This window comes from Rhodoblastus acidophilus, from assembly GCF_025961575.1.
In the GTDB taxonomy this organism is placed as follows: Bacteria; Pseudomonadota; Alphaproteobacteria; order Rhizobiales; family Beijerinckiaceae; genus Rhodoblastus; species Rhodoblastus acidophilus_C.
In genome coordinates this window covers 1-111354 of the sequence record NZ_JAOQNX010000013.1, presented here as the reverse complement: position 1 = coordinate 111354, position 111354 = coordinate 1, and the positions used below count along the sequence as shown (strand labels likewise).

General features: G+C 65.6%; 106 protein-coding genes, 3 tRNA genes and 2 pseudogenes (1 of these 111 only partly in view). 57 read left to right on the top strand and 54 right to left on the bottom strand.

The genetic code is table 11. The features are described from left to right. From ispH to M2320_RS11295, 5 genes and pseudogenes are all read left to right on the top strand, one after another. Nucleotides 1–763, top strand: the 3' portion of a protein-coding gene (gene ispH, locus M2320_RS11315) for a 4-hydroxy-3-methylbut-2-enyl diphosphate reductase (protein ID WP_264597360.1). 263 nt of this gene lie to the left of the window's left edge; 763 of the gene's 1026 nt are visible here — the last part of the coding sequence; its start codon lies beyond the left edge, outside the window; it ends in the stop codon at nucleotides 761–763. A gap of 46 nt (nucleotides 764–809) precedes the next feature. Further along, nucleotides 810–1838 (top strand): annotated as a pseudogene (gene hpnH, locus M2320_RS11310) (adenosyl-hopene transferase HpnH); the annotation flags it as partial. Nucleotides 1839–1969: 131 nt separating this feature from the next. Then, nucleotides 1970–4573, top strand: a complete 2604-nt coding sequence (locus tag M2320_RS11305; RefSeq protein WP_264597359.1) for an MMPL family transporter — start codon at nucleotides 1970–1972, stop codon at nucleotides 4571–4573. A 62-nt stretch (nucleotides 4574–4635) separates the two neighbouring features. After that, the gene (locus M2320_RS11300) at nucleotides 4636–4863 is read left to right on the top strand and encodes a hypothetical protein (RefSeq protein ID WP_184428998.1); all 228 of its coding nucleotides are present in this window, start codon (nucleotides 4636–4638) and stop codon (nucleotides 4861–4863) included. Nucleotides 4864–4907: 44 nt separating this feature from the next. Continuing rightward, nucleotides 4908–5615: a DUF2147 domain-containing protein gene (locus M2320_RS11295; RefSeq protein WP_264597358.1), complete on the top strand. Its 708-nt coding sequence runs from the start codon at nucleotides 4908–4910 to the stop codon at nucleotides 5613–5615. On the opposite strand, the gene M2320_RS11290 is transcribed toward M2320_RS11295, so the two are convergent. After that, complete coding sequence (locus tag M2320_RS11290; RefSeq protein ID WP_264597357.1) at nucleotides 5590–5949, bottom strand: Rieske (2Fe-2S) protein; 360 nt, start codon at nucleotides 5947–5949, stop codon at nucleotides 5590–5592. The genes M2320_RS11295 and M2320_RS11290 overlap by 26 nt on opposite strands. 115 nt (nucleotides 5950–6064) lie before the next feature. Here M2320_RS11290 and M2320_RS11285 point away from each other — a divergent pair, with 115 nt between their 5' ends. Continuing rightward, nucleotides 6065–6814, top strand: a complete 750-nt coding sequence (locus M2320_RS11285; protein ID WP_264597356.1) for a sulfite exporter TauE/SafE family protein — start codon at nucleotides 6065–6067, stop codon at nucleotides 6812–6814. Here the strand turns inward: M2320_RS11285 and M2320_RS11280 are convergent. Genes M2320_RS11280 through xseA form a run of 3 tightly spaced genes read right to left on the bottom strand, consistent with a single transcriptional unit; the run spans nucleotide 6777 to nucleotide 9729 of the window. Next, a complete protein-coding gene (locus M2320_RS11280; protein ID WP_264597355.1) occupies nucleotides 6777–7409 on the bottom strand; it encodes an HAD-IA family hydrolase in 633 nt (210 codons plus the stop codon). The genes M2320_RS11285 and M2320_RS11280 overlap by 38 nt on opposite strands. Continuing rightward, nucleotides 7410–8153: a metallophosphoesterase family protein gene (locus tag M2320_RS11275; RefSeq protein WP_264597354.1), complete on the bottom strand. Its 744-nt coding sequence runs from the start codon at nucleotides 8151–8153 to the stop codon at nucleotides 7410–7412. A gap of 1 nt (nucleotide 8154) precedes the next feature. Continuing rightward, entirely contained in the window at nucleotides 8155–9729 is a 1575-nt protein-coding gene (gene xseA, locus M2320_RS11270; RefSeq protein ID WP_264597353.1) for an exodeoxyribonuclease VII large subunit, read from the bottom strand. Between the two features lie 84 nt (nucleotides 9730–9813). Between xseA and M2320_RS11265 the strand changes: the two genes are divergently transcribed. Both M2320_RS11265 and purD read left to right on the top strand, forming a co-directional pair. Further along, the gene (locus tag M2320_RS11265; protein ID WP_264597352.1) at nucleotides 9814–10095 is read left to right on the top strand and encodes a hypothetical protein; all 282 of its coding nucleotides are present in this window, start codon (nucleotides 9814–9816) and stop codon (nucleotides 10093–10095) included. A 50-nt stretch (nucleotides 10096–10145) separates the two neighbouring features. Further along, nucleotides 10146–11408 carry a phosphoribosylamine--glycine ligase gene (purD, locus tag M2320_RS11260; RefSeq protein ID WP_264597351.1) on the top strand — a complete coding sequence of 421 codons (1263 nt, stop codon included), beginning with the start codon at nucleotides 10146–10148 and terminating at the stop codon, nucleotides 11406–11408. A gap of 1 nt (nucleotide 11409) precedes the next feature. Here purD and M2320_RS11255 read toward each other — a convergent pair whose 3' ends face one another. Continuing rightward, nucleotides 11410–11745, bottom strand: coding sequence for a hypothetical protein (locus M2320_RS11255; protein WP_264597350.1), 336 nt, complete (start codon nucleotides 11743–11745; stop codon nucleotides 11410–11412). 146 nt (nucleotides 11746–11891) lie between these two features. After that, nucleotides 11892–12638, bottom strand: coding sequence for an HAD-IA family hydrolase (locus M2320_RS11250; protein ID WP_319801430.1), 747 nt, complete (start codon nucleotides 12636–12638; stop codon nucleotides 11892–11894). 77 nt (nucleotides 12639–12715) lie between these two features. Between M2320_RS11250 and M2320_RS11245 the strand changes: the two genes are divergently transcribed. Continuing rightward, nucleotides 12716–13084: a hypothetical protein gene (locus M2320_RS11245; RefSeq protein WP_264597349.1), complete on the top strand. Its 369-nt coding sequence runs from the start codon at nucleotides 12716–12718 to the stop codon at nucleotides 13082–13084. Between the two features lie 7 nt (nucleotides 13085–13091). Continuing rightward, nucleotides 13092–14531, top strand: a pseudogene (locus M2320_RS11240) (NAD-dependent succinate-semialdehyde dehydrogenase); the annotation flags it as partial. Nucleotides 14532–14897: 366 nt separating this feature from the next. On the opposite strand, the gene M2320_RS11235 reads toward M2320_RS11240, so the two are convergent. Continuing rightward, a complete protein-coding gene (locus M2320_RS11235; RefSeq protein ID WP_264597348.1) occupies nucleotides 14898–15989 on the bottom strand; it encodes a PA0069 family radical SAM protein in 1092 nt (363 codons plus the stop codon). A gap of 103 nt (nucleotides 15990–16092) precedes the next feature. Between M2320_RS11235 and M2320_RS11230 the strand changes: the two genes are divergently transcribed. After that, a complete protein-coding gene (locus tag M2320_RS11230) occupies nucleotides 16093–16617 on the top strand; it encodes a transposase (protein ID WP_264597347.1) in 525 nt (174 codons plus the stop codon). Continuing rightward, on the top strand, nucleotides 16617–17057 hold the full coding sequence (locus M2320_RS11225; protein WP_264597346.1) for a cupin domain-containing protein: 441 nt from the start codon (nucleotides 16617–16619) through the stop codon (nucleotides 17055–17057). The genes M2320_RS11230 and M2320_RS11225 overlap by 1 nt, the downstream gene beginning before the upstream one ends. 9 nt (nucleotides 17058–17066) lie before the next feature. On the opposite strand, the gene M2320_RS11220 is transcribed toward M2320_RS11225, so the two are convergent. Beyond that, nucleotides 17067–18914, bottom strand: coding sequence for an acyltransferase family protein (locus M2320_RS11220; RefSeq protein ID WP_264597345.1), 1848 nt, complete (start codon nucleotides 18912–18914; stop codon nucleotides 17067–17069). 174 nt (nucleotides 18915–19088) lie between these two features. On the opposite strand from M2320_RS11220, the gene M2320_RS11215 reads away from it, so the two are divergent. The 4 genes from M2320_RS11215 (at nucleotide 19089) to minE (ending at nucleotide 21900) form a co-directional block, all read left to right on the top strand. Further along, nucleotides 19089–19820, top strand: coding sequence for an FkbM family methyltransferase (locus M2320_RS11215; protein WP_264597344.1), 732 nt, complete (start codon nucleotides 19089–19091; stop codon nucleotides 19818–19820). Between the two features lie 211 nt (nucleotides 19821–20031). After that, nucleotides 20032–20778, top strand: a complete 747-nt coding sequence (gene minC, locus M2320_RS11210) for a septum site-determining protein MinC (RefSeq protein WP_264597343.1) — start codon at nucleotides 20032–20034, stop codon at nucleotides 20776–20778. Between the two features lie 13 nt (nucleotides 20779–20791). Beyond that, nucleotides 20792–21607 carry a septum site-determining protein MinD gene (minD, locus tag M2320_RS11205; protein WP_264597342.1) on the top strand — a complete coding sequence of 272 codons (816 nt, stop codon included), beginning with the start codon at nucleotides 20792–20794 and terminating at the stop codon, nucleotides 21605–21607. Continuing rightward, nucleotides 21604–21900 (top strand): cell division topological specificity factor MinE, encoded by a 297-nt coding sequence (gene minE, locus M2320_RS11200; protein ID WP_184428964.1) that lies wholly within the window; start codon nucleotides 21604–21606, stop codon nucleotides 21898–21900. The genes minD and minE overlap by 4 nt, the downstream gene beginning before the upstream one ends. Nucleotides 21901–21957: 57 nt before the next feature. Here the strand turns inward: minE and ypfJ are convergent, their stop codons facing one another. The 3 genes from ypfJ to mutY form a co-directional block, all read right to left on the bottom strand. Then, nucleotides 21958–22866, bottom strand: coding sequence for a KPN_02809 family neutral zinc metallopeptidase (ypfJ, locus tag M2320_RS11195; protein WP_264597341.1), 909 nt, complete (start codon nucleotides 22864–22866; stop codon nucleotides 21958–21960). Nucleotides 22867–22967: 101 nt separating this feature from the next. Next, nucleotides 22968–23237 (bottom strand): Imm74 family immunity protein, encoded by a 270-nt coding sequence (locus tag M2320_RS11190; RefSeq protein ID WP_184428961.1) that lies wholly within the window; start codon nucleotides 23235–23237, stop codon nucleotides 22968–22970. A gap of 19 nt (nucleotides 23238–23256) precedes the next feature. Then, on the bottom strand, nucleotides 23257–24354 hold the full coding sequence (mutY, locus tag M2320_RS11185) for an A/G-specific adenine glycosylase (protein WP_264597340.1): 1098 nt from the start codon (nucleotides 24352–24354) through the stop codon (nucleotides 23257–23259). 17 nt (nucleotides 24355–24371) lie between these two features. On the opposite strand from mutY, the gene M2320_RS11180 reads away from it, so the two are divergent. Continuing rightward, nucleotides 24372–24881, top strand: coding sequence for a DUF721 domain-containing protein (locus M2320_RS11180; RefSeq protein WP_319801429.1), 510 nt, complete (start codon nucleotides 24372–24374; stop codon nucleotides 24879–24881). 195 nt (nucleotides 24882–25076) lie between these two features. On the opposite strand, the gene M2320_RS11175 is transcribed toward M2320_RS11180, so the two are convergent. From M2320_RS11175 to M2320_RS11165, 3 genes are all read right to left on the bottom strand, one after another. Beyond that, nucleotides 25077–27416, bottom strand: coding sequence for an Orn/Lys/Arg decarboxylase N-terminal domain-containing protein (locus M2320_RS11175; protein WP_184428955.1), 2340 nt, complete (start codon nucleotides 27414–27416; stop codon nucleotides 25077–25079). An 86-nt stretch (nucleotides 27417–27502) separates the two neighbouring features. Beyond that, on the bottom strand, nucleotides 27503–28951 hold the full coding sequence (locus M2320_RS11170) for a lipopolysaccharide biosynthesis protein (protein ID WP_264597339.1): 1449 nt from the start codon (nucleotides 28949–28951) through the stop codon (nucleotides 27503–27505). Between the two features lie 137 nt (nucleotides 28952–29088). Next, nucleotides 29089–30333: an O-antigen ligase family protein gene (locus M2320_RS11165; RefSeq protein WP_264597338.1), complete on the bottom strand. Its 1245-nt coding sequence runs from the start codon at nucleotides 30331–30333 to the stop codon at nucleotides 29089–29091. A gap of 181 nt (nucleotides 30334–30514) precedes the next feature. On the opposite strand from M2320_RS11165, the gene M2320_RS11160 reads away from it, so the two are divergent. The 7 genes from M2320_RS11160 to M2320_RS11130 all read left to right on the top strand — a co-directional run bounded on the left by M2320_RS11160 (nucleotide 30515) and on the right by M2320_RS11130 (nucleotide 38200). Beyond that, entirely contained in the window at nucleotides 30515–31843 is a 1329-nt protein-coding gene (locus tag M2320_RS11160; protein ID WP_264597337.1) for an acyltransferase family protein, read from the top strand. 137 nt (nucleotides 31844–31980) lie between these two features. Continuing rightward, nucleotides 31981–32946 carry a glutathione synthase gene (gene gshB / locus M2320_RS11155; protein WP_264597336.1) on the top strand — a complete coding sequence of 322 codons (966 nt, stop codon included), beginning with the start codon at nucleotides 31981–31983 and terminating at the stop codon, nucleotides 32944–32946. 59 nt (nucleotides 32947–33005) lie between these two features. Then, nucleotides 33006–35741 carry a [protein-PII] uridylyltransferase gene (locus M2320_RS11150; protein WP_425540675.1) on the top strand — a complete coding sequence of 912 codons (2736 nt, stop codon included), beginning with the start codon at nucleotides 33006–33008 and terminating at the stop codon, nucleotides 35739–35741. Nucleotides 35742–35757: 16 nt separating this feature from the next. Next, complete coding sequence (locus M2320_RS11145; protein ID WP_184428945.1) at nucleotides 35758–36201, top strand: CopD family protein; 444 nt, start codon at nucleotides 35758–35760, stop codon at nucleotides 36199–36201. 88 nt (nucleotides 36202–36289) lie between these two features. Beyond that, nucleotides 36290–36865: a nucleotide exchange factor GrpE gene (gene grpE, locus M2320_RS11140; RefSeq protein WP_264597334.1), complete on the top strand. Its 576-nt coding sequence runs from the start codon at nucleotides 36290–36292 to the stop codon at nucleotides 36863–36865. 155 nt (nucleotides 36866–37020) lie between these two features. Further along, nucleotides 37021–37632, top strand: coding sequence for an alpha-ketoglutarate-dependent dioxygenase AlkB family protein (locus M2320_RS11135; RefSeq protein WP_264597333.1), 612 nt, complete (start codon nucleotides 37021–37023; stop codon nucleotides 37630–37632). 28 nt (nucleotides 37633–37660) lie between these two features. Then, the gene (locus M2320_RS11130) at nucleotides 37661–38200 is read left to right on the top strand and encodes a hypothetical protein (RefSeq protein ID WP_264597332.1); all 540 of its coding nucleotides are present in this window, start codon (nucleotides 37661–37663) and stop codon (nucleotides 38198–38200) included. 34 nt (nucleotides 38201–38234) lie between these two features. Here M2320_RS11130 and M2320_RS11125 read toward each other — a convergent pair whose 3' ends face one another. The 7 genes from M2320_RS11125 to dnaK form a co-directional block, all read right to left on the bottom strand. Further along, complete coding sequence (locus M2320_RS11125; RefSeq protein ID WP_184428936.1) at nucleotides 38235–38867, bottom strand: 2,3-bisphosphoglycerate-dependent phosphoglycerate mutase; 633 nt, start codon at nucleotides 38865–38867, stop codon at nucleotides 38235–38237. A gap of 15 nt (nucleotides 38868–38882) precedes the next feature. Next, entirely contained in the window at nucleotides 38883–39680 is a 798-nt protein-coding gene (gene dapB, locus M2320_RS11120) for a 4-hydroxy-tetrahydrodipicolinate reductase (protein ID WP_264597369.1), read from the bottom strand. 58 nt (nucleotides 39681–39738) lie between these two features. Beyond that, on the bottom strand, nucleotides 39739–40026 hold the full coding sequence (locus M2320_RS11115) for a DUF1330 domain-containing protein (protein ID WP_184428935.1): 288 nt from the start codon (nucleotides 40024–40026) through the stop codon (nucleotides 39739–39741). Nucleotides 40027–40149: 123 nt separating this feature from the next. After that, nucleotides 40150–40839, bottom strand: coding sequence for an orotidine-5'-phosphate decarboxylase (pyrF, locus tag M2320_RS11110; protein ID WP_264597331.1), 690 nt, complete (start codon nucleotides 40837–40839; stop codon nucleotides 40150–40152). A gap of 66 nt (nucleotides 40840–40905) precedes the next feature. After that, complete coding sequence (locus tag M2320_RS11105) at nucleotides 40906–41679, bottom strand: class I SAM-dependent methyltransferase (RefSeq protein WP_184428931.1); 774 nt, start codon at nucleotides 41677–41679, stop codon at nucleotides 40906–40908. A gap of 184 nt (nucleotides 41680–41863) precedes the next feature. Beyond that, nucleotides 41864–43000, bottom strand: coding sequence for a molecular chaperone DnaJ (gene dnaJ / locus M2320_RS11100; protein WP_264597330.1), 1137 nt, complete (start codon nucleotides 42998–43000; stop codon nucleotides 41864–41866). A 197-nt stretch (nucleotides 43001–43197) separates the two neighbouring features. Further along, on the bottom strand, nucleotides 43198–45102 hold the full coding sequence (gene dnaK, locus M2320_RS11095) for a molecular chaperone DnaK (RefSeq protein ID WP_184428927.1): 1905 nt from the start codon (nucleotides 45100–45102) through the stop codon (nucleotides 43198–43200). Between the two features lie 410 nt (nucleotides 45103–45512). Here dnaK and M2320_RS11090 point away from each other — a divergent pair, with 410 nt between their 5' ends. The 3 genes from M2320_RS11090 (at nucleotide 45513) to M2320_RS11080 (ending at nucleotide 47936) form a co-directional block, all read left to right on the top strand. Further along, entirely contained in the window at nucleotides 45513–46286 is a 774-nt protein-coding gene (locus tag M2320_RS11090) for an OmpW/AlkL family protein (RefSeq protein WP_264597329.1), read from the top strand. Between the two features lie 100 nt (nucleotides 46287–46386). After that, entirely contained in the window at nucleotides 46387–47298 is a 912-nt protein-coding gene (locus tag M2320_RS11085) for a hypothetical protein (RefSeq protein WP_264597328.1), read from the top strand. Between the two features lie 71 nt (nucleotides 47299–47369). Beyond that, nucleotides 47370–47936: an NnrU family protein gene (locus M2320_RS11080; RefSeq protein WP_264597327.1), complete on the top strand. Its 567-nt coding sequence runs from the start codon at nucleotides 47370–47372 to the stop codon at nucleotides 47934–47936. A 21-nt stretch (nucleotides 47937–47957) separates the two neighbouring features. On the opposite strand, the gene M2320_RS11075 is transcribed toward M2320_RS11080, so the two are convergent. The 4 genes from M2320_RS11075 to M2320_RS11060 all read right to left on the bottom strand — a co-directional run bounded on the left by M2320_RS11075 (nucleotide 47958) and on the right by M2320_RS11060 (nucleotide 52553). Beyond that, on the bottom strand, nucleotides 47958–50039 hold the full coding sequence (locus M2320_RS11075) for an ABC transporter ATP-binding protein/permease (protein ID WP_264597326.1): 2082 nt from the start codon (nucleotides 50037–50039) through the stop codon (nucleotides 47958–47960). 36 nt (nucleotides 50040–50075) lie between these two features. Continuing rightward, nucleotides 50076–51068 (bottom strand): bifunctional riboflavin kinase/FAD synthetase, encoded by a 993-nt coding sequence (locus M2320_RS11070; RefSeq protein ID WP_184428920.1) that lies wholly within the window; start codon nucleotides 51066–51068, stop codon nucleotides 50076–50078. A gap of 76 nt (nucleotides 51069–51144) precedes the next feature. Further along, nucleotides 51145–51585: a MaoC family dehydratase gene (locus tag M2320_RS11065; RefSeq protein ID WP_264597325.1), complete on the bottom strand. Its 441-nt coding sequence runs from the start codon at nucleotides 51583–51585 to the stop codon at nucleotides 51145–51147. 68 nt (nucleotides 51586–51653) lie between these two features. After that, a complete protein-coding gene (locus M2320_RS11060) occupies nucleotides 51654–52553 on the bottom strand; it encodes a TIGR01459 family HAD-type hydrolase (protein WP_264597324.1) in 900 nt (299 codons plus the stop codon). Nucleotides 52554–52663: 110 nt separating this feature from the next. On the opposite strand from M2320_RS11060, the gene hisS reads away from it, so the two are divergent. The 4 genes from hisS to hisG all read left to right on the top strand — a co-directional run bounded on the left by hisS (nucleotide 52664) and on the right by hisG (nucleotide 56647). Next, entirely contained in the window at nucleotides 52664–54157 is a 1494-nt protein-coding gene (gene hisS / locus M2320_RS11055; protein ID WP_264597323.1) for a histidine--tRNA ligase, read from the top strand. A gap of 16 nt (nucleotides 54158–54173) precedes the next feature. Continuing rightward, nucleotides 54174–54527 (top strand): DUF4087 domain-containing protein, encoded by a 354-nt coding sequence (locus M2320_RS11050; protein ID WP_264597322.1) that lies wholly within the window; start codon nucleotides 54174–54176, stop codon nucleotides 54525–54527. Nucleotides 54528–54609: 82 nt separating this feature from the next. Continuing rightward, entirely contained in the window at nucleotides 54610–55683 is a 1074-nt protein-coding gene (locus M2320_RS11045) for an ATP phosphoribosyltransferase regulatory subunit (protein WP_264597321.1), read from the top strand. A gap of 1 nt (nucleotide 55684) precedes the next feature. Next, a complete protein-coding gene (gene hisG, locus M2320_RS11040; protein ID WP_264597320.1) occupies nucleotides 55685–56647 on the top strand; it encodes an ATP phosphoribosyltransferase in 963 nt (320 codons plus the stop codon). Here hisG and M2320_RS11035 read toward each other — a convergent pair whose 3' ends face one another. The 11 genes from M2320_RS11035 to ccoN all read right to left on the bottom strand — a co-directional run bounded on the left by M2320_RS11035 (nucleotide 56648) and on the right by ccoN (nucleotide 67750). Continuing rightward, nucleotides 56648–57742, bottom strand: coding sequence for an alpha/beta fold hydrolase (locus M2320_RS11035; RefSeq protein WP_264597319.1), 1095 nt, complete (start codon nucleotides 57740–57742; stop codon nucleotides 56648–56650). Then, on the bottom strand, nucleotides 57739–58539 hold the full coding sequence (thiD, locus tag M2320_RS11030) for a bifunctional hydroxymethylpyrimidine kinase/phosphomethylpyrimidine kinase (protein ID WP_264597318.1): 801 nt from the start codon (nucleotides 58537–58539) through the stop codon (nucleotides 57739–57741). Before thiD ends, M2320_RS11035 begins: the two co-directional genes overlap by 4 nt. Then, nucleotides 58536–59717, bottom strand: coding sequence for a hypothetical protein (locus M2320_RS11025; RefSeq protein ID WP_264597317.1), 1182 nt, complete (start codon nucleotides 59715–59717; stop codon nucleotides 58536–58538). The genes thiD and M2320_RS11025 overlap by 4 nt, the downstream gene beginning before the upstream one ends. Next, a complete protein-coding gene (gene ccoS / locus M2320_RS11020; RefSeq protein WP_184428911.1) occupies nucleotides 59714–59866 on the bottom strand; it encodes a cbb3-type cytochrome oxidase assembly protein CcoS in 153 nt (50 codons plus the stop codon). Before ccoS ends, M2320_RS11025 begins: the two co-directional genes overlap by 4 nt. Further along, on the bottom strand, nucleotides 59863–62070 hold the full coding sequence (locus M2320_RS11015; RefSeq protein WP_264597316.1) for a heavy metal translocating P-type ATPase: 2208 nt from the start codon (nucleotides 62068–62070) through the stop codon (nucleotides 59863–59865). Before M2320_RS11015 ends, ccoS begins: the two co-directional genes overlap by 4 nt. Before the next feature lie 4 nt (nucleotides 62071–62074). After that, entirely contained in the window at nucleotides 62075–62578 is a 504-nt protein-coding gene (locus M2320_RS11010) for a FixH family protein (RefSeq protein ID WP_264597315.1), read from the bottom strand. Between the two features lie 19 nt (nucleotides 62579–62597). Continuing rightward, nucleotides 62598–64067: a cytochrome c oxidase accessory protein CcoG gene (gene ccoG / locus M2320_RS11005; RefSeq protein ID WP_264597314.1), complete on the bottom strand. Its 1470-nt coding sequence runs from the start codon at nucleotides 64065–64067 to the stop codon at nucleotides 62598–62600. A 231-nt stretch (nucleotides 64068–64298) separates the two neighbouring features. Next, entirely contained in the window at nucleotides 64299–65180 is an 882-nt protein-coding gene (ccoP, locus tag M2320_RS11000; RefSeq protein ID WP_264597313.1) for a cytochrome-c oxidase, cbb3-type subunit III, read from the bottom strand. A 3-nt stretch (nucleotides 65181–65183) separates the two neighbouring features. Next, a complete protein-coding gene (locus M2320_RS10995; protein WP_184428906.1) occupies nucleotides 65184–65333 on the bottom strand; it encodes a CcoQ/FixQ family Cbb3-type cytochrome c oxidase assembly chaperone in 150 nt (49 codons plus the stop codon). Between the two features lie 9 nt (nucleotides 65334–65342). Next, the gene (gene ccoO, locus M2320_RS10990; RefSeq protein ID WP_264597312.1) at nucleotides 65343–66071 is read right to left on the bottom strand and encodes a cytochrome-c oxidase, cbb3-type subunit II; all 729 of its coding nucleotides are present in this window, start codon (nucleotides 66069–66071) and stop codon (nucleotides 65343–65345) included. An 11-nt stretch (nucleotides 66072–66082) separates the two neighbouring features. After that, nucleotides 66083–67750, bottom strand: coding sequence for a cytochrome-c oxidase, cbb3-type subunit I (gene ccoN / locus M2320_RS10985; protein ID WP_264597311.1), 1668 nt, complete (start codon nucleotides 67748–67750; stop codon nucleotides 66083–66085). Nucleotides 67751–68143: 393 nt separating this feature from the next. Between ccoN and M2320_RS10980 the strand changes: the two genes are divergently transcribed. The 7 genes from M2320_RS10980 to M2320_RS10950 all read left to right on the top strand — a co-directional run bounded on the left by M2320_RS10980 (nucleotide 68144) and on the right by M2320_RS10950 (nucleotide 75182). Next, on the top strand, nucleotides 68144–68902 hold the full coding sequence (locus M2320_RS10980; RefSeq protein WP_264597310.1) for an ABC transporter ATP-binding protein: 759 nt from the start codon (nucleotides 68144–68146) through the stop codon (nucleotides 68900–68902). Continuing rightward, a complete protein-coding gene (locus tag M2320_RS10975) occupies nucleotides 68895–69599 on the top strand; it encodes an ABC transporter ATP-binding protein (RefSeq protein WP_264597309.1) in 705 nt (234 codons plus the stop codon). The genes M2320_RS10980 and M2320_RS10975 overlap by 8 nt, the downstream gene beginning before the upstream one ends. A 43-nt stretch (nucleotides 69600–69642) precedes the next feature. Further along, complete coding sequence (locus M2320_RS10970; protein WP_264597308.1) at nucleotides 69643–70848, top strand: ABC transporter substrate-binding protein; 1206 nt, start codon at nucleotides 69643–69645, stop codon at nucleotides 70846–70848. Between the two features lie 175 nt (nucleotides 70849–71023). Beyond that, nucleotides 71024–71911, top strand: a complete 888-nt coding sequence (locus tag M2320_RS10965) for a branched-chain amino acid ABC transporter permease (RefSeq protein ID WP_184428901.1) — start codon at nucleotides 71024–71026, stop codon at nucleotides 71909–71911. Further along, on the top strand, nucleotides 71908–72888 hold the full coding sequence (locus tag M2320_RS10960; RefSeq protein WP_264597307.1) for a branched-chain amino acid ABC transporter permease: 981 nt from the start codon (nucleotides 71908–71910) through the stop codon (nucleotides 72886–72888). Before M2320_RS10965 ends, M2320_RS10960 begins: the two co-directional genes overlap by 4 nt. Nucleotides 72889–72999: 111 nt before the next feature. Beyond that, entirely contained in the window at nucleotides 73000–74589 is a 1590-nt protein-coding gene (purH, locus tag M2320_RS10955) for a bifunctional phosphoribosylaminoimidazolecarboxamide formyltransferase/IMP cyclohydrolase (RefSeq protein ID WP_264597306.1), read from the top strand. Between the two features lie 185 nt (nucleotides 74590–74774). Next, nucleotides 74775–75182, top strand: a complete 408-nt coding sequence (locus tag M2320_RS10950; RefSeq protein ID WP_184428898.1) for a hypothetical protein — start codon at nucleotides 74775–74777, stop codon at nucleotides 75180–75182. A 64-nt stretch (nucleotides 75183–75246) separates the two neighbouring features. On the opposite strand, the gene M2320_RS10945 is transcribed toward M2320_RS10950, so the two are convergent. The 4 genes from M2320_RS10945 to M2320_RS10930 form a co-directional block, all read right to left on the bottom strand. Then, nucleotides 75247–76251, bottom strand: coding sequence for an adenosine kinase (locus M2320_RS10945; RefSeq protein WP_264597305.1), 1005 nt, complete (start codon nucleotides 76249–76251; stop codon nucleotides 75247–75249). 77 nt (nucleotides 76252–76328) lie between these two features. Beyond that, a complete protein-coding gene (locus M2320_RS10940; protein WP_264597304.1) occupies nucleotides 76329–76868 on the bottom strand; it encodes a Smr/MutS family protein in 540 nt (179 codons plus the stop codon). Between the two features lie 4 nt (nucleotides 76869–76872). Then, entirely contained in the window at nucleotides 76873–77976 is a 1104-nt protein-coding gene (gene mltA, locus M2320_RS10935; RefSeq protein ID WP_264597303.1) for a murein transglycosylase A, read from the bottom strand. Further along, nucleotides 77973–78620 (bottom strand): Tim44/TimA family putative adaptor protein, encoded by a 648-nt coding sequence (locus tag M2320_RS10930; protein WP_184428895.1) that lies wholly within the window; start codon nucleotides 78618–78620, stop codon nucleotides 77973–77975. The genes mltA and M2320_RS10930 overlap by 4 nt, the downstream gene beginning before the upstream one ends. Before the next feature lie 129 nt (nucleotides 78621–78749). On the opposite strand from M2320_RS10930, the gene M2320_RS10925 reads away from it, so the two are divergent. Both M2320_RS10925 and secB read left to right on the top strand, forming a co-directional pair. Then, nucleotides 78750–79196 carry an FxsA family protein gene (locus M2320_RS10925; RefSeq protein WP_184428894.1) on the top strand — a complete coding sequence of 149 codons (447 nt, stop codon included), beginning with the start codon at nucleotides 78750–78752 and terminating at the stop codon, nucleotides 79194–79196. 169 nt (nucleotides 79197–79365) lie between these two features. Beyond that, nucleotides 79366–79827 carry a protein-export chaperone SecB gene (gene secB / locus M2320_RS10920; RefSeq protein ID WP_264597302.1) on the top strand — a complete coding sequence of 154 codons (462 nt, stop codon included), beginning with the start codon at nucleotides 79366–79368 and terminating at the stop codon, nucleotides 79825–79827. Nucleotides 79828–79893: 66 nt separating this feature from the next. Here the strand turns inward: secB and M2320_RS10915 are convergent, their stop codons facing one another. From M2320_RS10915 to M2320_RS10900, 4 genes are all read right to left on the bottom strand, one after another. Beyond that, a complete protein-coding gene (locus tag M2320_RS10915) occupies nucleotides 79894–80412 on the bottom strand; it encodes a L,D-transpeptidase (protein WP_264597301.1) in 519 nt (172 codons plus the stop codon). Between the two features lie 235 nt (nucleotides 80413–80647). Further along, nucleotides 80648–82195: a heme biosynthesis protein HemY gene (locus tag M2320_RS10910; protein ID WP_264597300.1), complete on the bottom strand. Its 1548-nt coding sequence runs from the start codon at nucleotides 82193–82195 to the stop codon at nucleotides 80648–80650. A gap of 28 nt (nucleotides 82196–82223) precedes the next feature. After that, the gene (locus M2320_RS10905) at nucleotides 82224–84146 is read right to left on the bottom strand and encodes a hypothetical protein (protein WP_264597299.1); all 1923 of its coding nucleotides are present in this window, start codon (nucleotides 84144–84146) and stop codon (nucleotides 82224–82226) included. Nucleotides 84147–84233: 87 nt separating this feature from the next. Further along, complete coding sequence (locus tag M2320_RS10900) at nucleotides 84234–85118, bottom strand: HpcH/HpaI aldolase/citrate lyase family protein (protein ID WP_184428889.1); 885 nt, start codon at nucleotides 85116–85118, stop codon at nucleotides 84234–84236. Between the two features lie 265 nt (nucleotides 85119–85383). Between M2320_RS10900 and M2320_RS10895 the strand changes: the two genes are divergently transcribed. Beyond that, entirely contained in the window at nucleotides 85384–86079 is a 696-nt protein-coding gene (locus tag M2320_RS10895; RefSeq protein ID WP_184428888.1) for a carbonic anhydrase, read from the top strand. Here M2320_RS10895 and rdgB read toward each other — a convergent pair whose 3' ends face one another. Together rdgB and rph are read right to left on the bottom strand one after the other, a co-directional pair. After that, the gene (rdgB, locus tag M2320_RS10890; protein ID WP_264597298.1) at nucleotides 86080–86703 is read right to left on the bottom strand and encodes an RdgB/HAM1 family non-canonical purine NTP pyrophosphatase; all 624 of its coding nucleotides are present in this window, start codon (nucleotides 86701–86703) and stop codon (nucleotides 86080–86082) included. Further along, the gene (rph, locus tag M2320_RS10885; protein WP_184428885.1) at nucleotides 86700–87410 is read right to left on the bottom strand and encodes a ribonuclease PH; all 711 of its coding nucleotides are present in this window, start codon (nucleotides 87408–87410) and stop codon (nucleotides 86700–86702) included. The genes rdgB and rph overlap by 4 nt, the downstream gene beginning before the upstream one ends. A gap of 184 nt (nucleotides 87411–87594) precedes the next feature. Between rph and M2320_RS10880 the strand changes: the two genes are divergently transcribed. Both M2320_RS10880 and lepA read left to right on the top strand, forming a co-directional pair. After that, on the top strand, nucleotides 87595–88011 hold the full coding sequence (locus M2320_RS10880) for a hypothetical protein (RefSeq protein WP_264597297.1): 417 nt from the start codon (nucleotides 87595–87597) through the stop codon (nucleotides 88009–88011). Between the two features lie 83 nt (nucleotides 88012–88094). After that, a complete protein-coding gene (gene lepA / locus M2320_RS10875; protein ID WP_264597296.1) occupies nucleotides 88095–89900 on the top strand; it encodes a translation elongation factor 4 in 1806 nt (601 codons plus the stop codon). Nucleotides 89901–89927: 27 nt separating this feature from the next. Here lepA and M2320_RS10870 read toward each other — a convergent pair whose 3' ends face one another. Beyond that, complete coding sequence (locus M2320_RS10870; protein WP_264597295.1) at nucleotides 89928–90809, bottom strand: hypothetical protein; 882 nt, start codon at nucleotides 90807–90809, stop codon at nucleotides 89928–89930. 236 nt (nucleotides 90810–91045) lie between these two features. On the opposite strand from M2320_RS10870, the gene M2320_RS10865 reads away from it, so the two are divergent. Next, entirely contained in the window at nucleotides 91046–91993 is a 948-nt protein-coding gene (locus M2320_RS10865; RefSeq protein ID WP_264597294.1) for an alpha/beta fold hydrolase, read from the top strand. Between the two features lie 9 nt (nucleotides 91994–92002). After that, nucleotides 92003–93511 carry a carotenoid oxygenase family protein gene (locus M2320_RS10860; protein WP_264597293.1) on the top strand — a complete coding sequence of 503 codons (1509 nt, stop codon included), beginning with the start codon at nucleotides 92003–92005 and terminating at the stop codon, nucleotides 93509–93511. 99 nt (nucleotides 93512–93610) lie between these two features. Here the strand turns inward: M2320_RS10860 and M2320_RS10855 are convergent, their stop codons facing one another. From M2320_RS10855 to M2320_RS10845, 3 genes are read right to left on the bottom strand one after another with little or no spacing between them, the layout of a single operon-like run. Beyond that, nucleotides 93611–94738, bottom strand: a complete 1128-nt coding sequence (locus M2320_RS10855; protein ID WP_264597292.1) for an ABC transporter permease — start codon at nucleotides 94736–94738, stop codon at nucleotides 93611–93613. Between the two features lies 1 nt (nucleotide 94739). Beyond that, the gene (gene rbbA, locus M2320_RS10850) at nucleotides 94740–97448 is read right to left on the bottom strand and encodes a ribosome-associated ATPase/putative transporter RbbA (protein WP_264597291.1); all 2709 of its coding nucleotides are present in this window, start codon (nucleotides 97446–97448) and stop codon (nucleotides 94740–94742) included. Continuing rightward, entirely contained in the window at nucleotides 97445–98440 is a 996-nt protein-coding gene (locus tag M2320_RS10845) for an HlyD family secretion protein (protein WP_264597290.1), read from the bottom strand. Before M2320_RS10845 ends, rbbA begins: the two co-directional genes overlap by 4 nt. A 136-nt stretch (nucleotides 98441–98576) precedes the next feature. On the opposite strand from M2320_RS10845, the gene M2320_RS10840 reads away from it, so the two are divergent. Both M2320_RS10840 and M2320_RS10835 read left to right on the top strand, forming a co-directional pair. Beyond that, the gene (locus M2320_RS10840; RefSeq protein ID WP_264597289.1) at nucleotides 98577–99182 is read left to right on the top strand and encodes a TetR/AcrR family transcriptional regulator; all 606 of its coding nucleotides are present in this window, start codon (nucleotides 98577–98579) and stop codon (nucleotides 99180–99182) included. A 103-nt stretch (nucleotides 99183–99285) separates the two neighbouring features. Further along, on the top strand, nucleotides 99286–100560 hold the full coding sequence (locus M2320_RS10835; RefSeq protein ID WP_264597288.1) for a hemolysin family protein: 1275 nt from the start codon (nucleotides 99286–99288) through the stop codon (nucleotides 100558–100560). Nucleotides 100561–100635: 75 nt separating this feature from the next. On the opposite strand, the gene M2320_RS10830 is transcribed toward M2320_RS10835, so the two are convergent. Together M2320_RS10830 and M2320_RS10825 are read right to left on the bottom strand one after the other, a co-directional pair. Next, a tRNA-Gly gene (locus M2320_RS10830) sits at nucleotides 100636–100710 on the bottom strand. Nucleotides 100711–100880: 170 nt separating this feature from the next. Next, a tRNA-Gly gene (locus M2320_RS10825) sits at nucleotides 100881–100955 on the bottom strand. 208 nt (nucleotides 100956–101163) lie between these two features. On the opposite strand from M2320_RS10825, the gene trxA reads away from it, so the two are divergent. The 9 genes from trxA (at nucleotide 101164) to M2320_RS10780 (ending at nucleotide 108526) form a co-directional block, all read left to right on the top strand. After that, on the top strand, nucleotides 101164–102072 hold the full coding sequence (gene trxA, locus M2320_RS10820; RefSeq protein WP_264597287.1) for a thioredoxin: 909 nt from the start codon (nucleotides 101164–101166) through the stop codon (nucleotides 102070–102072). Between the two features lie 9 nt (nucleotides 102073–102081). Continuing rightward, the gene (locus tag M2320_RS10815) at nucleotides 102082–102753 is read left to right on the top strand and encodes an LON peptidase substrate-binding domain-containing protein (protein ID WP_264597286.1); all 672 of its coding nucleotides are present in this window, start codon (nucleotides 102082–102084) and stop codon (nucleotides 102751–102753) included. Nucleotides 102754–102761: 8 nt separating this feature from the next. Further along, on the top strand, nucleotides 102762–102977 hold the full coding sequence (locus M2320_RS10810) for a Trm112 family protein (protein WP_264597285.1): 216 nt from the start codon (nucleotides 102762–102764) through the stop codon (nucleotides 102975–102977). Nucleotides 102978–103109: 132 nt separating this feature from the next. Next, nucleotides 103110–103448, top strand: a complete 339-nt coding sequence (locus M2320_RS10805; RefSeq protein ID WP_184428871.1) for a P-II family nitrogen regulator — start codon at nucleotides 103110–103112, stop codon at nucleotides 103446–103448. A 21-nt stretch (nucleotides 103449–103469) separates the two neighbouring features. Further along, on the top strand, nucleotides 103470–104786 hold the full coding sequence (locus tag M2320_RS10800) for an ammonium transporter (protein ID WP_264597284.1): 1317 nt from the start codon (nucleotides 103470–103472) through the stop codon (nucleotides 104784–104786). Nucleotides 104787–104871: 85 nt separating this feature from the next. Further along, on the top strand, nucleotides 104872–105759 hold the full coding sequence (gene tesB, locus M2320_RS10795; protein WP_264597283.1) for an acyl-CoA thioesterase II: 888 nt from the start codon (nucleotides 104872–104874) through the stop codon (nucleotides 105757–105759). Nucleotides 105760–105993: 234 nt separating this feature from the next. Further along, the gene (locus M2320_RS10790; protein WP_184428868.1) at nucleotides 105994–106332 is read left to right on the top strand and encodes a P-II family nitrogen regulator; all 339 of its coding nucleotides are present in this window, start codon (nucleotides 105994–105996) and stop codon (nucleotides 106330–106332) included. A 43-nt stretch (nucleotides 106333–106375) separates the two neighbouring features. Beyond that, complete coding sequence (locus M2320_RS10785) at nucleotides 106376–107938, top strand: ammonium transporter (RefSeq protein WP_264597282.1); 1563 nt, start codon at nucleotides 106376–106378, stop codon at nucleotides 107936–107938. Between the two features lie 189 nt (nucleotides 107939–108127). After that, complete coding sequence (locus M2320_RS10780; protein WP_264597281.1) at nucleotides 108128–108526, top strand: BLUF domain-containing protein; 399 nt, start codon at nucleotides 108128–108130, stop codon at nucleotides 108524–108526. Nucleotides 108527–108581: 55 nt separating this feature from the next. On the opposite strand, the gene M2320_RS10775 is transcribed toward M2320_RS10780, so the two are convergent. Together M2320_RS10775 and M2320_RS10770 are read right to left on the bottom strand one after the other, a co-directional pair. Continuing rightward, nucleotides 108582–110039, bottom strand: coding sequence for a M48 family metalloprotease (locus M2320_RS10775; RefSeq protein ID WP_264597280.1), 1458 nt, complete (start codon nucleotides 110037–110039; stop codon nucleotides 108582–108584). Between the two features lie 29 nt (nucleotides 110040–110068). Next, nucleotides 110069–110857, bottom strand: coding sequence for a thermonuclease family protein (locus M2320_RS10770; protein WP_264597279.1), 789 nt, complete (start codon nucleotides 110855–110857; stop codon nucleotides 110069–110071). Between the two features lie 94 nt (nucleotides 110858–110951). On the opposite strand from M2320_RS10770, the gene M2320_RS10765 reads away from it, so the two are divergent. Beyond that, nucleotides 110952–111028 (top strand) — tRNA-Arg (locus M2320_RS10765). The last annotated feature ends 326 nt before the right edge of the window (nucleotides 111029–111354 follow it).

Genomic DNA, 111354 nt, shown 5'->3' with positions numbered 1-111354 from the left:
CGCGCATTTCGTCGAGGATCTCGACGAGGTTCCCGACCATGCGGTGGTCATCTTCAGCGCCCATGGCGTGCCCAAAAGCGTGGAACAGGCGGCGGCGCGCCGGCCGCTTACCGCGCTCGACGCCACCTGCCCGTTGGTGACAAAGGTGCACAACCAGGGCCGGCGTTATGTGGCGCAGGGGCGCCGCCTGATCTTCATCGGCCATGCCGGACACCCCGAAGTGGTCGGCGCGCTCGGCCAGATCCCCGGCCGCATCGCCCTCGTGCAAAGCGCGCGGGACGTCGCCGCGCTGAAAATCCCCGGGGACGCTCCGGTGGCCTATGTCACCCAGACCACGCTGAGCGTTGACGACACGCGGGAGATCATCGAGGCGCTGCGCCGGCGCTTCAGCAACCTCGTCGGCCCTGATACCCGCGACATCTGCTACGCCACGCAAAACCGCCAATCGGCGGCGCGGGACCTGTGCACGCGCGTCGATGTGCTGCTGGTGGTCGGCGCCGCCAACAGCTCCAATTCCAACCGTCTGCGCGAGATCGGCGTTGAAATGGGCGTGCGGAGCCATCTCGTCGCCGAGGCCGAGGCCTTGCGGCCGGAATGGTTTGTCGGCGCGCGCGCCGTGGGCGTGACCGCCGGCGCCTCGGCCCCCGAAGAGCTGGTGCTGGGCGTGGTCGCGCGGCTGGCGCAGATGGGTCCGGTCACGATTTCCAGCGTCGGGGCGCCCGAAGAGAGCATCGCGTTTCGACTTCCCACCGAGCTGCGCTGACGCGCAAAACGCGGCTTCGCGCCGCCTCCCCGTCCATGGAGGGATCATGGCAAGAGACTTTCGTCGCGAACTGACGATCGCACGCTACCTGCTCAAGCAGAAACTGTTACGGCGCAAGCGCTACCCGCTCGTGCTGATGCTCGAACCGCTGTTTCGCTGCAATCTCGCCTGTGGCGGCTGCGGCAAAATTGCGCATCCCGATTCCGTGCTCGACCAGCGCCTGTCGGTCGAGGACTGCCTCGCCGCCGTGGACGAATGCGGGGCGCCCATTGTCGCCGTGGTCGGCGGCGAGCCGCTGATCCACAGGGACATTGATAAAATCGTGCGCGGGATCATCGCCCGAAAGAAATTCGTCAATTTCTGCACCAACGCCCTGCTGTTGAAGAAAAAGCTGCACCTCTTCGCCCCCTCCCCCTATTTCACCTGGTCGGTCCATCTCGACGGCCTGAAGGAGGCCCACGACAAGGCGGTGGAGCTGTCCGGCGCCTTCGACATCGCGGTCGAGGCGATCCGCGAAGCGCGCGCGCGCGGCTTCAACGTCAACGTCAACGCCACCATTTTCGAGGGCATGGCGGCCGAACGCGTCGCCGCCTTCCTGGATTTCGCCAAATCGCTCGATGTCGGCGTCTCCATTTCGCCGGGCTACGCCTATGAGCGCGCGCCCGACCAGGAGCATTTTTTGTCGCGCCGGCGCACAAAAACCCTGTTCCGCCGCATATTCGAGCTCGGGAAAGGCAAGAACTGGCCGCTGCTGCACACCGGCCTCTATCTCGATTTCCTCGCCGGCAACCGGCAATATGCCTGCACCCCCTGGGGCATGCCGACGCGCAACGTGTTCGGCTGGCAAAAGCCCTGCTACCTGCTCGACGAGGGCCACGCCAAAACCTACGCAGACCTGATGGAAACGACGGACTGGGAGCGCTACGGGACCGGAAAGCACGAGAAATGCGCCAATTGCATGGCCCATTGCGGCTATGAGCCGACCGCCGTCGACGCCGCGATCCGCCATCCCCTGTCAAACCTGTGGCGCACCTGGCGCGGGCCGCGCACCGAGGGCCCCATGGCGCCGGAACTGGCGATCCGCCCGCGCGGCGCGCCAAACCCCGCCGAATGAAGGGTTCTCTTTCTCGGCGACGGGCGTTACAAGGGTCGGCGAAAATACGTTGCTCGCCGACGATAGCGAGATTTTGAGGTTTTTGAGCGCAAATGCTGACATCCGCTATCGTTCGCCTGGTCAAGTTCTGTGTGCGCCATGCGCGCGCCGTCGTCGCGGCCTTCCTGTTGGTCACTGTACTGTGCGGCCTCTATGCCGCCGCGCATATGAAGATCAATTCCGACATCAACGCCCTGCTGTCGCCCGATCTGGGCTGGCGGAAATCGGAGCAGGCCTTTGAAAAGGCGTTCCACCATTTCGACACACTCTATGCGGTGGTGGACGCGCCGACCCCGGAACTGGCGGCGCAGGCGACCGCCGCGCTGACGACCAAGCTCGCGGCGGACAATACCCATTTCATTAGCGTCACCAATATTGCGGGCCTGCCGTTCTTCTCGCGCGCGGGGCTGCTGTTCATGCCCCTGCCCGATCTCGAGCGCACCACCAAGGGGCTGGCGCAGGGCGCGCCGCTCATTCAGGACCTCGCCTCCGACCCCAGCCTGCGCGGCATGGTTTCCGCGCTGGAGGACGGCCTGATCGGCGTGAACTCGAAAAAAATGACGCTCGACGACATGTCGCCGGTGTTCAACGCCTCGGCGCAGACGGTCGAGGACATTCTCGCCGGTCGTCCCGCCTCGTTCTCCTGGCGAGTGCTGGCCCAGGGCCAGCCGGCCACGCCCTCCGAGCTGCGCGGGGTCATCGCCGTGCGTCCGGTGCTCGACTTCAAGGAGGTCCAGGCGGGCCTCAAGGCGAGCACGGCCTTGCGCGACGCGGCGGCCGAACTGTTGCCGCGCTATCAGGCGCGGTTGCGCCTGACCGGGCCGGTCGCCATGTCGGACGAGGAATTCGGCACCATCAAGGAGAACGCCGGCCGCAATGGCGCGATCACCGCGGCCATCGTGCTGTTCATCCTGTGGCGGGCGCTGCGCTCCTGGCGGCTGATCGGCGCGGTGGTCCTCAACATCGTCGCCGGCCTCGCCATCACCGCCGCCGCCGGCCTGGCGCTGGTCGGCTCGCTCAACCTGATCTCCGTCTATTTCTTCGTGCTGTTCGTCGGCATCGGCGTCGATTTCGGCATCCAGTTCAGCGTCCGCTACCGCGCCGAGCGCCACGAATTCGACAATCTCCACGAGGCCATCGCCCGCGCCGCCTATCATTTCGGCGTGCCACTGACGCTCGCCGGCTTCGCCACCGCCTGCGGCTTCCTCGCTTTCGCGCCCACCGACTTCAAGGGGGTGTCCGAACTCGGCATTATCGCCGGCCTCGGCATGATCATCGCCTTCGCGGTGAGCATCACCCTGCTGCCATCGCTGATCGCGCTGTTCAATCCCGCGGGCGAACCGGAGCCGATGGGCTATAAGGCGCTGGCCCCGGTGGACGAGTTCATGTCGCGCAACCGCAAGCCGATCATCGCCGGCGTGGCGCTGGTGGTGGGCGCGGGCCTGCCGCTGCTGTTCCACCTGAGGTTCGACTTCAACCCGATCCATCTGCGCGACCCCAACACGGAATCGGTGGCGACCTATCTCGACCTGAAGCGCGACCGCAACATGGAGATCGACAACATCCAGTTGCTCGCGCCCAACACCGCCGAGGCCGAGAAAAAGGCCGAGCGGCTGGCGCAAGTCCCCGAAGTCGCCGCCGTGCGCACGCTGATGGACATGGTCCCCGCGCAGCAGGACGAAAAACTCGCCCTGATCGCCAAGACCGCCGCGGCGCTCAAGGATGCGCTCAACCCCGACGACATCCAGCCGCCCCCGACCGACGCCGAAATCGTCGAGTCGCTGAAGGAGGCCGCGCAGCGGCTCGAGGAATCCGCGAACGATTCCTTCAACGCGGGCCAACAGAAGGGAATCGCCGGCGCGCGGCGGCTGGCGGCGGCGCTCACCGGGCTCGCCCAGGCGCCCGCGGAAAAACGTCTCGTCGCCGACGAGGTGATGGTCGGGCCGCTGGTCTACGATCTCGAACAGTTCCGCGACCTGCTGACCGCGCAGAAGGTGACGCTCGCCGACCTGCCGCCCGAACTCGTCAAAGAATGGCGCACGCCGGACGGCCAGCAGCGCCTCTCCATCGCGCCCAAGGACCAGTCGGGCTCGGAGGAATCCCTGCGCGCCTTCGCCCGCGCCGTGCTCAAGGTCGAGCCGAACGCGACGGAAGGGCCGGTGTCCATCCTCGAAGCCAGCCGCACCATCATCGGCGCCTTCTTCGAGGCGGCGGGCTGGGCCTTGGCCTCGATCGCGCTGCTGCTGATCATCATGCTGCGCCGGGTCAGCGACATGCTGCTGACCCTGATCCCGCTGATGCTGGCCGCTGTGGTGACGATGGAGGTGATGGTGCTGCTCGGCATGCCGCTGAACTTCGCCAACATCATCGCGCTGCCGCTGCTGCTCGGCGTCGGCGTCGCCTTCAAGATCTACTACATCATGGCCTGGCGCGAGGGCGGAACCAACCTGCTGCAAACCAGCCTCACCCGCGCCGTGATGTTCTCCGCCGCCACCACGGCCACCGCCTTCGGCAGCCTGTATTTCTCCAGCCACCCCGGCACGTCGAGCATGGGCGAGCTGCTGGCGCTGTCGCTGGTCTGCACCCTCGCCGCGGCCGTGCTGTTCCAGCCGATCCTGATGGGCAAGCCGCGCGAAAAGCAGGAAGCCTCGTCCTGACGAGGGACGTTATCATTTCAGCGCTTTTGCGCTAAACAGGGCCACCTAGGAAAGGGACATAAATGAAAAAGGCTGTTCTGATTGCTCTCCTGCTGACCGGCGCAACCGCATCGACCGCACTGGCGGGAGATCGAGCGTCCGACGAGGCGGCGTGCCGTCCGGACGTGCGCCGCTTCTGTCACCATCTGCATCCCGACGCCGGCGATAACGCTTTCTTGAACTGCCTCCAGGCCTATCGCGCCCGGCTGTCGCCGAAATGCCTCAAGGTGCTCACCGACAACGGCGTCTGACCCTTTCCGCCCAGCGAAGACCATCAGCGAAAAGGAGTTTTCCTTTGACCGCTTCTTTCAAGTTCTTTCGCAAACGCCTCGTTCTCTCGGCCTGGACCGCGCTGGCTCTGACCGGCGCGGCCCAGGCCGCGCCCCTCACCGGCTTCTGGCAGGCCTATTTCGAGGACGGCTCGCCCAGCGGCTGGTTCTATTTTTACGAGAAGAACGGTTTTTATGAAGGCCGTCTCGTGAAAATGTACAAGAAGAAGGGCGAGACGAAAAACGTCACGATCTGCACGGCCTGCCCCGGCGAGAAAAAGGGCAAGCCGATGCTCGGCATGGTCATCGTCTACAATCTCAAGAAGGACGGCGCCGCCAAATACGAGAACGGCAGCATTCTCGACCCGCGCGACGGCAATGTTTACAACGCCTCGGTCGAAGTCACGCCGGACGGCCAACAATTGCTGCTGCGCGGCTATCTCGGCCTCGAGATTTTCGGGCAGACGCAAACCTGGACCCGTCTGCCCGACGACGCCATCCCCGCCGCTGAAATTCCCGGCGATCCCCTGGCGCCCAAGCCCAAGCCTGCGGCCAAGCCAGCGACGGCGAAGCCGGAAGCCGGGGCCCACTCGGACGCGGCCCATCCCGACGCCGCCCACACGGACGCCGCCGCCAGCCCGGATGCGGCCAAACCGGCCGCCGCCCCGGCGAAGCCGGCGGCCAAGCCCGCCGCGAAGCCCGCGCCGGTCAAGCCGGAGGCGCCGACCCAATAGCCGGGTTGCGCGCCGGCCGCGCCGGGCCGAGATCGACCTCGATCGCGTCGCCCACGACGCGCAGCGGATAGGCGTGCAACGCCTTTTGCGCCGCGTGGGTGACGCAGGCGCCGTTCGCGGCGTCGAACCGCCAGTTGTGGACGGGGCAAAGGACGGTCTCGCCGTCGAAACAGGCCTCATCCAGCGGGACGTCGGCGTGCGGACAGCGTCCGCGAAACGCCTTGATCTCGCCGCCCCGCGGCCAGACCAGCAGCACGCTCTTCTTGCCGGCCTTGAACAGGCCCATCCCGCCCTCGGCGATGGCGCTTGTGGGACAGACGACCAAAAAACTCATGGGACAGCCTCGCGTCAGCGGACAACGCCCCCCATGAGGCAAGTTGCGGGCCAGGGGCTGGCGCGGCGTCGGGAATCGGCTAGTTTGCGCTAACCCCTCAAGCAGGATGCATTTTTTGCAGGATCTCCTTCTGATCGCGGGCGCCGGGCTTCTCGGCGGCGCCATGAACGCCATCGCCGGCGGCGGCTCCTTCGTCACCCTGCCGGCTTTGGTCGCGGCGGGCGTGCCCTCGCTCAGCGCCAACGCCACGTCCACCGTCGCGCTGGTGCCGAGCGCGCTCGCCACGGCCTTCGCCTATCGCCACGATTTCCAGAATTTCGAAGGCGTGAAATTCTCGACCATGGCGGTGGTGAGCGTGGTCGGCGGCGTGCTGGGCGCGCTGCTGCTGATTTCGACGCCGCAGCGCGTCTTCGACCACATTTTTCCCTTCCTGCTGCTGTTCGGCGTCGCCGTATTCGCCTTCGGCAAGAGCCTCGGCGAATTTTTACGCGCGCGCATAAAAGTTCATCCCGCGGCGCTGCCCATCGCGCAATTCGCGCTCGGCATTTACGGCGGCTATTTCGGCGGCGCGGTGGGCGTGATGATGCTCGCGACCTGGAGCGTGCTCACCCACGCCAGCATCAACATGATGCAGGCCTCCCGCCATCTGCTCAACGCTGCGATGAACACCACGGCGTCGCTGTTTTTCATCTTCGGCGGACTGATCCACTGGAAACAGATGGGCGTGTTGCTGGTCGCCGCCGCGATCGGCGGCTATGTCACCGGGCATTACGGCCGCCGCCTCGATCCCGCCAAGGCGCGGATCATCATCACCGCGCTCAACGGCGTCATTGTGGCGCTGGTGTTCTGGCGGCAATACGGCTGATGTCTTCGACGGCCTCGAACAGGACATCCGGCCGCATCGCGCGAAGGATTTCGAGCGCGGCATAGCCCCAGGTCACGGCGCCGCAGGCGATCCCCGCCTCGCGCGCCGCCTCGATGTCGCGCACCTCGTCGCCGATCGAAATCACGTCGCCGGGCGCGAGCGCCGCCCGCCGGACGACGCGGCGGAATTTCGCGGCCTTGCCGAACACAGACGCCCCGCAATCGAAGGTTTCGAAAAGATCTTGCAGGCCGCCGAGTTGCCGGCGCGCATTGGCTTCGCTGTCGGAACTGACCAGCGCCAGACGAATCCCGGCGGCGGACAAATCCCGCAGCATCGGCTCGACGCCGGGAAACAAGGAAATTTCGTCGAGATGCCGCGATTTCACCGCGCGCATGTGCCGGGCGATCGCCGGCAATTTCCAGCTGGGAACCTGGAGCGTGCGAAACGTCTGGCGGAAATCGGCGTGGCGCAGCGCCTCGAAATCTTCGACGCGGCGAAAGCCGAACTTGTCGGCGGCGTCGTTCACATGGCGGCAGAACCATGGAAAACTGTCGGCGAGCGTGCCGTCGAGATCGAAGATGACGAGCGAAGGCATTTAGCGTCCCAAAAACAGCCGTTCGGCGAAAAACGGCGCCAATCCCGCGCGCAAAATCTTTTGGGCCGCCGTTTCCACGTCGTAATCGACGCGATGGAAGCTCAAAACAGCCCGGTCGAGATCGTAAAGCGCGAAAGCGGCGCGGGACTCGCCGTCGCGCGGCTGGCCAACCGAGCCCAGCGTCGCCAGCCAACGCCGACTGCGGGCGAGCGGCGTCGGCGTCTCCGTGGGCGCGAAGGAAATCGCCGGCGCATCGCCGCTGCGATAGTAAAGTTTGGGACGATGCACATGGCCGCAAAAGGTGACGGGCGCGCGCGTCGCATCCATGGAAATCGTCGCATCCTCCGCCGATTGCACATAGCGGAAGCGGCGCGGGGCGCTGGCCTCGGCATGGACGAACAGGGGGCCGTCCGGGAGCCGCGCGGTGAGCGGCAAGTCCGCAAGAAATCGCTTCTGGGCGGCGTCGAGCTGGCCTTCGGCGAATTCGACGGCATGACGGGCGTCGTCATACATGCGCCGCGCCTGGGGGTCGACCACGGCGAGGTCGTGGTTGCCCATCACGCAGAGCGCGCCCTTATCAAAATCCTCGGCGACGCGCTCGACCACATAAGCGGGATCGGCGCCATAGCCGACGAGATCACCGAGATAGACGAATTTTTCCGCCCCCAACCGCCGCGCCTCGCTCCGGCAGGCGTCGAACGCCTCGCGATTGCCGTGGATGTCGGTGAGCAGGGCGAGCAGCATGTCAGAACAGGCTGCCCTGCCCGCCCGGGGGCAAAGGCTTTTTCGCCGGCGCGGTTCTTTTCGGGGGCGCCTCGCCGTTCACCGTCGCCGCCACCTTGCCGTCGGCGAAATGCAGGGTCACGGCGTCGCCCGGGCCAAGTTTTTTCGCGGAGCGGATGATTCCGCCCTCCGCATCGCGCGCCAGCGCAAAGCCGCGCTTGAGCACGGCTTCGTAACCCACAGCGCCCAAAAGCTTTTCCGCATGGGCGAGCCGGTCGCGACGCCGCGCCAGCAAGGCGAGGAAGGCGCCGTCGAGACGCGCGGAAAAATTTTGGACTCGTTCGCGACGGCCTTGCAATTCATGGCCGAGCAGCCGAACGCGTCCGGCAAAGGCGGCGTCGAAGCGGGCGCCAAGGGTTGCATATCTTTCGCGGCGGCGGTCGAAAAACGCCCGTCCAGCCGCCTCCAGCCGAAATTTCAGGGTGTTCAGCCGACCCGTCACGCGCTGCAATTCGGCCTGCGGGGCGTGGCGGGCGAGCAGGCGCGAGGCTTCCGCCAAAGCCAGCCGCCGCGCGCCAACAAAAGCGCGCAACGCGGCGGACAGGCGCTCGGCGGCGCGGTCCTGCCGCTGCCTAGGGATGGCGAGGAGGTTTTCGGGTTGCGGCAGGGCGCGGGCCAAAGCGCGCAAATCGCCGCGCCGGCGGTCGAGCAGGCGGAAAGCCGCCTCGTCGTGGCGGCGCGCCAGCGCGTTGACATTGGCCAACAGTTCGGCGCGCACCGGCACGGCTTTTTCCGCCGCGCCGGTCGGGGTGGGCGCGCGCAAATCGGCGACATGGTCGAGCAGCGTGGTGTCGGTCTCGTGGCCGATCGCGGAAATCAGCGGAATTTCCGAGGTGGCGGCGGCGCGCAAAACCTCTTCCTCGTTAAAACTCCACAAATCCTCCAGCGACCCGCCGCCGCGCGCGACGATCAGCAGGTCGGGCCGGGGTATCTCGCCGCCCACAGGCAGGGCGTTAAACCCCTTGATAGCAGCCGCCACTTCGGCGGCGGAGGTTTCGCCCTGCACGCGCACCGGCCAGACCAGCACATGGCGGGGAAAACGGTCGCTCAGGCGATGCAAAATATCGCGGATCACCGCGCCGGTGGGCGAAGTGACAATGCCGATCACGCGGGGCAGATAGGGCAGCTTCTTCTTGCGCGCCTCGTCGAACAGGCCTTCCGCCGCGAGTTTTTTCCGCCGCTCCTCAAGCAGCGCCATCAACGCGCCGACGCCCGCCGGCTCCATTTGCTCGATGACGATCTGATACGAACTTTTGCCGGGAAAGGTGGTGATCTTTCCCGTGGCGATCACCTCCAGCCCCTCCTGGGGCCGGGTTTTCAGCCGCGAAAACGTCCCCTTCCACACCACGGCGTCGATGCGGGCGTTGGCGTCCTTCAGGCAGAAATAAGCGTGTCCCGACGAATGCGGGCCGCGATAGTTCGAGATTTCGCCACGCAGCCGCACATGGCCGAACTGGTCCTCAATGGCGCGTTTCAGAGCGCCGGAAAGTTCGGAAACGCTGAGTTCAAGGGCGTTGGAGCGGGGGGATTCGACCATTGCCCCAAGTTAATGCGTCGGCCCCCGCCTTGGCGAGTTTTTTGGCTGGCGCGGATCATGCTTCTTTTCGACAAAGGAGCGCCCATGCCGTCCATTTCCGTCGCACATCTCACCGAACAGGGCCAGGACATGGTGATCGTCATCATGGACAATGCCTTCGCCCAGGCCAATCCCAACCTGCAGGAGGCGACCATCGGCCAGTTGCAGGCGCGCAGCAACGCCTGCGGGCTCAAGGGAACGGTCGCGCTGGTCTGGGACGCGGGGGGGCGCATGGATTATCTGGTCCCGCAGCCCTGGCATGATTTCTTCAGCAGCATCACGCTCGACGACGTGCGCGCCCGCCTCAACGCCGAAATCCGCTGGTAAGTTGAACTGAAGTCCCGCCTCGCCTAAGACAGCGGCGAAACGAGGCGCACATGAACGTTCTACTCATCGGCTCCGGCGGGCGCGAACACGCGCTGGCCCTGGCGCTAGTCAAAAATCCGGCGACAACAAAACTGTTCGTCGCGCCCGGCAATCCCGGCACGGCGCAGGTCGCGACCAATATCGTGCTCGATGTCGCCGACGCGCAGGCGGTGATCGGGTTCTGCCACGTCCAGCACGTTGATTTCGTCGTCATCGGGCCGGAACAGCCGCTGGTCGACGGCCTCGTCGATGCGCTGGACGCGGCGGGGATCAAGGCGTTCGGACCGTCGAAAGCGGCGGCGCGGCTCGAGGGCTCCAAGGGTTTTACGAAGGACTTGTGCGCCAAATACAATATCCCCACGGGCGCCTATCAAAAATTCGCCGAAAAGGACGCCGCCCTCGCCTATGCGCGCGAAAAGGGCGCGCCGATCGTCGTCAAGGCGGACGGGCTCGCCGCCGGCAAGGGCGTCACGGTCGCGATGACGCTTTCAGAGGCTGAACAGGCGATTGAAGACCTTTTTGGCGGCGCTTTTGGCGCGGCCGGGGCGGAATGCGTCATCGAGGAATTTCTGGACGGCGAGGAAGCCTCGTTCTTCGCTTTGTGCGACGGCGACAAGGCCCTCGCCTTCGCCTCGGCGCAGGACCACAAGCGGGTCGGCGAAGGGGATACGGGTCCGAACACCGGCGGCATGGGCGCCTATTCGCCAGCGCCGGTGGTGACCGACGCCATAGCCCAAAGGGTGATGGACGAGATCGTCAACCCGACGGTCGCCGCGATGAAGGCGGAGGGCTGCCCGTTCAAGGGGGTGTTGTTCGCCGGGCTGATGATCGGCAAGGACGGCCCCAAGCTGATCGAATTCAACACCCGCTTCGGCGATCCCGAATGCCAGGTGATGCTGGCGCGGCTCGACGACGATCTTTTGGACCTGCTGCTCGCCTGCGCCGAGGGGCGCCTGCCCGAGCGCGTAAACCTGTCGCCGAAGACCGCGCTGACCGTGGTCATGGCGGCGCAAGGCTATCCCGGAACGCCGAAAAAGGGCGGGAGCATTTCAGGAATCGCCGAGGCGGAAGCTGCGGGCGCAAGAATCATCCACGCCGGCACGAAAAGCGTCGGCGAAACCCTGGTGGCCAATGGCGGGCGCGTGCTGAACGTGGTCGCGCTGGCGGACAGCGTCGGCGAAGCCCGCGACCGGGCCTATCGCGCCGTGGACGCGCTGAAATTCCCCGACGGCTTTTGCCGGCGGGACATCGGCTGGCGGGCGCTGAAGCGCTGAGCTATTGCGGCGCGCCTACACGGTAGGGGCTGATTTCGTTCGCGGCGGCATTGGCGATGTTCATCGCCAAATTGGCGAGCTGCGCGCTGGCGCTGACGGCGGCGTTCTGCGGCGCGCCGGCTTCTGCGGCGGCGGCCTGAAAGCCGGCGACCAGCGCCGCGTCGAGCCTATGCGGCGGCGGCGCGGCGGAACCCGAATAATTCGCCGTCGCCACATCCAGGAGTTCGGCGTCCTCGCGCGCGGGCGAGGACGCGCGATCGTTGGTCGTCTGAATCGAAGGCTGCGCGGGCATGCCGCTTGCGGCCTGAGCGGAAGTCCAGTTCGATGGAAACAACATGTGGCGCTCCAAGATTTCCCGGGAACACCAATATTCATTACCAAAATACTTACGCGCGGGCAATTTTCCCCTGATTTAAATTGCCAAGAGCAGTCAATCCTTGCCTGAGAAAACAGGAAGGATTTTAGCAACTACGCTGAAAAAGATTACCCGACCAGTAAAGCCGCCGCGCCAGGCAAGTCATTGAAATGCGAGATCACGCGGTCAGGCGAAAATTCCTGGACGGGGCGGTCGGTATAGCCGAAATCGACCGCGATCACCGGCACGCCCGCGGCGCGCGCCGTGGCGATGTCGGTCTTGGAATCCCCCACCATGATGGTTTTCGCAGGCGTGCCGCCGGAGGCTTCAATCGTGCGCAGCAGCGGCGTCGGGTCGGGCTTGGCGACGCCAAACGTGTCCTGGCCGCAAACAAAGGCGAATCGATCGATCACGCCGAGTTTTTCCAGCAGAAGCTTGGCCGGACGCTCGATCTTGTTGGTGCAGACGGCGAAAACGCCGCCGGTCCGCTCGAGTTCGTCGAGCGCCGCCTCGACGCCGGGATAAAGCGTGGATTCGTCGGCGATACGGCTTTCATAATGATCGAGAAAGGCGCGGAACATCTCCTCCTCGCGCTCGGGCGCGACACTCGCCCCCTGCTGGCGCAGCGCGCGCTGGATCAGGGCGCGGGCGCCGGCGCCCAGCAGCGAGCGGGCGTCCGCAATCGGCGTGGCCTCAAAACCTTCCTTGATCATGATGTAATCAAGCGTGCCCATCAGGTCGAGCGCCGTATCGGCCAGGGTGCCGTCGAGATCGAACACGTAGAGAATTTTGTCCGCCTGATCCGCCAATTGCGCCTCCCGGTTTTTCTCCTCATAGCACCGACCTTCCGCTTCGGTCACGTGTTTGGTTGACAAGTCCGGCGTCAGCGGAAATCTCTTGCGTCCCGAGGTAGCTTGCGCCCCCAAAGGCGATTCGCGTGGAGCGAGGGAACATGGCGAAAGTTTTGAAGTTTTCTGTGGTCCTGTCCGCCTGCGTCCTGCTCGGCGCGGTCGCCCACGCCGCCAATTACGAGTTCATGGCCGCCCCGGCGACGGACCTCAACCGCGTGTTCAGGCTGGACAAGGCGACGGGCGAGATCGGGGCCTGCCAGTTCGGCCTCACCGACGAGGGGTCCATCGGCGTCACCCTGTGCTACAAGCCCGGCGACGGCGCCGGTCCGCAGGCGCCGAGCGAATATGGCCTGGTGGCCTCGCGTCATGAGCGCGAGGGCGGCGTGTTCCGCGTCGACTTGCGCACCGGCGCGATGTCGATCTGCTATGTGCTGAAACAGGCGGTGGTGTGCACGCCGCCGAACAAATAGGTTTTCGATGCGTCTCAACAATCCCGGCCTTTTGCGCAGCCAGACCCTCATCAATGGCGCCTGGTGCGGCGAGGGGGTGAGCGAAATCCACAACCCGGCCACCGGCGCGCTGCTGGCGAAAGTGCCGCATGGCGGCGCCGAGCAGGCCAAGGCGGCGGTGGAGGCGGCGCGCGGGGCGCAAAAAGCATGGGCGGCGCTGTCGGCCAAACAGCGCGGCGCGATCCTGCGCCGCTGGTTCGACCTGATCCTCGCCGCGCGCGAGGATCTCGCGCTGATCATGACCAGCGAGCAAGGCAAACCGCTCGCCGAGGCGCGCGGCGAGATCGACTATGCCGCGAGTTTCATTGAATTCTACGCCGAAGAAGCCAAGCGCATCTATGGCGAGACCATTCCCTCGCCCTGGCCGGACGCGCGCATCATGGTGTTGCGCCAGCCGATCGGGGTGATGGCGGCGATCACGCCGTGGAATTTCCCGGCGGCGATGATCACCCGCAAATGCGCGCCGGCGCTCGCCGCGGGCTGCGCCTGCATCATCAAACCCGCGCCGGAAACCCCGCTCACCGCGCTGGCCCTGGGCGAACTGGCGCAACGCGCCGGCTTTCCGCCGGGCGTGCTCAATTTCGTCACCGGCGACGCCGCCGCCATCGGCCAGGTGTTTTGCGCGCACGAGGCGGTGCGCTTTGTCGGCTTCACCGGCTCCACGGAAGTCGGCAAGCTGTTGATGCGGCAGGCCGCTTCAGGCGTGAAGAAGGTCGGACTGGAGCTGGGCGGCAACGCGCCCTTCATCGTCTTCGACGACGCCGATCTCGACGCGGCGGTCGCTGGCGCGATGCTGAGCAAGTACCGCAACATGGGCCAGACCTGCGTCTGCGCCAACCGTTTGTATGTGCAGGACGCGGTTTACGACGCCTTCGCGGAAAAACTCGCAGCGGCCGTGCGCCAACTCAAGGTCGGCGACGGAACCCAGGAGGGCGTGGCCCAGGGGCCGCTGATCAACGCCCGCGCGCTGCAAAAGGTCGAGGCCCATATCGCCGACGCGCTGTCGAAAGGGGCGCGTGTGCTCACCGGCGGCGCGCGGCACGAATTGGGCGGTACGTTCTTCCAGCCGACTGTGCTGGCGGACGTCACTGCGGACATGGTGATGGCGCGCGAGGAAACGTTTGGGCCGGTGGCGCCGCTGTTCCGCTTTCACGACGAGGCCGATGTCATCGCCCAGGCCAATGCGACGCAATATGGCCTCGCCTCCTATTTTTACGCCCGCGATCTCGGGCGCGTGTTCCGGGTCGCGGAGGCGCTCGAATATGGCATGGTCTGCGTCAATTCGGGCGTGCTCTCGACTGAAGTGGCCCCGTTCGGCGGCGTCAAGCAATCGGGGCTCGGCCGCGAAGGCTCGCGTCACGGCATCGAGGAATTTTTGGAGCTCAAATATGTGCTGCTCGGCGGCTTGAACGCGCCGGTCGCCGCTGCGCCGCCTAGGCCTGAGCCGGATGCGGCCGCCAGAGCTGCGCCGGTTGAACCCGCTGGGGAAGCTCCGGTCGCGCCGCCTCAAGCCGAGCCGAGGCCATCCTCGGCGCCCGGCTCGGAAGCCGCGGAGCCCACACCGACAGAGCCGCCACCTGCCCGCGTGCGCCTGCCCAAAGCCAAGCCCATGCCGCGCCTGCCCCGCGTGACCGACGTCGAATGGCCGCTGCCGCCCGCCCCCGAAGAAGACTAGAGCCCGTTCGGTGAACTCCCGTTCACCAAACGGGCTCTAGATTCTTGTTTGACCGCATTTTCTTCACGCGAACCGGCATCCACTTCGCTCGAAAATGCTCTAAAACAGGCTCAACTGAACCCCGCCCGCCTGCGGGCGGGCAAAAAGATCGGCGCGCAGTTTGGCCTTGCGGGCGCTGAGCCCCAGCCGCTCGCAAGCCATCTCAAAACGCCGCCCCAACGTCCAGGCGTAGGGGCCGGTTCCTGTCATGCGCTTGCCCCAGCTCGACTCGTAAAGCTTGCCCTCGCGGGTCGAGCGCAACAGCCCCAAGACTTTTCGATATTTGTCCGGGAAGTTTTCCAGCAGCCACGCGGAAAACAAATCCTGCGTCTCCAGCGGCAGGCGCAACAGGATGTAGCCGGCCTCGCTCGCGCCGGCAGCCTGGGCGCGTGTCAAAATCGTCTCCATTTCGTGGTCGGTGACGCCGGGAATGATCGGCGCGACCATCACCGCGGTGGGCACGCCGGCGCGGTTGAGCTGCGCGATCGCATCGAGGCGGCGCTCCGGTGTCGAGGCGCGCGGCTCCATGGCGCGGGCGAGCGTGCGGTCGAGCGTGGTGATCGACAGCGCGACTTTTATCAGACCCTTGGCGGCCATGGGCGCGAAAAGATCGATGTCGCGCAGCACATGGGCGGATTTGGTGACGATGGCCACGGGATGGTTGGTGTCCGCCAGCACCTGCAGGATGTCGCGCATCACCCTGTGGCGGCGCTCGATCGGCTGATAGGGATCGGTGTTGGTGCCGATGGCGATGGTCTTGGGCTGGTAGCCAGGCGCGGAAAATTCGCGGCGCAGCAGGTCGGCGGCGCCGTCCTTCACCGTCAGCCGCGTCTCGAAATCGAGCCCCGGGGACAGGCCGAGATAGGCGTGGGTCGGGCGCGCGAAACAATAGACGCAACCATGCTCGCAGCCGCGATAGGGATTGATCGAGCGCTCGAACCCGATATCCGGAGAGTCGTTGCGGGTGATCAGATTTTTCGGCCGCTCATGCGCGATCTGGGTGGCGAAGGCGGGCAAATCCTCCAGCGCGCCCCAGCCGTCGTCAAAATCCTCGCGAACCTCCCGCTCGAAGCGACCGCTGTGATTGGCCGTCGCGCCACGCCCGCGCCGACGCGGCGGCGCGATGCTGCAGGGCGAGGAAACAGCGGTCATATCGGTCTCCGGAGAGAACAAATCATGAAAAGAACAATATGCGAACATTAACCGCGCTTCAAGCCCTTTTGCGCGCCGGAGAAAAAGGGACTAAAGCTGCGCCATGATCTCGGCCCTGCTGCTCTCGCCCTCTCTCGGCGCCGCGCCAAACCCGCGCGCGGCCGAGGCTTTGGCGCGCAGCCTGGGTTCTCTTGTGCGGGCGACCATGGAGGGGGTTGTTCGCGACGCCGCGCTGATCGGACGCGCCGAGGACGACCTCGCCGGCGTCGCCGATTACGCAGGTTGCGCCTATGTCGAAGCCGCGACCCTCGCCGAAGGTTTTGCGCGTGCGCTCAGTGAAACGCGCGGCGAAATCGTCTTCGTCCTCGAAGGCGGCTATGCGACCCCGACCGGATTTATAGAAGAAGCGAGCGACCTCCTTCTGGAAGGGGCGACCTTTTCCGGCGCCTTGCTGCGGCGCGCGCCCTACAATCTGGCGACGCGGTTCGCGCCAAGCCTTGCGCAACCCGTTGGCCTGCTCGCGCAGCGCGCCGCCCTGCGCGGAGCGCAACCAAGCGACCTCGCCGCGCTGATCCGCGCGACAAAACCCTCGCGCACGCTCAACAGCATGGCGATCCGGACGGTTTGATGAGCCTCGACCTGCGCGACAAAAATCTCGCCGCCGCCGACATCATCGGCGCGCTCGGCTTGAAACCGCATCCGGAAGGCGGTCATTACCGCGAAATCTGGCGCGATGTTCCCGAAAACGGCGGGCGCGGCGCCGCCACCAGCATTTACTTCCTGCTGGCGGAAAACGAGTTTTCGCGCTGGCATCGCGTCGATGCGGCAGAACTCTGGCTGTGGCAGGCCGGCGCGCCCTTACGGCTCGGCATCGCCGGTCCGACGGGGCGGAGCGAACATCGGCTCGGCCCCAACCTGTTCGCGGGCGAGGCGCTTCAGGCGACCGTCCCGGCCGGCGACTGGCAGGAGGCGCAAAGTCTGGGCGCCTGGACGCTGGTGTCGTGCATCGTGGCGCCGGCCTTCGAATTCGCCGGATTTGAAATGGCGCCCGAGGGCTGGACGCCCTGACGATTTCGCTCAGGGAAGACCCATCTTACGCGCCAAAAAGCGGGCGCCGGCCTCGGTAAGGTGGTCGCGATCAAACAGCAGCGGCGTAACCCCGTCCGCATAAAGGGCGCACGCGCCGTCAGCGCAGATCAGATCAACCAGCGAAACATAGTCGACGCCAAGTTCCGCCATTTTCGCCGCCATGGCGCGATCCCGCGCGAAACTAGCGGCGGTGCGGCCGTCTTCGATGCGCTTGGGGTCGTCGAGTCGGATCGATTCCGCGATCAGGCGCGGCAAGGCGACATCATATTCGACGACGGGGCCGACCACGGTCGTCGCTATGCCCAAATCCTTCAGGCGCGCCAGCGTCGCCGGCAGCCGCGAAATCTCCGCGGCGCTCCAGCGCGCTTGCAGGATGACGCGCACAACGGGGCGTCCCGGCAAATAATCGTCGAACACAAAACCCATCAGCGAGCGGCACACCGGCGAGGCGAAGGCGGCGTCATTCACCAGCGGCTTGCATCCCGGCCCCGCCGCCAGCAGCAACGTGCGGTCGGGATAGACGTCGCTCAGGCCCATCCACAGGCGCGCGGCGTGACTGTCGCCCAGCACCAGAATGGCGCCGGGTTTTGCCGCAAGGCACGCCTCCGGCTCGAACTGGCGCCAGCTCTCGGCGAAACAGCCGTGACGTCTGATGCGATCATTCCCGGAATCGTTCAGAAAAGCCGCGACCGCCGCAGCTTCAGGCGGATAGCGCCGGGCCAGTCCGTCCGACGCCAGCAGGCCCCAGGCGGCGGCGACCGAAGCCGCCATGGCCGCCGCCGCGCCCTGGAGGACGGGACGCGGCGGTTTGAGGGCAAGCCCCCGCCGGAACGGCGTCTCGATGAAGCGCCAGGAGAGCACGGCGACGCCGAAGGACAGGGCGACCACGATATAGCGCCCCAGTTTGTGCGGCGCGTTCAGCAGCAGCGCGCCGGTCTCGTGCTGGAACACGATCAGCGGCCAATGCCAGAGATAGAAGGAATAGGAGATCAGCCCGACGAACACGATCGGCCGCAGCGACAGCAGACGGCCGACAAAAGTCGCGCCGCTCGCCCCCGCGACCATCACCGCCAGCGCGCCGAAAACCGGGAGCGTGGTGGCGAACAGCCAGGGCGTGTTGTCGTCGAAGCGCGAGGCGGCGACCAAGATGGCGACGAGACCCGCCGCGCTCAAAAAATTGCGCGGCGCGGCGCCCTCAATTTTCCCGAAAGCGCCGAGCGCCCCAAGCGCCCCAAGGGAAAGCTCCCAGAACCGGAACGGCATCCAGTAAAACGCCTGGATCGGGTGGGAGAGCGACACCCAGGCGCCCGCGGCGAGCGACAGCGTCGAAAGCAGGGCCAAGGCCGCCTTCATCCTGTGGGGCGCAAGCCTTTGCGCCGTCACTAGAAACAGCGGGAAGACCAGATAAAACTGCTCCTCGACGCCGAGCGACCAGGTGTGCAGCAGCGGCTTGCTCAGCGCCGGCGCATCAAAATAGCCGGATTGCCCGGCGAAAAAGATGTTGGAGACCGAGGTCGCCGCCGCCGCCAGCGACCAGGCGAAATCCTTCATTTCCGGCGGCGTCAGCACGAAACAGGCGCCAACGGCGGTCGCGAGCAGCATGGCGAACAGGGCAGGAAAAATGCGCAGCACGCGGCGTTTATAAAAACCGGCGATGCTGAAGCGGCCCGCCTCGATGTCGGCGGCGATCATGCCGGTGATCAGATAGCCCGAGATGACGAAGAACACGTCGACGCCGACATAGCCGCCGCGCATGAAATAGAAATGCGCGTGATAGAGCACGACCGGCACGACCGCGATCGAGCGCAAGCCATCGATATCCGGTCTGTACCTCAACCCGGTCGCCTCCAACCCAGGCGCCAGACCTCGCCGACCCCTGTCCGGGCCGATTCGGAAAGGCTTCTCGCGGCGCCAGAGGATGCCCCCCTCATAAGCCCAGCACAAGCCAGTCGCTCTAAACAAGGGGTGCGCGCGCCCGTGCTCGGAGCCGAAAGCGCACGGGGGGACACCATGCGATACACATTCGAAAATCCGTTCATCCAGCACGAATGCAGGCGCCTCGCCGTGGACAACGCGCCGATCGCGACGCACATGTACGAGAGCTACGCCCAGTGCAACGAGGACATGATCGTCGAATCGATCCTGCGCGCCGCCGCCTTTCGCGCGGGCCGGCCGATGAATGCGCTGCGCTACATGGAAATCGGCGCGAATCACCCGGTTCAGACCAGCTCGACCTATCTGCTCAATCGCCTTCACGGCGCCTCCGGCGTGCTCGTCGAGGCCAATCCCCGCCTGATCGAAAATCTGAAGCGATGCCGCCCCAACGACATCGTCCTCAATTACGCGGTCACCGCCGCGCCCGTGGCTTCGGTCGACATCTTCGTCCATGAGAAGAACGAGCTCACCTCGATGTCGCGGGAGCACATCGACCTGTTCAAGAGCTTTGGCGGAGCCGGCGGCATTGTCGAAACCGTTTCGGTGGAGGCGATCGAGATCAACGCGCTGATGAAGAAATATTTTGGCGAACGCCTCGACTTCCTGTCCGTCGATGTGGAGGGATTCGATCTCGATCTCATCAGGGCGATGGACCCGGTTTTCCAACCGCTGCTCATCCAATGCGAACACGAGGGCAAGCTCGACGCCTTTGGCGCGGCGCTCGGCGCGAAGGGCTATGCGCTCTGCGCGGTCACCGACGTGAACGCCCTGTTCGTCAAAGCCGGCGTCCTGGCCGCCGCCGCCTGACCCCCCCCCCGGATTCGCGCCGCGCCGTGCAGGACGGCCGGCCGGACCGCAACGCCACGCCGCCTAACCCATTGAAATGCGTCATGCTGAAAAACCCGCGCCGCCCGATTTTCCCGAGACTCCGCAGCCCGCACTCGCGAAAGGTTGCAATTGTTAATCTTTTATCAACGTTTCTTCATCATGGTTAACCAATCGTCAATGGGATGAATCGATGAACGCCCACGTGCGCTCCACCAACACGCTGAACTTGCGGACGCATTCGCTGATTGCGTTCGTCCTGCAGCCTGTGGAACCGCTGGAGGATTGGTTGGTCGTGCTCGACGGATGGCTGTCGCGCTCGCCGAATTTCTTCGCCAACAAGCCGATCATCCTCGACCTGTTGCTGCTCGACATTCCCCTGCGCGCCTATCGGGACTTTCTGAGCCAGCTGACGCGCCGCCACATTCGCGTCATGGGGGTCGAAAACCCCAATCCCGCGCTGGTCGGCCCGCATCTGCCGCCGACCGTGACCGGCGGCGTGCCGACCAAACCCGAACAGGCGGAGGAAGGCGACGCGCCCCAGGCGGAAGCCCAGACCCAAGCCGAGGCGCGGCCGCAGGCTCAGACGCTGGAACGACATTCGGGGTGCAGCCAGACCCTGTTCATCGATTCGCCGGTGCGCTCGGGCCAGTCGATTTCCAATCTCGCGGGCGACATCACCATTATCGGGCGCGTGGCCTCGGGCGCCGAAATCATCGCCGGCGGCTCCGTCCATGTCTATGGCGCCGTTCAGGGCCGCATCTTCGCCGGCGTCTCCGGCATTCCGGACGCGCGCATCTTCTGCACGGAGGCGCGCGCCGAGCTGCTTTGCGTCGGCGGCGCCTATGTGACCGCGGAAGGCATGGACCCGAAGACCGAGGGCAAGAGCATCGAGGTCCGACTGGCTGAAACCGATCTCGCAATCAGGATCTTGAATTGAACAGGGGCGTGCAATGAGCAAAGTCGTTGTGGTGACTTCGGGAAAAGGCGGAGTTGGCAAGACAACCTCGACGGCCGCGCTCGGCGCGGCGCTGGCGAGGTCCGGCAACCGGGTTTGCGTGGTCGATTTCGACGTGGGGCTGCGCAATCTCGATCTGGTGATGGGCGCCGAGCGCCGGGTCGTCTATGACCTCATCAATGTCGCCAATGGCGACGCCAAGCTGGCGCAGGCGCTGATCCGCGACAAGCGCGTGGAGACGCTCAGCCTGCTCGCGGCGTCGCAGACCCGCGACAAGGACGCCCTGTCGGAAGAAGGCGTGGCGCGCGTCGTCGCCGAATTGCGCGGCCTCTTCGACTATGTGCTGTGCGACAGCCCGGCGGGCATCGAGCGCGGCGCCCTGCTGGCGATGCGCTTCGCCGACGAGGCGGTGGTGGTCACCAACCCGGAAGTCTCCTCCGTCCGCGATTCCGATCGGATCATCGGCCTGCTCGATTCGAAAACCCTGCGCGCCGAGCAGGGCCACCGCATCCAGAAGCAATTGCTGCTGACCCGCTTCGACGCGGGCCGCGCCAGCCGCGGCGAAATGCTCGGCGTCGCCGATGTGCTGGAGATCCTGTCGATCCCGCTGCTCGGGATCATTCCGGAAAGCGAAGAGATTCTGCGCGCCTCCAACGTCGGCGCCCCCATCACCATCAACGCCGCGACCAGCCAAGCGGGACGCTCCTACGAGGATGCGGCGCGCCGTCTGATGGGCGAAACCGTGCCGATGCTCGTCCCCGGCGAGAAGAAATCCCTCCTCAACCGCATTCTCGGCCGGAGGGCGGCATGAGTCTTTTCGGCCTGTTCAAGCCGCGCGCAGCCACCGCGCCGGTCGCGCGCGAACGCTTGCAAATCCTCCTGGCGCATGAACGCGTCGCCCTGGGTCCCGACAATCTCATCGCCATCCTGCGCGATGAAATCCTGGCGACCATCGCCAAACATGTCGAGATTGCGCCTGAGGCCGTGAAGGTCACGATGGGGCAACAGGGAGCGGTCTCCACATTGGAAATCGATGTGGACATTCCGACCGAAAAAATCACCGCCAGCCTGGCGCGTCAGATGCCGACTAAAGCCGTCGCGTAACGGGGTGTAACGTGCAGGCGCCAGGCGGTTCGACCGCCTGGCGCCGCGTTTTTTTGATCAGCCCTGCCGCCCAAACGTGTTACATGCGTCGATGCGGCCCGACTGCAAGCCCCGTTGGAGCCACTGCACACGCTGAGCCGCCGAGCCATGCGTGAAGGAGTCTGGCACAACATACCCCCGCGAGCTTTCCTGAAGCTTATCGTCGCCAATGGCCTGGGCGGTGGCGATCGCCTTCTCGATGTCGCCGGGCTCCAGAATTTGCCATTTCTGGTTGGCGTTGGCGGCCCAGACCCCGGCGAAACAATCGGCCTGCAATTCGATGCGCACGGAAATGGCGTTGGCCTGCCGGGGATCGTCAGCGTTCTGCTGGGCGTTCTGCCATTTCGACAGGATGCCGAGCAGGTTTTGCACGTGGTGGCCCATTTCGTGGGAGATCACATAGGCATAGGCGAAATCGCCGCCGCCGCCGAACTTCTGCTTCATCTCGCGGAAGAACGAGGTGTCGAGATAGATTTTCCGGTCTTCGGGGCAATAGAACGGCCCCATGGCCGACCGCGCCTTGCCGCAGGCCGAGCGGGTCGCGCCGTTGAACATCACCACCGTGGCGGGGGTGAAGCGGACATTCGCCTGCTGCGGCAGCACGACTTTCCAGACATCCTCGTTTTGCGCGACGATGGCGGCGACGAATTGCCCGATGCGGTCCTGGGGCGCGCCGACCTTGCCCTGCGGCGCGCTCTGGTATTGCTGCCCGCCCGAGGACATGTGCGACACCATTTCGGCGCCGCCGATCAGCACGCGGGGATCGATGCCCAGGGCATAGCCGATGATGCCGAGCACCACCATGGCGCCGAGCCCGAGATGGCCGGAGGAGCCGCCGCCGCCAAAACCGCCGCCGCCCGCATCCGCATAATCGGACCCGCGACGATCCTCGATGTTTTCGGACTGGCGGAAATCTTCCCATTTCATGGCGGCGCGCTCCGTTCGCTTCAAGGCGGTTTTAGCAGGCGGAACAGTTTTTAGGGAAGGGCTCCCCCCTCCCCCGCCGAAGCGGGGCGAGGGAACAAAAATCACTCGTAGGCGACCACCAGCCCCATGCGCTCGAAGGCCTCGTCGATCGCCTCCAGAATGCGCTGCAATTCGTCCATTTCGATTTCGGCGTCGTCGTCGGGAGGGTCCCAGCAGACGATGTCGTCGAGATCGACGAAAAAGTCCGCCTCATCCTCGGCGTCCGCCGGCTTGGGCGAAGGCAGGATGGTGCGCACCTTCCCCTTCCAGCTCACGCGGATCGCGCCTTCCGTCAGCGCGACCTCCGGCCTGTCGCCGCGTTTCCTGGTCATGCCGTCTCTCCCCGCCCCATCATGCCGGCTTTCCCGCCACGTGCAAGTCCATTGCCTTAAACGCGCAAGTCTCGACCTTGCGCATCACGCTCGGCAGCGCCGCCGCGCTCAAATCTTGCGCGGCGATCCAGAACCCGGTCTCGGGCGCCACGAAATCGGCCGGCGCCGCCGCGACGAACACGCCGAGTCTCAGGGCGAAATGGGTGAAGACATGGTCGATTTCGCCGGCGAACCGCCAATTGGCGCGCGCGCAAGGGGAGGCCTCCGTCTGTTGCGCGGCCCAGTCCCCGTCCCGCCCCTCGCGCCAATCCGTGCCGAAAAATTCGGTCATGCCGCCCAAAAGCCCGCGCGCGGGCCGCCGGCGCGCCAAAACCGCGCCATCGGCGCGGCGCAGCACGAAAACCGCGCCGCGCTTGAACGGACGCGCCTTCTTCGGCGGCTTCTTGGGAAAATCCAGCGGATTTCCCGCCTCGGCCGCACGACAAAAATGCGCCAGCGGACAGATCAGGCAGCCGGGCGACCGCGGCGTGCACACGGTCGCGCCCAAATCCATCATCGCCTGGGCGAAATCGCCGGGCCGGTTTTTGGGCAGAACCGCCGCGACGAAATCGGAAATCTGCTTCTTGGCCGCCGACGGCGGCGTCTCCAGCGCCAGCAGCCGCGCGACCACGCGCTCGACATTGCCGTCGACAGCCGGCGTCGGCCGGTCGAAGGCGATGGCGGCGATGGCGCCGGCCGTATAGGGCCCCACCCCCGGCAAGCGGCGCAAGTCGTCCTCATGCGCGGGAAAGGCGCCGCCATGCTCCGCGACGATTTTTTGCGCGCAAGCGTGCAGGTTTCGGGCGCGGGAATAATAGCCCAGGCCCGCCCAGGCTTTTAAGACCTCTTCAAGCGGCGCCGCCGCCAAGTCGCCCACGCGAGGCCAAAGCGCGCGAAATTTTTCGAAATAGGCGCGCACGGCCGCGACGGTGGTCTGCTGCAGCATGATTTCCGACAGCCAGACGGAATAGGGGTCCGGCGTTTCCCCCGGAAGCGCGCGCCACGGCAGGTCGCGACGGGCCTTGTCGTACCAGGCCAGGAGAGCCGGGCCGATTTCACTCTTGCTTTTGCGTGTCACGGCCGCACAATGGCTTGGTGATCAAGAGAAAGAAAGCCTCCTTCCCAAAACCGCTGGCGGAATTCGTCGGCGCGGCCGTCGATCCCGTGCTGGCGAAACAAGGGTTTGGCCAATCGAGCCTGATCCTGCATTGGGACGACATTGTCGGCAAAAGGCTGGCGGAGTGCTGCGAACCGATCAAGCTGCAATGGCCGCCGCGCCCGCGCGAGCGCGCGCCCGACGCGGCCGTCGAACCGGCGACGCTGGTGCTGCGGGTGATCGGCGCGATGGCGCTCGAGGTCCAGCACATGGCGCCGCAGATTTTGGAGCGGGTCAACGCCCATCTCGGCTGGCGCGCGGTGGGCCGCCTCGCGATTCGCCAGGGCCCGCTGGAGCGCGCCGCCGGCCCGACGCTGGTCGCCCCGCCCGACCCGGAAGCGGTGGCCGAAGCCAGCCGCGCCACCGAAGGGATAGACGATGATGGCCTGCGCAAGGCCCTGATCCTGCTGGGCGCGCGGGCGATGCGCGGACGCGCCGGAGGCGTTTAGCCGCGACTCCTACGCTTTCGAGCTTTATCGGCGCCTTCACGCCGTCATCGCGAGCGCAGCGAAGCAATCCACTCCTCGCGCGACGAATGCGCAAAATATACGGTACAGCGATGCAATCGCCGGTTTTCTGGATTGCTTCGCTGCGCTCGCAATGACGATTGATATAGCGAGGCGAACCAATCGCCTCGCCCTATCTCACTCCGGGTCGGCCACATAGGCGTGGAACCGGATCACGCCGTTCTCGTCGACCTCGCGATGCAGACCCTGGATTTCCGCTTCAAAACCCGGGAACAGGTTGGCGCCGCGCTCAAAAGTCTTGAGATATTCCAGCATCGGCTTGGCGCGATCGTCCAAAATCTCGCCCGGCGCGATGGTGGCGATCCCCGGCGGATAGACCACGAACAAAGTGGTGGCGATCTTGCCGTACATTTCGTCGAGCGGCAGGTAATGCACCTGATTGCGGGTCAGCTTTTGCACCGCCTCCTGGGGCCGCATGACTTTTGTCGGCAGATGTTCGGGCCGGAACTGGCGGCGCTGCAAATCCGAGGTGGCCGCCGCCTTGTAAAAGGCGTGCATCTGACCGCAGAGGTCGCGCAAACGCATTTTCGCATATTTCTGCGGACGGCGCGCGACGAATTCGGGGATCACGTCTTCCAGCGGCGCGTTTTCGTCATGATAGGTTTTGAACGCCACCAAGGCCGAGATCAGCGCGCCGGCCTTGCTCGACTCCACGCCCGGGGTGAGCAGGAACAGCAGCGAATTGAGGTCGTTCTTTTCGGCGACGATGCGGTTTTCGCGCAAATATTGCGCGACGATCGGCGCGGGCACGCCGTGGTCGAGATATTCGCCGGTCTTGCGATTGAAGCCGGGGGTGATCAGCGTGAGCTTGCAGGGATCGGTCAGCGCGTAATTTTCGGCCACGTGTTGAAACCCGTGCCAGCGGGCGCCCGGCGCAAAGGTCCAGTAGGACGAGTTCTCGGCGAGATCGTCGGTCGGCACGTCCTCCCAGGCCATCCAGCCGTCTTCGGTTTCGACCTCGTCGGGGACGAAGGGGTCGAAGAACCAGCCATTGGCCTTGTCCTTGGCCTTTTCGACAAATTCCTGTCCGAGCGCCCTGATTTTCTTGCGGATTTCGATGCCGAGGCGAATGGTGTCGTCCCACAGCACCACGCCGGATTTCCCCTTCATCATCTGCGCGCCGACATCGAGCGAGGCGAACAGCGGATAAAACGGCGAGGTCGAGGCGTGAATCAGAAACGTCTCGTTGAAGCGCTTGTGCTCGACGCGGCGGCTCTGGCCCTTGATGTGGCGATCCTTGAAGTGGATTTGCGAGGCCTGGGAGAAGCTTGCGAGCTGTTTATGCGTCGATTGCGTGGCGATGATGCCAGGCGCGTTCGGCCCGAGATTTTGCAGCCCCATCGCGAAATGGCCGGCAAAGATCGGGTGGAACTTCATGAAGCCCGCCCAAGCCTCGTCAAACAAGATGTAATCGCAGAGATGGCCGATTTTTTCGAGGATCAACTCGGCGTTGTAGATCGTGCCGTCGTAAGAGCATTGCTCGATCACCGCGACGCGGAACGGACGCTCGCGCTGCCAGGCCTCGGGGTCCTCGACCAGCGGATTGTTGCGGATTTTTTCGCGAATGGCCTTTTCGTCCAACGCCTCGTAATCGATGGGGCCGATCAAACCGAAGGCGTTGCGGTCGGTTTCCAGATAAATCGGCACGCCGCCGCCGAGCATGAGCGCGCCGTGATGTGCGGCCTTGTGGTTGTTGCGGTCAAACAGCACGAGATCGCCGGGCGCGACCAGGGCGGACAAGACCACCTTGTTGGAGGTCGAGGTGCCGTTGAGCACAAAATAGGTGCGCTCCGCGCCAAAAATTTTTGCGGCTTCTTTTTGCGCACGAAGCGCCGGGCCTTCGTGGGTGAGGAGGTCGCCGAGGTCGAGCACGGAATTGTCGAGGTCGTCGCGAAAAATCGCTTCGCCCAAATGCTCGACAAAAATGCGGCCAATCGGGCTGCGGCTGTAAAAAACGCCGCCGTTGTGGCCGGGGCAGGTCCACAGCATGTTGCCTTCTTCGGCATAATCGACGAGTTCGCCGAAGAACGGGGTTTTCATCGTCTCGGCATATTGCTTCAACCGCGAGACAAGATTTTTGGCGATAAACTCCGGGGTTTCCTCGGCCAAAAAGACATAGCCGTCGACATTGTCGAGCACGTCGATGGGCAGGTCTTCAAAACGCTTGCGGCGCACCAGCAGGATGATCGGCATTTCCAGGCCGCGCTTGCGCACATAGGAAATGAGCCCCGCCGTCTTGGAGTTCATCCCCTTCTTGCCCCAGTCGACGATCATGCAGCCGATGGCCGCGTCGGTCTTGATCGCCAGCTCGGCATCCTCGACGCGCCGCGCCCGGGTGACCTCAAAGCCAGATTTTTCCACCGCCAGCACGATCTGGTCGAGCCGCGTGCCTTCCAGCTCGTCCGGGTCGAACGAGGGCGCGCAGAGCAAAAAGTTGAACCGGCGGAAATAGTCCATGGCGATCCCTGAAGGCGTGATCGAGCGTCTATGGTCGGGGTGAGTGACCGTTTGATGAAGCCCTATAAAGCAAACGCGGCGTAAAGCTATCCAAGCCTGTTGAAAAGCTTTTCACGCCAGGGCGCGAGGGCGACGAGTCGGGCCAAAGCCGGGCGGAACAGGCCGCCGGGATCGAGGGCGAGCAGGACAAGGCCGAAGATTCCGGCGCCGGCTGCCGCCGTCGCCAGCAATCCGAACAGCGCCGGCTGGAGGTCGCGGGTGAGGCTCATGGCGCCGGTGGCGCAAAGCCCCGCCGCGGCGACGCCGGCGAGATCGCGAAAGCGCGGCCAGCTGTCGCGCCAGCGCCAGGTGAGGCCGAGCATCAGCGCAAATCCCGCCCCAAGGCTGACGGTGTGGACCAGGGCGTAGCCGGCGACGTCGGCAGGCGGCGCCAGCAGCAGCCAGCCGATGTCGAGCGCCGTCGCGCCAAAACCCGCGACCATCACCACATGGGTGCGCCCTTCGATCTGGGCGATCGGGTTGAGGCAGAATTGTCCGAGGCAATACAGCCCGACGCCCGGCGTCAGGATGAAGGCGAGGTGAGCAAAATCCTCGCGGAAGGCCGCCGGCGCGACCGCGGCGGCGAAGGCCGGCATGGCCGCCATATAGCCGGCGCACAGCAGGGTGAAAGCCGCGAAAATGAGCAGGCCGTTGCGCCGGAGCTGCGCCTTCGCGGCCTGCGCGCCGCCGACCGCCTTCTGACGCACGGCGAGCTGGAACAGATGGATGTCGAGCGCCGCGCCCGCCACCAGCATCAGCCGCAGCGTCACTTCGGTCGCAAGCGACAATTTGCCCGCCGCGGCAAAACCGAGCCCCGCCGCGGCAAGGCTGCGGTTGGCGAGGACCACGCCCTGGTAGAACAGGCTGGCGAGCGCGACCGGCATGCCATAGCGCAGGGAATCGCCGATATGCGCCATCCGGGCGCAGGTGAGCCGGGCGGCGGGGTCGCGGGCCTGGCCGCGCAGCAGCAGGGTCGCGGCGAGCGCGCTCACGCCGGCGAGCGCCATCACGTCAAGGGGATCGCGGGTCCAGAAGGCCGCGCCGACCATGGCGGCGAAGGCCAGCGCGTTTTTCAGGATCACCAGCGCGCTATAGGCTTTGTTGCGGAACCGGGCGCGCAGCAGCGCGCAGGCATAGTCGAACACGCCATTGGCGATGGCGACCAGCGCGATGGCGGCGATCATGCCGGCGCCCAGGCCAGCGTCGACGCCGAGCGCGACCAGACCCGCCGTCGCCGCCGCCAGCAGCGCGGCGACGGCCAGATAGCCCGCATCGAGCGAGGCGCGCAGCTCCGGCGCGGTTTCGCGCGTCTCCTCGCGATAGCGCAGGATGGCGGAAAGCTTGAGCCAGTCGAACAGCAGCAGCGCGAGCGCCACGGAGGCCGAGAAGGCGACGGAGAACCGCCCATAGGCTTCCGGCCCCAATCCGGCCGCCACGGCAAGCCCGAGCGCGAAATTCAGGGCCGCATTGACCATGAAGGTGACGATGATCAGCATGAGCCGGCGCCCGCTTGCGTTCCGACAGGCTGTCGCGCCACTGACGGCATGGCTCTCCCTCCCTTCGGCCTGCGCCCGAGACTAGGGCGAAAAATTGAGCGAAGTCTTAGCGGCCTCTTGGCGGCTTCTTGGCGGGCCTAAGGCGCGGCGCCCTCGGGATCGCCGCGCGCCAGCCAGCGCCGGCGCGCCGCCTCGATGCCCCAGACCGCGCCGAGCGACATGTGGAACATGCGCCAGTGGTCGATGTCGATCTGAATGCCCTGGACGAAATAGACGAAAGTGGTGGGAAACAGGATTTGCGCTTGCCGCATCCAGGGGTGGCGGGTCAGGCACTGCCGGAAGCCGATGGCGAGAGCGCCGGCCGCCATGGCGATAAAGGCGAAGCCGCCGAGCCAGCCGTCGGAGGCGAAGGCGTTGATGTAGGAATTGTGCGGCGCCTGCGGGAAGGAGAGGATGAAGCGCATCGGCCCGAAGCCCGTCGGCCGCTCCGTCAGCATCGGCAGCGAGCGCAACTGGTTGCCGAAGCGCCCATAGGGGCCGCTGTCGTAATCCTGCTGAACGGCGGCGCGGATGAAGAAGAATTCGCGCACGCTGTCGACCGAAAGCGCACCGGCGACGCCAACCAGGACGGTGAGCGCCGTCGCCGCGGCGCCGCCGACGATCATCCTGCGCATCCGCCGTGAATCGGCGGTGCGATAGAGGCAGAACACCATCAGGCCGGTCGCGATCATCCAGGCGCCCCAGGAGCCGCGCGAAAAGGTCAGGAACAGCGCCGCGAGGATCAGCCCGAGATTGGGCAGCGTCAGCCAGAGATAGCGCAAGCGGCCGAGCAGCAGGCGCTGGGTCAGATAGAGCGCGCCGGCGACCAGATAGGAGCCCAGCACGTTGGGGTCCTTGAACGGCGCGGTGGCGCGGCCGTTCAGGACCCAGGCGCTCTCCTCGCCGCCCGCCGCCAGCCAGGTCGCCACGGCCACCGCCGCCGCCAGCACGCAGCTGATCGTATAGCCGCTCAGCAGCAGGTCGAGCCGCCGCGTGGAATCCTGCGACGTGTACAAAGCGAAGAACACGCCCGTCGTGGCGAGATAGAACGAGGTGAGCACATGGGCCACCGGGTCCGTCTCGTTCCAATAGGGAACCAGGGAGATGAAGGCGCCGAGCACCCAGAGCGACAATGCCAGCACATAGGGCAAGACGGCTCGATGGATGGAGAAGCCGCCGAAGGCCCAGAGCGCCATGGTGACCAGGATCATGACGTCGTAGGGCGACGGCTCGAAGAAGACCACGGAGCCGCAGCACATGGTGAGCCAGAGCATGCCGTCCGTCAGCTTCGCGGCCAGACGCCGCGACGGCGGCGCGGAAGGAATGACAAAGGTTTCGCTCATGCGCGTCCATCCGGGTGAGCGGCGAAAGAAGGTTAAAACATTGTGCATAAGAACCGTTAACAAACCCGCGCCAGCTCGGGGCTGATCCGGGTCACGGATGGTTAAGCCTAGAATGGGTTTTTTCCCGATTTTGTCCTGTCGTGTGAGATCGTTGCTGTCATTTGCTTTCACCGACGCGCCGATGGCTCTCCAAAACCTGCTTTCTCTCGCCGCCTCCCTGCCGACGCGCCTGCAGCGGCGCCTGTCCGGCGGCGTCTATCGGCCCGAGGTCGACGGCTTGCGTTTCCTGGCCATCGCCATTGTCGTGGTCGGCCATTTCGTCGAGCGCGCGCTGCGATTCTTCCCCGCGGCGGCGGAGCAGCGCGACTCGCTCGTCGTCGAATGGATCGGGCGGCCCGGATTGGGCGTCCAGCTGTTCTTCTGCGTCAGCGGCTTCATTCTTGCGGGACAGGCGATGCGCTCCCGGCATGGGCCGCTCACCGGCGCCTTCCTGCGCGGCTACCTGTCGCGGCGCGTGCTGCGCATCGAGCCGCCCTATCTGATCCTGCTGTTTGTCACCTTCGCCGCGATTACGCTCACCGGCTATCATCCGCAAGGGACGAATCATTTCGCCGCGCCGCCGGACTCGCTGACCGCCAGCCTGTTCGGCTCGATCTTCTACCTGCACGGCCTGATCTGGGGCTCCTTCCCCCGGCTGTTCCCGCCGGGCTGGTCGCTCGAGGTCGAGGTGCAGTTCTATCTGCTCGCGCCCCTGCTGTTCTTCCTCTATTTCGGCCTGACCCGCGCCTGGGCGCGCGGACTGTGCGGGGCCGCCCTGCTCGCCGCCGGCGTGATCGCCTCGACGTTTCCGCCGCGCACGCTGGGCGGGCTCGACGTCTATTACAGCATCCTGCGCTTCTTCCAGTTCTTCTGGCTCGGCATCCTGCTGGCGCATGGGCGCGAGGCGATCGCGGCCGCAATGGGCCGCCTGCCCCGGCCCCTGGTCGGCGCGGCGGGATTTTTTGCGCTGTTCGTCTTCCTGGCGATCCCCAATCCGCCCGAACATCCCGTCACGCTTTCCGCCCTCGCCTCCGGCCTGAGCTTGCGCGCGCTGACACTCGCCGCGACGGCGACCATGTTCGCCTGCGTGCTCGCGCCCGCCTCGGCCTTCCGCAGTTTTTGCGCCTATCCCTGGATCAGCCTGATCGGCGGCGCCTGCTATTCGATCTATCTGACGCATTTGCAGACCCTGCAATTCGTCACCGGCCAGATCGCCAAGCGCGTCCCCGACAGCCCGCTCGCCGCAATCGCGCTTTATGGCGCGCTGGAAATCCTGCTGGTCCTGGCGGTCGGCCTCGCCTATTACGCCGTGATCGAACGCACGTTCATGATCCGGGACTGGCCGTCGCGGTTTTGGAACGCCTGCGCTTCGCGCCTGCGCGCCGGGCGGACGGCGCAATCCCCGCCGGAACAGCTGGACGACGCGCCACACGGCTTGCGCGCAAATGTCGCGGTCGAGAGCAAAAGTTGACCCGTCCTGAATATGGGATAGCTTTCGCGATCCAAAGCAGCAATGGTCCTGCACGCTTGAATCGCGGCTCGAAAAAAGCCGGCGTCGTCGCCATGTTTCAGCGCTGCGCTTGTGAATGACCCGGACGAGGGAATGGAATGGCTGAGATCGCCCGCATCGCCGTACAGATGGACCCGATCGAGCGGATCAACATCGCCGGCGACTCCACTTTCGCCCTGCTGCTCGAAGCGCGGGCGCGCGGTTTCGAGATTCTCTACTACACGCCGGACAAACTTTCGCTGCGCGGCCGCGATGTCGTAGCGACGGCGCAAACCCTGGCGGTCCGCGACATCGCCGGCGACCATTTCACCCTAGGCACGCCGCGCGACATTTTTTTGCGCGACATGGATGTCGTCCTTCTGCGCCAGGACCCGCCCTTCGACCTCTCCTACATCACCTCCACCCATCTCCTGGAAAAGATCGGCGGCGACACCCTTGTCGTCAACGATCCCGTCAGCGTGCGCAACGCGCCGGAAAAACTGTTCGTGATGGATTTCCCGGAGCTTATGCCGCCGACCCTGATCACCCGCGACCGCGCGGCCATCGACGCCTTTCGCGAGGCGCATGGCGAAGTGGTGATGAAGCCGCTGCACGGCCATGGCGGCGCGGCGGTGTTCCGCCTGCAGCGCCAGGACGCCAATTACGGCTCGCTCTACGACCTGTTCGCCACCTCGTTCCGCGAGCAATGGGTGGTGCAGAAATTCCTGCCCGAAGTCAAAAAGGGCGACAAGCGCATCATTCTCGTCGACGGCCAGCCGCGCGGCGCAATCAACCGCGTGCCCGCCGAAAACGACATCCGCTCCAATATGGTGCGCGGCGGCGCGGCGGAGGCGACCGAACTGACGGAGCGCGAACAGGAGATTTGCGCAACGATCGGTCCGGAACTGAAGCGGCGCGGGCTGGTTTTCGTCGGCATCGACGTGATCGACGGCTGGCTGACGGAAATCAACGTGACCTCGCCCACCGGCATCAGGGCGATCAAGCGCACCGGCGGCCCCGACCTCGCGGTCGCCATCTGGGATGCGATCACGGTGCGGAAAGCGGCGGCGAGGAAGGGACCATGAACGTTCAGACCGCGCCGGCCGCGCACGGCAAATGGAACGGGCCGCGCATGGACCTGCCGATGAAGGCGCTGATCGACCGCGCCGGCATTGATGCGAAAATCGCCGGGCTGGCGGCGCTCCACGGCGACAATATTCAAAGCCTGCGCAAGGCGGCGGTCGACGTGTTCGCCGATGCGCTCGCTCATGGCGCGGCGGTGGCGCGGGCCGAGCTGGAATCGGGCGGCGGCGGCCTCGCCTGCGGCGCGCATCTCGCCTATGTCGAGGATGAGGTTCTTCGCGCCATCCACGATTGCGTGGTCAAATATATCGCGCCCTCCCAGTCGAAACTCTGCATCGTGGCGGTGGGCGGCTATGGGCGCGGAGCGCTGGCGCCCGGCTCCGACATCGACCTGCTGTTCCTGCTCGACGGCAAGGGGCGCGCCCGCTCCGAGTCGGTGGTCGAGGCCATGCTCTATTTCCTCTGGGATCTCAAGCAGAAGGTCGGCCACGCCACCCGCAGCGTCGAAGAGTGCCTGAAACAGGCGCGCGCCGACATGACCATCCGCACCACCCTGCTGGAAACCCGCTACATCCTCGGCGACGAGGCCCTGCTCGACCAGTTGAGCGCGCGGTTCGATCAGGAGATCGTGCGCAACAGCGCGCCGGAATTCGTCCAGGCCAAGCTGACCGAGCGCGAGGAGCGCGTGCGCCGCGCTGGCTCATCCCGCTATTTGGTCGAGCCCAACGTCAAGGAGGGCAAGGGGGGCCTGCGCGACCTCAACACCCTGTTCTGGATCAGTAAATACACGTACAGGGTCCGCGACGTCGACGCGCTGGTCGCCGCGGGCCTGTTCAGCGAGCAGGAATTGCGCCTGTTCCACCGCTGCGAGAATTTCCTGTGGTCGGTGCGCTGCCACATGCATTTTTACACCGGCCGCGCCGAGGAACGGCTGAGCTTTGATCTGCAAAGGGTGCTCGCCGAAAAAATGCGCTTCAAGGCGGCGGCGGGCGTCCCCGGCGTCGAGCGCTTCATGAAGCGCTATTTCGTCACCGCCAAACATGTCGGCGACCTCACCAACATCGTCTGCGCCGCCCTGGAGGAGCGCCAGGCCAAGCCGCGCGCCATGTTCGACCGCGTGTTCGGCTCGCTGCGCCGGAAAAAGCCGCGCGACCTCGGCCCGTTCGCCATCGAGACCGACCGCGTCACCGTGGCCTCCAACGACATTTTCGAGCGCGATCCCGTCAATCTGATCCGGCTGTTCTGGGTCGCCGCGCATAACGAACTGGCGATCCACCCGGACGCGTTGCGCCTGGTGACGCAAAGCCTGCCGCGCATCGACGCCAAGCTGCGCGCCTCTCCCGAGGCCAACCGCCTGTTCCTGGAAATCCTGATCAATCCGCAGTCGAACGAGCGCGCGCTGCGGCTGATGAACGAAGCCGGGGTTTTTGGCCGTTTCATCACCGAATTCGGCCGCGTCGTCGCGATGATGCAGTTCAACATGTACCACCATTATACGGTGGACGAGCACACGCTGCGGGCTCTGCGAGAACTGGCTTCGGTGGAGCTCGGCCATTACAAGACCGAACTGCCGCTCACCAGCGAGCTGATGCCGACCATCACCCACCGGCGCGCGCTCTATCTGGCGGTGCTGCTCCACGACATCGCCAAGGGCCGCCCCGAGGACCATTCAATCGCCGGCGCGGCGCTGGCGCGCAAGATCGGGCCACGCCTCGGCCTCGACGACGCCGAGACCGAGACCTGCGCCTGGCTGGTCGAGGAACACCTGACCATGTCGAACATCGCGCAGAGCCGCGATCTCGCGGATCCCCGCACGATCCAGGCCTTTGCGGATAAGGTGCAGACCATCGAGCGCCTGAAAATGCTGGCCATTCTCACCGTCTGCGACATCAGGGCCGTCGGCCCCGGCGTCTGGAACGGCTGGAAGGGCGAGCTGTTGCGCACGCTCTATTGGGAGACGGAGCTGGTCCTGGCCGGCGGCCATTCCTCCGTGGACCGCAAGGGGCGGGTCGAGCGCTCGCAGCGCGAGCTGCGCGAAAAACTGCCGGCCTGGTCCGATCCGGAATTCGCCGATTATGTCGCGCGGCATTATCCGGCCTATTGGCTCAAGGTCGATCTGCCGCACAAGATTCAGCACGCGCAATTGCTCTACGCCTCGGCGGTCGAGCTGAATTCGCTGGCGACCGAATATACCACCGACGCGTTTCGCGGCATCACCGAACTCACCGTGGTCGCGCCCGACCATCCGCGCCTGCTGTCGATCATCGCCGGCGCCTGCGCCGTCTGCGGCGCCAATATTGTCGACGCCCAGGTGTTCACCACCGCCGACGGTCTGGCGCTCGACACGATCAGCATCAGCCGCGCCTTCGAGCGCGACGAGGACGAGCTGCGCCGCGCGAAACGGGTGGCGAAGTCGATCGAGCAGGCGTTGCGCGGCGAGGTTCGCGTCACCGAATTGCTGGCGGACAAGGCGAAGACTGCGCCCGACCGCGCCGCGACCTTCCACGTGCCGGCCGACGTCATCATCGACAACAGCCTGTCGCGCAAGTACAGCGTGGTCGAGGTCTCCGGCCTCGACCGCGTCGGCCTGCTGCACGATTTGACATTCGCCCTGTCGAAGTTGAATTTGAACATCGCCTCCGCCCATATCGTCACCTTCGGCGAAAAGGCGGTGGACGCCTTCTATGTCACGGACCTGACGGGGGCGAAGGTGACCAATCCCGCCCGGCAAGCGGCCTTGCGGCGACACCTGACCGAGGTGTTCGCCCCAAAAGCGCGCGCGGCGAAGACGGCATAGGAATTCGGAGCTTGAAATGATCGGTTGGTTGGGTGACGGCTACCTTTGGGTGAAGGCCGCGCATGTCGCGATTGTGTTCTTCTGGATCGCCGGGCTGTTCGCCCTGCCCCGTTATCTCATCTACATGCACTCGACCAAGCCGGGCTCGGTGGAGGAGGCGCAATGGACCTCGCGCTGCAACCGCCTGCGCAACATCATCCTGACGCCGGCGCTGATCCTGTCATGGATTTTCGGCCTGTCGCTGGCCTTCAACATCGGTTTTTCCGGCAATCTCTGGCTGCACTGGAAGATCGGAATCGTCGTGCTGCTGTCGATCTACCATATGTGGATGGTGCGCCTGGGCAAGAAGATGAGCCTGGGCCAGCGGCCGGTCGCGGAAAAGACCCTGCGCATCGCCAATGAGGCGCCGGCCCTGGCGACCATTGCGATCGTGATCTTCGTCATCGTGCGGCCGTTCTGACCTGAAAACGCGCCGCCCCTTGGCCTTGGCTTGATTTTTGGGGCCTTCGGTCCCAAATGCAGGCCAGATTTTTGAAAATGAGAGACCCATGAGCGACGAACAGACGAAGACCGAGGCCGAATCGCAAAAGCCCGCCGAGACCGCCGCGCCTGAAGCCGCGCCGCAGTCCGACGCCGAACGCGACGCCGCCGCCGTCCAGGCGCTGATCGCCGAAAACGCCGGTTTGAAGGACAAGGCGCTGCGCACGCTCGCCGAAATGGAAAACCTGCGCCGCCGCACCGAGAAAGAGGTCGCCGACGCCAAGGTCTATGGCGTGACCTCCTTCGCCAGGGACATGCTGACTTTTGCGGACAATTTGCGCCGCGCCCTGGACAATGTGCCCAAGGACGTGATGGCGAGCGACCCCGCGCTGAAAACTTTTGTCGAGGGCATCGAACTCACCGAGCGCGATTTCCTCTCGCGCCTGCAACGCCACGGCGTGCGCAAGCTGGAGCCCAAGGGCCAGAAATTCGACCCGAATTTCCACGAAGCGCTGTTCGAAATCCCCGACGAGAGCGTCCCGACCGGCACGGTGGCGCAGGTGGTCGAAGACGGTTTTGCTATCGGCGAACGCGTGCTGCGCCCGGCCAAGGTCGGCGTCGCCCGAGGCGGCCCCAAGGCCTGAACGAGGGCCGCGACCCGTTCCCTCGCCCCGCTCGCGGGGAAAGGGTTAGGGTGAGGGGGACTCGGGCTCTGGCCTCGGCCGATCCGCCAAGCGAATGCGTTGACTCCCCCTACCCTCTCCCCGCTCCCAGGGAGAGGGAGAAGATCGAGGCTGAATTGACAGCTGTCGAAATTCGCCCCGGCCTGCATCTCTACAAGACAGCGCTGGACCGAGCCGCGCAAGAAACCTTGCGCGAAAACATCCGTGAAATCCTGCGCGAAGCCCCGCTGTTCCAGCCGGTCATGCCGCGCACCGGCAAAGCCTTTTCGGTCCGCATGAGCAATTGCGGCCCGCTCGGCTGGGTGTCGGATCGCGCCGGCTATCGCTACCAGCCCGAACACCCCGTCACCGCAAAACCCTGGCCGCCCATTCCAGAGACGCTGCTGCGCCTATGGCGCGATCTCGCCGGCTATCCGCACGATCCCGACGCCTGCCTGATCAACTATTACGACCCCGCCGCCAAAATGGGCGCGCATCAGGATGTCGACGAGCAGGATTTTGACGCCCCGATCCTCTCGGTCTCGCTCGGCTGCGCCTGCCGCTTCCGCTTCGGCGGCGAGACGCGCGGCGGATCGACGCAGTCCCTGGTCCTCGAATCCGGCGATGTGCTGATTTTCGGCGGCCCCGCGAGAAAAATGTTTCACGGCGTCGACCGCATTCTGGCAAAAACTTCGACTTTGCTCGACCCGCCCGGACGGATTAATCTGACGTTGCGACGCGCGCGATGAGAGGCGCCCAATCTGATGCGGGACTGTCATGTTTTCATTCGATAATCTTGGCAATGTGATCACGACGGTCTTGAGCGTCGTCGCGCTGCTGTTCTTCGTCAGCGCCGGTTACAATCTGCACCTGCGCCGCAAGGCCGAGCGCGCCGCCGCCGCCGCCCGCGACGCGGAAAAGCTGGATTCGCTGAGGCCGGTCGGCCTGAAGCCCTATGAGGGCGCGGACCCGCAGGGCGTCGCCTGGGCGGCGCGGCGCGAAATCATGCGCGTGCTCGCGCGCAAACCCCATTCCGCCGTGGTCAATGGCGAAAGCGTCGACGTCGCCGCGCTGATCGCCGATCTGGCGACCCTGCGCTACACCACGACGCCCCATGAACACGCAAAAACGCCGCTGAAAGCGTTCATCGCCACCGCCGTCGGCCAGATCAATCTCTGGCTCGAACGCGATCCCGAGGACCGCCACAAATATTGGGTGTTCCACCCGGGCCTGGAATCGACGCGCGCGACCGCCCTGGGTTTTATCAGCACCAACCTGCTCGACGCCTTCGAACCGGAAGCCGAGCCAGTTTCCTGACGAGAGGGCGCGCGAGCGCGCCCTCTCCAAAAAATCAAGCCTTCACCGGCTCCAGGACCTGCTTCGACTCCACCGTCGAATCCGCCTTGAGGCGATAGACCAGCGGCACGCCGGTCGCCAGCTCCATGCTAGGGATGGTTTCGGGGGTCAGGCCGTCGAGCACCATCACCAGCGCGCGCAGCGAATTGCCGTGGGCGGCGACGATGACGCGCTCGCCGCGCAGCACCGCCGGCAGGATGTACTGGTTATAATAGGGCAGCACACGCGCGACCGTGTCCTTCAGGCTCTCGCCGCCGGGCGGGGGCACGTCATAGGAGCGGCGCCACAGGTGCACCTGCTCGTCGCCCCATTTCTTGCGCGCCTCATCCTTGTTCAACCCGGAGAGATCGCCGTAATCGCGCTCGTTCAGCGCCTGATCCTTCTCCACATGCAGCCCGGTCTGGCCGAGTTCGCCGAGAATCAGTTTGAGCGTGTTCTGGGCCCGGGTGAGGTTGGAGGTGAAGGCCGTATCGAAGGTCAGGCCGAGCGCCTTGAGACGCTGTCCCGCCGCCTTTGCCTCGGACACGCCGAGTTCGGTAATGTCCGGGTCCTTCCAGCCGGTGAACAGGTTTTTGAGGTTCCAGTCGCTCTGGCCGTGACGGACCAGAACCAGAAGACGTTCGGACATGAAAAACTCCTTGGCTTACAGGCCGAGCACGTCGGCCATGGAATAGATCCCGGGCTTTTTGCCGCGCCCCCACAGGGCCGCGCGCACCGCGCCATTGGCGAAAATGCTGCGATCCTCGGCGCGGTGGACAAGTTCGATGCGCTCGCTGGCGCCGGCGAAAATGACGCTGTGGTCGCCGACCACCGTGCCGCCGCGCAGCGTCGCAAAACCGATGTCGCCCGCCTTTCGCGCGCCCGTATGGCCATTTCTTTCGCGGACGCTGTTTTCGGCCAACGCGATGCCGCGCCCCGCCGCCGCCGCCTCGCCGAGCAGCAGCGCGGTGCCGGAAGGCGCGTCGACCTTCATGCGGTGGTGCATCTCCAGAATTTCGATGTCCCAGTCCACGCCGAGCTCGGCGGCCGCCCGTTTTACCAGACCCGCGAGCAGATTGACGCCGAGGCTCATATTGCCGGAACGGATGATCGTCGCGTGGCGCGCGGCGGCGTCGAGCTTTTGCAGATCGTCGGCGGACAAACCGGTCGTGCCGATCACATGGACGATCCGCGCCTGGGCGGCGAGCGCGGCGATCTCCACTGTCACCGCGGGAACAGAGAAATCGATCACGCCATCGGCGTTCAATAAGGCGTTGAGGGGATCGTCGGTGATTTTGACGCCGAGCGGCCCAATCCCCGCGACCTCGCCGGCGTCGCGGCCGAGCGCGGGCGAGCCGATCCGCTCCAAAGCGCCGCCGAGCGCCGCGCCTTCCGTCGCCGCGATCGCCTTGACCAGCATCTGCCCCATGCGGCCGGCGGCGCCGACCACGACAAGCCGCATCTGTTCCATGGAAAACTCCTGCGCGTGCTATAGGCCGTTTGGCCGGGCTCCGAAAGCGTCAGGCGCCTTCGACCAAGGTCATATGAAAGTCGGCGGCGCCGATGCGGTGCGAGCGCGCATGCTGGTACTCGACCGAGTGGTAATAGGCCCTGGCGGTCTCGTAATCGTCGAATTCCAGAATCACGTTCCGCGCGCGCGCGGAACCCTCGAGCGCTTCGGAGCGGCCGCCGCGCGCCAGAACCCGCGCGCCATATTTCTTCATCGCCTCGGGGGCGAGGGCCGCATATTTCGCGTAAGCCTCGGAATCGTTCACGGTCACGCTGGCGATGATATAGGCCTTGGGCATTGTCGTTTTCTCGTCCTTATTCCGTCACTTGCCTTACACAATGCCGCGATACCGTCCTTTTGTCCGCGGGAGCTGTCCCCCACAGCCTGGCGGATGGACGCCGGGCCGGAGGTACGCCCGGCGTTACTTTTTTGCGATCTCCGCCTGGATCGCCAGAGCGGCGGCGCGCGGGTCGGGCGCCGCGACAATCGGGCGACCCACAACAATGTAGTCGGCGCCGCGTTGGAACGCTTCCGAGGGCGTCGCCACCCGCTTCTGGTCGCCGAGCGCCGCGCCGGCGGGGCGCACGCCGGGGGTCACCAGCAACAGCGACTCCCCAACCGCGGCGCGCGTCGCAACCAGTTCCTCCGGCGACAGGATCAACCCGGCGACGCCCGCCTCTTTCGCCTGTTGCGCGCGCAAGGCGACGAGGTCGCGGACATTGAGCCGGTAGCCGCAGGCGGCGAGATCGGCGTCGTCATAGGAGGTCATCACCGTGACGCCCAGCACCTGCAGGCTCGACCCCTGCGAACCGCGCGCGGCCGCGGCCAGCGTCTGGGGGAAGGCGTGCACGGTGAGAAAGCGCGCGCCGAGCTTGGCGATTTGCGCAGTGGCCTTTTCGACGGTGGCGCCGATGTCGTGCAGCTTCAGATCGACGAAGACCTGCTTGCCCGCTCTGGAAAATTCATCGACCAGCCCGAGCCCGCCGCCATAGGCCAGCTCCATGCCGATCTTGTAGAAGGAGACGGAATCGCCGAGCGTCGCGACCATGTCGCGGGCTTGCGCGACATCGGGAAGATCGAGGGCGACGATCAGGCGGTCGGAATGGGGCATTGGCGCGTCCGGTTTTTTGTTTGACGGGCCTTATAAACGCGAAAAGGAAGGGATGCCAACCAGCCCTTACCGCCGCCTGCCGCTATTGGAGGCCACAATCCGCGCCCGCGCCTCGAAAAACTCGTCGCGGATTTCCCGCGCGGCGCGCCGCGACTTGCGCAGCAATTCGTCCAAAACGTCCGGCGGCTCCTTGAAGAAGGTCGGACCGTTGGCGCGGCGATAGATATAGATGCGCGCCGGGGGAATGTTGAGCCAGATCGGCGCCAGCGCCTGGATGCGGATGTGCTGGCTGTCGCCGAGATCCGTGGGCACCGGCGATTTCACGCCATAGGTGAACTGCACGAATCGCCCGTTCTCGCCCATCAGCTCCATGGCCTGGCGCAACAGCATGAGGCGATCGGACTCGGGCGCGGTCAGCAGCGGCAGGCTGGACACCACCGCCGAGGGCGTTTCCGTCAAAATGCCCTTGAGCGTGTCGGCCAGGCGATAGGCGTCGCCGCGCACGATTTTGACGCCCGGGAATTTGCGAGCGAGAAGCTTGCAAAAACTCTGTTCATATTCGACGAGGATCAGCTTTGACGCGGGCACGCCGCGCGCCAGCAGCGCCTGCGTCACCGGGCCGGTGCCGGGGCCAAGTTCGATGATCGGCCCGGGCGCGACGGGACTGACGCATTGCGCCAGCGCGCGCGCGAGAAAGCGCCCCGAAGGCGCGATGGCGCCGGCGATCTTGGGATTTTCCAGCCAGGAGCGGATGAATCGCGCCTCGTCTCCCAGTTGCACGTCCAGGGGGATTTTGGGCCGCGTTCCGTTTCTTGACACCGGACTTTTTTGCGCGTTCACGGCGATTGCCTATCAATTGGACCACAAGCCTGTCATTAAATAGTGACAAAGCAAGCAGCGTCAAGAAAGCGTCATCTGCGACAATTTGCAAGCAGATTTGCGCGGATAGGTCGAACCTGCGACGCCGCGTCAGGGCGCGGCGCGCCGCTGTTCCTCGCGCCGGCGCGCCATATCCGCTCCGCGATCACGCCAGATCAAAAAAATCTTTCATCTTGGCGAAAAAGCCGGAGGATTCCGGATGGGTCTTGTTGGTCGATTCGTTGTCGAACTCGGCCAGCAGTTCCTTCTGGCGCTTGGTGAGATTCTGCGGCGTCTCGACATTGGCCTGGATATAGAGGTCGCCATAGTCGCGCGCGCGCAAAACCGGCATGCCCCGGCCCTTGATCTTGAACTGGCGGCCGGACTGCGTGCCCTCGTCCACCTTGATCTTGATCTCGACCCCGTCGACGCCGCGCACCTTGACCTCGCCGCCCAGCGCCGCCTGCACCATGGAGATCGGCACCCGACAGTACAGGTCCGCGCCCTCGCGCTGGAAGAACGGATGCGGCTTGATCGACAGGAAGATATAGAGGTCGCCCGAGGGTCCGCCGCGCAGGCCGGCCTCGCCTTCGCCGGCCAGCCGAATGCGGGTGCCGTCCTCGACGCCGGCCGGAATGTTGACCGAGAGCGAACGCTCCTTGGTGACGCGGCCGCCGCCGGAGCAGGCGGGACACGGATTGTCGATGACCTCGCCGCGACCCTGGCAGGTCGGACAGGTGCGCTCGATCGAGAAAAAGCCTTGTTGCGCGCGCACGCGGCCGTGGCCGGCGCAGGTCGTGCAGGTCTTGGGCTTGGAGCCGGCCTTGGCGCCGCTGCCGGAACAGGTCTCGCAGGTGACGGAGGTCGGAATTTTGAGCGCCGCCGACTTGCCGCGATAGGCCTCTTCCAGGGTGATTTCCATATTGTAGCGCAGATCGGCGCCGCGCTCGCGTCCCGAGCCCCGGCCGCCGCGCCGGCCGCCCATCACATCGCCGAACAAATCATCGAAAATATCGGCCATGGAGGCGGCGAACCCTTCGCCCATGCCGAAGCCGCCGAACCCGCCGCCGCCGCCCTGCTCGAAGGCGGCGTGGCCCGCGCGATCATAGGCGGCGCGCTTCTGCGCGTCGGACAGGACCTGATACGCCTCGTTGACTTCCTTGAACTTGGCTTCCGCCGTGTGGTCGCCCGGGTTCTTGTCGGGGTGATATTGCATCGCCTGCTTGCGGAAGGCGCTTTTCAGCTCGACTTCCGTGACAGTGCGGGAAACTCCAAGGACTTCATAGTAACAGCGCTTGGCCATAGCGGCGTGATCCAGATTTTTTCACGGCGCGCGGTGACGCCTTGCGTTTTGCGTTTGCGCGTTCTCTTCAGGCGAAACCACTTCGCTTGAAAACGCTACGTTTGCGGCGAGCTAAAGCTTGCGCGCACGAAAAGCAAGCTGCGCCGTTTCGGAACAGGAAAAAGCCGGCGCGCCTTTTTCGCGCGCCGGCCCAGGTCTCAGTGACCCTTCTTGTCGTCCTTGACTTCCTTGAAGTCGGCGTCGATGACGTCCTCCTCCGGCTTGGCCGCGCCCGCGCCGCCGGCGGCGGCCGCCGCCTGTTCGGCCTTGTACATGGCCTCGCCGAGCTTCATCTGCGCCTGGGCCAATTCGTTGGTCTTGGCCTTGATGGTCTCGACATCGTCGCCTTCGAGCGCGGTCTTCAGCGCGGCGACCGCCGCCTGGATCGCGCTCTTGTCAGCCTCGGACGCCTTCTCGCCGAATTCGGTGAGCGACTTCTCGGCCGCATGCACCATGGCCTCGCCCTCGTTCTTGGCGTCGACCAGGGCGCGGCGCGCCTTGTCCTCGGCCGCATGGGCCTCGGCGTCCTTGACCATCTTATCGATGTCGGAATCCGACAGACCGCCGGAGGCCTGGATGCGGATCTGCTGCTCCTTGCCGGTCGCCTTGTCCTTCGCCGTCACCGACACAATGCCGTTGGCGTCGATGTCGAAGGTGACTTCGACTTGCGGCATGCCGCGCGGGGCCGGCGGGATGCCGACGAGATCGAACTGGCCGAGCGCCTTGTTGTCCGCAGCCATTTCGCGCTCGCCCTGGAAGACGCGGATGGTCACGGCCGTCTGGTTGTCTTCGGCGGTGGAGAACACCTGGCTCTTCTTGGTCGGGATCGTCGTGTTGCGATCGATCAGGCGGGTGAACACGCCGCCGAGCGTCTCGATGCCGAGGGACAGCGGGGTGACGTCGAGCAGCAGCACGTCCTTGACGTCGCCCTGCAACACGCCGGCCTGGACCGCGGCGCCAATGGCCACGACTTCGTCAGGGTTGACGCCCTTGTGGGGCTCCTTGCCGAAGAACTGCTTCACGACTTCCTGGACCTTCGGCATGCGGGTCATGCCGCCGACCAGCACCACTTCGTTGATCTCGCCCGCCGACAGGCCCGCGTCCTTGAGCGCCTTGCGGCAGGGCTCGACGGTGCGCTGGATCAGGTCGTCGACCAGCGCCTCGAATTTGGCGCGGGTCAGTTTCAGGGTGAGATGCTTCGGCCCGGAGGCGTCGGCGGTGATGTAGGGCAGGTTGATTTCGGTCTGGGTCGCGGAGGACAGTTCGATCTTCGCCTTCTCCGCCGCTTCCTTGAGGCGCTGAAGGGCGAGCTTGTCCTTCTTCAGGTCAATGCCATTGTCCTTCTTGAACTCGTCCGCGAGATATTCGACGAGGCGCATGTCGAAATCTTCACCGCCGAGGAAGGTGTCGCCGTTGGTCGACTTCACCTCGAACACGCCGTCGCCGATCTCGAGGATCGACACGTCGAACGTGCCGCCGCCGAGGTCGTAAACCGCGATCGTGCCGGAGCCCTTCTTGTCCAGACCATAGGCCAAAGCGGCGGCGGTCGGCTCGTTGATGATGCGCAGCACTTCGAGGCCGGCGATCTTGCCGGCGTCCTTGGTGGCCTGGCGCTGGGCGTCGTTGAAATAGGCGGGAACGGTGATGACCGCCTGGGTGACGGTCTGGCCGAGATAGGCTTCCGCCGTCTCCTTCATCTTCTGCAGGGTGAAGGCGGAGATCTGCGAGGGCGAATAGGTCTTGCCGCTCGCCTCGACCCAGGCGTCTCCATTGCCGCCCTTGACGATGTGATAGGGGACGAGGCCCATGTCCTTCTGCGTCATCGGATCGGCGAAGGTGCGGCCGATCAGGCGCTTGATCGCAAAGAAGGTCTTTTCCGGATTGGTGACCGCCTGGCGCTTGGCCGGCTGGCCGACGAGGCGCTCGCCGTCGTCGGTGAAGGCGATGATCGACGGCGTGGTGCGCGCGCCCTCGGCGTTTTCGATCACCTTGGGAGTCGAACCCTCCATCACCGCGACGCAGGAATTGGTGGTGCCGAGATCGATGCCGATAACTTTAGCCATGTGTTTGTCCTTTCCTCGCAGAACCGCCGGACCCCGGAGCGGTCCGGCCTGGGCGTCTGATTCGCCCGGTCCCCGACGATGAGTGAGATTGGGAGCGCGACGCGCTTATGCAAGAGCGTGGCTGATATAGGGGCGCGGTTTTTTGCCCGCAAGACGAAAGCCCGGAAATGCCGGCGCGCCCTTGAAATTGTGACAATTCCGCCACGCGCGGGGCAAATTGCTGACGCGGCTGCGCCGACCAAAAGGAAAAAATGTCGTTTTCATGTTTAAAATGAATAGGTTGTGCTGAATCAAGGGGTTTCCGGCGCCCCCGCGCGCAAAGCTGGAACAATGGTATGTTGCGTTGACTTTTTTGCCCCCGAACGACAGTTTCAACAAAAAAGTTCACAACTGAACTGGGGAGACCAAACATGAAATTTAATCTGTTGAAAGCGCTCGGAACAACCGCCCTCCTTTGCGCCTTTGCGGCGAGCGCCCAGGCCGCTGACCTGCCCTCCGACAAGGCGACGCTCACGCCGCCGCCGGCCGTCGAGACCTTCCAGCCCATGTTCCTGAAGCTTGGCTTCACCTATGCGATCAACCAGTCGAGCTCGCACCTCTACGAATACGTGCCCGTCCTTGGACGCTCCGTCGACACCGGCTGGAACGCGTCGATTTCCAATATCGCGACGGTCGGCTTCGAAGCGGGTCTCTTTCTCACCAAGAACATCTCGGTCAACGTCTCCGGCGGACTTCCGCTGAGCGCCAACGACAGCATCAAGGGCGCCCCTTACCCCTACAACGGCCTTGTCCTGACCAAGCTCTACCCCGGCATTGTTCCTGTCACGGTCGTTTGGCACTTCGACAATTTCGGCGCCTTCCAGCCCTATATCGGCGTTGGCCTCGCGCCCGGCTTCTCGTTCTCGAACAAGGACGCGCTCCTCACCAATGTGAAGGTCAGCGGCTCGGTGAACACGATCGTCCAGTTCGGCGCCGATTACATGCTGACGCCGCGCTGGGGCATCAGCCTCGACGTGAAGAAAGCCTTTTCCTACGTCACGGGCCACGGCTATCTCGCGTCGGTTTACCCCGGGGCGCAAATTTCCGTCGACCAGCACGCCCATTTCAATCCCTGGCTGCTGTCGACCGGCATCGTCTACCGCTTCGGCGGTTCGGACTCCGGCCCCGTCCTCGCCAAATACTGAGCCGCGCAACCGGCGAAAACCAGCCCTCCGGACGACCGGGGGGCTTTTTTTTCTGGGGCCGCGCGGCGTATGAAGGTCAAATCGATTGAAGATCTTTCCGATGCGCGCCTGTCACCTGCTGCTCCTTGCTCTCCTCGCCCTGCTGACGCCTGTTGCGGCTTCGGCGCAACTCGCCCTTCCCGGGGCGGTGTCGACGCCGACCCCTGAAGGACAGGCGCTGGCGCCGCCGAAACCGGCCGCCGCCGCCAAGCCGCGCGAGCATTTTGCCCCCGTCAAGCCTAAGCCCCCCGCCGAGAGCACGGTGCTCGGCCAAACCTTCGGGCTCAATGGCGTGCGCGGCGCGCTGACCCTCGACAAGGACGGCGGCGAGTTGCGCGTAACGCGCCTGGTCCTGAGCGGCGCCAAGGTCTCCCATCCGAATCAATCCTGCGAAGTGTCCATGGGCGACGACGGGCCGATCAGACTGAAAGCGCTCGGCGCGCCGGAGGGCGCCAACCGCTTCGAACTGGAATCCTCCGTCTGTCCGATGCTGATCGACCTGCTCGGCGGCGCGCTGCGCGTCACCACGCCGTTCGGCGCCTGCGCCTTCTTCGCCGCGGATTGCCGCGCCGACGTCGCCGGCCTCTGGGGCCCGCCCGGGAGCGCATTCAGCGACAGCCAGATCAAGACTTTTGAACGCGAGCGCGCCGGATTGGAGAAATCGGCGCAGGCGCGTTTCCGGGCGCTGCTCGACAGGTACAAGAAGCAGCCCGACCAGACCAAGGAACTGGTCAAGGATCAGGCCGATTTCAGCTCCACGCGGGCGCGGACCTGCCGCGACTACGACAGGGAGGAGACCCACGGCTTTTGCGCGCTGCGTCTAACGGAGGCGCGCGACCTCGCACTGCAGACGCGGATCGCGGAGGCCGGCGAGGACAAGGAGCGCAAGGCGGACGTGAAAAAGCGCAAGGCGCCGCGCCCGACCGCAGCCCCAGCGCCCGCCCCGGCCCCGCAGCCGGCCGCCGTCGACTAGCGGGCGGAAAGGTTTCTCCGCAAAAGCGATTTCCGCTAGAGTAAGGCCATCGTCACGCTGAAGGAGCGCACATGGTCTGGCTCATTCTTGGATTGATTCTCTTTATCGGCGGCCATCTGATTCCGAGCGTTCCCGGCCTCCGCGACAAGTTGATCGCGAAGTTCGGGCTCAACGGCTACGCGGGCTTCGTCGCCCTCCCCTCCCTGATCGGCATGATCCTGATCGTGGTCGGGACCTCGGCGTTTCGCGGAGCGCCCGCCGACATCAAGCTGTGGACGCCGCCGGCGGGAGCGCGGCATCTGTCCTTCGTCCTGATGTTCATCGCCTTCGTGCTCTTCGCCGCCGCGAACTTCCCGTCAAAGATCCGCGATGTCGTCAAACATCCGCAGGTCACCGCGCTCGCGGTCTGGGCGCTGGCGCATCTCATCGCCAATGGCGACCTGCTGGCGCTGCTGCTGTTCGGCGGCTTGCTGGCCTTCGCAATCTTCGACCGGATCTCGCTCGCCGTGCGCAAAGTGAAGCTGAAAGCGCCGGCGACCGGTCTCGGCGGCGACATCAAGGCAATCGTGATCGGCGCGGTCCTGTGGGTCGCGACCGTGTTCTGGCTGCACGGCCTTGCGGGGGCGCCGCTGCTGTAACAGCAGCGCTCCCCTCGCGGCTTAGCCGGCGTGTGACGCCACCAGCAGGCCGCCGCTCTGCGCCTTCGCCCGTTCGCTGTGCCAGGCGTTGAGCGTGGCGCGATGGCCGATCGAGACCAAAGTGGTCTGCGGCAGGCGTTCCGCCAGCATTCTGTAGATGGCGGCCTCGGTGTCCTCGTCGAGCGCCGCCGTCGCCTCATCGAGCAGCAACCATTCCGGCTTGGCGAGCAAAGCGCGGGCGATGGCGAGCCTCTGCTGCTCGCCCCCCGACAGGCGCTGGCCCCATTGGTCGCTTTCGTCGAGCTTGTCGGCGAGATGCGGCAGTTGTGCGTCGACGAGCGCCGCCCTGATCGCCTCGTCGCCATATTTTTCCGGCTCGGCCGGATAGGCGGCGGCGTCACGCAGCGGACCGACGGGCAGATAGGGCTTTTGCGGCAGCAGCATCATCTTGTCGGCGGGCAGGTCGATCTCGCCCGAGCCATAGGGCCACAGACCCGACATCGCCCGGAACAGGGTCGACTTGCCGGAGCCGGAGGCGCCGGTGACCAGCACATTCTTGCCCCGCTCCAACACCAGATCGACCTTGTCGAGCAGCACGCGGCCGTCCGGCAGGCGGATGACGGCGTCGCGCAGCCCCGGCGCCTCCTTGTGCGCGACAACAAAACCGCCCGGCGTCTGCGCCGCCTCGATGGCCGCATCGAAACCGGCGAGACGGTTGAGCACCGCGCCGAAGCCGGCGAGCGAAGTGTAATAGCTGATGAAGAAGGTCAGCGCGCCTTCGACGCGGCCGAAGGCTGAGGCCGTCTGAGTCATCACGCCCAGCGCGATCTTGCCAGAGAAATAGAAGGGCGCGGCGAAAATATAGGGAATGATCGGGCTGAGCTGGCCGTACAGGCTGGTGAAGGCCGTGAGTTTTTTCCGCTGGTCGATCAACTCCATATAGTTGGCGATCAGCGCGCCGAATTTGTCCTTCAGGCTCGTGGCCTCGGCCTTTTCGCCCTTCAGCAGCGCCACCTGCTCACTATATTCGCGCAGACGGGCGAGCGAGAAGCGGAAATCCGCCTCGACCTTCTGTCGCGTGAACAGGATGCGCGCCAAGGGACGGCCGATCAGATGGGTGATGATCGTTCCCGCGCCGGCATAGAGCAGCGCCACCCAGAACAGCATGCCGGGAAAGGCGAAATTGGTGCCGGGAAGGGTGAAGTTGGCGGACAGGCCCCAGAGCAGGATGGCGAAGGACACCAGCGACGACAGGGTGGAAATCAGCTGGATCGAATAGCCGTAGACGCCGAGCCCATAGGCGCCGCCTTCGGCCCCGCCGTCGATGAAGCGCGCCACATCTTCGGAAATACGCTGGTCCGGGTTGTCGGCGCCGCCGTCGGCGAGCGACATGCGATAATGGGCGTGGCCGGCGAGCCAGTGAGAAATGTAGAATTGCGTCAGCCAGCGGCGCCAGCGGATGACGAGATAGGAGGTGACCACGAATTCGATCACCATGCTCGCCACATAGATGAAGGCCCAGGGCGTGAACACGAACAGCAGCAGATTCCAGAAATCCGACTCGTTCTTCTCCTGAATCGCGTTGAACCAGTCGCGGTTGAAGAAGTTCAACCGCACCATGATCGCCACCTGGACCTGGTTGATCAGCACCAGGAACACCAGCATGCCGGTCGCCAGCCGCCGCTCGCTGGTCCTGAACTGGAACGGGCCGTATTTGGCGATGGTCGCGCCGGTGGCATGGAAGAAGCGGTCGGCGATCCGGGTGAGTTTGCGCACCACCGGGATATGCGAAACCGCGAACACCAGAATGGCGAAGACGGCGACGGTGAGCGGCAGGGTCGGCGGGAATTTGGCGTCGGCGAGCGCCTGCGGCCAATAGCCGAAGCGCGCGGCGAAATCGCCGAGGCCAAAGGCGATGATTTCGACGCAGAACAGCGCGATGAAAATCTTCAGGAAGATTGAGACATTTTCGCTGCGCCAGCAGCAGGCGGCGGCGACCAGACTGAAACCGCCGAGCAATTCGAGGATCGTATCGCCTTGCTGGACGCCAAGGCCGAAGGCGAGGAAAGCGAACACAGCGACGGCGAGGCCCAGGATTTTCATGGCTGTCCTTGCATCGGATCTAAGGGGAATCGCCGATTAGCGCAGCGGCGGGGCGAAATTGCGACTTAAATTTTGGTCATGCGCATCGAGGATTCGCCGGGCCTCCGCGTCGTCGCGGCGGATCTGCTCCATCAGCGCCTCAAGCGAGGGAAAGTGGGCTTCAGGGCGCAGGAAGGCGATGAAATAAACCTCGATTTCGCGGCCGTAGAGGTCGCCGTCAAAATCGAAAATGTGGATTTCGAGCAGCGGCGGCCCGTTGTCGACGGTCGGGCGGCGGCCGAAACTGGCCACGCCCTTCAGCAGCGCGCCGTCGAGTTCGACCCCGACCGCATAAATGGCGTGGCGCAAGCCGCAATTCTGGTCGAGGGCGAGATTGGCGGTGGGATAGCCGAGCGTCCGGCCGAGCTTGGCGCCATGGACCACCTCGCCGGTCACCGACCAGGGATGGCCCTGCAGCGCCGCGGCGGTCTCGACGTCGCCGGCGATCAGCGCCTCGCGGATCGCCGTCGAGGACACGGCCTCGATCGAGCCTTCCTCGTCGGCGGTGACTTTTTCGACGATTTCGACGGAAAGCCCGAGTTCGGCGCCGCGCCGCCGCAGGAAATCCGGCGTGCCCGAGCGTTTGGCGCCGAAATGGAAGTCGTAGCCGACCACCACCCCCGCCGCCCCGAGTCGGCGCAACAAGATGTCCTGGAGAAAATGCTCGGCGTCGAGCGCGGCCAGCGCCGCGTCAAAACTCAGCACGAACATGCCGTCGAGGCCGAGTTCGCGCAGCCGGTGCGCCTTGGCGTCGCGCGAGGTGAGCCGGAAAATCGTGGGCGCGCCAGCGAAGAAATCGGCGGGATGCGGCTCGAAGGTGAGCACGGCGCAGGGCCGCCCCAGCTTTTTCGCCAGCGCCTTGGCGCGAAAGATCACCGCGCGATGGCCGCGATGCACGCCATCGAAATTGCCGATGGCGACCACGGCGCCGGCGAGACCTTGCGGCGGCGCCTGCGGATCGACGCTGAGAATGAATCGTGAAGTCGCCATTGTTCCATCCGGCCACGATATGGGGCCGGCGCCTTTAAACCGGCGCCGGCCCATGGCCGTCAAGTCCGACGGCGTCTCAGGCCTTTGCCGCCCGCGAGGGCACCTTCACCAGCGCTTCGCCCTCGAGCACGACCTTTCCGGCGACGGTCGCCTGGCAATGCAGCTTGCAGCGATTGCCCTTCTCGGTCAGTTCGGCCACTTCGACGGTGACGACGATCACATCGCCGATCAGCACCGGGGCCTTGAAACTCAGGGTCTGGTTCAAATAGACCGCGCCGGGACCAGGCAAGGTCATGCCGATCACGGCGGAGAACAGGCTGGCGGTGAACATGCCATGGCCGATGCGCTGCCGGAACATGCTTTCGGCGGCGAAGTCCTTGTCGAGATGAATCGGATTGTGGTCGCCCGAGACGTCCGCGAATTTCGCCACATCCTCCTCGGTCAAGGTGCGGGTGATGCTCGCCCGCATGCCGAGGCTGAGATCCTCGAGATAATGGATTTTCCACTTGGCGGTCATCGCGCTCCCTTTCTTTGCTGTCGCACCAGAAAGCGCGAGCGCGGCCGATTGTCCATTGGCCGAAGGGCTCACCAGGCCAGCCGGTCCATGCGCCAGGTCGGCGGCTGCACATGGTCCTCGAAGAATTGTTTCAGGGCGTCCGCGTCGATCTCGCCGCCGGCGCCATGCAGCTCCTCGCGGTGGATGCCGGTGGTGATCCACACGCAATCCAGGCCCATGCCCTGCGCGCCCGCGATATCGGTGTGCATGGCGTCGCCGATGGCGAGCACGCGCGACGGCGCCAAAGGAGCGCCCCCCTGCTCCAGCATGGCCAGAGCCGCGTGATAGATCGGCTTGTAGGGTTTGCCCGCCTGCTCGACCGCGCCGCCCAAGTCTTCGTAGCGTTCGGCGAGCGCGCCGGCGCAATAGACCAATTGGTCGCCGCGATAGACGACCAGATCGGGATTGGCGCAGATCATCGGCAGATTTTTGGCCCGACACGCCTGCAGGATCGCCTCGTAATCGGCCGGGGTCTCGATCGTGTCCTCGACCAGCCCGGTGCAGACGACAAACCCAGCCTCGTCCAGCGCCACCGGCTTGATGTCAAAGCCGGCCATGGCCGAGGCCGCGTCATAGACCGGAAAATCCCGCTCGGGGCCGATCTGAAACGGTTTTTGCGGCGATTTGGCGACGATCAGGCGGGCGCAGACGTCGCCGGAGGTGGCGATGGCGTTGTAACAGGACGCTTCGATCCCTAACACTTCGAGCTGCGCCGCGACTTCGTAATCCGGGCGCGGCGCGTTGGTGACCAGCGCCACGGCTTTTCCCGCGTCGCGAAGCGCGCGCAACACTTGCGCCGCCGCCGGAAACGCCCGGGCGCCGTCGTGGAGCACGCCCCAGATGTCGCACAAGACCGCATCGTAGCGGTCGATGATCTCCGAGAGCCCGGCAAGGGTTTTCGGCGTTTGGGGCGCGGCGCATTCAGTCATGGCCTGCGGCTAAAGCGCGCGTGGGAGCAAGTCAAGCTTTGGCGCTTGACGCGCAGACTTGTCTCGGCAAGCCGCGCCCCCTATGACACCGCCAAACAGGAAAGTTTTTGATGACCGAAGCCAAACAAAATCTCGTCAAAGCCCGACTGCCGCGCGGCTTCGTCGATCGCGGCGCCGACGAGATCGGCGCCGTCGGCGCCATGCTCGACGCCATTCGCGACTCCTACGAATTGTTCGGGTTCGAGGCGGTCGAGACCCCGGCGGTCGAATATACCGAAGCCCTGGGCAAGTTCTTGCCGGACCAGGACCGGCCGAACGCCGGCGTGTTCTCGTTCCAGGACGATGACGAGCAATGGCTGTCGCTGCGCTATGACCTGACCGCGCCGCTCGCCCGTTATTTCGCCGAAAATTTCGAAAGCTTGCCCAAGCCGTACCGGTCCTATCGCTCCGGCTTCGTGTTCCGCAATGAAAAGCCGGGCCCGGGCCGCTTCCGCCAGTTCATGCAATTCGACGCCGACACGGTGGGCGCGGCGAGCCCCGCCGCCGACGCCGAATTGTGCATGATGGCGGCGGACACGCTGGAAAAGCTGGGCATCGCCCGCGGCGACTATCTGCTCAAGATCAACAACCGCAAGATTCTCGACGGCGTTCTCGACATCATCGGGCTCGGCGGCGAGGACGAGGCGGCGCGCCGCCTGGTCGTGCTGCGCGCCATCGACAAGCTCGACCGGCTCGGCGGCGCCGGCGTGCGCGCCCTGCTCGGCGCCGGGCGCAAGGATGAATCCGGCGATTTCACCAAGGGCGCGAACCTCCCCAGCGAAGCCATCGAGACCGTGATCGCCTTCACCGAATCGCGGCGCGGCAACAATGCGCAAACCCTTGAGGCGCTCGCCGCCCTTGTGGCGCATTCGCCGCGCGGTCGCGAAGGCGTCGACGAGCTCAAGGCGATCGACGAACTGGCCAAGGCCTGCGGCTACAATGAATGCCGGCTGCTGATCGACCCCTCGGTGGTGCGCGGTCTCGAATATTACACCGGCCCGGTGTTCGAGGCCGAACTGACGTTTTCGGCCAAGGACGACAAGGGCCAGCCGATCCGCTTTGGCTCGATCGGCGGCGGCGGCCGCTATGACGGGCTGATCGGCCGCTTTCGCAGCCAGGATGTGCCGGCGACCGGCTTTTCCATCGGCGTCTCCCGCCTGTTCGCGGCTCTGAAGGCGATCAACTCGCCGCTGGTGGCGGCAAAACCCCATCGCGGGCCCGTCGTCGTGCTGGTGATGGACCGAGACCACCTCGCCCATTACCAGACGCTGGTCGCGCAATTGCGTGAGGCCGGCATTCGCGCCGAACTCTATCTCGGCGGCGCCGGCATGAAGGCGCAGATGAAATATGCCGACCGGCGCCAGAGCCCCTGTGTGATCATCCAGGGCTCCAACGAGCGCGAAAAGGGCGAGGTGCAGATCAAGGATCTGATCGAGGGCGCCCAGGCGGCGGCGGCGATCGCCTCCAACGAGGAATGGAAGGCGGCGCGTCCCGCGCAGATATCCGTCAGCGAAGACAACATGGTCGCCGGCGTCAAAGAGATTTTGGCGCGCCATGGCCTCTGAATTTGGGAGAATTTTCATGCGCCGCATCCTCCTCGCCCTTGCTGTCGGCCAGGCCTGCGCGGGCTTGGCCCTCGCCGAAACCCGCTGCGGGTATGTGGTCAATCCCACGCCGGGGAATTACTGGCTCACCGACGGCCAGGGCGACTGGATCATGACCTCGCAGGGCGAGGACCGCGACCCCGGCATGGATCAGGTTCCCGACCTCTCCGAACATGATTACGTCAAGACCAATGGCGAATACGGCTATGCCTGCGGCTGCATCGGCGGCGCCTTCGACGCCAAGACCATGCAGGTGACGAAGATCGACACGTTCAAGCAGAAACCGCTGTCGGCCTGCCGCAAGGACAAGAAGTTGAAGGTCCCGGAATGAGCCGCCTTCACCTTGACCTGCAAAAGCAAGTGCTTTCGCGACGCGAACTTGCTAAAGCGAGGCAAAATTCGCGGAGCGTGGCATGAGCGCCGGTCAGGACAAGGATATTTTGCACAGACTCGAGGGCGCGGGCTATCGCATCTGCGACCCCGGGATTCTGCAGCCGGCCTCCGTCTTCCTCGACCTCTCGGGCGAGGACATGCGCGGCAATCTGATACTCACCTCCGACGGCGCGCGCGAATATTGCCTGCGGCCGGAATTCACCATTCCGCTGTCGCTCGCCTATCTGGCCTCGCCCGAAGCCGGCGGCCCCTCCGCGATCTGCGCCGGGGGCGCGGTGTTCCGGCTGTCCCCCGGCAAGAAGACCGAATTCCTGCAAACCGGCCTGGAAAATTTCGGCCGCGCCGACCGTGAGGCGACGGACGCCGAAATCCTGGCCCTGGCGCTGGAGACGGCCGGTCCCGGCCCCTGGATCGTGCGCATGGGCGACGCCTCGCTGGTCGCCGCGCTGCTGGACAAGCTGGATCTGCCCGCGGTCTGGCTGCGGCGCATCCATTCCGGCCTGATCAAGGGCCAGGACATCGGTGAAATTTTGACGCCCAAACCGGGCCGGTCCGATCATTCCGGCGTGCTGGCCGCGCTCGACGGCGCCGACAAGGCCGGCGCGCGCGCCCTGGTCGAAGACCTGTTGAAAATCGCCGATATTTCGGCGCTCGGCGGCCGCACCGCCAATGAAATCGCCGAACGTTTCCTCGAACAGGCGGAATTGCGCTCGGACGCCGGCCTCGACGCGGCCAAGCGCGGCCTGCTCGAACAATTCTTCGCCATATCGGGACAGCCGGACCAGGCGTCTTCGGAATTGCGGGCGCTGTTTTCGGCCGCGCAACTCGATCTCGGGGCGGCGATGGACGCGTTCGACCAGCGGCTGAATTTCTTCGCCGCGCGCGGCATCGACCTGAACAGCCTCGAGTTCTCCGCCGGTTTCGCCCGCAATCTCGATTATTACACCGGCTTCGTCTTCGAGGCGTTCAAGGCCGAGCAGGCGAACGGACGGCCGGTAATCGCCGGCGGCCGCTACGACCGTCTGCTGAAAATTCTGGGCGCGCAAAGCGACATACCCGCGGTCGGCGCGGCGATCTGGATGGAGCGGCTGTGACATGAGCGACAAACTCGTCCTGGCGGTTCCCTCGAAGGGCCGCCTGCAAGAAAACGCCAACGCCTTTTTCGCCCGCGCCGGCCTCTCCGTGCAGCAGGCGCGCGGCGCCCGCGATTATCGCGGCGTGCTCGCCGGCGTCGACAATGTCGAGGTGGCCTTCCTCTCGGCCTCCGAAATCGTGCGCAATCTCGCCTCCGGCGCCGCGCATTTCGGCGTCACCGGCGAAGACCTCGTCGTCGAGGCGGAAGCCCAGGACAAGGTCGAACTGTTGACCAAACTCGGCTTTGGCCACGCCAATGTCGTGGTCGCCGTGCCGCAGGCCTGGATCGACGTGCGCGACATGGACGATCTCGACGATGTCGCCATGGGGTTTCGCGCCCGGCGCGGAACGCGCATGCGGGTGGCGACCAAATATGTCAACACCACTCGCGCCTTCTTCCGCGACCATGGCGTGACCGATTACCACATTGTCGAGAGCCTCGGCGCCACTGAAGGCGCCCCGGCCGCCGGACAGGCGGAAGTGATCGTCGACATCACCTCCACCGGCGCGACGCTCGCCGCCAATGGGTTGAAAGTGCTTGATGACGGCGTGATCCTGCGCTCGGAGGCCAATCTGGTGGCGTCGCTTTCGGCTCAGTGGTCGCCGGACTTGCGCGAAACCGCGCGCCAAATCCTCGCGCGCATCGCGGCGGAGGAGCAGGCGCGCTCCACCCGTGAACTGATCGCCACCCTGCACGCGGAGCCCGAGGGCTTTGCCGGGAAACTCGACGGGTTCGGCGCACGCTTGCGTCGCCGCAACGCCGACGGCCGCATCACCATGTTCGCCGCCAAGGCGCAGGCCCCGGCGCTCGCCGACTGGCTGATCGGCCAGGGCGCCGAGGATGTGATCATCCGCGAGAGCGATTACGTGTTCACCGCGAAAAACCCGCTCTACGAAAAGCTGATCGCGCGCCTTGGGGCGTGATCAGCTGTCCAGAAAGGCTTTGATGCGCTCCGCGGCGTCAGCAATTTTCTGAATGCCGTTGTAATGGCCGTAGGGGCCGTGGAGCGCAAAAGTCTCGGCGCCGATCTTTCGCGCCGCGGCGGCGACCCATTCGGTGCGAAACACTTGGTCGAGAGGCGCGTAGATCATCAGCGCCGGCGCCGTGATGCGCCCCAAACCCTCGTCGGCGTCGCGGGCGCCGGCGCCCGCGCCAGGAATATAGGTCTGGTTGGCGCGCACGAGATAGAGCAGATGGTTGGCGTCGACCAGCGCCGCCCGCTCGCGCGCGGCCTCGGCCAGCGCCAGCTCGATGGCGAAGGGCGCGCCGCCGAGGTCGGCGGGATCGGCGCCGTCCAAGAGACCGCGCCCGATCGTGTCGGCCCATTCCGCGTCGAGCGCGTGCAGCGTGATCAGTTTGAGCGCCGCCTCCAAGCCCGCCTTTGGCGCGCCGGTTGCATAATAATCGCCGCCGCGCCAGGCGGGATCGAGCCGGATCGGCTGCGCCCACATGGACAGCCAGCCGGTGAGCCAGGCGCCGAAATTCGGCGCGACGATGACGGGGATGATCCGTCCCACTTTTTCGGGGAAGGACGCCGCCCATTCGAAGGTTTGCAGGCCGCCCATCGACGGCCCCATCACCGCATGCAGCCGCTCGATGCCGAGCGCGTCCAGCACGGCCTTTTGCAGCCGCACGAAATCCGCGATGGCGACGGCCGGGAAACGCAACCCGAACGGCTTGCCAGCGGGATCAAGGCTCGCCGGGCCGAAGGTCGCCACATTCGGGTCGAAGGCGTTGAGATTGCAAAGACTGTCGACGGAGATGACGAAAAACCTGTCCGTGTCCACCGCCTTGCCCGGGCCGATGATCTCGTCCCAATAGCCGGGCTTGGCGTCGTCCGCGCGATAACGCCCGGCGGCGTGGCTGGTCCCGGAAAAATAATGGCAAACGAGGATGGCGTTGTCGCGCGCGGCATTGAGCCGCCCGTAAGTCTCGTAGCCCGCCGGAACGTTGTTGAGCGTCGCGCCGCAGAGCAGCCGAAGCTCGGGGATGGTGATGCGTTGTTTTTCGACGATCATTTGGGACAATCGCAAAAGTGGTGCGGCGGGCCGTGGCCGCCGCCAATGTGAATCTCGGCGCCGGCTTGCAGCGCCCGCGTCAGCCAGGCCTTGGCGCGTCCGACGGCATCGGGCAGGGCAAAACCCAGCCCGAGCAGCGCCGCAATGGCCGAGGACAAGGCGCAGCCGGTGCCATGGGTGTTGCGCGTGGGCACACGCAGCGCGGTGAATTGGTGAAACTGCGCGCCATCGTAAAGCAGGTCGAGCGCGTCGCCCTGCAAATGCCCGCCCTTGACCAGAACCGCCGGCGCTCCGAGCGCGCGCAGGCGCAAGGCCAAATCGCGCATGTCGTCCAGACCGCGCGCCTCGCCGCCGCCCAGCAGACGGGCGGCTTCGATCAGATTGGGCGTCACGACCCGCGCCAGCGCAAACATTTTTTGCAGCGGCGCCGCCATCACATCGCCGCCGAGTTGATGACCGCTGGTCGCCACCAGCACGGGATCGAGCACGATGTTTTTCGCTTTGGCGCGGGAGAGCGCCGACGCAATGGCGGTCGCATTCTCCGGCGCGCCGATCATGCCGATTTTGACGGCGTCCACGGCGATGTCGGCGAAAATGGAGTCGATCTGTTGCGCGACGAAATCGGCGGGAACCACGCTCACGCCTTGCACGCCAAGCGTATTCTGCGCGGTGAGCGCGCTGATCGCCGCCATGCCGTAGCAACCGAAGGCCGCAAAGGTCTTCAAATCGGCCTGGACGCCGGCGCCGCCCGAGGGGTCGGACCCGGCGATCGACAGGATTTTGGCGGCCGCGGTCATGCGACGGGCAAAAAGGCGGCGGCGAAGGCGCCGGCCATGGCGGAGACGAACAGCAGCGCGTCATGGGCGGCCAGCATCGCCCGCGACGGATGGGCGCGATAAAGCCGCAGCGACGCGCCGGCGGTCGCAAAACTCCAGCCGACCGCCACCACGATCAGCGCGGCGGCGAAGCGCCAATAGTCGCCGGCGTAAATCTCGATGGCCCAGGCCGCGGCGATCAGGGCCAGGCCGAGCCCGGCGGTGACGTCGGCGCCCAGGCGCCGGGCCAAAGCGCCGGCGAAGAAGGCCGGAGCGTACATGGCGATGATATGCCAGGACACGGCGGAGAAAATATCGGAGACGGCGATCCCGCACCCCGCCATGGCGCCGGGCGCGCCAACCATCGCGACGGTCATGCCGAACCAGGCCAGAGCCGCGATCAGGCTGGGCGCGACGAACGCCTTCCAGTCCGGGGCGGCGTCTTCGCGGAGCGCGGCCGAGGGCAGGATGGGCGCGCGCGCGGTCGTGAGCACGGCGAGGACCAGCACCAAAACTTGCGTTCCCGCCGCCGCCATCGCCGTCGCGGCAAACAATTTTTCCGGCGCGTGCTGGGCGACGAAACCGGCCAGCGCCGGCCCAATCAGCCCCGCCAGCGCGCCGCTGCCGAACACGAGTAAAGCCGCCCGGGCCCGCCCTCCGGCGCTCGACCCCAGCGCCGCCTCGTGGCGATAGAAAAACGAAAATCCTTGGGCGACGCCAAGCCAGAACGCCCCGAGGCAGAACGGCGCGAACAGCGAAAAGCTCAGGCCCCAGGCCATGATCAGCCCGCCGGCGACGCCGAGGCTTGCCCCCAGCGCCAGCGCCGCGCGCCGCCCAAAGGCGTCGAGCAGGAAGGAGGCGGGAAAGGTGGCCAGCGCCGCGCCCAGCAGCATGGCGATATAGGGCGCCGACATCAGATGCGGCGTCGGCGCCAGCAGCCGGCCAGCGAGCGGCAACATGCCGAGGGTCAGGCTCTGCGACAACACCGAAAGGGCGAAGCCGCCGGCCAGCGTCAGCACGCCGGGGCTCCAGCGCCCCTCGGTCTCCAGGCCAGCGGAACCGGGCGAAGGCGCGCCGGGCGGACAGAAGCAAGCGAGACGTCCCGCCCGCGCCATCCCCGCGCCGGGCTCCGGCGAGGGGCTATGCTCGATTGCGGTCATTTCTTCTCGATATCGTCGTCGAGCAGGATGCGATAGGCCGCGCCCTCCATATCCTCGTACTGGTTGCGCTTCAGCGACCAGAACAGCCCGTAGAGGGCGAGCAGGCCGAGGAGAATGGCCAGGGGAATGAGGAAGACCAGAACGTTCATGGCTGATCTCGCAAAGGTTTGGCGAGCAGAGTGACGCTTTTGCCCGGTCCGCGCAAGCGCAACGCATTCAGCGTCACCAGGATCGACGAACCGGACATGGCCAGCGCCGCGAACAGGGGCGAGGCGTGGCCCGCCATGGCGACGGGCACCGCAATCGCATTATAGACGATGGCGAAGCCAAGGTTTTGCTTCATCAGGGCGCGGGCCTGTTGCGAAATCGCCAGCGCCGCCGCCACGGGCAGCAGACGGTCGCCGAGAAACACGGCGTCCGCCTGTCCCTGGGTCAGATGCACCGCGTCGATGGGCGAGATCGAGGCGTGGGCGGCCGCGAGCGCCGGCGCGTCGTTCAGCCCGTCGCCGACCATCAACACCCTTTTGCCCTGCGCCTTCAGCGCCTCGACAAAAGCGATCTTTTCCGCCGGCTTTTGGCCGCCGCGCCAGTCGGCGATTCCCAGTTTTTCCGCGACCGGGGCCACCGCCTCGGCGCGGTCGCCGGAGAGAATGTGCAGATCAAGCCCGGCGTCCCGCAAATGCGCGACCACGCGCGCCGCATCTGGCCGCAGGCTCTGGCGGATCGACAGCTGCGCCACGCGCTCGCCGGCGCGCACATAAATCGAACTGGCCTCAGCGTCAGTCGCCAAATGCTCGGCGGCGCAAAAGGCGGCGGAGCCGAGCCGCGCCTCGTCGCCCTCGTGGGGCGCCGACACGCCCTGCCCCGACGTTTCCCGCGCCTCCGGCAGAGGCGCGCGGGCGCGCAGACTGCGGGCCAGCGCCAAAGCCAGCGGATGATGGCTGGAGCGCGCCAAACGCCCGGCGAGCTCCAACAGGTCGGCCGGAATTTCGTCGGCATTGGCGACGCCGGCTTGCGGCAGGGTCAGCGTGCCGGTCTTGTCGAACACGACCGCATCGATCTCGCCGAGTTTCTCCAGGCCCCGCGCGTCATTCAAGAACAGGCCGGAGCGGAAGAAGGCGCCGGAGGCCATGGCCTGCACGGTGGGCACCGCCAACGCCAAAGCGCAGGGGCAGGTGATGATCAGCACCGAAATCGCGATCACCAACGCGTCATGCGGGGACGCGCCGAAAAACAGCCACCAGCTCAGCCCGGTGACCAAAGCGGTGAGATGCACGGCGGGCGCATAAAGCTGCGACACCCGATCCGAGAGCTGCATGTAACGCGAGCGCGCCGCGCCCGCCTGTTCGATCAGCCGCGCCGCCTCGTCGATCAGCGCGGAATGGCCGGCCGCCGTCACATCCACGGTCAGCGCGCCCTCGCCATTGACCGTGCCGGCGTAGACATGATCGCCGGGTTCGACCGGCTTGGGATCGGTTTCGCCGGTGATGGCGCTTTCATCGACCGCGCTCAAACCCTCGACGATCACGCCATCGGCGGGCACGCGCTCGCCGGCGCGCACCAGCAGGCGGTCGCCCGGGGCCAGCGCCGCGACGGGGACAAGCCCCCACTCCGCGCCATCGAAACGCAGCGCGTTCTCGCCCTTGAGCGCGGCTAAATTTCCGGCCGCCGTCTTGGTGCGGCGGCGCATCGCCTGATCCACCACGCGCCCCGCCAGCAGGAAGGCGAGCAGCATGATGGCCGAGTCGAAATAGGCGTGGTCGGCGTGATGCTGGGTTTCGTAAACCGACAGGCCCAGCGCCAGCGTCACGCCGATGGTGATCGGCACATCCATATTGAGCCGGCGCTGGCGGATCGCCGCCCAGGCCGAAGTGAAAAACGGCTGCCCCGCATAGGCGGCGGCGGGCAGCGCGATCACCGCCGAGACCAAGTGGAAGAAATCGCGGGTTTCCGGCGGCAGCGAGGTCGATTGGCCCGACCAGACCGAAATCGACAGCAGCATGATGTTCATGGCGGCGAACACCGCGACGCCAAGGCATTTGAGCAACAGCACGAAGCGCGCCTGCTCGTCGGCCTCGACCTGCCGCTGTTCGTAGGGATAGGCGCGGTAGCCAATCGCCTCCAGGGCGCCGGTGAAGCGGGCGGGCTCCACCTGCTGCGGATCATAGGTCAGCGCCAGGCGATGGCTGGTGAGATTGAGCCGGGCAAGTTTGACCCCCGGCAGGCGTTTCATCGCCGTTTCGATGTCGGGCAGGCAGGCGGCGCAGGTGATCCCGTCGATCGCGAGATCGAGCCGCGACCGGCCGTCCTCGTCGGTCCGGACGAAATGGGTGAAATCCGGCGCCGCGCCCATAAGACTACTCGACGTTGAGCGTGTTCTTCGAGCGGAATATTGTCTCGCCATCGCGCGTGAAGGCGATTTCCACCAGCCAATGGCCGGGCGTCAGGTCGGCCGCGCCAGCATAAAGCCCGTCGGCGATGACGCCGGCCGCCACCTCCTTGTCGAGCCGGCTGGACGAGGGATGAACAAAATGCAGGCTCGCCTGCAAACCGCTCACCGGCTGGCCCGCCTTGTCCTTGACGCTCGCGGTCACCTCGGTCGCCGCGCCCTTTCGCGCGCGGGTCAGGTCCACCGACCAGCCCAGCGCGTCCTGCGCCCGGGCGGCGGCGATTTCCTTGTTGTAGGCGACGCCCTCATCATAGGGATTGCGCTGGTCGAGGCCGGGATGCGTGGCGACCGCCTCGCGCGCCATGTAGACATTGACGGCCAGCATCACGCCGAAGAACGCCATCAGCATCAGCAGGACCGAGCGCCCGGTGAGGGGCCGGCCCGCGGGCTGGTAATCGCTGTCTTCCGTCATCGCTCTCTCCTCAGTGAAGTCACGGCCCCTTGAAGAAGTCCGCGCGCGAGGCCTGTTCGCCCGTCTTCGGGTCGGTCAGGATGAATTTTATAGGCGTGCTCTGTGGCGGCGTCGCGTCGGGCGGCGTGGTGACCATCACGCGCAATTCCAGCGTCTGGTCCGCCTCCACATGCACGTCGAGCGCGCCGGCGCCTTTCTGGCCGAGAATGTCCAACTGGCCCCGGGGCAGACCCTCGAGGGTCAAGGTGAAATCGCGCGCGGCGCCGGTCTTGTTGAGCGCGCGAATGGTGTAGCCGTTGCGCAAGGAGCCGTCGGACAGCGCGACAAAGATCGGATTGCGGTCGTGCATCACGTCGACGCCCAAAGTGTGGCGGGTGGCGAGGCTGACGCCCATAAACGCCGCAACGCCCAGGATCAGCACCATATAGGTGATGGTGCGCGCCCGGAAAATTCTCGGCTTGAGCGCCGGCAGCCCCTGGGCGCGCCGCTCGACATTGAGGTCGGTGTCATAGCCGATCAGGCCCTTGGGGCGGCCGATCTTGGTCATGACAGTGTCGCAGGCGTCGATGCACAAACCACATTGGACGCAGCCCATGTCCAGGCCGTTGCGGATGTCGACGCCGGTCGGGCACACGACCACGCATTGGTTGCAGTCGACGCAGTCGCCGGCGGGCTGTCCGGCCTCCCGCAGCGCCCTGGCCTTCTTCACGGAGCCGCGCGGTTCGCCGCGATCGACGCGATAGGTGACGTTGAGCGCCCATTCGTCGGTGAGCGCCGCCTGGATGCGCGGCCACGGGCACATGTAGAGGCAGACCTGCTCGCGGGCGAAGCCGGCCAGCACATAGGTGGTGGCGGTGAAAATGCCGATCCAGATGTAAGCCTGCGCGGGCGCGTCAAAAGTGGCGAGCTGTTTCACCAGGGTCGGCGCGTCGGCGAAATAGAGCACCCAGGCGCCGCCGGTCCACCAGGCGACCAGCAGCCACAGCGCATGTTTGGAGACGGCTTGCGCCATGGTGCGCGCGGTCCAAGGCTGGCCCGCCTTTTTCATGCGCTCGCGGCGCTCGCCCTGGGTCCAGCGCTCGATCAGCAGGTAAAGGTCGGTCCACACGGTCTGCGGGCAGAGATAGCCGCACCAGACGCGGCCCGCCAGCGCGTTCATCAGGAACAGAGTGAAGGCGGCGAGGATCAGCAGGCCGGTGATGTAATAGACTTCCTGCGGCCAGATGGCGATGCCGAAGAAATAGAAGCGGCCGTTGGCGAGATCGATGAGCACCGCCTGCCCCGGCTGGTCGGGACCCCGGTCCCAGCGCAGGAACGGCAGGAAATAGTAGAGCAGCATGCCGCCGACCAGCAGGCCCCACTTGATGTTGCGGAATGTGCCCGACACGCTCTGCGGATAGATCTGTTTGCGCGCCTCGTAGAGGGAATCCGATTCCTCCGGCTCCGGGAGCTTCGTTCGGGTCTTGGTGTTTTCAACGCTGAGCGTCATTTCGCTTGATCCGTTGCATCGCCCCGGCGCGAACCCGGAAGGGCTGGCGCGAAAATCGCGAATTCGGGGGAGCGTCGCGTGTGTATAGGCCCGCGAAACCCGCGGAGTCCATGACTATTTCGTCCTTATTTTGATCTAGATCAACCTGATCGCCGATGAGCCCGCAATGTGCAAGCGGCGAAGCCGGAGCTGGCTTCGCCGCTTGGGATTGTCACAGCGCTGAGCCCAGGCTCACTTGCCGCCGCCCAGCGAGTGGACGAAGATCGCCAGCGACTTGATGGTCGCGGGATCGAGCTTGGCGCCCCAGGCCGGCATCTGACCGGCGCGGCCGTTGGCGACGGTCTGCACGATGGTCGCCTTGTCCGAGCCGTAGAGCCACTTGGACTTGGAGGTCAGGTTGGGGGCGCCCATTTCGGGGTTGCCCTTCGCGTCTTCGCCGTGGCACGCGGCGCAATTCTCGGCGAAGATCTTCTTGCCCGGCAGCGCATCCGTCGCCGCGCCATTGTGCAGCGCCACGACGTAATCCGACACCTGTTCGATCTGCGTTGCGTCCAGGCCCATCTTGGACCAGGCCGGCATGCCCGCCGCGCCCGCGGGATCGTGGCCCTCGGGATCGCCGGTGCGCGCGCCATGGGTGATGGTCGCCGCGATCTGGTCGAGCGAGCCGCCCCACAACCAGCGGTCGCCGGCGAGGTTCGGATAGCCCACCGCGCCCTGACCGCCGGAGCCGTGGCACGGCGCGCAATTATTGCCGAACGCCGACCGGCCATAGGCGCGGGCGAATTCGGCGAGCTTCGGATCGGCGCTGATCTCCTGGAGCGAGGCCTTTTCGATCTTGCCGACGAATTCGGCGCGCTGGCGCACCAGCTCCTGCACGTCCCCGTTGACCGCGCCGCGCGAGGTCCAGCCGAGAATGCCCGGCGTGTGGCCGCCGGGAAGCGGAATCGCCGGATAGAACACCCAATAGCCGACGGCCCAGACGATACAGGCGTAGAACAGCCACAGCCACCAGCGCGGCAGCGGCGTGTTCAGCTCCTTGATTCCGTCCCATTCGTGGCCAGTGGTCGGTGTGCCCGTGGCCGCATCTATATCTTGGTGCGTGTGATCAACCATCGTTCAATCCTCGTTGAGCGGCAGGCGAGCGGCTTCGTCGAAGGCTTTCTTCTTCGATGGCCAGAGCGCGTAGACGACGACTCCAAGGAAGGCGACCACGACCGAGAGGATGCTCACGATTTTCATCTGTGTGAAGAAAGCTTCGACGTCCATGTCGCCCTCTCAGCGCCAGTTGGCCTTTTCATTGTAGAGTTTGAAGTCGACCGTCGTTCCCAGCATCTGCAGATAGGCGACGAGCGCATCCTGTTCGGTCGGGCCGCTGGCGCCATTGCTGACGTGGCCGGTCACCTTGGGATAACGCTTGGCGAGATCCGCCACCGTCGTCTCGTCGCCGAGCTGGGCCTTGAGGTCGTCCTTGGCCTTGGCGATCATGTCGTCGCTGTAGGGCACGCCTTCGAGCGCCAGCACCTTCATGTCTTCCTGAATGTGCGTGAAGTCGAGCGGCGCATTCTCCAGGAAGCCGTAGCGCGGCATCACCGAGCCCGGCACCACCGAACGCGGGTTGTTCAGATGGCCGCGCTGCCAATCATCCGAATACTTGCCGCCAATGCGGGCAAGATCGGGACCGGTGCGCTTGGAGCCCCACTGGAAGGGATGGTCGTATTTCGATTCCGCGGCCACGGAATAATGGCCGTAGCGCTCCACCTCGTCGCGCAGCGAGCGGATCATCTGCGAGTGGCAGAGATAACAGCCTTCGCGCACGTAGATGTTGCGTCCGGCGAGTTCGAGCGGCGTGTAGGGCCGCACGCCCTCGACGGTTTCAATGGTGCTCTTCAGGTAGAAGAGCGGGCCGATCTCGACGAGGCCGCCGATGGCGACCACGATGAGAATGCCGACCAGAAGAACGAGGGAGTTCTTCTCGAAGATCGCGTGTTTGCTCCACAGGGACATGTTCGATCTCCTCACTCGGCCGGCGCAAGAGCGGCTTCGGACGCGCTCGCCGCTTCAGGCGAACGAATAGTCTTGTAGAAGTTGAAGGCCATGATCAGCGCGCCCACGAGGAACAGGCCGCCGCCCACCGCGCGGATGACGTAGAAGGGGAACATGGCTTCGACGGTTTCGATGAAGGAATATTCAAGGAAGCCGTTGGCGGTATAGGCGCGCCACATCAGGCCCTGGAGGATGCCGGACACCCACATGGCGGAGATGTAGAGCACGATGCCGATGGTCGCGATCCAGAAGTGCCAGTTCACGAGCTTCAGCGAGTACAGCTTCTTGTTGTAGACCCAGGGGATCAGGCAGTAGAGCGCGCCGAAGGAGACGAAGCCCACCCAGCCCAAAGCGCCGGAATGCACGTGGCCGATGGTCCAGTCGGTGTAGTGCGACAGCGAGTTGACCACCTTGATCGACATGAGCGGACCTTCGAAGGTCGACATGCCGTAGAAGGCGACGGAGACGACGAGCATGCGCAGGACGGGATCGGTGCGCAGCTTGTCCCAGGCGCCCGACAGGGTCATCAGGCCGTTGATCATGCCGCCCCACGAGGGCATCCACAGCATGATCGAGAAGGTCATGCCGAGCGTCTGCGTCCAGTCCGGCAGCGCCGTATAGTGCAGATGGTGCGGGCCGGCCCAGATGTACATGAAGATCAGGGCCCAGAAGTGGATGATCGACAGGCGGTAGGAGTAAACCGGCCGTTCCGCGCGCTTGGGCACGAAATAATACATGATGGCGAGGAAGGCGGCGGTCAGGTAGAAGCCAACGGCGTTATGGCCGTACCACCACTGGAACATGGCGTCCTGGACGCCGGACCAGACGATGTAGGACTTCGGCGAGAAGATCGACACCGGCACCGAAGCGTTGTTGCCGAGATGCAGCATGGCGATGGTGATGATGAACGCCAGGGTGAACCAGTTGGCGACGTAGATGTGGGGCTCCTTGCGCTTCCACAACGTCGCCAGGAACACCAGCAGGTAAGCCACCCAGACGATGGTCAGCCAGAGGTCGGAATACCATTCGGGTTCGGCATATTCCTTGCCCTGGGTGATGCCCAGCAGGTAGCCGGTGCCGGCGATGACGATGAACAGGTTGTAGCCCAGCACCACGAACCAGGGCGCGATCTCGCCGGCGAGACGGGCGCGGCAGGTGCGCTGCACGGCGTAGAACGAGGTCGCGAGCAGGACGTTGCCGCCGAAGGCGAAAATAACCGCCGAGGTGTGCAACGGACGCAGCCGGCCGAAGTTGAGCCAGGACAGACCCATGGACAGATCGGGGAAGGCCAGTTCGGTGGCGACGATCAGGCCGACCAGGAACCCGGCGATGCCCCAGAAGATCGCCGCGATCGAGGTGAACTTGATCGGGCCGTAATTGTAGTTGGGCTTGCCGTCGATTTCCTGCGGAATGACCGCGGGGCGAGACTTGTAGCGCTTGAGGGTCGCGATCGCGCCGCCGAGGCCGGCGAGGGCGAAGAGCGCCATGTGGAACGCGTAGGGCGCCGTGTAGGCGTTCGCCGCGATGTAGAGCGCTCCGATGGCGCCGACCAGGGAAACGACGATCATCGTCACTTCGCCCAAGGTGATGGATTTGCCGCCCTCGGGCGGCGCTGTCGTCAGTGAGTCTGCTTGCGCCATGTTTTCGCCCCAATGAAATCAATCCGGCGCCACAAAGCCTACCAGATTGCCATTGCGCGGGCCATTGCCCGCTCCTGCCGTGCGTTCATTGACAAAAGTCAAATAAACCATGCAGGCGCCTCCCATAGCGCCAAACGAAGGCTATGGCGAGTGCCCCGGAGGGCACAGACCAAGAATATGCGACATCGTGTCACGCAGACTTTCGCCTAATTGCGCGAGCTTTGGGGTTGAAAAGAGGAAAATCGTTCCTGCGACTTTGGACTAAAGAACGAGAAAAACCGTCGCAGCCGCTTGATTCCCTGACGCGCCGGCGCCTACACTTCTCCCCACAGAGTCCCGGCAAAAGGGACCTAGGAATGCGGAGCAAACGCTCCGTGGGAGGAATGCCGCCTTATGACGGTTTATGCCCTGGAAACATCCGGGTTGACGAAAGAATTCGCCGGCTTCACAGCGGTGAGCGACGTCCGCCTGCGCGTGCGGCGGAACACGATTCACGGGCTGATCGGTCCCAATGGCGCGGGCAAGAGCACCTGCTTCAACCTGCTGACCAAGTTTCTGGTCCCGACACGCGGGACCATTCTCTACGAGGGCCAGGACATCACCAGGGCGCGGCCCGCCGAGGTCGCGCGCCTGGGGCTGGTGCGCTCGTTCCAGATTTCCGCCGTCTTTCCGCACCTGACCGCGCTCGAAAACGTGCGCGCCGCCCTGCAGCGCAAGCGTGGCGAGAGCTTCGATTTCTGGCGCTCCGACCGCGTTCTGCGCAAGTTTGACGCGCAGGCCCGCGCGCTGATGGACGAAGTCGGCCTCGCCGGCTGGGAGGAGACCCCCGCGGGCGAAATGCCCTACGGCCGCAAGCGCGCGCTGGAGCTCGCCACCACCCTGGCGCTTGACCCGAAAGTGCTGCTGCTCGACGAGCCGCTCGCCGGCATGGGCCAGGAGGACATCGAGCGCATCGCCGGTTTGATCAAGCGGGTGGCGCAGGGCCGCACGGTGGTGATGGTCGAGCACAATCTCAATGTCGTCGCCAGCTTGTGTGAGGTCATCACCGTTTTGACGCGCGGAAAAGTCTTGGCGGAGGGCGATTACGCCGCCGTCTCCTCCGATCCGGCGGTGCAGCAGGCCTATCTCGGCGCGGAGGCCGCCCATGTCTGAGCCACTGCTGAACGTGTCGGGGCTTCAGGCCTGGTACGGCGAATCCCATGTGCTGCATGGCGTGGATTTCGAGGTGCGTCCGGGCGAAGTCGTCACCCTGCTCGGCCGCAATGGCGCGGGCAAGACCACGACGCTGAAATGCATCATGGGCATGATCGGCAAGCGCCAGGGCTCGATTCGTTATGAGGGCGAGGAGACCATCGCGCTCTCCTCGGACAAGATCGCCCGGCGCGGCGTGGCGCTGTGCCCGGAGGAGCGCGGCGTGTTCGCCAGCCTCACCGTGCTGGAAAACCTGTTGCTGCCGCCGAAAATCGCCGACGGCGGCCTGTCGCTCGACGAAATCTACGATCTGTTCCCGAACCTGAAGGAACGCTCGACCAGCATGGGCGGAAAACTGTCCGGCGGCGAGCAGCAGATGCTGGCGATCGCCCGCATCCTGCGCACCGGCGCCCGCCTGCTGATGCTTGACGAGCCGACCGAAGGCCTGGCCCCGATCATCATCAAGCAGATCGGCCACGCCATCCAGAAACTCAAGCCGCGCGGCTTCACCCTCTTGCTGGTCGAACAGAATTTCCGCTGGGCGTCGCAACTCGCCGACCGTTTCTACGTGATGGAGCACGGGCGGGTGATCGACGCCTTCGCCGCCGCCGAATTGCCCGACAATATGGACAAGCTCCACGCCTATCTCGGCGTCTGATTTTCACAAAAAGCCCTAGAGGGCATGGAATGGGAGGAAGCCTATGAAAAAGATTCTTTTGGCCGGCGTGGCCTTGGGGGTGATGACCACTTGCGCCTTCGCCGCCGACAAGGTGGTCAAGGTCGGCGTGCTTACCGACGGCTCCGGCCCCTATGCCGATGTCGGCGGCGTCGGCTCGCAGCTCGCCGCGCAACTGGCGATCGACGAATCCGGGCTCGCCGCCAAAGGCTGGAAGGTCGAACTGGTTTACGCCGACCACCTCAACAAGGTCGACGTCGGCACCAGCATCGCCCGCGAATGGTTCGACCAGGGCAAGGCGGATGTCATCGTCGACACGCTGAATTCCGGCGTGGCGCTTGCGGTCGGCCAGATCGTCAAGGACAAGAACAAGGTCTTTCTCAACTCCGGCGCCGCTTCCTCCGATCTGACGGGCAAGGCCTGCACGCCCAACCAGATCCACTGGACCTATGACACCTATGCGCTGGCCAATGGCACCGGCAAGGCCATGACCAAGGCCGGCGGCGACACCTGGTATTTCATCACCGCCGACTATGCCTTCGGCAAGGCGCTGGAGCGCGACACCACGGCCGTGGTCGCCGCCAATGGCGGCAAGGTCGTCGGCAACGTTTACGCGCCGCTCAACAACGCGGACTTCTCCTCGCAACTGTTGCAGGCGCAATCGTCGAAGGCCAAGGTGATCGGCCTCGCCAATGCCGGCGGCGATTCCGCCAACGCCATCAAGCAGGCGGCCGAATTCGGCATCACCCAGGGCGGCCAGAAACTGGCGGCGCTGCTGATCTTCCTCTCGGACGTCAACGCGCTCGGCCTGCCCGTCGCCCAGGGCCTCGAGTTCACCGTCACCTATTATTGGGACCTCAACGACGACACCCGCGCCTTCGCCGACCGTTTTTCGCAGAAATCGAAAGCTCACGCCAAGCCGACCATGGTGCAGGCCGGCGTCTATTCCTCGGTGCTGCATTATCTGAAGGCGGTGGACGCGCTGGGCTCGCCCACCGATGGCGCCGCGGTGGTCGCCAAGATGAAGGCGACGCCGACCGACGACCAGGCCTTTGGCAAGGGCTCGATCCGCGAGGACGGACGCAAGATCCACCCGGCCTATCTGTTGCAGGTCAAGACCCCCGCGGAATCGAAATACCCCTGGGATTACGCCAAGGTGATCGCCACCATCCCCGCCGACGAGGCGTTCCGGCCGCTGTCGCAGAGCGAATGCCCGCTGGTGAAGAAGTGAAATTTTTCGTGACAGCCACGCGCACCCCTTCTCCCATTGCGGGAGAAGGTGGCGCGAAGCGCCGGATGAGGGGTTCCGCCCTGTCTCGCAAGCCCCCTCATCCGTCTCGGCGCTACGCGCCGATCCACCTTCTCCCGCAAGGGGAGAAGGAAGGCGCCGTCACGGGGGCCGCCGCATGATCCCCCTGCTCGGCATCTCGACCCAAGCCCTGTTCGGCCAGCTCCTGCTCGGGCTGATCAACGGCGCCTTCTACGCCATGCTGAGCCTCGGCCTCGCCGTGATCTTCGGCATGCTGAACATCGTCAATTTCGCCCATGGCGCTCTCTACATGGTCGGCGCCTTCGCCGCCTGGTTCCTGCTCACCTATTTCCACATCGGCTATTGGCCGGCGCTCATTCTCGCCCCGCTCGGCGTCGCGCTGTTCGGCATGGTCATCGAACGGACCATGCTCAAGCGCCTGGCCGGGCTTGACCACATTTACGGCCTGCTGCTCACCTTCGGCCTCGCCCTGATCATCCAGGGCGTATTTCAAAACCAGTTCGGCGCCTCCGGGCAGCCCTATCCCTTGCCGGAGCAACTCAAGGGCGGCACCAATCTCGGCTTCATGTACCTGCCGACCTATCGCGCCTGGGCCGTCGTCTTTTCGCTCTGCGTCTGCTTGTTCACCTGGTTCATGATCGAGAAAACCCGGCTCGGCTCGGTGCTGCGCGCCGCGACGGAGAACCCGGAGCTCACCCGCGCCTTCGGCATCAACGTTCCGCGGCTGATCACGCTGACTTACGGTTTTGGCGTCGGCCTCGCCGCGCTCGCGGGCGTGCTGGCCGCGCCGATCTACCAGGTGCGGCCGCTGATGGGCGCGGATTTCATCATTGTCGTCTTCGCGGTGGTCGTGATCGGCGGCATGGGCTCGATCCTTGGCGCCATCGGCGCCGGCTTCATGCTCGGCATCGTCGAGGGCCTGACAAAAGTGTTTTATCCGCAGGCGGCGAATATCGTCGTCTTCGTCATCATGGTCGCCGTGCTGCTGGTGAAGCCGACCGGACTATTTGGGAAAAAACTTTGACACACGCGCTCGCAGCCAAGGGGCCCACCGCATCCCGGCCGAAACCGGCGGAGTTCATCGCCTTCGCCGTGCTGGCGGCGCTGCTCGCCGTCGCGCCCTTCGCCCTCTATCCGTTCTTCCTCGCCACAGCCCTGTGCTTCGCCCTGTTCGCGAGCGCCTTCAACCTGCTGGTCGGCTATGCCGGCTTGCTCTCCTTCGGCCATGCGCTGTTTTTCGGCGGCGCGGCCTATATCGCCGCCCATGTCGCCAAGGTCTGGGGATGGCCGCCGGAACTCACTCTGCTCGCCGCCACCGCCTTCGTCGGCCTGCTGGGCCTCGTCGCCGGCGCGCTGTCGATCCGCCGCCAGGGCATCTATTTCTCGATGATCACGCTCGCCCTGGCGCAGATGGGCTATTTCGTCGCTCTTCAGGTCCCCTTCACCCATGGCGAGGACGGCATTCAAGGCGTCCCGCGCGGCAAGCTTTTTGGCCTGATCCCGCTCGGCGACGACCGCGTCATGTATTATTTCGTCCTGGTCGTGTTCCTGTGCGGGCTGCTGGCCATCTATCGGATCGTGCATTCGCCGTTCGGCTCCGTGCTCAAGGCGATCCGCGAGAACGAGCCACGCGCGATTTCGCTGGGCTACAGCGTGGACTCCTACAAGCTGGCGGCCTTCGGGCTGTCGGCGGCGCTCGCCGGCCTCGCCGGGGGAACGAAGGCGCTGGTGACGCAGAGCGCGACGCTCACCGACATGCACTGGTCGATGTCGGGCGAAGTGATCCTGATGGTCCTGCTCGGCGGCATGGGCACCATGACCGGCCCGGTCATCGGCGCCATTTTCGTCGTGGCGATCCCGGAGGTCCTGAACCGCATCGGCGGGCCGGATTTCGCCCAGTGGATGACGGTGATCCAGGGCGCGATTTTCGTGATCTGCGTGCTCGCCTTCCGGCGCGGGCTGATCGGCGAAATCGCCGCGCGGCTGCGGCGGACGCTCTAGACTTCCAGCACAAAGCTGAGCAAGCGCGTTTGATTCGCGGCCGAAACATGCTAAGCGCGGCAAAATCGCCCCGCCGGCTTGAACTGCGGACATTTTCGAAAGAGAGACAAGATGACTGACGCTCGTGTTCTGAAGCGCGCGCTGCTTTCCGTTTCCGACAAGACCGGACTGATCGATTTCGCCCGCGCCCTTTCCGCGCGGGGCGTCGTGCTGATTTCCACCGGCGGCACCCGCAAGGCGATCGCCGACGCCGGCATTCCGGTCGTCGACGTCTCCGACGTCACCGGCTTCCCGGAAATGATGGACGGCCGCGTCAAGACTCTGCATCCCAAGGTCCACGGCGGCCTGCTGGCGATCCGCGAGAACCCCGAGCACGAGGCGGCCATGCTCGCCCATGGCATCGAGCCCATCGACCTGCTGGTGGTCAATCTCTATCCGTTCGAGGCGACCGTGGCCAAGGGCGCCGGCTGGGACGAGACCATCGAGAACATCGACATCGGCGGCCCCGCGATGATCCGCGCCGCCGCGAAGAACCATGACGATGTCGCCGTGGTCGTCGATGTCGCCGATTATTCCGTCATTCTTGAGTCGCTCGAAGCCCATGGCGGCGCCACCACCCGCGCCCTGCGCAGAAAACTGGCGCAAAAGGCCTATGCGCGCACCGCGGCTTACGATTCCGCGATTTCCAACTGGTTCGCCCAGGCGATCGGCGAGGACACGCCCGAGTACCGCGCCGTCGGCGGCAAGCTGTCTGAGCCGATGCGCTATGGCGAGAACCCGCACCAGAAGGCGGGCTTTTATCTCACCGGCGAAAACCGCCCCGGCGTCGCCACGGCGCGGCAGGTGCAGGGCAAGCAGCTCTCCTACAACAATGTCAACGACACCGACGCCGCCTTCGAGCTGGCCTCGGAATTCGACCCCGCGCGCACGGCGGCGGTGGCCATCATCAAGCACGCGAATCCGTGCGGCGTCGCCGAAGGCGCGAGCCTGAAGGAAGCCTATTTGAAGGCTTTTGCTTGCGACACGGTCTCGGCCTATGGCGGCATTGTCGCGCTGAACAAAAAACTGGACGCCGAGGCCGCGACGGAAATCGTCAAGATTTTCACCGAAGTGATCATCGCGCCCGACGCCGATGAGGACGCCATCGCGTTGATCGGCGCGAAGAAGAATTTGCGGCTGCTGCTCACCGGCGGCCTGTCCGATCCGCGCAAGGTTGGACTGGCGGTGCGTTCGGTGTCGGGCGGCCTGCTGTTCCAGTCGCGCGACAATGCGGTCGTCGACGACATGGAGCTGAAAGTGGTGACCAAGCGCGCGCCCACCGCCCAGGAGCTGGCCGACCTGAAATTCGCCTTCCGCGTCGCCAAGCACGTCAAGTCCAACGCCATCGTTTACGCCAAGGATGGCGCGACCGTCGGCATTGGCGCGGGCCAGATGAGCCGCGTCGATTCCTCGCGCATCGCCGCCTGGAAAGCCGCGGAGGCCGCCAAGGCCGCCGGCCTGCCGGAAACGCTGGCCAAGGGCTCGGTGGTCGCCTCCGACGCCTTCTTCCCCTTCGCCGACGGCCTGCTGGCGGCGGCCGAGGCCGGCGCGACGGCGGTGATCCAGCCCGGCGGCTCCATGCGCGACGATCTGGTGATCCAGGCGGCCGACGAGGCCGGTCTCGCCATGGTCCTGACCGGACATCGCCACTTCCGCCACTGATCGCGGCGCAAAGGTTCAGACATGCAGCGCCGGCGGGGCTCCCGCCGGCGTTTTTATTTGCGCCAGGCTTTATCCACAGGGGGCGAGCAAACGGTGGATAGGGCGTCCCAAGCGGAACCTTTGCCTTCCAATTGTCTCATTTCACGAGCCAAATTAATGAAACAAACGAAGTGTATCCTAGCGTTATGTCAGTCTTCCTCCCCACCGCCTCAACGACCCTCGCCCCGAAATCTCCCGACGACCTGACCTCATGGAGCGAGGCGCCGGTCTGCGACAGATTGTTCGGATTCTACTCCACCGCCTTCAGCGAAACCGATCGCGCCCGTCAGGCGGCGCGCCTGCACTGGTCGTGCTGGCGCGCCTATCTTCGCCAATTGGCGAGCCAGGGCCGCGCCTCCCGGCAGGCGCTGGCGCATATCGTCAAGGAATCCCACGTCAATCCCGCCTTGATCGACCGCGCCGACGCCGTGGTGGTCGACGAGCTGACCGACTTGGTGCTGCACCGCTACCGGCGCGCGCCCGACCAGGCGAAAGACTATATCACGCGTCTGGTCTCGGCCGCCGCGCAAGTGGCGCAGACCCGCGCCGCCTGAGCCACGAAAAAGCCGATCCGGCGAGGGCCGGATCGGCTGGAAGCGTTTCCAGAGTTTGTGCCGTTCACACCGCGTGAACGTAGCCGCTCTGGTCGGCGAGGCCGGACAGGCTGACCTCCGGCCGCGCGCCATAATGCTGGATGATCTCCGCCGCCGCGAGGGCGCCGAGCCGGGCGCAATGGTCGAGCGGCTTTCCGCGGGTGTAACCGGCGAGGAAGCCGGCGGCGAACAGGTCGCCCGCGCCCGTGGTGTCGACCAGTTTTTCGATCGGCGCGGCGGGAACGGAAACCACCTCGCCGGCGCGCAGGATCGCGGCGCCCTTTTCGCTGCGAGTCACCGCCGCCAAAACCTTTTCATTGCGAAGCGCGGCCAGCGCCACGTCGAAATCGGCGGTCTGGAACAAAGCGTGCAGTTCCGACTCGTTGGCGAAGACGATGTCGACGACGCCGTCGCGGATCAGCCCCAAGAATTCGTCGCGGTAGCGGTCGACGCAAAATGTGTCGGACAGGGTCAGCGCCACCTGCCGGCCCGCGGCATGGGAAATTTTCGCGGCTTCGACAAAGGCTTCCTTCGCGTGCGGCGGGTCCCAGAGATAGCCTTCGAGATAAAGCACCTGGGCGGCCTTGATGGCGGCGGGATCGAGATCGGCGACGGTCAGGTTCTGGCAGGCGCCCAGAAACGTGTTCATGGTGCGCTGGCCATCGGGGGTCACCAGCACAAGGCAGCGCGCGGTGCTCGGACCGTCCGTCGCGGCCGGCGTGGAAAAATGCACGCCCACGGCCTTGATGTCATGGGTGAACGCATGTCCCGCCTCGTCGTCGCGCACCTTGCCGACAAAGGCGGCCTTGGCGCCGAAGCTGGCGAGACCCGCCACGGTATTGGCCGCCGAACCGCCGGAGACAATGGTGGTCGCGCCCATCGCGTCATAGAGGGCCAGCGCCTGGGCCTCGTCGATGAGCTGCATGCCGCCCTTTCGAAGACCTTGCGCGACGATAAAATCGTCGTCGACGGGGGCGAGAACATCGACAATGGCGTTGCCGAGCGCGAGGACGTCAAAATTCTGGGACATGCGGCGATCCTTAAAAAAACCTTGGCTGCTCTTGCAGCGCCCGGCGCGCCCGGTCAAGGCCCGAAAAGCCGCAGACCTCAGCCTTGCCGCCTGCGCCGCAGCCGCACATAAAAGGCGCCGGCGCCGCCATGCGGGCGCGCCGCCTCCTCGACCGACGACACCAGCGCGCGCAGGGCGGGCTCGCGCAGCCACAGCGGCACGACCCGGCGCAGCACCCCGCGCTCGCCATAATCGCCGCCGCCCTTGCCGGTGATCACCAGCGCGATCCGGATGTCGCGCGCATGGGCGCGCTGGACGAAGCCGACCAGCGCCGAATGGGCCTGCGCCTGGGTCATGCCGTGCAGGTCGAGCCGATCCTCGATGGCCTCGCGCCCCGAGGCGAGACGGCGGCGCAATTTCGGCTCGAGCGGCGCCAGCGGCGGCGGTTCGCGCCGCGCCGGTTTTGCGGAAACGCTGGGCATAACCATCGGTGAAGCCGGCGACGGCGTCGGCGGGAGCACATCCTCGCCCAGCATGCGCTTGCGCCCAGCGCGCGGAACGACATCGGCGACCACGTGCCGCCACAGGGCGAGTTCCTCGCGCGAAGGCAGGCGCAGTCTCTTCTTGCCGTCGCTCACGCCGCTACTCCTTCGGCAGCAGCAGATAGAACTGGCCGTGATGGCGCAAGGCGCCGGCGCGCGCGCCCGCGGCGTCGCCCAGGCCGAAATAAATGTCGGCGCGTCCCGGCCCGACAATGGCCGAGCCGGTGTCCTGCGCGATCACCACCCGCCGAAACGGTTTGGGCGTCTCGTCCCGCCAGGGGAGGTCCGCGTCAATGAAAAACGGCAGGCCATAGGCCCAGATGGATTTGTCCACGGCGATGGAGCGCAGCGGGGTCAGGGCGACGCCGCTCGCCCCCTCGGGCTGGCTCGCCCCCCGGTCGATCTGGCCCTCGAAAAACACGAAGGAGCGGTTTTGGCGCAACAAATCGTCGCCCGCCTCGCCTTTTTCCAAACCGTTTTCGCGCAGCCAGGCGATCAGGCGCGGCATGGTCATTTCCGCAGGCGTCGCCACACCGCGCTGAACGAGGATACGGGCGATGGCCGTATAGGGCTGGCCGTTGCGGCCGGCGAAGGACAGGCGCAACACCCGCCCGTCCGGCAGGCGCACCCGCGCCGAGCCCTGCACCTGCGCCAGGAACAGGTCCGCCTTGTCGCGCAGATAGACAAGTTTCGGCGCGCCGCTCCCCTCCAGAGCGCCATCCTCGATCTCGCCGCGGTCGGGATAGGGTTTGAGCGCGCCGCCCTCGCGCCTTGCCGCGGTCAGGCCTGGAAATTGCGTGGTCGTGACCAGATCGGGCGGGCGGCCATAGACCGGCGTGGCGAAAGCGCGGGTCGGGGTCAGCGATCCCGGGATTTCCGGCTGGTAATAGCCGGTGAAGAAGGAATCGGGCGCCGAATCGGGCACGACGCGATACGCGCGGAAATGGCGGGCGAAAAAGTCGGCGCCCCCGGCTTGCGCGGCGGCGCAGGCCTTTTTCCAGGCGGCCGGCTTGAGTTCGGGCAGGTTGCGCGCCGCCGGAACGCGCGCGCAGCTTTTCCGCCAGACCGCCAGCGCCTCGCTCGACCCCTCCGAAGCGGCGAAATCGGCCGGCTCCAACGAAAACCCACGTCCTTGCGCAAAGCCGGGTGCAGCGGCGAGCAGGCCCGTGAGCAGCGCGAGGACGCGGGGGACCGGCGACCTCATTGGCCCGGCGAGGTCGCCACCAGCGTCCAGTTCGGGGTCGTCGCATCGTTGGGACGGGCGAAGGTCCAGACGTCGATGACATTGGCCGGCGTGTTGGGATCGCCCTCGATCAGCGCGCCGTCAGGCCCGTGGGTGGCGGTGATGAATTGGCCGTCGAATCGCACGGCGATGATGGCGAGGTTCTTTTCCACGCGCGCCTCAACGATCCGGGCGTCGTTCAAGCCCACCAGCGTGGTCTGCATGGTTTCGCCCCGCGCCCGGCGCTCGTCGAGCGCCGTCTTGAAGCCGGCGAGCACGTCCGGGCTGGTCAGCGCCTGCAAGGCCTGCTCATCGCCGCGCGAAAAAGCCTGGACGATCATCTCATAGGCGGAGCGGGCGCCGGCCAGGAAGATTTTTGGGGAAAAATCGCGCTGGGCGCGGCTGATCTGGTCGAACCCGCGCCAGACCGGGCCGCCGCGCTCGGCGCATTCCGTCCATTCCAGTTCGGCCGGCGAAAGTTGCGGCGCCGGCGCGCCCGGCGCGACCTGGGGGCCGTTCTCGAATCTCTGTTCAAAACCTTCCCGCTCGCCCAGCACCGAACGCAACTTCCACAAGACAAAAGCGGCGAGAACGATGAAAATGATAGTGATGGAATCAACCTGCATGGCGTCCTCGTGACAGGCCGGCGTTGCGCCGCGACGATCGCGCGGCCATATGAGGGATGGGTAGCATTGGAGGCGCCCGCCAGCAAGGCGGCGCGGCGTCAGACAGTTCGCGAAGGGAAAGGCTTGCTGATGTTCCGTTCCATCTTCGGACCGGTGCTGATAATCTGGGTGGCCGCGGAACTCGCGACCTTTTACGCCGTCGCGCATGTCATCGGCCTCGGCGGCGCCTTGCTGGCCGGCGTCGCCACCACGCTGCTCGGCTTCGCCAATTTGCGCGAGAACGCCGCGGTGGCGCTGCAACGGGTGCGCGCGGCGGTCACCGGCGCGCGGGCGCGCGAAGGCGCGATGGCCGAGGGCATGATCGGCAGTTTCGGCGCGATCCTGCTGATCCTGCCGGGGTTCCTCTCCGATATCGCCGGCCTCGTGCTCACCATCCCCTCCGTGCGCGACGATCTCGCGTCAAAAATGCGCGCGCACCAGCCCGGCTCGGGCCGCAAGGCGGATCTGACCGCCATCGACCTCAACCCGAGCGAGTGGCGCATCACCGACGCATCCTCGGAGCGCAGGCCGCGCTGAGGCCGCCGTGAATAGCCGGCTCTAAGGGAAGGCCCGCCTTGTTTTCCGGCGGCGTTTCGTGCTAGGCGCGAACAAGGCGGATATTCCCGCCGCCTTGCGTCCCGTCGCTTGTGCGCGGCGGCCAGGGTCCTCACCGACGCATCGGGTCAGGCCCGAACAGGAGTTTTTCATGACCGACACCACCGGCGGCCAGGCCCCCGCTTTGAATTGCCTGGTGCAGTACTGCAAGGACCTTTCCTTCGAGAACCCGAACGCGCCGCGTTCGCTCGGACCGCAGGAAAAGGCGCCGAACATCAACATCCAGGTGAACGTCAACGCCAAACAGCTCGCCGAACAGGACTTCGAGGTCGACATCCTGCTGGAAGGCTCGGCCGGCGAAGGCGCCGACGCCCTGTTCAAGTTCGAGCTGACCTATGCCGGCGTGTTCCGCCTGATCAACATCCCGGCAGAGCAGTCGCATCCCGTGGTGATGATCGAGTGCCCGCGCCTGCTGTTCCCGTTCGCGCGCCAGATCGTCGCCGACGCCGTGCGCAACGGCGGCTTCCCCCCGCTCTATCTCGACCCCATCGACTTCGCCACGCTCTACGCCCAGCGCATGCAGCAGGCGCAGGCCGCGGGCGCCCCGAACTGAGCAGAACCCGCTCAAAAGAAAAACCCGCCGGTCACGGCGGGTTTTTTGTTGGCCATTTGTCGCCGCTCAGGGCGTCATGATCACCGGCGTGCCGACGCTCACCCGGCCGTAGAGATCGGACACGTCCTCGTTGAGCATGCGGATGCAGCCATAGGAGGCGCGCGAGCCGATGGAGCCGCGCATTTTCGCCGAGGTGCCGTGGATGGCGATCTCGGAGCGGTCGAGCGTCAGGGCGGCCACGCCCATCGGGTTGGACGGCGAGCCCCCGCGAATGAAATTCGGCAGATTCGGGTGATCCTGCTTGACCACGGCCGGGGGCGTCCAGTCGGGGTGGTAATATTTGCCCTGAATATGGGCGGCGCCGAGCCATTCCTTGCCGGGCTTGGCGACGGCGACCGGATATTGGATGGCGCGGGCGTCATCGAGCACATAATAGAGCTTGCGCTGGCTCATGCTGATGACCACGGTGCCCGGGCCATAGCCCGCGCGAAAATTGACGAGATTGGTGCTGGCCTCGGCGACGGACGGAGCGGCGGCGGAGGCGAAAAGCGCCAAAGCGGCGAAGGCAAGCGGCAATGAACGCATGGTGAACTCCCAGACGGCGAACGAGAGCAGTTTCTTCGGGGTTTCCTGAAAATGCCGTCACCAAACGCGCCGCACTAGCGTTTCGGCGCCACAGTCCGCGAAAATTTCGGCGGGTAGCCCTAAGAAAAAATGAGACAATTTGCTTTCATTTTTATCGGCCTCCGCAAAACGTCAGCGAAAGCGCAAAAAAAGAGCCTGCTCGTGGGGACGAGCAGGCTCCGCCTGAAACGGGGCGTCAAAACGTCCGGGCTGCGCCCGCGGGCTTCGGGCCGGGATCGTCGGGGGGCGTCGCCAGCGGAAAGATCACCGGCTGCGGCGAGGAGCGCTGGGCGTCCGAGGCTTTCTGCGGCGCGGGCTCCGCGGCGGGTTCCGGTTCGGGATGCGGCTCGGCCTTGGCCTCGATCTCGACCTTGGCGGGCGGTTCGATGGTGGCGGCCGGCGGCGCGCTGTCCAGAACCGCGGGCTTGCCGGCCGGCGGCGGCTCCTCGATCGGGCCCGAGAGTTCTTCCTTGGGCTCGGCCCAGACATAGGCGTCGAGCTTTCCGGAGGGCGAGACCGGCGACCAGGTTTTCGACCAATTGCCGTCGGCGAACCACATGGCGTCGCGGGGCGCGCGCGTGGCGCGCGACAGCCATTCGCGCACCAGACCATGCGCCTGGTGCTCGCGCTCCTCGAGTTCCGCCATGATCACGCACATGCGCGCGGTCGGACGCTGCCCCGACGCCACCAGAGGCGCCATGACCTGGCGGGCCAGAGCGAAATCGCGGGCGTTGATCGCGGCGACGGCGACGATCAACGCGCTTTCCGGCGCCTCGGGGGCGCAGCGCGCCAGCGTCTTGGCCCGGTTCAGGCGGTCGGAGGCGGAATCGCCAACGCGCACGTCGAGATAGGCGCGGGCGATCTCCGGATGCGGCGTCTTCGCATAGACGCCCTCGAGCATTTTCGAGGCGGCGCGCATGTCGCCTTTGCGGGACAGCAGGCGGCCGAGCAGGACGGCGGCGGGAACCAGGGTCGGCTCCTTGGCCAGCGCGGCGCGCAGCAATTTGATGGCGCGCGCGGGGTCGGTGGCCTCGACATCCAGGGCGATCGCCGTGTCGAGCACAGCCTTCTGGCGGCGGGCCGTGTCGGCGTCGATGATCTTGGCCTTGATGCTCTGCGCGATGCATTCATGCGCCGCCGCCCAGTCCCGCGCGGCGGTGTGGCGGTCGAGCACGGCCTGTCCCGACCAGCTCAGCGGACGCGCGTTCTGCGCCTCGATCGCGATGCCATGAGCGGCGTCGTGGTCGCCCTGGCGCAGGCTTTCGGCGTGGAGGCCGCGCAGGCCCAGCATTTTGGTTTCGGGGATCTGGCTCATCTCGCGGAACACCCGCGCCGCCCGGGCGCGGTCGCCGGCGAGTTGCGCGGTCTGCGCCTCCAGCAGGAAGGTGAGCGGTTCGGCCGGCAGATGTTTCTTCGCGTCGGCGGCGGCCTTTTCCGCGCGCTGCAGGTCGCCGGCATTGGCCGCGACAATGCCGCGCGACAAAGCGTCCAATCCGAGGGCGCGCTTGCGGGCGCGCTGCGACACCGCAACGACCGCGGGCACGCGGAGCGTGAAGCTGAGCGCCTTCCACAGCAGCAGCAGGACGATCGCCACCACCAGGACGAAGACGACGCCGACCATCGGCGTGGTTTCGATGTGACGGCCGAACCATTCGAGAACCAACGTTCCCTTGGTCTCATGCAGAATATCGAGGCCCCAGGCGGCGCCGGCGATCAAAGCGAGGTAGATCAGCGTTTTGAACATGGAACACGCCCAAAGTGACAGAGAATGATCAATTGTTGGCTTTGCCGACGCTCTTCAGCGCGGCTTCGAACTCCGCCCGGGCGGCGTTTTCGCCGGCGAGCCGGGCGTTCGCGCCCTGCGCCCAGTCGGCGGCCACGGCGCGCGAGGGCTCGGGCAGTTTCGCCACCAGCGCCACAGCGCCGGCGAGATCGCCGGCCGCGAGCGCCTTCTGCGCCTTGGCGACCAGACCCGCCGCGGTTTCCTCGGCCAAGGCGGCCGCGCCGATGGGACGCACCTTCACATATTTGCTGGCGTGCGTCTGGACATAGGACAGAGCCTTGTCCCAGGGCTTCGCGTCGGCCGGGGCCGGCTGCGGCGCCGGCGCCGCCGCCGTGACGATCTTGTCCGAGAGCGCGTCAAAAGCCGCAGCGAGTTTCGCCGGCGTCGGCGCCGCCAGGCCGGCGCGCATTTGCGCGACATCTCCGGCATCAGCGCCGATCCGCTCGAGCCCGCTGATGAAGACGGAGGCGTCGAGCCCCTGGGTCAGCGCGGTGAGGGCGGATTGCGCCAGCACCAGGCGCGCGGAAGGGGCGCCGGCCTGCCCCGCGTCGAGAGCGGACAGCGCCCGCGTTTCGCTCTTGGGCGTTGAAATCTTGGTTTCGGCGGCGCTGAGCCGCTGGCTCAGTTCGGCGACCTGCGCCTGGGTGTCGGCGAGCTGCGACCGCGTCTCGGTCAGGCGCTCGACCAGCGCGCGCTCGCGCAGGCTGAGCGCGGCGTCCGCCGCCTCAGTGACCGGCTCTGCCGGCTTGTTGAGCGCGGGCTCGTCCGCCTTGGCGGCGGGCTCGGCTGGCTTGACGGAGGGCTCCTCCGACTTAGCGGGCGCGTCAGCGCGGGCCGCGGGCTCGGCCGCCGGCTCGGCGGCGGCGGGGGCTTTGGCCTCGGCGGCGGCCTCGGGCTTGCTCTCCGTCGAAGCGGCCTCGGACGCGGCGGGCTTTTCCGCCTCCGCCTCCGCCGGCGCCGCCGCGGGCTCGGATTTGACGGGCTCGGATTTGACCGGCTCGGGCGCGGGGGTAGGCGCCGGCGTCGCGACAGGCGCGGGCGCTGCGGCGATCTTGTTGGGCGTCTCGGCGGCGCTGTCCGCAGGCGCGGCGAAATAATCTGTCAGCGCGAGATAGGCCCCGCCGCCGACCACCGCGAGACCGACGACGGCCGCGACGGGCGCGAGGAGACCGCGCTTGCGTTTCTTGGGCGCTTCAGCGCTGGCGGCCGGCGCCTTGCCAGGAAACGGCGGCGGCACGTCGCTTTTCGGCGGGGGCGTCGGAATAGGCGAGGGCCTGACCAGGGGACGCGCGGCCGAAGCGGGCGACGCTGTTTCCGGCTTCGGCGCCGGTTTGGCGGCGGCAGGCGCGGACTTTTCGGGCGGAACGGCCTCGGGCTTCGGCGTCGGCCTCGCAGCAACGGGAGCGGGCTTTTCGGTGGACGGCGCGGCCTCAGGCTTCGTCGGCGGTTTCGCGGCGGCGGGCGCGGGCTTTTCGACGGGCGGAGCGGCCTCGGGCTTCGGCGACGGTTTCGTGGCGGCGGGCGCGGGCTTTTCGGCAGGCGACGCGGCCTCAGGCTTCGGCGACGGCTTCGCGGCGGCGGGCGCGGGCTTTTCGGTGGACGGCGCGGCCTCAGACTTGGGCGCCGGTTTCGCGGCGACGGGCGCGGGCTTTTCAGCGGGCGGAGCGGCGTCGGATTTCGGCGCGGGCTTCACGTCGGCAGGCTTTGCCGCTTCCGGCGCCCCGGCCTTCCATTCGATGTGCGGCGCCGCCCCTGGGGCGCTCGGGGCCGCGACGGGTCCGCCGAACGGATTGGCGGCCTTGCCCTCGCCTTCAGGCGGGGACTTGGGCGGAGACTTGGGCGCGACAGGCTGCTGGGCCGAAGGGGCCGCGTCCTTGGATTGATCCTCGCCCTGTCCGTTCTGCGCGTTCATTATGCAGTCCCCTGCCGTTTGCCGGCATTATAGCCGCCGCGCGCGTCCGGAAAACCCCAGTTCGCGCACGACAAGCTTTTTCTATGATCAGGCGTTGGCGGCGATCGCCTCCGCAATGGCGACGGTGCGCCGCGCCATGTCGGCGTGGAGCCGCTCCACCATTTTGCCGTCGACCTGCAGCGCGCCCTTGGACTGATTCTCCGGCAGATCGAAGGTCTCGATGATTTTTCGCGCCCACAAAACCTCATTTTCCGCGGGGGCGAAGACCTCGTTGCAGATGTCCACTTGCTTGGGATGGATCAGCGTCTTGCCATCCATGCCGAGATCGCGGCCCTGCTCGCATTCCGCGCGGAAGCCGGCCTCGTCGGAAAAATCGTTGAAGACGCCGTCGATGATGTCGACGCCATGGGCGCGGGCCGCCGCGACGCAGATCGACAGATAGGCCAGCATGGACTGACGGCCGGGGGTGAGGCGGGCGCGGGTCTCCTTGGCGATGTCATTGGTGCCCATCACCAGAACCGCGAGCCGCGAGGCCGGGTCGAGCGCGGTGCGCACGATGGAATCGGCGTTGAGGATCGCGGTCGGCGTCTCCATCATCGCCCAGAGCTTGGTGTGCTCGGGCGCGCCGAGGTCGCGAATCGCCTTGGCGGTGATGGTGATGTCGCCCGGCGTCGACACTTTCGGCAGCAGGATGGCGTCGGGACCGGCGGCGGCGGCGGCGGCGAGGTCCTCCTTGCCCCAGGGGGTGTGGGTGCCGTTGATGCGGATGACGACCTCGCGGCGGCCGAACCCGCCCGCCTTGACGGCGGCGGCGACCTGTTCGCGCGCCAGGGTTTTCGAATCCGGGGCGACGGCGTCCTCGAGGTCGAGAATCAGAGCGTCGGCGGCCAGCGTCCTGGCCTTTTCCAGCGCGCGAGCGTTCGAACCGGGCATGTAGAGCACGCTGCGGCGAGGACGTAGGCTGGTCATCATGTCTCCCTGGCGGCGTCCCAGGCTTCCCTTTTCGCCTGCGCAAAAAAGGAAACGGACGCATAAAACAAAAATCGCGCGGGCTGCGCATCCGCAACCCGCCGCGACGCCAATGCTGGCGCTTGCACCTTAAACGCTCGGACCTGTTCACGCCATTGTCATTTTGACGTCCCGCTTCCTTCTTTGGTCGGCCGCACAGGCTTGCTCCGCGGGGCGCGTTGCGGCAAAAGGAGCGCGCCGCCGGCCGACGGCGGCGCGGAGAAATGCCATGTGCGTCGAAAATTTTCCCAAACGTCTGACCGAAGGCTACGAAAATTTTCTTGGCGGGCGTTTCGGCCGGGAGCGCGAGCGTTTCGAGGAATTGGCGCAGCGCGGTCAGAACCCGGAAATCCTGCTGATCGGCTGCTGCGACTCGCGCGTGTCGCCGGAGCTGATTTTCGACGCAGGCCCGGGCGAAATGTTCGTGGTGCGCAATGTCGCCAACCTCGCCCCGCCCTACAAGCCCAACGACGATTACCACGGCACTTCCGCGGCGATTGAATTTGCGGTGATGGGGCTGAAGGTGAAGCATGTCGTGGTGATGGGCCACGCCCAATGCGGCGGCGTGCGCGCCTTCACCGAAATGCAGGCCGACCCCTATATGCGCCCGCTCGCGCCCGGCGATTTCATCGGCCGCTGGATCCGGCTGCTCGCCCCCGCGGCGGAAACGCTGGGGCCGCCGACCGAGCCGCTGCGCGAATGGTCGGAGCGGCTGAACCACGAGTCCATAAAACAGAGCCTCGCGAACCTGCGCACTTTTCCTTATATCGCCACGCTGGAAGAGCGGGGCTGGCTGCACCTGCACGGCGCCTATTTCGGCGTCGCCACCGGCGAATTGCTGGTCCTCAACGAGGAGACCGGCGAGTTCTGTCAGGCGTCGGCGCAAGCCTATAAAGAGGCCTTCGCGTCGACGCCGCGGTTTTGATTATTTCAGCAGCGCCCGCGCCATCATCTGGAAGGCGCGCGCGCGGTGCGAAAGGGCTTCGGAGCCGTCGGCCGGGATGCCGTGCTTTTCCTCGGCCGTCATCTCGCCAAACGTGCGGGCGTGGCCGTCGGGCGTGAAGCAGGGATCGTAGCCGAACCCGGCTTTTCCGCGCGGCGGAAAGGTCAGGTCGCCAAAAACCTTGCCCTCGAACACCGCCGCTTCGCCGTCCGGCCAGACCACGGCCAGCGCCGAGACGAAATGAGCGCGGCGCGACGGCGAGCCCGACGCCGTCACTTCCGCTTCGATCCGCGCCATGGCGGCGGCGAAATCCTTCGAATCCCCCGCCCAGCGCGCCGAGTAAATCCCGGGCGCGCCGTCGAGCGCGTCGACGCACAGACCGGAATCGTCGGCAAAGGCCGGCAGCTGGGCCGCCGCAGCGGCGGCGCGCGCCTTGATGAGCGCGTTGCTGACAAAATCCGCGCCGGTCTCGTCCGGCTCGCCAAGACCCAGCTCGCCCGCGGAAACCGCCTCCACACCATAGGGCGCGAGCAATTCGCGCATTTCACGCAATTTGCCCGCATTATGGGTAGCGATGACGATTTTGCCCGTCAGCGCGCGTTTCATGCGGTGAGCGCCTGCTTCTGCAACTGCACCAGCTCCGTCACGCCCTTTCGCGCCAACCCCAGCAACTTGGTCAGTTCCTCTTCCGAGAAAACGGCGCCCTCGGCGGTCGCCTGCACCTCGACCAGCCCGCCGGTCCCGGTGATGACGAAATTGCCGTCGGTGTGGGCGACGGAATCCTCGTCATAATCGAGGTCGAGCACCGGAACGCCCTGATAGATGCCGCAGGACACCGCCGCGACATGGTCCTTGAGCGGCATATCCTTGATCATCGAGCGGTCGCGCATCCACTTCAAACAATCGTGAAGGGCGACCCAGGCGCCGGTGATCGACGCCGTGCGGGTGCCGCCATCGGCCTGGATCACGTCGCAATCCACGGTGATCTGGCGTTCGCCGAGCGCCTGCAGATTGGTGACGGCGCGCAAGGAGCGGCCGATCAGGCGCTGGATTTCCTGCGTCCGCCCCGAGGGTTTTGACGTCTCGCGGCGCGTGCGGGTGTGGGTGGCGCGCGGCAGCATGGCGTATTCGGCGGTGATCCAGCCCTTGCCCTGGCCGCGCAGCCATTGCGGCGGCTTGTCCTCCAGCGAGGCCGTGCACAGCACGTGGGTGCCGCCGAATTTCACCAGGCACGAGCCTTCGGCATAGCGCGCGACATTGCGCTCGAGGGAGACGGGGCGCATCGAGTCGGGCGCGCGTTTGGACGGACGCATTTTGCTTTCCTGGAACGAGTTCGGTCGCGACCTGATAACAAGCCTTTCGGCAAACCGCAAAATTTTCGCCCCCGGCTCCGTAAAGGATGAGCGCAAAGGATGCATTGCGCGCAACCATGGACAGGATTAGCTTGGTTTTGGGTTTTGTAGGCTTTTTCCCGGTCAATTGAAGCAGGAGGCGGCAATGATCACGCGGTCCCGTGGATATTTTTCCAGCGCTTTGGGCTTGGCGGCGGCTCTGGGGTTCGTTTTGGTCACGAGCACCGCGGCTGATGCGCGCCCCGGCTACAGGGCCGGGGGCGGCGGCGGCGCCGTCTATCGCGGCGGCGGCTATCGCGGCGGGGCCGTGTATCGCGGCGGCGGCTATCGGGGCGGCTACGCCTATCGCGGCGGCGGCTATCGCGGCGGATATTATCGCGGTGGCGGATATTACGGCGGCGGCGGCTGGGGCTGGGGCGGTCCCGCCGTGGGCGCGGCGGTCGGCCTGGGCGTGCTCGGCGCGGCGGCCGCTGCGGCGGCGGCGTCCTCCACCTATTGCCGCGTCCCGGTCTATGACAGCTGGGGCAATGTGGTCGGCTACCGAAACGCCTATTGCAACTGAGCTTGCGGCGCACCAATGCGGGGCGAAGCGAATTTTTGCGCTTCGCCCTTCCTTTCCCTTGATTCCCCTGCTATCTGCGCGGCATGAGCGCCCATAGCATCGACAACGTCCGCAACTTCTCCATCGTCGCCCATATCGACCATGGCAAGTCCACCCTCGCCGACCGCCTGATCCAGCAGACCGGCACGCTGGCTGAGCGCGACATGGTTGAGCAGGTGCTCGATTCCATGGACATCGAGCGCGAGCGCGGCATCACCATCAAGGCGCAGACCGTCCGCCTCGAATATAAGGCGCAGGACGGCCAGACCTATATTCTCAACCTGATGGACACGCCCGGGCACGTCGACTTCGCCTACGAAGTGTCCCGGTCGCTTGCGGCTTGCGAGGGCTCGCTGCTGGTGGTGGACGCCTCGCAGGGCGTGGAGGCGCAGACCCTCGCCAATGTCTATCACGCGCTCGACGCCGGCCATGAAATCGTGCCGGTGCTCAACAAGATCGACCTGCCCGCCGCCGAACCCGACCGCATCAAGGCGCAGATCGAGGAGGTGATCGGCCTCGACGCCTCCGAAGCCGTGCCGATTTCGGCGAAGACGGGCATCGGCATCGATCTCGTGCTCGAAGCCATCGTCAAGCGCCTGCCCGCCCCCAAGGGCGACGAAAAGGCGCCGCTCAAGGCGCTGCTGGTCGATTCCTGGTACGACCCCTATCTCGGCGTGGTCGTGCTGGTGCGCATTTTCGACGGCGAACTGAAAAAATCGCAGAAAATCCAGATGCTGGGCACGGGCGCCCATTACGAGGTCGACCGCATCGGCGTGTTCCGCCCGAAAATGCAGGACGTCGAAAAACTCGGCCCCGGCGAGGTCGGTTTTATCACCGCCCAGATCAAGCAAGTGGCCGACACCCGCGTCGGCGACACGATCACCGACGAGCGCAAGCCCTGCGCCGACGCCATGCCGGGCTTCAAGCCGGCGCAACCCGTGGTGTTCTGCGGCCTGTTCCCCGTCGACGCCGCCGATTTCGAAGATTTGCGGGCGGCTATGGGCAAACTCAGGCTCAACGACGCCAGCTTCTCCTTCGAGATGGAATCCTCGGCGGCGCTGGGCTTCGGTTTCCGCTGCGGCTTTTTGGGCCTGCTGCATCTCGAAATCATCCAGGAGCGTCTGGAGCGCGAGTTCAACCTCGACCTGATCGCCACCGCCCCCTCGGTGATCTACAAGATCATCATGACCAACGGCGAAGTGATCGAGCTGCACAATCCCGCCGATATGCCGGATGTGGTCAAGATCGAGGAAATCCAGGAGCCGTGGATCAAGGCGACGATCCTGACGCCCGACGAATATCTCGGCGCGGTGCTGAAACTTTGCCAGGACCGGCGCGGCGTCCAGGTCGACCTCAACTATGTCGGCAAGCGCGCCATGGTGGTCTATGAACTGCCGCTCAACGAAGTGGTGTTTGACTTTTATGATCGCCTGAAGTCGATCTCCAAGGGCTACGCCTCGTTCGATTATACGCTCACCGACTATCGCGCCGGCGATCTCGTCAAAATGTCGATCCTGGTCAACGCCGAGCCGGTGGACGCCTTGTCCATGCTGGTGCACCGGACGCGGGCGGAATCGCGCGGACGCGCGATGTGCGAAAAGCTGCGCGAACTGATCCCGCAGCACATGTTCCAGATTCCGATCCAGGCCGCCATCGGCGCGAAAATCATCGCCCGCGAAACCATCCGCGCGCTGCGCAAGGACGTGACCGCCAAATGCTACGGCGGCGACGTCAGCCGTAAGCGCAAGCTGCTCGACAAGCAGAAGGAAGGCAAGAAGCGGATGCGTCAGTTCGGCAAGGTCGACATTCCGCAGGAAGCTTTCATCGCCGCGCTGAAGATGGATAGCTGAGGGCGCCGCTTCTCGGCGCCCGCCGCCTTACGGCAGCAATTTGATCAGCGCATCCGCCTGCTGGCCCAGAGCGGCGAGATCGTCCGGCTTCAGCGCCTTGGCGAAACATTGCCGCCAGGCTTCGTCGCCCTCGGCCTCGGCCTTTTGCGCCGCCTCGAACTGGGATTCGTCCTTCTCCTTGGACGCCTGATAGGCCCTTTGCGCCTTTTTCGCCTTCTGCTCGAAGGAGGTCCACACGGCCTTGCAGGCCGGCGGGATTTTCAGCTCCTTGGACGGCGGCGCCTGGATGATCGAGAGCAGGCCGCCGCGCAACACGCTCACCACCAATACATTCGGGGCGGTCGGGCCGACATCCTGCGCAAAGGCGCCCAGCAGCGCCACGGCGCCCGGCTCGGCGTTGGTCGGAACCGGCGCAAGCTGCGAGAAGGCGGCGTCTCCGCCGAGCGCCAGCGTGTAAAAATTCACCGCCTTCAGCGCTTCGGGAAGATTTGACGGCAGGTTGAGGGTCTTGCGGTCGGGATCGGCGCGCGCGGCGGCGAGCCAGGCGTTCGCCACCCCCTCCGTGGTGACGGCGATGCTCGGGTCCTTCTCGCCCTTGGCGTAGACCACGGCGTCCAGCGCATCGCCGCCGGGCGAATCCGGCGCCAGGCTTTCCGGCGAAAGCTCGCCCTGCTCATACCCCTGCGGCTTGCGGCCGATGAGCGCGGACAATTGCTTCAGCAGCTCCGCCCGTTCGGACTCCTCCAGTTTGGCGACGGCCTCCTCTTTCGTCTTGGCGTCGAGCGCCGCCTTGACCTTGGCGACGGCGGCGGCGCGGGCCGCGAGATAGGCGTCCTCCGCCGGCGTCGCCGCATGAAGAGACGCACAGGAGACAAACGCGACCGCCGCCGCGAGCCAAATCCGTATCATTCATCCGCTCCTTTAAGCCGGCAGGACGAAGCGCGCCCCGAGCCTACTCCAGGCCGCGCCCCAGCTCAATGATGCAAAACTCCGCCAAAGCCCTGGGTTTCCGGCGGTTGCGGGCTCCCCGCAGGAACTGATTCGGAAAATAACGGTTTGCTCCTTGACACCTTTCACGAGAGCGCCAAGCGCCAACCGATGACCTCCTCATCGGCAGGAATCTTGCGCGCGGGAGCCTTATCACCATGCCGATCCTCTCCTGGCTGGCTGGGCCGGCCGCCGCCGCGACCATCGCCCTGCCCCTTGCCCTCTACGCGCCGGACAAACCCCGCGCGGAGCTCGAAGCCGCCTATCCCGGCGACTATCACATGGTCGATGGCGTGCGCCTCCGGTTGCGCGACACCGGTCCGCGCGACGCCCCCGCCGTCATCCTGCTGCACGGCTTTTGCGCCAGCCTCGATACCTGGGAGCCCTGGGCCAAAACCTTGTCGACGCGCTATAGGGTGATCCGCTTCGACCTTCCCGGCTTCGGGCTCACCGGCGCCGATCCGACCGGCGATTACAGCGACGCCCGCGAAACGAAAATCCTCACCGACCTTATGAATGAGCTAGGCGTCGCCCGCGCCAACCTGGTCGGCAATTCCATGGGCGGGCGCATCGCCTGGAAATTCGCCGCCGAGCATCCCGACCGCGTCACCCGCATGGTTCTGGTTTCGCCGGAAGGGTTTGGCGCGCTCCCCGGCGACCAAGGCAAGACCGACGCAAGGACTGAACCCAACGCCGCCGCGCCTTGGCCGATGCGGGCGCTGGAATATCTGGCGCCGCCGCGCAGCGTGGTGAAGGCCGGTCTCTCCGCCGCTTACGCCAACATCGAATCTCTCAGCGAGGCCACGCTCACCCGCTACAGCGACCTGCTGCTGGCGCCCGGCGTACGCCAGGCCATTGTCGCGCGCTGGAGCCAGATGCGCCCGCGCGATCCCGCCCCGATCCTCGCCAGCATCAAGACCCCGACCCTGCTGCTGTGGGGCGAACGCGACGGCGTCATCCCCATCGACGAGGCAGACCTGTTTTTGCGCGACCTGCCCCACGCGACGCTCGTGCGGCTGCCGAACCTCGGCCACCTGCCCTTCGAGGAAAACCCCGCCGCCTCGCTCGCCCCGCTGCAACGGTTTCTGTCCGGCGACACACCTTAGAGGTTTTTGATGAATTTCTTCGCCCGCAAGTCAGCCCGCGACGCCAGCGCGTTCAAGGGCCCGCTCTCCTCATTTTCATCGCACGAGCCCTGGAGCGCGAAAGCGCGCTCGGGACGGCTGAGCTATCTCGCCTTTCGCACGGCGACTCATGAAGGCCCCTGGCTTCCCCGCGCCGTGGAGGGAGAAATCCCGCGCGACATCTGCGGCGTGCTGCTGCGCAACAGTCCGGGGCAGAAAGAGAATTTCGATGTGCCGCTCGGCCATCTGTTCGACGGCGACGCCTATCTCACCGCCCTGCGCTTTGAGAACGGCCGCCTGTCCGGGCGCTCGCGTTTCCTTGAGACGCGCGAGCGCCAGCATGAACGCCATTGCGGGCGGATGCGCTATCACGAGTTCGGCACGCGCTGCCCCAGCCGGGCGCTCGGCGTCAAAAGTCCGCCAAGCGTCAACGTCTTCGCAATGGCCAATCAGAATTTCGCCTTGTCGGAAGGCGCGCCGCCCGTGGCGATCGATGCGGAGACGCTGGACTGTCTCGGCTCCTGCGATTTCGGCAAGAGCTGGCCGGCGCGCACCACGTTCACCGCGCATCCGAAACGCGATCCGGTCACCGGCGACGTGTTCGCCTATGGCCTGAAACCGGGGCTTCCCACCGAACTTCTGCTGGGTCGCCTTCCCGCGGGCCGGGATGAGTTTGAAATCATCGCGCGGCTGCGCGTCGGCGGCTTTTATCCCGTGCATGATTTCATGATCACCAAAAGCTACATCATCGTGGCGCTGCCGCCGGTCCACATCAATCTCTGGGGCATCCTGCGCAACCGCTCGAGCATCGCCGAAAATCTCGTCGCCGAAGGGGACAGGCCTCTGCGCATCATCGTGGCGCGCAAGGATGGGAGCGGAGTCCCGATCACCATCGAAAGCCATCCCGCCCACATGATTTTTCACCACGCCAATGCGGTGGAGAGCGAGGACGGGAAAACCATCCGGCTTGTCTCCATGGAGATCGAGGCCGCCGCCGGTTTCCGCATGCTGGAAGGCTGGGGGCGCGAGGCGGGGCTGAGCCAGCCCAAATCGCAAATGACCGAGTTCAGCATCGATCTCGAAACCAAGACGCTGTCGCGCGCCACGCTGACCGAGGCCGCGCTGGTGGAATTCCCCGCCGTCGATCCGCGCACGCTCGGCCGCAGCATGGAGACGATCTACGCCTTGCGCACCAGCGACGCCCCCGGCGATCCCCTGGCCTTCGACACGCTGACCTCATGGGACGGCCGACGCTTTCGCGAAATCCGCGCGGCGCAAGGGCAGATGTTGGGCGAACCCGTCGTGCTCGCCGACAAAGCCGGCAAATCCTGGATCGCCCATCTCGGCTATGACAGCGACCATGACGAGAGTTTTGTCGACATTCGCGAGCCCGTCGATCTCAGGCTGGCGGCGCGCGCCTGGTTCGGGTTCCGCATCCCGCTGGGGTTCCACGGCTGCTTCATCCCCGACGGCGACGAACAGACCCCGCTACGTCACTAGAGCGCATTCGGTGAACTCCCCTTCACCGAATGCACTCTAGCTCGTTGTTTTAACGAATTTTCTTCACGCGAACCGGCATCCACTTCGCTCGAAAATGCTCTAATCCTGCGCGCTGATCGTCGCCGCGAAACGCTTGCGGCACAGCGCCAGCGTGGCGACGCCGAGCACAGCCATCACCAGCATCTGCGGCCAGACCTGTTCGATTCCCGCGCCACGATAGAGCACCGCCTGGGCGAAGGCGACGAAATGGGTGTTGGGCGTGAACTTCATCACGAATTGCAGCCAATCCGGCATGGTTTCGAGCGGCGTGGTGCTGCCCGACAGCAGGTAAAGGATGATGATCACCGGCAGGGAAAGCAGGCCGAACTGCGGCATGGTGCGCGCGAAAGTGGCGAGCAGCAGGCCAAGCGCGGTCACCGAGATCATGAACAGGATGGAGCCCGCGACGAACAGCGTCACCGACCCCGCAATCGGAATCCCCAAGCCCCAATGCACGACCAATAGCAGCGAGGCGAGCGAGGCGCCGACGATCACGGCGCCATTGGCGACGATTTTCGCCAGCATGATTTCGACCGGCGTCACCGGCATCACCAGCAGATGCTCGATGGTGCCGTGCTCGCGCTCGCGGATCAGCGCGGAGCCGGTGAGAATGATCGACAGGATGGCGACATTGTTGATCACCTCCATCACGGCGGTGAACCACATGGAATTCAAGTTCGGATTGAATTTCGAGCGCACCACTAGATCGACCGGCGCCACGCCGGTTTGATCCGACCGGGTGAGGAAGGCCGCAGTTTCCCGGTTGATGATCTGCTGGATATAGACGGCGCCATTGCCGGCGAGCGCCATGGCGGTGGCGTCGACATTGATCTGGATCGAAGGCGTCTTGCCGGCCAGCGCCTCCGCCTCGAATTTCGGCGGGATCTCCACGACAAAGACATAGCGGCCGCTGTCCATGCCGGGATCGATCTGCGAGGGCGCGATCACATCCGCCGTCTTGAACAGCGGCGGCAGCAGAGAGGCGACAATGCGCCGCGACAGATCCGAATGGTCCTCGTCGACCACGGCGACCTGCGCGGATTCGACCTCGAATTTCAGCCCCGTCGCCACCTGCACCACCGCGACGGTGAACACATAGACGATGATCGCGACCAGCACGGGATCGGCGAGCAGGCTGCGGAATTCCTTGCCGCTCAATTTCGCAATGCGCCACAGGCTCGACAGCATGTCACGCCTCCTGCTTGCGCAAAGCGATCAAAGCGCAGAGCTGGTAGCCCAGACCGAAGGCCAGGAGAACCAGCAGGTTCGGCGCGAGATGGTCGAAACCCAGGCCCTTGGTGAAAGCGCCGATGCTGATTTCCTGGAACCAGCCGCAGGGAAAGACCAGGCCGGCGAGCCGCCCGCTCTCGGACAGCGACGCCACGGGAACGAGCAGACCGGAAAAATTGACGGCGGGAATAATCGAGACGACCGCGGTGAGAAACAAGGCCGCAACTTGCGTGCGCACGAAGGTCGAGAACAGGATGCCCAGCGAGGTCGTCGCATAGATATAGAAGGCCGCGCCGAGAATCAGCGCGAGCGCGGAGCCGCGCACCGGCAGTCCGAACAGCACGATCGCCGTCGCCAGCAGCACGCCGAAACTGATGAACGACAGCGCGACATAGGGCGCCTGCTTGCCGAGCAAAAACTCCGTTCGCGTCACCGGCGTCGAGCGGAAATTGGCGATGGAGCCCACCTCCTTTTCCCGGACCACGCCGAGCGCCGTCAGCATGGAGGGCACCAGCATCAGGATCAGCATGAACACGCCGGGAATGATCGAATAGACGCTCTTGAACGCCTGGTTGTAGCGGAAGCGCGCTTCGATGTTGATCGGCGAGGCCGAGACGGTCAGGCCGCGCCGGCGCTGCTGTTCGGCAAGCCAGATCTGCGAAATGCCGGAGACATAGGAGCGGATCGTGTCGGCGCGAAACGGCATGGCGCCGTCGATCCACGCCGCCGCCTGCGGGCTCTTGCCGCTCACGAGGTCGCGGCCGAAACCGGCGGGAATTTCCAGCGCCAGCTTGAGTTCGCCATTCGCCAGCCGGCGGTCGATCTCGCTGGCGGAGGTGATGTCGGGTTTTTGGGCGAAATAGCGGGAGCCCGCAAAATTTTCCAGCAGCTCACGGCTTTCCAGCGAATTGTCCTGGTCATAGACGGCATAGGCGAGGTTTTCGACGTCGAAGGAAATGCCGTAGCCGAAGGTGAGCATCAGCGTGAGCGGCCCGACGAAGGCGAAGACCAGCCTGAGGCGATCGCGCAAGATCTCCATGGCCTCGCGGCGCGCATAGGCCCACAGGCGCGCGGGATCGAAGCTGCGGATCTTTGCGCTGCTCGTCCGCTCCGCGGAAAAACCGGCGGCCTCTTTCGGCTCGGCGAAATCCGCGGCCTCCTCGAGATAGCTGATGAAGGTCTGTTCCAGATCGGGTTTTCCGCGCGCTTGCACCAGCGCGGCCGGCGCGTCGACCGCCAGCACCCTGCCCGCATGCATGAGCGAAATGCGGTCGCAGCGCTCCGCCTCGTTCATGAAATGGGTGGAGATGAAAATCGTCACGCCGTCTTCGCGGGACAGGCCGATCAGCAGGCGCCAGAACGAATCCCGCGCCACCGGATCGACGCCGGAGGTGGGTTCGTCGAGGATCAGGACCTCGGGCTTGTGCAGCACCGCGACCGCGAGCTGCAGGCGCTGGCGCATGCCCAGCGGCAGGCTTTCCGGCTTCTGGTCCGCAACGGCGTCGAGCCCGAAACGCTCCAGCAACTCTTTCACCCGCGCGGAGGCGCCGGGCTCCGGCAGTTCGAACAATTGCGCGTGCAGCACAAGATTCTGCCGCACCGTGAGTTCGGAATAGAGCGAGAAATTCTGCGACATATAGCCGACGCGCCGCCGCGTCGCCGTGTCGCCCGCATCGAGTTTTTGCCCGAACAGAAGCGCCTCGCCCTCGGTCGGCGCCAGCAGTCCGGTGAGCATTTTCATGGTCGTAGACTTGCCGCAGCCGTTGGAGCCGAGGAAGCCAAAGATTTCGCCGCGCCTGATGCGGAAATTGACGTGATCCACCGCGGTGAAATCGCCGAAGCGACAGGTGAGGTTTTCCGCCTCGATGGCGAACCCCTCGCCTTCCTTCAGCGGCGGCAAGACGACGTCGCAATGGTCCGCGCGCGCTTCCGGCGGCAGCAGGGCGATGAAGGCGGCGTCGAGCGTCTTTTCGCCGGTGAGGGCGCGCAATTCGGCGGGGGCGCCGGAGCCGATGATCTTGCCGCCGTCCAGAGCGGCGAGCCAGTCGAAACGCTCGGCCTCCTCCATATAGGCGGTGGCGACGGCGACGCTCATGCCGGGCCGCCGCGCGCGGATACGGTCGATCAGGTCCCAGAACTGCCGGCGCGACAGCGGGTCGACGCCGGTGGTCGGCTCGTCGAGGATCAGCAGGTCGGGGTCGTGGATCAGCGCGCAGCACAGCGACAGCTTCTGCTTCATGCCGCCCGACAATTTCCCGGCGGGACGATCGGGAAACGGATCGAGGCCGGTGGATTGCAAAAGTTCCGCGATGCGCGCCTCGCGCTCCGCCCTGCCCTGGCCGAACAGCCGGCCGAAGAAATCCAGGTTTTCGAACACCGACAGCGTCGGATAGAGATTCTTGCCGAGCCCCTGCGGCATATAGGCGATGCGCGCGGCGCAGGCGGCGCGGTGGCGCGCATCCGCCATGTCGCCGCCGAGCGCCGTCACGCTTCCGCTCTGGATGCGCCGGACGCCCGCCACCAGCGCCAGCAGGGTCGATTTGCCGACGCCGTCAGGGCCGATCAGCCCGATCATCTTTCCCGCGGGGAGTTTGAGAGACACCCCGTCGAGCGCCCGCGTCGCCCCATATAAATGGGTGACGTTGTCGAGGGCGGCGACGTCGGTCATTGCGGCAGCTTGACTTTGAGCGCGTCGGGCCAGTCTTTTTTGGGGTCGATGCGCAAATAGGCCATGCCGCGGACGCCGGTTTTGACCTCCTGCTCATATTTGCGCAGCAGGTCGGGCGGCAGGGTCAGCTTGACGCGGAACATCAGCTTTTCCCGCTCCTCCTGCGTCTCCACCACTTTGGGCGTGAATTGCGCCTCGCTGGCGATGAAGGAGACTTTTGCGGGAATGACATATTGCGGGATGGCGTCGATGATCAGCCGCGCGTCGTCGTTATAGGCGAGCAGGGTCGCCACATGCGCGGGGACGAACACGGTCATGTAGACGTCGGTGAGGTCGATCAGGGTGAGAACCCGCGACCCCGCCCCCAAGACTTCGCCGGCCTGCGCCAACCGGTACTGGATGCGGCCGCGCCGGGGCGCTTTGAGCGCGCTGTCGTCCAAAAGCGTGTTGATGCGCGTGATTTCCGCGCGCGCGGCGTCGATGGCGGCGATGGAATCGTTCAGACTGGCCTTTCCCGCGTTGAGCGCGGCGAAGGCGACGTTTTTGACGGACTGGCGCTGGTCGCGCAGCGCCGCGGTGGCGAACCCCTTTTCGAACAGAGCGTCCGCGCGCGAAAGCTCCTGGTCCGCCAGTTTCAGCTCGCTCTCGCGCTGGGCGATCACCGCTTCGGCCAGGACCTGCGCCTGCTGGGCGCGGCGCTCCTGGGCTTCCGCCGCGCTCAATTGCGCGCGAATGTCGGCGACGTCCATGCGCGCCAACACCTGGCCCTGGTCGACCGCCTCGCCTTCCTTGACCAGCACTTCGGCGATGCGACCGGGCAGTTTGGTGGCGATTTCCACCTGCTCCGATTCCAGCCGGCCGTTGGCCGAGGCAAAACCGGCCGGCAGGGATTTCGGCCGGAATTTCTCGATCAGCGCGTCGAGTTTGTCGTTCGCCAGGGCGGCGGCGGAGGGCGGAAAAATTGCGAGCGCGGCGACCAAAGCGACAGCCATTTGCCGTGAAAGCCCGCTCATCCCATGGCGCATAGCCAGAACTCCTGTGATCGAAGCTTCGGCGATGATAAGCGGCGACCACTTTGAACACAAGTGTTCAAATGCTATAAGAGAACCTCTCCGCCGGGGCATGTCGATGACCACAGCCGCCCAGAGCCAGATTCTCCGCGCCGCCCTCAAATTGTTCGGCGAACGCGGAGCCATGCAGGTCAATGTCAAGGAGCTGGCGCAGGCCGCCGGCGTCGCGCGCGGCACCGTCTACAACAATCTCGACGATCTCACCGGCCTGTTCGACGCCGTCGCCGTGCAACTCGCCGCCCATATGCGCGCGCAGGTGGAGCACGCCATTGCGGGCCTGGACGAGCCGGCGCCGCGGCTCGCCACCGGCATCAAGCTGCATGTTCTCATCGCCGCCCACGACCTGGAGATCGGGCGATTCATCATCCGTTTCGGCTTCGGCGCGGCGGCCTTGCGCGAAATCTGGACCGGACAGGCCCTGGCCGACCTGCGCGAAGGGCGCGCGCGCGGACTCTATGATTTTCCCGAGGCGCAGACGGACTCCGTTGTGAACTTCATTTCCGGCGCGACCATCGGCGCCATCGCTTCGATCCTCGATCGCCCGGAGCGCGCTTTCGAGGCCGGCGTGGAGGCGGCGGAGCGGATTCTGCTCGCTCTTGGCCTGTCCCGGGCGGAGGCGCGGCGACACGCGCGCGCGCCGCTACCCGCGGTTCCGACGAGCTGAGGCGGCGGAATTTGCCGGAATTTGCCGGAATTTGCCTCTTGGCGGCTCCCGTCTATGATGACGGATTATCCTCAGAGGAGGCCGTCCGGCCTGAGCTCCAGACTTGCTTGAACTCGCCATCGCGATCGGCCTGATCGCGCTTAACGCCGTCTTCGCCTTGTCCGAACTTGCGCTGGTCTCGGCGCGCAAATCCCGACTCGCCGCCCTGGCCGACAGCGGCCGCGCCGGCGCGCGCGCGGCCTTGCGGCTCGCCGAATCGCCGGGGCGCTTTCTCTCCACGGTGCAGATCGGCATCACCTCGATTGGCGTGCTCGCCGGCGCCTTTTCCGGCGCGGCCCTGGGCGCGGCGCTGACGGATTTTTTGCGCGGGCAAAACGTGCCAAATTGGATCGCGGAGCCCGCCGGTTTCGGCCTGGTGCTCGGCGCCATCACCTATTTGTCCGTGGTGGTCGGCGAACTCGTTCCCAAACAGCTGGCGCTGCGCGATCCCGAGAGCATCGCCTGCATCGTCGCCCCGGCCATGGCGGCGATTTCGCGGGTCGCCGCGCCGCTGGTCTGGCTGCTCGACGCCTCGACGAGACTGGTGTTCAGACTGCTGGGCGAGCCCTCCGCCGATTCGCGCGGCGTGACCGAAGAGGAAATCAAGACCCTGGTGGCGGAGGCCGCCGGCGCCGGCGTGATCGAACGCGACGAGCATCGCATGATCTCCGCCGTCCTGCGCATGGGCGACCGCACCGCGCGCTCGATGATGACGCCGCGCACCGAGGTCGAATGGCTCGATCTGTCGCAGCCCGAGTCGGAAATCCTGCAAGCGATTCGAAAGGCGCGCCATTCCCGCCTGCCGGTTTCCGAGAGTTCGCCGGATGAATTCCTCGGCGTGCTGCAGGTGAAGGACGTGCTCGACGCCGCGCTGGGCGGCGGCCCGATCGATTTTCGCGCGCTGCTCAAGGCTGCGCCCGTGGTTCCGGAAGGGCTCGACGCGCTCGACCTGCTGGCGACCCTGCGCGCGGCGGAGGTCCCGGTGGCGCTGGTGCATGACGAATATGGCCAGTTCGAGGGATTGGCGACCCCAGCCGACGTGCTCGACACCATCGCCGGCGCCTTCCGTTCCGACGACAGCGCCGACGAGCATGAAATCCTGCGCCGCGCCGACGGCTCCTGGCTGATCGCCGGCGCGACGCCGGCCGACGAAGTCGCGGATCACCTCGGCTTCCGTTTGCCGCAGGGCGATTTCGAGACCATGGCCGGGCTGATTCTCCACGCCATGCGCCGCCTGCCGGCGACGGGCGAACATGTCGACATCGCCGGATGGCGATTCGAAGTGGTCGATCTCGACGGCCGCCGCATCGACAAGGTCTTGGCGACGCGCCCCGCTTGAGCGCGTCCATTCACTTGGATGAGGTTGGGAGATTTGCTTGTTGCAAGCTGGCCTGGGTCGGGCCGAACGTTTGACTGGAGCGGGCGAAGGGATTCGAACCCTCGACCCCAACCTTGGCAAGGTTGTGCTCTACCCCTGAGCTACACCCGCATCCGTCAAGCGCCGCTCGCTGCGGCGTGACGGCTATATGCCGCAAACTTTTGGACATTGCAACAGGGCAGAGCGCCCCGCGTGAGCGCGTCCGTTCGTCTCTGTATTATTTATCTGGTTGGGAGATTTTGCTTGTTGCAAGCTGGCCTGGGTCTGACCAAAAGTTTGACTGGAGCGGGCGAAGGGATTCGAACCCTCGACCCCAACCTTGGCAAGGTTGTGCTCTACCCCTGAGCTACACCCGCATCCGTCAAGCGCCGCTCGCTGCGGCGTGACGGCTGTATGCCGCAAACTTTTGGACATTGCAACAGGGCCGTGACCACTTTTTTCAAAAATCGAAATGCGAGACCTCAGCGATAAATTCCTGGCCCTCCGCGCCAAAAAACTTGCGAAAGGGCCGGCGCGCCGCCATTTTACCCGATAAATTTCGTCCCGCCCGCAATGGAATGCCTCATGCCCGGCCCGCAAACGCCTGCCTCCGCCCCGGCGCCGCAAAGGCCCGATATCGTCGACGTCACCCTGCAAGGGTTCCGCACCGAAGTGATGGAGGAATCCTTTGACCGCCCGGTGCTGGTGGATTTCTGGGCGCCCTGGTGCGGGCCGTGCAAACAGCTCACCCCCCGCCTGGAAAAGATCGTTCGCGAGGCGCGCGGCAAAGTGCGGCTCGCCAAGATGAACATCGACGAACACCCGCAGATCGCGCAGAAAATGGGCATCCAGTCAGTGCCGGCCGTGGTCGCCTTCGTCCAGGGCCAGATGGCCGACGCTTTTTCCGGCGCGCAGCCTGAAAGCGAGATCAAGGCGTTCATTCAGCGCCTGCTCGGGCCGGGCGGCGTCGATGTCGAGGCTTTGCTCGCCGAATCGCAAGCCTTGCTCGACGCCGGGCAAGTCGCTGTGGCGGAAGCGGGATTCGCGCAAATCCTGCAAAACGATCCGGAAAATCCCGCGGCGCTCGCCGGCCTCGCCCGCTGCGGGCTGGCGCAGGGCGATTCGGAGCAGGCCAAGGCGATTCTGGCGCAAATCCCGGAGAAGCACGCCAGCAATCCGGCTGTCGCTGCGGCCCGCGCCGCTTTCGCGCTGGAGGAAAAGGCCGGCGCGGTCGGCGACATGGCCTTGCTGCTGGCGCGCGTCGAAACCGCGCCGCACGATCCTCAAGCGCGCTATGATCTCGCCGTCGCCCTCAACGCCAGCGGCAAACGCGAGGCGGCGGCGCAGGAGCTGCTGGTGATCGTCAAGCAGGACCGCAAGTGGAACGACGAGGCCGCGCGCAAATTGCTGCTGGAATTTTTCGACAGCTGGGGGCCGACCGATCCCGCCACCCGCAGCGCGCGCCGGCAATTGTCGGCGCTGCTGTTTTCCTGAGGCGCCTGCATGGGGATGAACAAACCCTATCGGGCGCCCGCGGAGCTTCCCGAGGACTTGCCGCTGTTCCCGCTCACCGGCGCCATCCTGCTGCCGGGCGGGCAATTGCCGCTGAACATTTTCGAGCCGCGCTATCTCGCCATGTTCGACGACGCCATGCGCGGCGAGCGCATCATCGGCATGATCCAGCCGCGCGACGACCGCGACGGCGCGCCGGGCGAAACGCCGCCGCTGCGGCCAATCGGCGCGGCCGGCCGCATCACCCAGATGTCGGAAACCGGCGACGGCCGCTATTTTGTCGTGCTTAGCGGCATCGCGCGCTTCCGGCTGGTCGAGGAGCTGCCGGTCGAGGCCCCGTACCGCCGGGCGCGCGTCGACTTTTCCGAATTTTCCGATGATTTCGCTCCGGAAGAAACCATTTCGCCGGAGCGGCGCGACGGCCTCAACGTCATCGCCTTCGACCTCGCCAAGGCGCTGAAACTCGACATCGCCCGCAAGGACATCGAGGCCATGCCGGATTTCGACATGATCTCCGTGTTTTCGATGATCGGCCCGTTCAGTCCGTCTGAGAAGCAGGCGTTGCTGGAGACCTCGGGCCTGACCGGCCGCGCCGACCTGCTGCTGGCGCTCGCGGAAATCGCCCTGTCGCGCGCCACCCACACCGACCGCCCCCTGCAATAGGATCTGACATGACCGAGGAAAGAAAATCCGTCGCCGCCGCCGCCGGCATCGACCCGCGCCTGCTGGAAATCCTGGTCTGCCCGCTGACCAAGACGGTGCTGCGCTACGATGCCGAGCGCAACGAACTGGTGTCGCTGGCGGCGCGCCTCGCCTATCCGATCCGTGACGGCATTCCGATCATGCTACCGGAAGAGGCCCGTCGCCTGGAGGATGACGCAGCCTGATTCCTAGGCGAATTGCCTGACAGGTTGGCATTCTAGTTAAAATTTGCGCATGACTCTCGCGCCGCCTGTGCCTAAAAATGCCCCAGCTTGCGCACACCTGTCAGGCATAACGACTATTTTCTGGTCCCGCCCATGAAGCTCATCACCGCCATCATCAAGCCCTTCAAACTCGACGAAGTCCGCGAACGGCTGCTGGAATTGAAAATCGACGGCATGACCGTCAGCGAGGCCAAGGGTTACGGGCGGCAGAAGGGCCACACCGAAATCTATCGCGGCGCCGAATATATGGTCAGCTTCCTGCCGAAGCTGCGCGTCGAGATCGTCGTCCGCGACGACCAGGTCGATTCGGCGCTCGAGGCCATTGTCGCGGCCTCCCGGACCGGACAGATCGGCGACGGCAAGATTTTCGTCAGCCCGATCGAACATGCCGTGCGCATCCGCACCGGCGAGACCGATAACGACGCGGTCTGACCGCAAACAAAGGCCTTCCCCATGAGAAGATTTCTTGCCCGCCCCGGCCTCGCCGGGGCTCTGGGACTGCTTTGCTGCGCGACGCCCGCTTTCGCCGCCGAGTCCAAGATCGACGCCGCCGACACCGGCTTCATGATTTTCGCCACCGCGCTGGTGCTGATGATGACCCTGCCGGGTCTGGCCCTGTTCTATGCCGGCATGGTGCGCAAGAAGAACGTGCTCGCCACAATGGCGCAGAGCCTGATGGCGACGGCTCTGGTGTCGCTGCTGTGGTTCGGGATCGGCTACAGCCTGACCTTTCGCGGCGACGGCGCCTGGATCGGCGATTTTTCCGCCCCCTTCCTGAGCGGCATCGGCCTGGATGCGATCAGTCCGCTGGCCAAGACCATTCCGGAACTATTGTTCTGCATCTATCAGATGACCTTCGCCGTCATCACCGTCGCCCTGGTCGGCGGCGCCACGGCAGACCGGATGAAATTCTCGGCCTTCAGCCTGTTCGCCGTGCTCTGGCTGTTCGTCGTCTATATTCCCAGCGCGCACTGGGTCTGGGGCAATGGATTTTTGCAGACCCTGGGCGTGATCGACTTCGCCGGCGGCACCGTGGTGCATATCAATGCCGGCGTGGCGGGCCTCGTCGCCGCGCTGATGGTCGGCAACCGCATGGGTTATGGGCGCGAAAACCTGTCGCCTTATGATCTGTCCATGGCCTTTGTCGGCCTCGGCCTGCTCTGGGTCGGCTGGTTCGGCTTCAATGGCGGTTCGGCGCTCGGCGTGGGCTCGCGCGCCGTCTACGCCATCACCGCCACCCATCTGTCCGCCTGCGCCGGCGCGCTGGTCTGGGGCGGCATCGAATGGATCGAGCGCGGCAAGCCCTCCGTGCTCGGCCTGATCTCCGGCGCAGTCGCAGGTCTGGGCACGATCACCCCGGCTTCGGGCTTCGTCCTGCCCTGGCATGGCGCGGTCATCGGCCTGCTCGCCGGCTTCATCTGCTTCTGGGCTTCGACCGTGCTGAAAATGAAGCTGCGCTACGACGACTCGCTCGACGTGTTCGGCGTCCACGGCATTGGCGGATTTTTGGGCACGCTGCTGGCGGGCGTGTTCGCCACGGCCTCGGTGAGCGCCGCCGACGGACAGCCGGGCATTTCCGGCCTGATCGAAGGCAATTGGCATCAGCTGATGATCCAAGGCGTCGGCGTGGTCGTGGTCGGCCTGTGGTGCGCGCTCGGCACCGCCCTCGTCCTCAAGATCGTCGATCTCGCCATTGGCCTGCGCGCCAGCCCGGACCAGGAGCGCGAGGGCCTCGACCTCGCTTTGCACGGAGAATCGCTGCACGCTTGACCGTTTCGACCGCAAGCGTTCAATTGTGAACCGAATCGGCGCCGCGGCCTTGGCCGCGGCGTTTCTGTTTTGAGGGAACGGGATCATGGCGCGGGCCGTCGAGGAATTGCTTGAGATTCTCGATCTCGAAAAGATCGAGGAAAATCTGTTTCGCGGCCGCAGCCCGCAGGTGGGCTGGCAGCGCGTGTTCGGCGGGCTGGTGATCGCCCAGGCGCTCGTGGCGGCGCAGCGCACCGTTCCGCAGGCGGGCGCCCATTCCCTCCACGCCTATTTCCTGCTCGGCGGCGACCCCGCGACCCCGATCGTCTATCAGGTCGAGCGCATTCGCGACGGCCGCAGTTTTGCGACCCGCCGCTGCCAGGCCATCCAGCACGGCCGCGTCATTTTTTCGCTGGCCGCCTCGTTCTTCAACGCGGAGGACGGGCTCGAGCACGCCTTTGCGCCGCCGGAGGTCCCGTCGCCCGAAAGCCTGCCCGACGAGAGCGATTTTATCAGACGCTATGGCGATCAGATGCCGGAGCCGGTGCGCCGCTATTTTCAGCGCGAGCGTCCCATCGAAATGCGGCCCGTCGACCCCGGCCGCTATATTTCGCGCGGGAAGCAGGACGATCCCGTGCAAAAAGTCTGGGTGCGCGCCACCGCGCCCCTGCCCGACGATCCCGCGCTGCATCGCGCGACGCTGGCCTATTTTTCCGACATGACCCTGCTCGACACCTCGCTGATCGCGCATGGCCGCTCCGTCTTCCATCCCGACATCCAGGCGGCGAGCCTCGACCACGCGCTGTGGCTGCACCGCCCGTTTCGCGCCGACGAGTGGATGCTTTATGTGCAGGACAGCCCCAGCGCGCGCGGCGGCCTCGGGTTCAGCCGGGGCGCGCTCTACAGCCGCGATGGCGCGCTGATCGCCTCGGTCGCCCAGGAAGGCCTGATCCGGCTGCGCCGCGATCCGGCGCCGGGCGTCGGCCAATGGTGATGAAAAAGGCGCCAGCCGCACGACCTCTGCGCGAGTCTGCCTAATTTATCACCATCTGCCTCTCCGGCAGGCGGATTGCGCGGGAAAAGCCGCGCTTCTGCTCAAAAAACCTAATGAATCCCTACGAGTCCGGCTCTGGCATGGTCCTTGTTAAGGCAGAGGCGGTCGCCGGCTGTGCCCGGCCGGCCCGCCCAAGAAGCGAAGTTTTCTTTCGCCAAAAACAGGGATCAACAAATGAAAATCGTAACGGCGATCATCAAACCGTTCAAACTGGATGAGGTGCGCGACGCGCTGACCGCGGTCGGCGTCCACGGCCTCACGGTCACGGAAGTGAAGGGCTACGGCCGCCAGAAGGGCCATACCGAAATCTATCGCGGCGCGGAATATGCCGTGAGCTTCCTGCCGAAACTGAAGATCGAAGTCGCGGTGGCCGCCGATCTCGTCGGCAAGGCGATCGACGCCATTTCCGGCGCCGCGCGCACCGGCCAGATCGGCGATGGCAAGATTTTCGTCAGCCCGCTCGAACAGGCGATCCGCATCCGCACCGGCGAGCGCGATTCCGACGCGCTCTGAGTCGCCGCGACCTTTCCTTGTTAAGTTCCCCAGGAGTCCCATGATGCAATTCCTCCCCTCTCGCCAGACCGGGCTGAAAGCGCTCGGCCTCGCGTTGGCCGGCGTCGCGCTCTGCGCCGCCGCCGCCCACGCCGAGGACGCGGTTCCCGCCGCCCAGGCCGCCGCCTCCGCCGCGGCCGTCGCCGCGCCGGCGGTCAACAAGGGCGACAACGCCTGGATGCTCGTCTCCAGCGCGCTGGTGCTGATGATGTCCATTCCCGGCCTGGCCCTGTTCTACGGCGGTCTCGTCCGCACCAAGAACATGCTGTCAGTGCTGACCCAGGTGTTGACCATCGTGTCGCTGGTGGGCGTGATCTGGACCCTTTACGGCTATAGCCTCGCCTTCGGCGACGGCGGCGCCCTCACCAATTATGTCGGCGGCCTAGGCAAGGCGTTCCTGCGCATCGCGCCGGAAGGCAAGGGCGTGGCCGACGCGACGGTCGCGACCTTCTCCAACGGCGTCGTGCTTCCGGAACTCACCTATTTCGTGTTCCAGATGACCTTCGCCATGATCACCCCCGCCCTGATCGTCGGCGCCTTCGCCGAACGCATCAAGTTCTCGGCGTGCATCCTGTTCATCCTGCTGTGGTCGACGCTGATCTATTTCCCGATCGCGCACTGGGTCTGGTATGTCGCCGCGCCGGATGACCTCGCCGCCGCCGCCAAGGCTGTCGCCGCCGCGACGGACGAAGCCTCCAAGGCCGCCGCGCAAGCCAAGCTTGACGAACTCACCCACGGCGTGGGCTGGATCGCCGGCGGCCTTGCGCCGTGGATGAACGGCACGGGCGCGCTCGACTTCGCGGGCGGCACCGTGGTGCACATCAACGCGGGCATCGCCGGCCTGGTCGGCGCCCTGGTGATCGGCAAGCGCATCGGCTATGGCCGCGAAGCCCTGCCGCCCCACTCGCTCACCATGAGCATGATCGGCGCCTCGCTGCTGTGGGTCGGCTGGTTCGGCTTCAACGCGGGTTCCGCTCTCGAAGCCTCGTCCTCCGCGTCGCTGGCCTTCGTCAACACCATGGTCGCCACCGCCGGCGCGGCGCTGTCGTGGCTGCTCACGGAATGGGCGGTCAAGGGCAAGCCCTCGCTGCTCGGCCTGATCTCGGGCGCCGTCGCCGGCCTCGTCGCCGTGACCCCGGCGTCCGGCTTCGCCGGCCCGATCGGTTCGCTGGTGCTCGGCCTACTGGTCTCGCCGATCTGCCTGTTCTTCGTCTCCACGGTGAAGAATGCGCTCGGCTATGACGACTCGCTCGACGTGTTCGGCGTGCACGGCATCGGCGGCATCACCGGCGCGCTGGCCACCGGCATTCTGGTGAACCCGGCTCTCGGCGGCGTCGGCATCACCGACTACACCAACATCTCCGGCAACAACGCCGGCACCTACGACCTGGTCCAGCAGATGATCTCGCAGGGCACGGCCGTGGGCGCCACCCTGCTGTGGTCGGGCATCGGTTCGCTGATCCTCTACAAGATCGTCGACTGGACCGTGGGCCTGCGTCCGGCGCCGGACCAGGAGCGCGAAGGCCTCGACGTCACCGACCACGGCGAACGCGCCTACAACTACTGATCCTTTTTCAACGGATCATCGAAGCGGCGGGGAAACCCGCCGCTTTTCGTTTGTGTGGGGCTCGCCGGCGGGAAAGATTGGGTCGCAATCCAAAATGCCGCAGCGTCTCGACAGCGCCCGCGGCGCCATGCCATATCGCAGCGGATTTCATTTTGCGGTGCGAAAGAAGCCCGGCGAAGGAGTATGCCTATGACGATGACCCAATTGATTTACGCCTCGCAGCCGCTCGGCTTCGACGTCAGCGACCTCCGCGGCATCCTCGTGACCTCGCGCCAGCGCAACGAGCGCGACGACGTCACCGGGGCGCTGATCTGCCGCGCCGATATCTACCTGCAATTGCTCGAAGGACCGCAAGAGGCGGTCGAGGCGGCCTTTCAGCGCATTTCCAGGGATCGTCGCCACGTCGGGGTCAAGGTGCTGAGCCGCCGCGCGGTCTCCGAACGCCTGTTCCCGAAATGGGCGATGCGCGACGACCCCGTGCAATCCTGGATGTGGAGCCAGGAAGAGGTCAACGCCGGCGCGGTGGATCGCGCCACCCCGGACGAGGCGGTGGCGATCTTTGAACGTCTGGCCCGCGAACTCGCCTGATTTTTTTCGCTTTTCCGCGCGCGCATCCGGGGAGCGCCCCCTGATGCGCGCCCCTTCAATTGCTGACGATTTTGTAGCTTTCTCCGGGCTTCACCCCGTCCTCGCCAATCCCGTTGAGCATCAAGAACTGCTCGGTCGCGTGGTCGCCCGTCATCATCCGCGCCGCCAGCGTGGCGATCGTGTCCTGCTTGCCCGCCGTCACGATGCGCAGACGCAGGGTCGCCGCGACCTTCGCCTCCTCCGGCGCCAGCGGACGAAAACTGTTGATCGAGGCGGCGAATCTTTGCCGCATCTCGGGCGTCAGCGCCTTCACCGCGAAGATGATGCGGTAGAAATCGTCGCGCCAGGCGATCACCGCGACGCGAAAATTCCATTCGCCGGCGCGCGCGTCGGCGAAGACGGCGGGCAGGCCGTTGACCTGGCCGGTCTCGACCGAAGACGGCAACAAACCGTCGATCCAGCCCGAGGTCAGATAGGCGGTCAGGCTCTTGCCGGCGGGGGCGCGCACGCTGTCGAGCCGCAAGGCTTCGGCCCCGCCGTCGGCGACGCCGAGCACCGCCGCATGGGAGTTTTCCAGCACAAAGCCTTCGGGCGCCTCGAAGGCGAAGCCCAGGCGGGGATGCAGGAACTGGCGCCCGACAATGGCCCCGTCCTTGGGATCGTCGCCATAGGCCATTCCGTCGATGGCGGCAAGATAGGGCGCGCGGCCGATGTCGCCCACGCCGGGCGCGCCGATCTGCCGGGCCTCCGAAAGCGCCCCGGCGATGCGCTCGGGCGTCGAGGGATGGCTGGACAGCAGGTCGGGCTTGTCGCTCTTTTGTCCGGTCATTTCGTTGCGCAATTCCGAAGCGCGTCCCAGCGCGGCGAGGAATCGCGAGGCGCCGAACGGATCGTAGCCGGCGCGCGCCGCCGCGCGTATGCCGATCCGGTCGGCCTCCAGCTCCTGCTGGCGGGAAAAGCCGGCGAGCGACAGAGCGGAGCTCGATTCGAGCTGCTCGCCCTTCTGCCGGCTCTGGATCACCGTGGCGGCGCGGGTGATCACCTGCGCGGTCTTTTCCTGCTCGGCGCGCAAGAAAGCGTGGCGGGCGGTGACATGCCCGATCTCATGCGCCATGACCGCGGCGATTTCCGCGGTGTCATTGGCGAGGGCCAGCAGGCCGCGGGTGACGAACAGGTCGCCGCTCGGCAAGGCGAAGGCGTTGATCGCGCCCGAATTGAGGATAGTGACGCGATAGGGCTGATTCGGCGTGTCGCTGACCCGCGCCAGCTTGTTCAGGACGTCGTTCAGATAATTTTCCGCCCGGGGCCAGCGATATTCGCCGCCGAACATGGCGATCAGCTTTTTGCGCTCGGCGGTATCGGCGACGGCTGGCTTGGGCGGCGCGGGCGCCGGCGTTTCCACGTCGAGCCCGCCCTGGCGTTCGAGCGTCGAACAGCCGGCCAGCAGCAGGAGCGTTGCGAGGGCCGGCCCAAATCCGGAAAACCGCCGCGCCTGCCTTCGCTTCCCCGCCATGTCCTCTTCGCCCGTTTCGGCTCGCGCCGTCAAAATTTCGGTCCGGGCTTCGCGTCCGGCGGCTCATCCATAGACTCGATTTGGTCAGGATGGAACAATTCCATGTGGGGTCCGCGCGTCAATTCGACAACACCGCGCAGGCGAAGCTTTCCCTTTCGCAGAGCCGCTTCGGAAAAGCCCGCGCGTTCAAAGGCCTGGATGTGGCGTTTGGCGATGGTGGCGTAAAAGCCGCCAAAGGCGCCGAAATTCAGGTAAAGCCGCGCCGAGGTGCGGCCGATCGAGGCGACGCGGCCCTCGACCAGGGTCAGGACGCCGGCGCGACCGGCGAAATCCTGGGTGCGATCCGCGGCGAGCACGGCGAAGGCCGGATCGGCCCAAAGGCCGACGCGCGCCGCACGCGCCGCGGCCTCGGCGCGCCGGACGCCGCTGTCGCAAGGCGCGGCGCCGATTCCGCGCATCGCCAGGCCGGCGCCGACCAGGATTTCGTCCACCGATTCGTCCTGGTCGGGCGCGAACAGCAGCGCCGGAAGCCGCCCCCAGCGGTCGGGAGGGCCGAGTTTTTGTAGGAACAAAGTCTTCCCATGCAAAAACGCCTGTATTTGCGCGGCGGCAGCGGCGGCGCGGTCCGGCTGCGCCGAGCTGGCGCGCGGCGGCTCCAAGGCGGGAAAATAGACCAGGCGGCCGTCGACGAGGCGGAGATCCAGCCGCTCGCCGACTGACGCAAGTTCGGCGGGCTCCCGCTGTCCGGCGGGGCATTCGGCGCCCGCTGCGGCGGAGAAGCGAAGGACGGTCAGACAGGCGGCAAGGACGAGACGCATGGACGCAGGTTAGCCGGTCGCGGCCATGGGAAATGTTTTTCAGTGAACAATTTTGTGCTAGAGCGTGATGCGTGCGGTCCATTCCGTCGCGCGTGTCCCGGTAGCTCAGCAGGATAGAGCAACGGTTTCCTAAACCGTAGGTCAGGGGTTCGAATCCCTTCCGGGACACCATTTAAAACCAGCATCTTAGCCGATATTTTTGACAACAAAAATAGAAGCTATCTTCCTTGGTAATCGCTCGGTAAGCAAGATTGGGAATCTGAGGGACGAGCTGATGCCTTCCGGGTGGCCCCGTTTCCAGCAAGTTTGTTTCGATCCACGCCCCCGCGATGCTCTAGCTGAAGCGCTTGAGCTTCATTCTCTGGTCCTCGGCTTGGGCCAGAGCTTACGTCAAAACGGATAATACTAACGGCCCTCATGTCTGACCCACATGCGCCCAGTCGCGCATTCCGATTGAGGTGATGACGTCTGGCAGATCGGTGAGCTTGTTCCAGGCG

Excerpts from the sequence above, each read along its gene's own strand:
- M2320_RS10855 (WP_264597292.1), bottom strand. The coding sequence starts at position 94,738 with ATGCTGTCGAGCCTGTGGCGCATTGCGAAATTGAGCGGCAAGGAATTC.
- M2320_RS10845 (WP_264597290.1), bottom strand. The coding sequence starts at position 98,440 with ATGGCTGTCGCTTTGGTCGCCGCGCTCGCAATTTTTCCGCCCTCCGCC.
- M2320_RS11160 (WP_264597337.1), top strand. The coding sequence starts at position 30,515 with ATGGCTCTCCAAAACCTGCTTTCTCTCGCCGCCTCCCTGCCGACGCGC.
- M2320_RS11060 (WP_264597324.1), bottom strand. The coding sequence starts at position 52,553 with ATGACTGAATGCGCCGCGCCCCAAACGCCGAAAACCCTTGCCGGGCTC.
- M2320_RS10860 (WP_264597293.1), top strand. The coding sequence starts at position 92,003 with ATGAATTTCTTCGCCCGCAAGTCAGCCCGCGACGCCAGCGCGTTCAAG.
- ccoO (WP_264597312.1), bottom strand. The coding sequence starts at position 66,071 with ATGTCCCTGTGGAGCAAACACGCGATCTTCGAGAAGAACTCCCTCGTT.
- M2320_RS11290 (WP_264597357.1), bottom strand. The coding sequence starts at position 5,949 with ATGAGTTTTTTGGTCGTCTGTCCCACAAGCGCCATCGCCGAGGGCGGG.
- gshB (WP_264597336.1), top strand. The coding sequence starts at position 31,981 with ATGGCTGAGATCGCCCGCATCGCCGTACAGATGGACCCGATCGAGCGG.
- M2320_RS10880 (WP_264597297.1), top strand. The coding sequence starts at position 87,595 with ATGATCACGCGGTCCCGTGGATATTTTTCCAGCGCTTTGGGCTTGGCG.
- mltA (WP_264597303.1), bottom strand. The coding sequence starts at position 77,976 with ATGAGGTCGCCGGTCCCCCGCGTCCTCGCGCTGCTCACGGGCCTGCTC.
- M2320_RS10815 (WP_264597286.1), top strand. The coding sequence starts at position 102,082 with ATGGGGATGAACAAACCCTATCGGGCGCCCGCGGAGCTTCCCGAGGAC.
- M2320_RS11050 (WP_264597322.1), top strand. The coding sequence starts at position 54,174 with ATGCGCCGCATCCTCCTCGCCCTTGCTGTCGGCCAGGCCTGCGCGGGC.
- M2320_RS11230 (WP_264597347.1), top strand. The coding sequence starts at position 16,093 with ATGATCTCGGCCCTGCTGCTCTCGCCCTCTCTCGGCGCCGCGCCAAAC.
- M2320_RS10910 (WP_264597300.1), bottom strand. The coding sequence starts at position 82,195 with ATGTTCAAAACGCTGATCTACCTCGCTTTGATCGCCGGCGCCGCCTGG.
- M2320_RS10905 (WP_264597299.1), bottom strand. The coding sequence starts at position 84,146 with ATGAACGCGCAGAACGGACAGGGCGAGGATCAATCCAAGGACGCGGCC.
- minD (WP_264597342.1), top strand. The coding sequence starts at position 20,792 with ATGAGCAAAGTCGTTGTGGTGACTTCGGGAAAAGGCGGAGTTGGCAAG.
- M2320_RS11085 (WP_264597328.1), top strand. The coding sequence starts at position 46,387 with ATGCGCGCCTGTCACCTGCTGCTCCTTGCTCTCCTCGCCCTGCTGACG.
- minE (WP_184428964.1), top strand. The coding sequence starts at position 21,604 with ATGAGTCTTTTCGGCCTGTTCAAGCCGCGCGCAGCCACCGCGCCGGTC.
- M2320_RS10840 (WP_264597289.1), top strand. The coding sequence starts at position 98,577 with ATGACCACAGCCGCCCAGAGCCAGATTCTCCGCGCCGCCCTCAAATTG.
- M2320_RS11115 (WP_184428935.1), bottom strand. The coding sequence starts at position 40,026 with ATGCCCAAGGCCTATATCATCGCCAGCGTGACCGTGAACGATTCCGAG.
- M2320_RS10810 (WP_264597285.1), top strand. The coding sequence starts at position 102,762 with ATGACCGAGGAAAGAAAATCCGTCGCCGCCGCCGCCGGCATCGACCCG.
- tesB (WP_264597283.1), top strand. The coding sequence starts at position 104,872 with ATGGCGCGGGCCGTCGAGGAATTGCTTGAGATTCTCGATCTCGAAAAG.
- M2320_RS11280 (WP_264597355.1), bottom strand. The coding sequence starts at position 7,409 with ATGCCTTCGCTCGTCATCTTCGATCTCGACGGCACGCTCGCCGACAGT.
- M2320_RS10865 (WP_264597294.1), top strand. The coding sequence starts at position 91,046 with ATGCCGATCCTCTCCTGGCTGGCTGGGCCGGCCGCCGCCGCGACCATC.
- M2320_RS11275 (WP_264597354.1), bottom strand. The coding sequence starts at position 8,153 with ATGCTGCTCGCCCTGCTCACCGACATCCACGGCAATCGCGAGGCGTTC.
- M2320_RS10870 (WP_264597295.1), bottom strand. The coding sequence starts at position 90,809 with ATGATACGGATTTGGCTCGCGGCGGCGGTCGCGTTTGTCTCCTGTGCG.
- M2320_RS11035 (WP_264597319.1), bottom strand. The coding sequence starts at position 57,742 with ATGATCGTCGAAAAACAACGCATCACCATCCCCGAGCTTCGGCTGCTC.
- M2320_RS11235 (WP_264597348.1), bottom strand. The coding sequence starts at position 15,989 with ATGACCGCTGTTTCCTCGCCCTGCAGCATCGCGCCGCCGCGTCGGCGC.
- M2320_RS11150 (WP_425540675.1), top strand. The coding sequence starts at position 33,006 with ATGAAGGCGCTGATCGACCGCGCCGGCATTGATGCGAAAATCGCCGGG.
- rph (WP_184428885.1), bottom strand. The coding sequence starts at position 87,410 with ATGCGTCCGTCCAAACGCGCGCCCGACTCGATGCGCCCCGTCTCCCTC.
- dnaK (WP_184428927.1), bottom strand. The coding sequence starts at position 45,102 with ATGGCTAAAGTTATCGGCATCGATCTCGGCACCACCAATTCCTGCGTC.
- M2320_RS11090 (WP_264597329.1), top strand. The coding sequence starts at position 45,513 with ATGAAATTTAATCTGTTGAAAGCGCTCGGAACAACCGCCCTCCTTTGC.
- M2320_RS11070 (WP_184428920.1), bottom strand. The coding sequence starts at position 51,068 with ATGGCGACTTCACGATTCATTCTCAGCGTCGATCCGCAGGCGCCGCCG.
- M2320_RS11305 (WP_264597359.1), top strand. The coding sequence starts at position 1,970 with ATGCTGACATCCGCTATCGTTCGCCTGGTCAAGTTCTGTGTGCGCCAT.
- dapB (WP_264597369.1), bottom strand. The coding sequence starts at position 39,680 with ATGCGGCTTGTCGTGGTCGGCGCCGCCGGCCGCATGGGGCAGATGCTG.
- M2320_RS11215 (WP_264597344.1), top strand. The coding sequence starts at position 19,089 with ATGCGATACACATTCGAAAATCCGTTCATCCAGCACGAATGCAGGCGC.
- M2320_RS10930 (WP_184428895.1), bottom strand. The coding sequence starts at position 78,620 with ATGCAGGTTGATTCCATCACTATCATTTTCATCGTTCTCGCCGCTTTT.
- M2320_RS10965 (WP_184428901.1), top strand. The coding sequence starts at position 71,024 with ATGATCCCCCTGCTCGGCATCTCGACCCAAGCCCTGTTCGGCCAGCTC.
- ccoN (WP_264597311.1), bottom strand. The coding sequence starts at position 67,750 with ATGGCGCAAGCAGACTCACTGACGACAGCGCCGCCCGAGGGCGGCAAA.
- M2320_RS11170 (WP_264597339.1), bottom strand. The coding sequence starts at position 28,951 with ATGCTGATCATCGTCACCTTCATGGTCAATGCGGCCCTGAATTTCGCG.
- M2320_RS11065 (WP_264597325.1), bottom strand. The coding sequence starts at position 51,585 with ATGACCGCCAAGTGGAAAATCCATTATCTCGAGGATCTCAGCCTCGGC.
- rbbA (WP_264597291.1), bottom strand. The coding sequence starts at position 97,448 with ATGACCGACGTCGCCGCCCTCGACAACGTCACCCATTTATATGGGGCG.
- M2320_RS10975 (WP_264597309.1), top strand. The coding sequence starts at position 68,895 with ATGTCTGAGCCACTGCTGAACGTGTCGGGGCTTCAGGCCTGGTACGGC.
- M2320_RS10950 (WP_184428898.1), top strand. The coding sequence starts at position 74,775 with ATGTCAGTCTTCCTCCCCACCGCCTCAACGACCCTCGCCCCGAAATCT.
- trxA (WP_264597287.1), top strand. The coding sequence starts at position 101,164 with ATGCCCGGCCCGCAAACGCCTGCCTCCGCCCCGGCGCCGCAAAGGCCC.
- M2320_RS11175 (WP_184428955.1), bottom strand. The coding sequence starts at position 27,416 with ATGGACTATTTCCGCCGGTTCAACTTTTTGCTCTGCGCGCCCTCGTTC.
- M2320_RS11080 (WP_264597327.1), top strand. The coding sequence starts at position 47,370 with ATGGTCTGGCTCATTCTTGGATTGATTCTCTTTATCGGCGGCCATCTG.
- ypfJ (WP_264597341.1), bottom strand. The coding sequence starts at position 22,866 with ATGAAATGGGAAGATTTCCGCCAGTCCGAAAACATCGAGGATCGTCGC.
- M2320_RS10790 (WP_184428868.1), top strand. The coding sequence starts at position 105,994 with ATGAAAATCGTAACGGCGATCATCAAACCGTTCAAACTGGATGAGGTG.
- M2320_RS10895 (WP_184428888.1), top strand. The coding sequence starts at position 85,384 with ATGTGCGTCGAAAATTTTCCCAAACGTCTGACCGAAGGCTACGAAAAT.
- M2320_RS11125 (WP_184428936.1), bottom strand. The coding sequence starts at position 38,867 with ATGTCCGAACGTCTTCTGGTTCTGGTCCGTCACGGCCAGAGCGACTGG.
- M2320_RS11075 (WP_264597326.1), bottom strand. The coding sequence starts at position 50,039 with ATGAAAATCCTGGGCCTCGCCGTCGCTGTGTTCGCTTTCCTCGCCTTC.
- pyrF (WP_264597331.1), bottom strand. The coding sequence starts at position 40,839 with ATGCCCCATTCCGACCGCCTGATCGTCGCCCTCGATCTTCCCGATGTC.
- M2320_RS11015 (WP_264597316.1), bottom strand. The coding sequence starts at position 62,070 with ATGGGCGCGGCGCCGGATTTCACCCATTTCGTCCGGACCGACGAGGAC.
- M2320_RS10925 (WP_184428894.1), top strand. The coding sequence starts at position 78,750 with ATGTTCCGTTCCATCTTCGGACCGGTGCTGATAATCTGGGTGGCCGCG.
- M2320_RS11145 (WP_184428945.1), top strand. The coding sequence starts at position 35,758 with ATGATCGGTTGGTTGGGTGACGGCTACCTTTGGGTGAAGGCCGCGCAT.
- M2320_RS11010 (WP_264597315.1), bottom strand. The coding sequence starts at position 62,578 with ATGACGGAAGACAGCGATTACCAGCCCGCGGGCCGGCCCCTCACCGGG.
- xseA (WP_264597353.1), bottom strand. The coding sequence starts at position 9,729 with ATGGTCGAATCCCCCCGCTCCAACGCCCTTGAACTCAGCGTTTCCGAA.
- M2320_RS10915 (WP_264597301.1), bottom strand. The coding sequence starts at position 80,412 with ATGCGTTCATTGCCGCTTGCCTTCGCCGCTTTGGCGCTTTTCGCCTCC.
- M2320_RS10800 (WP_264597284.1), top strand. The coding sequence starts at position 103,470 with ATGAGAAGATTTCTTGCCCGCCCCGGCCTCGCCGGGGCTCTGGGACTG.
- ccoS (WP_184428911.1), bottom strand. The coding sequence starts at position 59,866 with ATGAACGTTCTGGTCTTCCTCATTCCCCTGGCCATTCTCCTCGGCCTG.
- ccoP (WP_264597313.1), bottom strand. The coding sequence starts at position 65,180 with ATGGTTGATCACACGCACCAAGATATAGATGCGGCCACGGGCACACCG.
- dnaJ (WP_264597330.1), bottom strand. The coding sequence starts at position 43,000 with ATGGCCAAGCGCTGTTACTATGAAGTCCTTGGAGTTTCCCGCACTGTC.
- secB (WP_264597302.1), top strand. The coding sequence starts at position 79,366 with ATGACCGACACCACCGGCGGCCAGGCCCCCGCTTTGAATTGCCTGGTG.
- grpE (WP_264597334.1), top strand. The coding sequence starts at position 36,290 with ATGAGCGACGAACAGACGAAGACCGAGGCCGAATCGCAAAAGCCCGCC.
- lepA (WP_264597296.1), top strand. The coding sequence starts at position 88,095 with ATGAGCGCCCATAGCATCGACAACGTCCGCAACTTCTCCATCGTCGCC.
- M2320_RS10970 (WP_264597308.1), top strand. The coding sequence starts at position 69,643 with ATGAAAAAGATTCTTTTGGCCGGCGTGGCCTTGGGGGTGATGACCACT.
- M2320_RS11165 (WP_264597338.1), bottom strand. The coding sequence starts at position 30,333 with ATGAGCGAAACCTTTGTCATTCCTTCCGCGCCGCCGTCGCGGCGTCTG.
- M2320_RS10900 (WP_184428889.1), bottom strand. The coding sequence starts at position 85,118 with ATGATGACCAGCCTACGTCCTCGCCGCAGCGTGCTCTACATGCCCGGT.
- M2320_RS10775 (WP_264597280.1), bottom strand. The coding sequence starts at position 110,039 with ATGGCGGGGAAGCGAAGGCAGGCGCGGCGGTTTTCCGGATTTGGGCCG.
- M2320_RS10780 (WP_264597281.1), top strand. The coding sequence starts at position 108,128 with ATGACGATGACCCAATTGATTTACGCCTCGCAGCCGCTCGGCTTCGAC.
- M2320_RS11225 (WP_264597346.1), top strand. The coding sequence starts at position 16,617 with ATGAGCCTCGACCTGCGCGACAAAAATCTCGCCGCCGCCGACATCATC.
- M2320_RS10980 (WP_264597310.1), top strand. The coding sequence starts at position 68,144 with ATGACGGTTTATGCCCTGGAAACATCCGGGTTGACGAAAGAATTCGCC.
- M2320_RS10995 (WP_184428906.1), bottom strand. The coding sequence starts at position 65,333 with ATGGACGTCGAAGCTTTCTTCACACAGATGAAAATCGTGAGCATCCTC.
- M2320_RS11265 (WP_264597352.1), top strand. The coding sequence starts at position 9,814 with ATGCCGTCCATTTCCGTCGCACATCTCACCGAACAGGGCCAGGACATG.
- rdgB (WP_264597298.1), bottom strand. The coding sequence starts at position 86,703 with ATGAAACGCGCGCTGACGGGCAAAATCGTCATCGCTACCCATAATGCG.
- hisG (WP_264597320.1), top strand. The coding sequence starts at position 55,685 with ATGAGCGACAAACTCGTCCTGGCGGTTCCCTCGAAGGGCCGCCTGCAA.
- M2320_RS11025 (WP_264597317.1), bottom strand. The coding sequence starts at position 59,717 with ATGACCGCAATCGAGCATAGCCCCTCGCCGGAGCCCGGCGCGGGGATG.
- purD (WP_264597351.1), top strand. The coding sequence starts at position 10,146 with ATGAACGTTCTACTCATCGGCTCCGGCGGGCGCGAACACGCGCTGGCC.
- minC (WP_264597343.1), top strand. The coding sequence starts at position 20,032 with ATGAACGCCCACGTGCGCTCCACCAACACGCTGAACTTGCGGACGCAT.
- M2320_RS11255 (WP_264597350.1), bottom strand. The coding sequence starts at position 11,745 with ATGTTGTTTCCATCGAACTGGACTTCCGCTCAGGCCGCAAGCGGCATG.
- M2320_RS11130 (WP_264597332.1), top strand. The coding sequence starts at position 37,661 with ATGTTTTCATTCGATAATCTTGGCAATGTGATCACGACGGTCTTGAGC.
- M2320_RS10805 (WP_184428871.1), top strand. The coding sequence starts at position 103,110 with ATGAAGCTCATCACCGCCATCATCAAGCCCTTCAAACTCGACGAAGTC.
- M2320_RS11190 (WP_184428961.1), bottom strand. The coding sequence starts at position 23,237 with ATGACCAGGAAACGCGGCGACAGGCCGGAGGTCGCGCTGACGGAAGGC.
- M2320_RS10945 (WP_264597305.1), bottom strand. The coding sequence starts at position 76,251 with ATGTCCCAGAATTTTGACGTCCTCGCGCTCGGCAACGCCATTGTCGAT.
- hisS (WP_264597323.1), top strand. The coding sequence starts at position 52,664 with ATGACCGAAGCCAAACAAAATCTCGTCAAAGCCCGACTGCCGCGCGGC.
- purH (WP_264597306.1), top strand. The coding sequence starts at position 73,000 with ATGACTGACGCTCGTGTTCTGAAGCGCGCGCTGCTTTCCGTTTCCGAC.
- M2320_RS11045 (WP_264597321.1), top strand. The coding sequence starts at position 54,610 with ATGAGCGCCGGTCAGGACAAGGATATTTTGCACAGACTCGAGGGCGCG.
- ccoG (WP_264597314.1), bottom strand. The coding sequence starts at position 64,067 with ATGACGCTCAGCGTTGAAAACACCAAGACCCGAACGAAGCTCCCGGAG.
- thiD (WP_264597318.1), bottom strand. The coding sequence starts at position 58,539 with ATGACCGCGGCCGCCAAAATCCTGTCGATCGCCGGGTCCGACCCCTCG.
- M2320_RS11245 (WP_264597349.1), top strand. The coding sequence starts at position 12,716 with ATGGCGAAAGTTTTGAAGTTTTCTGTGGTCCTGTCCGCCTGCGTCCTG.
- M2320_RS10785 (WP_264597282.1), top strand. The coding sequence starts at position 106,376 with ATGCAATTCCTCCCCTCTCGCCAGACCGGGCTGAAAGCGCTCGGCCTC.
- M2320_RS10770 (WP_264597279.1), bottom strand. The coding sequence starts at position 110,857 with ATGCGTCTCGTCCTTGCCGCCTGTCTGACCGTCCTTCGCTTCTCCGCC.
- M2320_RS11300 (WP_184428998.1), top strand. The coding sequence starts at position 4,636 with ATGAAAAAGGCTGTTCTGATTGCTCTCCTGCTGACCGGCGCAACCGCA.